The sequence below is a fragment of the Treponema sp. OMZ 840 genome, from assembly GCF_050937815.1.
Lineage (GTDB): Bacteria > Spirochaetota > Spirochaetia > Treponematales > Treponemataceae > Treponema_C.
Genome location: NZ_JACDIJ010000002.1, coordinates 56,022 through 171,364 on the forward strand (window position 1 = coordinate 56,022; position 115,343 = coordinate 171,364).

A 115,343-nucleotide genomic window follows, 5' to 3' on the forward strand; every position below is an offset into this window, starting at 1 on the left:
CATGGCTCTTTATAAGCAAAGAATCCAATTAAACGATTAAAAATATTCAGATTGGCATGATATCCTTTATTAAGCTCCGGGCAAAGTACAAAATAATCTTTTTTACAAGTTATATAAATATCATAACCTAACTTAAAAACCTCGTTTTTAGATGCAAATGATTTATTTTTTATAAATTTCGCTGTTATTTCTAATAACTCAGATTTCTTTTTAAAAATATACTGTTTATTTTTTTCTGCAAATAGCAAGACCTGCTCAGTTTTAATTCCGCCGTCAACATCACAAACATCTAAAAAAGCATCTCCATCTTGCCAGCTTTGCAAGTAAAAAAAATATTTAGAATTTTCTTTCAAATTAAGCTCTAAAGATTTTACAAAACTGTCATTAGTTAAATTTTCAAGTCTTTTCATTTTTGACTTTTAAATAATGAGTTTCCAAAAGTTAATCCTTTTACAACAAAAATAGCCGCAGCCCCGAATAATTTCTATTGGCGTTTTACCTCGTCCGCCGTAACCCAGCCTTTTTTTTGTTTGTTTTGAATATAGAGCCATTCCGCTTCCGAATCATCGTTTTCCGGATCGGAACATACAAGTTTAAGCGTTGCAGTTGCCGAAGAACCTTCTTTCAGCGTGTGTAAAACGCGCGCACTTTTGCGTCTGCACGGAACACTTTTTAAATCGATATCCGCTTCTATCAAAACGGGTTCGTTTATTTTTTCGGGCGAAAGCGTTTGCATAAACGTTTCTTCTTTGATGATGATTTCCGTCAGATTTTGCAAATCGGCAATGTCCAAACTGTAAGAGCTGTCCATCTCGATCGCGTTTTGAAACAATTCCGCACGGATTGTGTCGTTTCGGGATTCCGATGCGGCCAAGGCAAGGTACATTGCGCTGATGTTTTCTTCGTTCATTTCTACCGCGTCCCGTTTAACAAACTTTTCTTTGATTGTCCATGTCGTATAAAATTCGGAACTGTAAGCCGCTATTTTGAAAAATTTGCCGCCGGGGTCTTTAGCAAAGTCGTTATAGACGGCTACGGGAAGATATTGCGGGAGAATTTCATCGGATGCAGCCGTTAAAGACGCGGATTTGTACAAAACCGCATCCTTCGTCATAATGAATCCCGGTGTAGTGCGGGGTTCATAGCTGTAATCCTGTATCCAGTACCGGTTCCCGTTCAGTTCAACATAAAAAAAAGTACGTTTTTGACCGTCCGTCCGTTGTGCTTCTTTTTTTTCGCCCAAATAATAGGGCAAATCGCCTAAAGCGGCTTCGGCGGCCCATTTCATTTTACCTTCATCGTTTTCGATATATAGGCCGGTTTTGGTTACATAAACCACTCCCTGTATTCCCGCAGCGGTTTCTTTTTCGGATACCGCAGCCGCGGAAGCAGCTGAGTCAACTTCTTTTTTTGTGCAGGAACAAAAAATAACTGCGGCGGCAACCGCCGAAACAAAGATTTTTTTTAATACGTTCATAGTACGTACCGTCCTCCTTAACGAACAGCAAGTGATAAACGGGAACCCTTTTTAAGGAAAATCCCGGCGGGTCGGCTCCAAGCATTCGATGTGATTTTCAGGACCGGTTTCAGTATACTTGTTATTCGTGATAATATCAAGGCGGATTGAAAGCTTAAGGGGCGGCACACGCACTATGCCTCCGAACGTACCGGAAAAAAAGGCTCTCATAAACCGGCTTTAGCAAAAACGCCTTCTGGGGAACGGTTTTTCTTTTTCGCTGATGAAAATTTAATCGGTTTTGCCCACTGTCGCCGCCCTTGTCCGCTTCCCCTTCGTTATCTGAAGCTATGCTACGATACTTATTCCTATAACTCTTATCTGCCCTATCTTTCCTGTGTAATTGTGCATCCTTTACCAATTCCGCAGCCTTTCTTCTGTCCAATTGGGTTTCCATGTTATCTTATCTTCGCTTTTTTCCCATTCACCGGCAGGAAACATAATAGCGGAAATTGCCGTGTCCTGCCATTTATCGCCTTCGTATACGCTTTTAATTGTAATACGTACCCGCTTAACAGGTTCTGCAAACACTATTGTCCTAAAATATACGAAGTCTTCAAAGCGTACCGTTTGGCTTATCTTTTTTCCGTCAGCCGTTGTTCCTTCAACCAATGCCGTTTGCATTCGGCTGTTCATTTTATATAAATGCGGGCGGGTTCCGTCTACAAAACCGTTTAATATATACATCGTGTTTTGGGGGCTGCCAAGTTCGAGTTCTATCCATTCTCCGATTCCGTTTCCAGCAGCGTTTTCCACCCAGGGGAAACAAGTAATATTAACTTCTGTACCGCCAAACATAATCTCAATAAGATAGTTTTCTATGTTGACACCGGAATACTTAAATACAATTCCGTCTGTCTGTTCTGTAAGAAACGAACTTTGTGTAACATTTTCAACTATCCAAGAAAAAGGAATTGATTCAGGTGGAAAATTTCTGTTCCCTGAAAATACCAAATCATATATACTGTCCCAGATTTTTCTTTTTTCTTTCCAGTAGGGAACTTTTCCGGTAAAAAGATGGAGGCCATGTTCGTTACCTAAAAGTGCAAAATATTCATTTCCCAATATGATTTGATATATCTGTTCATTGTAAGAAAATCTTAAGAATCCTGATTTCTCCAAAATAAAATCCTGAATACTCACATGTTGCGGTTTGTCCAAATAAACATAAGGGTACTGCGTATAATCAAATTTCCTTGTATCAAAAATTAATAATTTGTTATTTTGCCTCTGACATATATATCCATAATTTTCATAGGAATTTCCAAGTTCTAAACCTTCTGTATCAATAAAATTTAATTGTAATTCTTTATACCAGTCGAACGAAAACAACAAGATTGGGGCTAAGAATATAACATAAATAAATATATAAATCCTCTTCATTTCATCTCCCTACTCTATATTCATTAAAATATCATACGGATACGATATTTCCCATTTATTTGTTATATAATTTTGTATATACTTTATGGTTTCACAATCATTTACAAAACAACCGGCAGAAACCTTACCGTCGGGAGAAGTAGCGAGTCCGTTTAAGCTTCCCCTTCGTTACTTATGGGCGGCGCGTAGCATTCAGTTTCAATTTCTCACGCGTCTATATAATGCTTGTTATATTACATCTGAATAATAGGACAATTATTGAGCCGCGCCCAGCGTATAACATTGTTGAGCCGTGCCTGATATCCTCTGCCGCCCTGTTTAAGCCAGGCAAGATTGTCATTGTCGATTTTTGTATGAATATCCGTCTTGGGCACTTTTAGAGATTTGAAATAATAAGATACAACCGGAGTGTCCAGATGCTCCGGAATGTCCGAGTAATCGATCTCGCTGTCGGGCATTTTATCCAGATATTCAAGTTCCTTTTTTTGTTCGTCTGTCAGGGGCGGAAAATCGATTGTTTTATAAGAATGCTGCTGCGTTTTTTTCATAATCTTTAATCTCCCGTTGATTTGATTTTCGTGCGGAAAAGATTCTTTTCCGTTCTCCCCGCTCGGTTATCGATACTGTAAGTGTCCGAAATGTTCCCGATTGCAAATCTTTTCCGGTACACTTCCATCTTTCTTCTTCAAGTGTCGAGTTCACGTTATCATACTGCTTTATCAAATAAGGATCATTAAAAACCCTCACGGCAAGCTCGAAAGAAATATGGTGTTTCTTTTTGTTTATCTCATTTTTTTCCGTGTCCCATACGAAAGTTTTCAAATAAACAAAATCGGTATTCCGTTCCACAATATTATTGTACATTAGCTGTGTACATAAGTCAAGTTTTATATTTTTGTAGGGGAAAGTGTCGCACGGCTCCCTTAGGGGAGCTCGTGCTTAGCGAGTTTTTACTGCGTAAAAACTCGCCGATAGTTAAACTCTTTTGTATACACACCTTTTCGTCCTTTAGAAGCTTGCGCCTTTGTCCAATCATCCTTCGTTACCCTCTTCTATATATTGAATCATGATAGGGCTAAAACGGCGGGGTATCAAAAAAACGGTGCACCAATTCAGAACTATTCGCTATTTCTTCCCCGCTTAGGTTCTCTCGTGCCATTTCTTCAACATATTTGAAATAGCCATATGAAACATATTCTTCTTTAAAGGGACTATAAGAAACAAGCGAACGTACCATCCGAACAGGTTTCTGTTTAAATGTTTTTTTACTCAACTGCTTTCTTATGTTTTCCGGGATTGTCGCCAGTGCCATGGGTGTCTTTGTATATCCTATCGGATCAATACCTTCAACGTTAATTAACTGTGACTCTGTCGGTTCGCAAAATTTGTAAATACTTTCTTTTTCCCAATATAGATTTCCAATAATTTTAACATTTAATATACCGTTATTAATGAACCAAATACCTATAAGTGCACCCATATATTTTTTTTTGCCATGAGGATAGTATACCTCACGCAACATGTAAAAAAGCTTATTCGGGAAAAACCAATATGTTGCAACACTGGGCTGTTCCAGTCCGGTCCAAGCTCCCAATATCATCGATTCTTCGTTAGATAAATTATATTTCGCTTTTAATTCAGGGAACTCATCCCAAAAATACGTCCCTAGCGGATTCAAAACGTCCGTAAATTTCTGCAGCTGTTCATACGTATATGCCTTTTCTGCAATCCGCTCTTTTTCCGCTTGTTTTTTATCGTCAATAACTACATACACCACCATAATTAAAAATAATCCGATACATGCGGCTAAAAGAATCAAAAAAACCTGTAGTATTTTCTTTAATATCTTTTTTATCATAAAGTACCTCTATTTCACCACCGTATAAAAGCGAACGTAGTTCTCCAATAAATATTCCCGATAAGAATACCGCTGTCTCCGGTAATTAAAACATATCGTCTCGCAGCCGGTTAAGTTTTTCTGTATGGTACACCCCCTTTGTATATATCTTTATTCCTGCTTGCAGCACAAAACCTAATATACAATGTGGTTATAGATACTTTTAACCAACAAACATATAAAAATTCCTATACATATAAACATAAGTTTCTTTTTCTTTTTTATCACGGAAATTAAAAATACAGTTATATAAGTTATTTCCAATGGAAGAAGAAGAACTGAAAGCCCATATGTCGAATCGACCAGAGGACCACCTAAATTAAACACAAAATCAAGAAACATTGCATTATACATAACTAAATACAGCAATACTTCCAGAAAAAAATTTAATACATCCATCATAACTCATTCCGAATAGACTTTTCTATAACCATCTATTTGTGTAATGAATATTTTCTAAAGAATATAAACACATCAATATTATTTTTCTCTTCATTCCCGATTTCTCCTTTCCCTATTATACCACATACTTTACATAAGCGCTATGCAAAGAACCGTTTCGGCGAAGCTGCACAACACACTATATCTGTTTTGATTGTAATGTTTAAAATAAAGTCGTTGCAATATACCGACTCAAAATTCTTGACCTTGTATACGTATTGATTTATAATTAATACGTAAGGAGGCGGCTGTGGCGGGAAAATTAACCCTCAGTATCGATGAAAATTTAATCGGCTTTGCCCACTGTCGCACGGCTCTCAATGCGAGCCGTGCTTATCGGGTTTTTACTGCGTAAAAACCCGCAGACTTGAAAGTTTCTATGGGTATTTTTAACCTCTTTTTGTATATACATCGCACTTAACACCTATAAAATTATTTAATATGTCAGTCCTTTGATTTGTAATCCCAACTCATCGGCAATCCACTTTGCAGTATATCCTTCATTGTCAACAATACTTATATCCGCTCCGTGTTCTATTAAATATTCGCAAATATCTATTCTACCGCTATTTACCGCATACATAAGAGCGCTGCATCCTATGGAATTTATAGCGTTTACATCTATTTTGTGATTAACCAAAAACTTTACACAATCAAAATGCCCCATAATAACCGCACTGAACAATGCCGTTGCATTATCTTCATTTTTTATATTTATATTTTTTGTCTTTTTGTAAATTACATCAAGTACTTCTACGCCGGTTGCTGCTGCATACGATAACGTGCTATAACCATTAGAATTGGTAAAGACAGAAACATCTACGTTATATTTAATCAACAACTCAAGTCCTTTTATATTATTATTTACAATGCAATTAAATATTATCGGCATATGTATTGTCGGTGATATCGCATCAGGATTTGCTCCTTTTTTTAATAGGAATTCTGCAATGTCGTAATGATTATAATATAAGGCTCCCTCCAAAGGATTTATCATAAATAACCCTTCAAGACCGTATTGTTCTACCGATCGGGGACCGAATCTTTTATAATATCTTTTTACACCCTCCAAATCTCCGTTTTCCAGATACTTTGAATATTCGGCAAAATCTTCCAATGTAGGAAACTCTTCCTTACAGGAAACAACCGACAAAACCGATATCGTAATCAGTACATATAAAATTATTCTTTTTACATTCATTTATTTACAGCTCCCGTTTCCATTATACCACATATTGTATATAGTCTCCATTTTATTTTCTTTTTTTTAATATGGACAAATTCACTTTTCAAAAGTGAATTTGTCCGTTATAATAAAACCATGATACGGCGAAAGATAAAGAAAACCTTTTTACAATCATTGCAATTTTACCCGATAACGATTGTTACCGGTCCGAGGCAGTCCGGGAAAACGACGTTTTTAAAAGATGTTTTGCCCGATTGGAAGTATGTTTCCCTTGAAGACCCCGATATACGGGAATTTTGTAAAACGGATCCCAGAGGGTTTTTATCGTCGTTTTCGGAGCGTTCAATCATCGATGAAGCACAGCGGGTTCCCGAGCTTTTCTCGTATTTGCAGACAAAAACGGATAAAACGGGAGATTCGGGACAATATGTCCTTTCCGGCTCTCAAAATTTTCAGCTTATGAAGTCGATTTCTCAGTCGTTAGCGGGAAGATGTTCCGTTCTTAAACTCATGCCCTTTTCGCAAACGGAATTGCAAGAGGCAAATCTTTTGCATAAAAACGTATACGACTACATTTATACGGGCGGTTATCCGCGTATTTACGACAAACACATTCCGCCAGCAAGATATTATGCCGATTATTTTGAAACCTATGTACAGCGGGATATACGAAACGTGGAAAATATCGGCGATTTGCAGCTTTTTACCAAATTTATAAAACTGTGTGCGGGAAGAATCGGGCAGCTTGTAAATATAACCTCCTTGGCTAATGATTGCGGAATTTCGGCTACAACCGCGACAAGATGGCTTGCTTTGCTTGAAACAAGTTTTATAATCTATAAGTTAAAGCCCGATTTCAGGAATTTTACAAAACGTCTTACAAAGATGCCGAAAATATATTTTACGGACACGGGCTTAGCCTCTTATTTACTGGGACTGAAAAGCGGAGAACAGCTGTCTACCCACTATCTTCGCGGGAACCTTTTTGAAAACATGATTATAAACGGTTTTGTTTGTAATGAATATAATCGCGGGTTTGAACCGGATTTTTCCTATTGGCGCGATAAAACGGGGCTTGAAATCGACTTGTTAAAAACTTCTCTTACACAAGAAGGAAAAGAAATTATTGAAGCCTATGAAATCAAGTCAGGAGAAACGATGAGCTCCGATTATTTTTCCAATATGGAAAAATGGGCAAAATTTCCGGGAAACACGAACAATACCAAAACCCTTATTTATGCCGGAGAACAGTCCTTTACTACGCAATACGGAAAAGTTATGTCGTGGAATAACCCGTTATATCTTTAATTACTTCGCTTGCGATAAGAAGACCGGCGGAGGCGGGAACAAAGGCGATACTTGCGGGCGGTTTACATGAAATGCGGGGCACTTCGGTTGAAAAGACGGTTTTAAGAGAGGCGATGCCGCGTTTTTTTAATTCGGTGCGTATAACGCGCGCGAGGGGGCACACCCTTGTTTTAAAAATATCGGCGGTTTCAAAGCGCGAGGGGTCGAGCTTGTTACCCGTTCCCATAGAGCTGATAATCGGAATATGCAGGCGCCGTGCCGTTTCTATTAAAAGCAGTTTTGAGCTTACCGTATCTATCGCGTCCACAATGTACGAGCAGTCCGCAAGGTGTTTTTCAACTTCTGCGGCATTTTCCGCCGAATAAAAAAGGTTTAAGCAGGTAAGCTGCATATCGGGGGCTATATCCGTAACGCGGTTTTTTGCCGCTTCGGTTTTAAATTGGCCGACGGTGGAATAAAGGGCTAAAAGCTGGCGGTTTATGTTTGAAGGACTTATGCGGTCGTTATCGACCAAAACAAAGTTTTTGACGCCGCTTCGGGCAAGGGCTTCGAGAACGTAGGAACCGACGCCGCCCAAGCCGAACAGGGCGACTTTCGCGTTGTTCAGCTTTTGAAGGGCGTCTTTTCCGATGAGGGTTTCGGTACGGCTTAAGGGCGATTCGGCTTCCACGTTTTAAGCTTCCGGTGTTTTATTTTTTGAGCGAGGCGGCGTATGCCTTTAATTCTTTTAATTCTTCGGCAAAGACGCGTATGCCTTGTGCCCAAAAATCCTTCGATTCGATATTAAAGCCCGCTTTGCGGCATACGGTTTCGCAGGAATAAGAGCCCGTATCTTTAAGTAAGGCGGTATATACTTCGGGGAAGGATGAGCCTTCTTTTTCAAAGCGCGCGTACAGGGCAAGGGCGAATAATTGACCGAAGGCATAAGGGAAGTTGTAAAAGTCCAGCTCCGGTATATAATAATGGCTTTTTACCGCCCACATATAGGGATGGCGCTCTTTGGAAAGGCCGTTTCCGTAGGTATCGTTTTGCGCCCTTGCCATAAGCCGGCAAAAATCCGCCGCGGACAATTCGGATTTTGAACGTTCTTCAAAAACCGAGCGCTCAAAATAAAAACGGCATAAAATATCGACCAATACCTGATTGCCGTCGGACAAGTGCATTTCAATCAGCTTTGCCCGCTCAAAGCCCGAAGTTTTTGAAAGCTGATCCTTCATAACGATGGTTTCGGCAAAGATGCTGGCGGTTTCGGCGAGGGTCATCGGGTACAGGGTTTGCGGATAGTCCAAGTCTTTGACGCACCATCCGTGATAGGCATGTCCCAGTTCGTGGGCGAGGGTGGTAACGTCGGAAAAGGTTCCCGTAAAGTTGGACAAAACGCGGGTTACCTTGTGGAAGGGAAAATCCGTGCAGTATGCGCCGCCGACTTTTCCGCGCCGCACTTGGGCGTCTATCCAGTTGTGCTCAAACGCATGGCGGGCGAAGTTTCCCATATCTTCGGAAAAAGATGAAAAACGTTCTATAATATACTTTTTTGCCTCGTTAAAGGTCCACACCTTTTCGGCGTGCGGCTCCGAACCGTGCTCGGGATTTGTTCCCTTCGTTTTATTTTGCGGCGCTTTTAAAGGAGCGAATATATCGTAAAAGGCGCATTTTTCAATACCGAGCAGTTTTGCCTTGGTTTTCATATAGGAGCGCCACATGGGCAAAGCGTCTTCCATTGCGCCGATAAGGGCATCCAGAGTTTTACGGCTCATGCGGCATTCGAACAAGCTGCGCTCTATCGCCTCTTTCCAGCCGCGCCGTTTGTTCAGGCTGATGGTCGCCGCTTTGAGGTTGTTTAAAGAGGCTGCAAAGGCGATTTCGTTTTGCTTTAAAAGCGCCGTTTCTTTTTCGTAGGCGGTTTTCCGTATCTTTCGTTCTGCGGCGTAGGCTTCGTTGCGCAGTTCGTTAAAGGTTTTACCCGTTTCCGTATCGACGGCGTTGGAGATGATTTGTTCCTGTAAGCGGCTCCATGCGTCGGCGCCGAAACGCTGTAAATCGTTTGCAACGCTTTCTTCTTTATCCGACATTTGATGTTTTTGAGCTTTTACGGCTTCTTCCAAAATAAAGCGGTATTTTTCATGTTGTGGAAAACTTGTGTAAAACTTGTCGAGTTCTTGTGCATGTGCGGTTAAAATGGCGCGGAACGAACGGTCAAGCTCTTTTGCTTTTAAACCTTTTTCCTGTAAAACCGAAACGGCGTTTAAATACTGAGTATTTGTCGTATCGGTTGTATAGGCAGCATTTGCATAGGATAAAAGCGATTGGTATAAAGCGCCGGTTTCATTATGCAGCATTAAGGTTTTTTTTAGCCACAGGGGAAAATTGTCGTCTTTTTTGTTGTCTAAAAGGCTTTTTTGCATTGCATTAAAGCCTTTTTCCAAATTTTTTAAAGCACGGCGAAAATCTTCTCCTTCAACGGAAGAATAAATCGAAGATAAATCCCATTTGGGCGCTTTTATTTTAGACTGTGTTTTTTTCATATAAACTCCTGTTAAAAACCCGGCGGTAAAATCCGCCTGCATATAAACGTTTTATTCTTTATCATATACCGATTTAAAGCTTTGGGCAACAGCCTGTCGTTTGTTTATACCGAGCACCGTCTTTTTTTCTTTGTGGAAAACCTGTGGAAAATTAAGCTGCAAAAAAACAGCCGAACCGGGTCAACGTACATCGGCGTTTGATGACGGCTTACGTGTTTTTATGGAAAAAAAATTCATACTGTGATATACTGAATTTTATGCTTGAATTTATCGTACAAAACGGAAAACCGGTTCCCTTCGGAGCAAACCCGACCGATAGGGGGGTAAACTTTTCCGTATTTTCACGCAGCGCCGAATCGGTTTCTTTGGCTATTTTTAGCAATCCCCAAGATAACAAACCCTGTCACATTTTTAATCTTGATCCGCATCAAAACCGCACAGGCGATATTTGGCATATTCATATTCACGGCCTTAGCGCCGGAGCCTTGTATTTGTATCAAGTTGACGGCCCCTTTGATCCGGAAAAGGGACACCGTTTTGATAAAAGTCAGTTTTTAATAGATCCGTATGCAAAAGCTTTAACCGATTCTTCTTTTTTTGCATTTAAATACAATGAGAAAAAAAAGAAGGAAAAGGCTCTTTGCGAAAAAGACGGGCATTTTTTTGTTATGCCGAAATGCGTGGTTATCGACGACGATGATTTTGATTGGCAGGGCGATAAACCGCTCAACTATCCTCTGCAGCACAGCATTATCTATGAAACGCATTTAAAAGGTTTTACGCAAAATACGAATTCGGAAGTTAAACAGCGGGGAACTTACCGCGGATTTATTGAAAAGATACCGTATTTGAAGAGCTTGGGAGTTACATCGGTAGAATTTTTGCCGGTGCAGGAATTCGATGAAAATGAAAACACGAATATCAACCCGAAAACAAAACAGATTTTAAAGAATTATTGGGGATACAGTACCATTTCTTTTTTTGCTCCGAAGGTCGGTTACGCCGCCGATAAAAATCCGGGAGCATGCGTGGCCGAGTTTAAAGAAATGGTACGCGAAATGCATAAAAACGGCTTGGAAGTTATTTTAGACATTGTGTTCAATCATACCGCCGAAGGAAATGAAAAAGGGTTTACTTTGAATTTCCGCGGCTTTGAAAATTCCGTTTACTATATGCTTGAAGAAAAGGACAAGCGGTTATATAAAAATTTTTCCGGCTGCGGTAATACGATGAACTGTAATCATCCGGCGGTGCGTACCTATATTATCGATTGTCTTCGATATTGGGTAAGCGAAATGCATGTGGACGGTTTCCGCTTTGATTTGGGTTCGATTTTGGGGCGCGATACAAAGGGGCGCTTGATGGAAAATCCTCCTATGCTTGAAAGGATTGCCGAAGATCCCCTTTTGCGCAATACAAAAATTATAGCGGAAGCCTGGGACGGCGGCGGAGCCTATCAAGTGGGAAGTTTTCCCGGCGGCCGCTGGGCGGAATGGAACGACCGCTTCCGCGACGATATCCGCCGTTTTTGGCGGGGCGATAAGTTTTTTACGGGAGGAACCGCGACCCGTCTTGCGGGAAGTTCCGATTTATATTTACGCGACGGCCGGAAACCCTTTCATTCGATTAATTTTTTAACAAGCCATGACGGATTTACTTTAAACGATTTGGTTTCTTATAAACAAAAACACAATAAAGCAAACGGAGAAGACAACAGGGACGGCTTGGATAATAATTACAGCTGCAATTACGGACATGAAGGTGCGTCCGGCGATCCGGAAATAGAAAGCGTCCGCAAACGGCAAATAAAAAACATGATTTTAACATTGTTTTTATCGCAGGGAACGCCCATGCTTTTAGGCGGAGATGAGTTTAGGCGGACGCAAAACGGCAACAACAATGCCTATTGCCAAGACAACGAATTGTCTTGGTTCGATTGGGATTTGAAAAACCGCCATGAGGATATTTTTAGTTTTACCCGTAAGGCAATTGCGTTCAGAATGCGGCATCCGGCGTTTCGCCGCCCGGAATTTTTTCTCGGACAGGATCTTTCCGAAAACAACGTACCCGATATTTCCTGGTTCGATCACAAGGGAAATATTTTTAACTGGGATAAACAAGCGCACTTTCTTGCCTGTCTTATAGACGGAAGCAAGGTGGAAATACACAGTGAAAAAGACGATAACGACTTTTATCTTATGTGCAATGCGGGAAAAGAAACCTTACATGTAAAAATTCCCGACGCACAACCGGGTAAAAGGTGGTACCGCTGCGCCGATACTTCTTTTGAATCGCCGAATGATTTTTTTGACAAAGACAAAGAAGCCGTTTTAGATGAAAGCGAGTACGCGTTATGCGGCAGAACAATGGCCGTTTTAATTGCAAGGTAAACAGTATAACAAGGAGATACAAATGGACTTTGACATTTTTGCTTTTGAAAAATCCGTAAAAAATCGTTTAAAAAAACAATATGATACGGATTTACATGCAGACAATCATGATGTATACGATGCGGCCGCCGCTGCTGTGTTGGATGTGATTATGGAAAACTGGAAAAAAACCCGGCTGGCGCATCAAAAGGATAAGGTTCGGCACATCTATTATTTTTCAGCGGAATTTCTTATGGGCAGGGCGTTGAGCAACAATTTAATCAATTTGCGTATAAAAGACCAAGCGGTAAATGCCTTGGAAAAAATGGGGTTTAACTATAATACAATAGAAGAGCAAGAACCCGATGCGGGACTGGGAAACGGCGGTTTGGGACGGCTTGCCGCTTGTTTTTTGGACTCGCTTGCGACATTGAATTATCCTGCCGTCGGCTACGGTATACGTTACCGCTACGGTATGTTTGAGCAGCGCATAGAAAACGGCTTTCAGGTCGAATATCCCGATAATTGGCTGAAAAACCGCGACCCGTGGGAAATACGGCGCAGTGATTTGGCTGTGGAAGTTCTTTTCGGCGGATCCGTTTCGGTTCGCCATGAAGCCGACGGCCGAGACTATTTTTCGCTTGAAAACGCCGAACGGGTAACGGCAACCCCCTACGATACGCCGATTGTCGGATACGACACAAAAACGGTAAATACGCTGCGTCTGTGGGAAGCGTCTTCGCCGGAAGGCTTTGATTTGCAGCTTTTTAACGATATGCACTATAAGCGCGCCGTCGAAAAACAAAATTCCGCCGAAGATATTTCCCGTGTGTTGTATCCGAACGACAACGGCCCTTCGGGAAAAGCGCTGCGTTTAAAACAGCAGTATTTTTTTTGCTCTGCAAGCTTGCAGGATATGATTCGCTCTTATACCGCCGTTTACGGACAAGATTTTTCGAAATTTGCCGACCTTCACGTCATTCAATTAAACGACACACATCCGGTAGTTGCGATTCCCGAACTTATGCGTCTTCTTATGGACGAGCATCGGTTGGAGTGGGATGAAGCGTGGGCTGTTGTAACCAAAACCTTTGCATATACGAATCATACGATACTTGCCGAAGCGTTGGAAAAGTGGCCCATCGATATTTTTCAAGGGTTGCTGCCGCGTGTGTATCAAATCGTAGAAGAAATAAACCGCCGATTTCTTTCGGATTTACGCACCCGGTTTCCCGACGATTACGATAAGCAAAACCGTATGAGTATTATACGCAACGGAATGATTTATATGGCATGGCTTGCAATCCATGCTTCTTTCAGTGTAAACGGAGTTGCGGCCCTTCACTCCGAAATTTTGCGTACGCAAGAATTAAAAGATTGGGCGCATCTTTATCCTGAAAAATTCAATAACAAAACAAACGGTGTTACACAGCGCCGCTGGTTGTTGAGCGCAAATCCGCGACTTGCTTCTTTTATTACAAAATACGCCGGAAGCGGCTGGGAAACGGATTTGTCTGTTTTAAAAAATCTCGAAACATATATCGACGATACGGCGGTATTAAAAGAACTGCTCGAAATAAAACAGCAAAATAAAGAAGATTTGGCCGCCTGGCTTAAGGCGACACAAAACGAGTTTTTGGATCCCGAATCGATTTTCGACGTACATATAAAACGCTTGCACGAGTATAAACGCCAGCTTTTAAATGTTTTGCATATTATATACTTATACAATCGTATTTTGGACGACGAAGATTTTAATCCGCCTGCCCGTACCTTTATTTTCGGTGCAAAGGCGGCATCCGGATACCGGCGCGCCAAAGCAATTATAAAATTAATAAATGCCGTTGCCGTAAAAATAAATACCGATAAACGGGTGCGCGGAAAAATTCGGGTTGTTTTTGTGGAAAATTACCGCGTAAGCGCCGCCGAAAAAATCTTCCCCGCCGCCGATGTGTCCGAACAGATTTCCACTGCCGGAAAAGAAGCATCGGGTACGGGCAATATGAAGTTTATGCTGAACGGCGCTTTAACGCTGGGAACCCTGGACGGAGCAAATATAGAAATCGTTGAAGAAGTTCATGAGCAAAACGCTTTTATTTTCGGTTTAAAAGCCGACGAAATTCTTGCGATGGAAAAAGCGCAGTCTTATAATCCCCGTGCATACATCGACCGTAATGCCGGTCTTGCAAAAGCCCTGCAGCAGCTTACCGACGGAACGTTCGGCGATGCGCGGCCTTTTTTTCAGGAATTGTACGATTCGCTTGTGTACGGCGTAGACGGGCAGAGGCCGGATGTATACTACGTCCTTGCCGACTTTGACGCCTATTGCCGCGCACAGGAAAGCGTTGCCGCCGCCTATACGGACCGTGAAGGCTGGGCAAAAAAAACGCTTTTGAACATTGCCCGCTGTGCTAAATTTTCGTCCGACCGAACAATAGAAGACTATGTGCGTGATATATGGAAACTTAAAAAGATAAAAATTGATTGATATGGAAAAAGCGCAGCTTTACATAAAAAAGAATTTTGTTTAGAATATAACAAACCAGGAGGTTAGAATGTTTACACAAACGGCGAAAACAAAACGGCTTTTATGTATATTGTTTTTTTTGCTTCCTGTTGCCGTTTTTTCGCAGGTAAAAAATTATGTAGGAATCGTTCGGGAAAAATATTATCCTGCAAGCGTTTCCATACTCGAAGAATACCGCGATCTTTTGCAAACAACGGGGTATACGTCGTATGCAAAAGCGATCGATTCTTATTTAAAAGGCGGGTTCGGTTCCGGATTTGTCTATGTTGCTTCCGACGGCACAAACTATATTATTACAAACCGCCATGTCGTATCGCAGGCGGAAACGGTTTCGATTGAATTTGAAGGCCCCGACGGCGGATTGACAAAATACGACAATTTAAAAGTTCTAAATGCCGATGAAGAAATCGATTTGGCAATTTTAAGTTTTCCCAAAGGCGTCAATCCTTTTAAAAAAGGACTGACCTTCAGTTCCAAAAAGATAGAAGACGGACAGGAAGTATTAACCGCAGGCTTCCCGGGTCTTGCAGGGGAACCGCTGTGGCAGCTGGGTAAGGGGTCGGTTACAAATGCATCGGCCCGCATAAAAGATTTGATAGATCCGGAAATTTCCTCTCTTATTCAGCACTCGGCGCAAATCGACGGCGGAAACTCCGGAGGCCCTCTTTTGACAGCGGATAAATCCGCCGAAACCGGCTATGCCGTTGTCGGTGTGAATACGTGGAAGTATAGGGGCCGGCAGGATACCAATTATTCCATTCCCGCAATAACCGTTCAAACATATATAAAAAAAGTTTTGGAAACCGGAGAACAAACCTCTTCGCGTGAAGCCGTACAAAGCCGTACAAAGTCTTTTATAACGGCCCTTTCCAAAAAAAATAACGCCTTTACGGATATAGTAAAGTATATTTCATACGACTATGTTGCCGCCGAAGGAAAAGAGCTTTTTATCAAAGCGCTTTCGTCGGCTCCTTCTGCCGTGCGTTCGGTTGTCATTGCGGTTTTTGATAATTATTCTCCGCTAGAAGGAATGCGCTACGCCGTTGCTTGGCACGTGTGGACGAAATTTCACGACAAAGACGATACCGTACAAATCGATGCGGGAGAATTATCCGAAACTTCCGCCGGAACCTATATACTGCCTTTAAAAACGGCGGGAGCCGAAAAAGCTTCCGAAACGATATGGATAAAAGAACACGGCGTTTGGCGGCTGGAAACGGCGGACAAACAAGATAAAGAAGAATTTTCCGAAAAAGAAAGGACAAAAAAAGCCGAAGGGCAAGAAAAAAAAGAAAAACAAAAAAAAGCAAAAGAAAAATCGGAAAACTTTTCTTTTGAAAGCACCTATAATTCCTATCTTCAAGTCGGATTTGATCTTTCGCTTACAAAAGGGCTTTCAAGCGGGTCAAGTGTGACATATTTTAATTTTCCCGATTTTGATTCTTCCGATATCCATTGGTTCGGTGCCGGCGCTTTTGTTTCCGTAGACTCTCGTTCCGTTTTTATTAAAGACAGCGTTACTAATACTGTACAAGAATACAAGAATTTGCGGCTTATAGTAGGCCCTGCGGTTTGTCTGCAAGTGCCTATGACCGTTAAAAAAGTACATGTGTTTCCCTATCTTACCGGCAGCGTCGGGCTGAATCTTGTCGGCTTTTTTTCGATAGAGAATGCCGGCGGCTTGGTAATCGGTCTTGAGCCGGGTGTAAGGCTGGGTTATGATTTCGGAGCCAATGCAAATGCCTTGTTGGGAATCGCGTATAAATATCAACAGCAGCAACCGCTGTTTGAGAACAAAGCACGGAATAAAATACAAAAAAACAGCCTTGTGTTTTCCGTGATAGTTGTGTTTTAGTCACAGTTAATCGTATAATGAAGGAGAAATAAAATGAAAGCGAAAAAAACAGGTTTTATTCTTTTATGTCTGATTTTTACGGCGTCTTTATTTTTTACCGGATGCTTATCTTTGATCGACTCCATATTTAAACAATCTGCCCGTGAAGATTTGGCAAAAGACATTAAAGGAAGTCCGGAAGAAATGCTCGTGATTTACGGCGAACCGGGTTTTACCGGAGGACTTTGGTTTCAAGCCAATACTAAAAAAGCTCCGAGTCATGCGTATTTTTATACGGAAAACGAAGGTGCGGTTTCCTTGCCCCTTGTTCCCGGCGGCCGATATCACCAATATTTTGATTGGACGGTTGTTCATATGGGAAACAATGTAACGACGACATATTATTTGCACGGTCTTAACGGAAACACGGATTCGGAATTTATTGTTCCAGAAAAAACGGGAATATATTATTTCGGCGATTCGATTGAAACCTTAAAACCGGGATTTGCAAAAAACCAAAAGGATACCAAAACGGCAAAAGAGCGCAAAGAAGCCGAACTGCGTGCCGTAAAAAGCGCTTATAAGGTATATGCGGACACAGCATGGGGGCCGCTTTTCAAAGCCAGAATGGAGGAATTGAAAAATGAAAAATAAAATCAAAATAATAACCGCAGCGGTATGTTTGTTGTTTTTAAGCGCCGCCGTGTTTGCAACCGAAAATGTCAAAGAACCGGGAAAATCCTACGTAATGCTGGTGGGGCGCGTTTCGATGCTTCAAGATATCGACAGAGATTTTTATATAAAAACGCTCGACCTCGATCCTGCTCTGAAAGACAAGGCTCATGTATACGGATTTTTACCGAATCCGAAATATAAAGATCTGATAGGGGTTCCCATCGATACGATTATCGGCGATTATTTTTTTATTCCCGTAAAAATACCTAAAGACGGCACCTTTCCTTTGGACGGATTTTTTGTGTTTTTATTTACGCAAGGAGCAAAGAAAATAGACGTTGCGGGAAATATATATAAGGCACGCTCCCGCCATATCTTTTTGCCCTTCTTTATGGATGTAAAAATTACGGGCGAAGATAAATATATTTACATCGGAAGTTATGAGTACAGCTTTGCGGGCGACAACTTTGTCGTTGATAACATAAAGACAAGGGACGAGTTTGATGAAGCCCAAGCCCTTTTAAACACAAAATTGGGAAAAGAGGTGCCGTTAACGCGCGCCGTTTTGTTAAAGCCCGAAAAAAAGGCGGACAAATAGCATAAAACTGTATAAAAGCGGGGCGGTTTTTTAATCCTCCCGCTTTTTTTATATAGTTTTGTGTACCGCTTTTGCGGAGAGCGGAGGAGCTATGAATAAGGTTTTGTTAATCAGCTTTGATGCGGTCGGGTGTGACGAGCTTGACGAATTGCTTGCACTGCCGAATTTCAGCCGGCTTGCGGGGCAGGGAATGCTGTTCCGCGATATGAAAACCGTTTTTGTATCGAACACCTATCCCGTTCATACCTCTGTTGCGACGGGGGTGCCGCCGAATAAACACGGTATTATATCGAATACCTTTATAGACCCCGCAGAAGAAGGAGTGTGGTGTTACGACAGCCGCCGCATTGGCGCAAAAACCCTGTGGCAGGCCGCCCGCGAAAAAGGACTTAAAACGGCAGCTGTTTTATGGCCGGTTACCGGCTACGCAAAGGATATACACTGGAATTTGCCCGAGGTTGTTATACGAAAAGGTGAAAATCAAGTGGTGCAGAATTTAAAAGCCGGCTCTTTTTTTATTCAAATGCAGGCTTTTTTCCGCCACCGGCATTTAATGCACGGTATTTCCCAGCCCGCCCTCGATAATTTTGCCGTTCACGTTATGCGCGATATAATTCGTGAAAAAAAACCCGATTTTATGCTTTTACACTTAACGAGCTTCGATACGATTTGCCACGAATACGGAAGAAAAGCTCCCGAAACAAAAAAAGCCTTAGAATATTTGGACGGTTTTTTGGGACAAATTTGTGCCGTTTTGGAAAAAAATACGAGCGTTATCGTGTTTTCCGACCATGCTCAGCTTGATGTACACACAAATCTTCATCCGAACAAGATGCTCGAAACGGCGGGTTTTTTAAAACAAACCGAAAGCTATGACGAAGTATTTAAAAAAAAGGTAAACATTATAAGCGATTACCGATATTTTTTTCACTATGCCGGCGGCAGTGCGTTTTTGTTTGCAAAAGACCCGACAGATAAAAAGAGCGAAGAAATAGCGCGCATAAAAAAAGCGGTTTTGGACATTGAAGGAGTTGAGCGTTTGTTATCGGTAGAGGAGATGAAAGAATCCGGCTTTGATGCCCCTTCTCCGTTGTATTCGAGCGGCGCACTTTTCGGAGTATGCGCAAAAAAAGGCTGCCATTTCGGCGACACGCATTACGAAAAAGGTACACACGGTTATCCCCTTGACCGGCCGCACTACGGTGTTTTTTGCGCCGTTAATAAAAAAACGGACGGTTTTGTGTGTTCGTCCGTTCTTGACGTTACAAAGCTTGCCGCTCTTCTCTTGGGCGTTTCTATGTAAGCTGTGCCGTTTTATTATTTTACGCTCATAACAAATACGCCCTTCCATCCCGGCCTGGGCGGGTTTTCCTGATAGCGGGCAACTCTTTTTAAAAACACCTTTGAGGGAGCGTCGTTGTATTTTTCTGCCGCTTCGGAAAAATATTTTTCGGCTTGCTTCCATTTTCGTTTTCGGTAATAAGAAAGGCCTGTTTCAAAAAGTCGTTTTATTTCATAAATTTTTTCCGCCGCCGAATCTTTTGCTTGCAGGATTTCAAAAATACGCACGGGTTCTGTTTTTCCTTTTACCGTTATAAAGTCAAGTTCACGGCAAACAAAAAGGTTGTTTAAACTTTCGTATACAGCTTCCGAGATAATCGATTTGGAGCCGTATTCTTTGTTTGCGCTTTCAAGGCGGGCGGCAAGGTTTACGGTATCTCCTATCGACGTTAGGTCTTTTCTTGTTTCGGAACCGACAGAGCCGAACACTACGGAGCCGGAATTAATTCCGATTCCTATTGAAATGGCGGTATCGCCCTCTTTTAAGGCTATTTGCTTTTCGCGCTGCATTGCTTTCCGTATTTCCATTGCCGCCTTGCATGCGTTTATTTCCTTTTTCGGGCCGGAAAAAACAGCCATTATTTCATCGCCCACATATTTATCGACGTCGCCGCCGTTATCAAAGATGATTTTTGTTTCGATGTCGAGGTAACGATTTAAAAGGCGTATAACTTCTTTCGGGGGCATTGTTTCACAAAGGTTGGTAAATCCGCGTATATCCGTAAACAAAAAGCACAAATCCCGTGTTGTGCTGGGACGGCTTATCTTTTTTTCCGCATTTTGGACGGTTTGAAAAGAAACATAGGGCAGCATTCCGCGCACAAGCGAAACGATGTTTTTTATTTCTACCGAAAGATTTTTTATTTCATCCCGGGTATTGACGGTTTCTTCAAAAACAAGTTTGTCCGCATCGATTTTTGCACTGCCGGCAAGCATATCGCCGAGGGTGTTGGCGGTTTTTCTGATGTTTCCGCATAAAAAGAGAATGGGGTTTGCAATAAAATCGGCAAGAAAGAGGGTAATGATTATTGAAGCATAGAAAAAAACCGCCGAAAGCGAAAAAATAAAGACCTTTGCTTGAAAATAGGGCCTGTCCAAAATTTCTTTCATATAGGTAACGACGGAAAACCCCACAAGCCGCTGACCGTCTTTTCGCGAAAATAATACGGGGCGCAGGTATAGATAGGTGCCCTTTTCGGGGTTATAAAGGGGGATGTTTTCGGTTTGTTTGTTTTGCCAATGCTCTATATACAGCGCGGCAGTTCCCGGCGAAATAAATTTTTCGTCGGCAGGGATAGTGCGGACGTGTCCGGCCGCAGTCGTATACGAAAACACGTCAAAAAGGGGAAATTCGGTAAAAAAATCGATTTTTTCGATAAAAAGCGGTGTTTTACTGTTTGTTGTAATAATGTCTACCCTTTCAAACGGGAAGGGAGAAGAAGCGTTTGTTTTTTTTATGCCTTCAAAAAAAGCACTTATTTTTGAATGAAGACCGTCCGAAAACACATATATTGCCGCAACCTGCTCGGCCAAATTCGTACCGGTGTTATTGACTGTTTGTGTCAAAAGAGTTTTATAGTTTTTTAAATCGGTATAGATAAAGGTTGAAAGAATAACAAGTATTGTAAAAAGAATAACGATGGTAACCTTTATTTTTATATATGTTTTTTTTGGTGTGTGTTTAAAAAACCGTATAATGCTTTTTAGCAGGGTTTTTACGGTAAGGATTTTTTCTTTTAAACTGCGTTCCGCATTTTTTCGTTTTTTATACTTTTCAATTATTTTGATGCGGGCGGCATTTTCTTTTTTTTCTTCTTCCTTTAGAAGTTGTTTATATTCCAAATAAGAAGAGCTTTGTGATTTTATTGAAATAATTCCGAGTGCGATTAAAAAAAAGTGAAAAATAGAAGCGGTAAAAAAGGCCGAATATACCAGCGGGCTTAAAGAATAAAACCAGCGCGGGGTGTTTGCAAACAAAACCATTCCTGCAATGGACGTTGAAAGATAAAAGGTGGTAGGAAAAAGGGCACAAAGATAGATTATTTTTCCCGTTATTTTTTTTTGGAAAAAAGAAACACAAATTGTAATAAAAGCAGCGGGAATAAGGAAAAGCAAAAAACAGCTTATGTATAAAAAGTTAAATCCGCGCTCTATTATTCCCGAAAAAAGTACGGTAAAAGGATACAGTAAAACGGAAGGCTGTTCCCGATTGAACAAATCCATTTTATCCATACTGAAGGGGAAAAACATAAGTACGGTAAAAACAACAAGGGAAAGGACTTTGAACGGATAGGATGAAGCGATAACCTTTTTTTTCATTTTTCGGATTTTTTCAAAAATAACACTCATTTTTTTTCCTTTTTTAATATAACACCTGATACAAGGGATAACACATGAAAACGGAACGGACGGGCAGAACTTTTTAAGTATTTGCTATTGAGTCAGCATTTCCAATGCCCGTCCGGATTCTTCTACACAGGCAATAAGGTCGTGAATATTCCCTTTTTCATTCGAAGGAATACTTATTGCAATTATTTTATCTTTATTTTTTTGTAAATATGTTAATCCCTTTTTAATTTTATTATTCCGATAGTATAATTCGACAATGTTTATATATGCAAGGGGTGTCGGATTGTTTTTTAAAGAAGCTCTGAGTTGAGAAATATTTTTAGAGTTTTCGTTTTGCTCTTCTCTTTTGTCGACATCTTTATAATAAATCGGTTTTCCGTCAATAATATAATACAACAATGCCCATGCGTCTTGAAAACCTTCGTTGTTTTTAAGAATCCTGTTTTCAACCGCATTGTAATTTGAAAGTATTAACAAGGTATCGGTTTCATTTTCCAAATGTGAAAAATTAAAACGCAAATCCTGTTCTCCTTCATAATTTTTTACAACAAAACGGACTTTGTAGCCTTGCTTTAAAAAATCGAATATCGTTTTACATGATTTTCGAAGGTGAATTCTGTCTGCGCGCCGTAATAAATCAAAGCGGAAACAAAGGTCTTGATAAAAAAGCGACGCATATTCATAACATGGCGTAAATTCCGACAACGCCAAAGACGGTTCTTTGTCGCGCAGAATTTCCAGTTGTACTATACTGTTGTCCGTTTGACCCGTTAAAAAAGAATGTATACTTATCATCAAGATAAACGGTAAAACAACTTTAAAAGATTTTTTCATATTAGGTTTTCCTTAGTCTTTGCTTATCCCCGCGACGGCAAGCTGTAAAGAGCACAGCATTTCGTCCACGGTTTGCTGGTCGAGGATAGCGAGGCGGAAGATGGCGGATTCGATAAGCGAATAAAACATTTCGTTTGCCGCCTTTACGTTTATCTGTTTGAATTCGCCGTTTTTTTTGCCTTCGATTAAAAGGGTCGAAAGCAAGTGGCGCAAGCGTACAATGCGGCGGCGCACACGGTCGCCGGGGTTTTTACCCGTTTTTTGTATTTGAATAAGATAAGCTAAAATTACGCGGAACAATTGGCGGTTTTCTATGCAGCTTTGAACGATGTTTTCAAGAACGGCCAAAAGCCTGTCTTTGCAGCTGCGGTTTTTGTCGTTCATAATCAATTGTAAAGATTTTTCCAAACCTTCGGTTAATTGCTTAATGCTCCATAAAAAAATTTCGCGTTTGTTTTTAAAGTAAATATACAAGGTGGTGCGCGTAATTCCGCAGCGGTCGGCGATTTTTTGGAAGGTGGCGTCCTCATAGCCTTCTTCAATAATCACATCGAGTGCTTTTTTTAAAATGACTTTTTTGCGTTGTTCGTGGTCTACTACGATTCCCATCTTGTCCTCCGTTTTTCAAAACTGTGAGCCGTGCCGTCTTTGTGTTCGTCTTTTCGGCCGGCGGGCGCGTTTTGATATATATAAAAAAAAGTATCCAAATTGCCGCCTTTGAGGTTTTTAACCGAAGCCGCGCGTTTTCCTATAAGATTTTCGAATTCGTTTGATGCCGTAATAAATCCCATATCCCAGTGTGCAAAATCCGTAAAAAGGCAGCTCATTTGCGCATATAGGGCTTGAATCTCCGTTTGGCTGTTGAGCCGCTCTCCGTACGGCGGATTCGCTATAATAAGGCCCGTGTCGTAAGGCGCTTTTATATCGGTAAAGCCGGCGCAATCGAATTGCGGTCTTTGTATGCGCTGGTCGCTTCCGATAAGCTGTAGGGCTCTGCCTGCGCTGACGCACGCGCGTTCGGCATTTGCGCGGGCGCGTTCGACCGCATCAGGATCGATATCGGTTCCCGTAATGCGCGCCGTTACTTCCGGCCGTATTTTTGCCGCCTCCCGCTTTTTAATTTCGTCTGCACGCGGGGGGTCGAAAAAGCGGAGGTTTTCCAAAGCAAAGCGGCGGCCGAAGCCCGGCGGAATATTATATGCGTAAAGCGCGGCTTCTATGGCGATGGTACCCGACCCGCAAAAAGGATCGTGAAAGGGGGTTTTTCTGCGCCAGCACATAAATTGCAAAAGGGAAGCCGCAAGCGTTTCCCGTATAGGCGCGCTTCCTCCGTCTTTACGGTATCCTCTGCGGTTTAAAGGCGCTCCCGATAAATCCAATAAAACGGATACAACGTTTTTTTCTATATATATGCGTATATCCGCTTGAGCGCCGCTTTCCGGCAGCACTTCCATATGCCACACCGAACCGAGTTTTTTACAAACCGCTTTATGGACAACCGATTGGACGCTGTGCTGGGAAGTCAGCTTGCTTGAATGAAGTCGTATTTTATCTATGTGCGGCTTTACGTCCTTATTAAAAAAATCCTGCCAATTAAGAGCGTATACGCCGTCAAAAAGCGCGTCGAAATCTTCTGCGGGGAAGACGCCCGCCTGCAAATAGATTCGGTCGGCCGTTCTCAAACATAAATTCGGCGTAAACAATTCGTTTTCGGGGCAAAGGAATAAAACTCTGCCGGCCGCTTTGCCGCAGGTTTTAAAGCCCAGTTTTTTTATTTCGTTTGCGAGAATCTTTTCGGTTCCGATAGCGCATAAAGCTGCAAGAGTCGTCATCTGTAACAGTATAACACAGGTTTACAAAATTCGCAATTATGTATGACCGTTTAAAGTTGAACAATGGCGGAAACGGTGATTTTTGAAAACCGTTCGTTTGTGCCGGAGCTGTGCCGAAAAAATCAAAGCCCGTGTACACGTCCGTTTTTATCGTATATAATAACCTATGCTTTTTGTATTTGTCTGTTTGCTTGCCGCTTCCGGCTTTGTTTTTTTTTGTTTTGCGGCAGGAAGTGTGCTGTTCAGGTTTTGTTGTGTTCGTGCCGTATATACAAAAAATTCCTTTGTCGACAGGGCGCCCCATGTAAAAGACGAGAGGATAATAACTCCTTTACTCGAAGCAAAAAACCGCTTTTTCGAGCGTAAGTCGGAAAAAGTTTCGATTTTTTCGGCTAAACGCCGATGTTTTTTCGTTATTCCGCTAAAGCGGGTCAAGTTATGCGGCGATTTGTGGCTGCAGCCGCCGGGAGAAAATAAAAATACGGATATAGCCCTTTTGGTACACGGGTTTTCCGATTCGGCAAGCGGTATGTCTTATTTGGCCGAATCGTATTATAAACGCGGGTTTTCGGTTTTAAGCATCGATTTGCGCGCACACGGAGAAAGCGGCGGGCGTTTTGCCGGTTTAGGCGGCCTTACGACCGATGCGGCCGACACCGCATTGTGGCTGCGTTATCTGTGCCGCCGCTTCGGTTCCTCTTTGCGGATTGTTCTTCACGGCGTTTCCATGGGCGCCGCATCGGTCGTCAACTGTGCGTTCGGCATTGTTGCCGTGCGTGAGGAATACGAGGCGGAGCGGAGGGCATTAAAAGTTGTCGCCGCCGATTGCGGTTTTTTTTCTTTTTCCGAGCAAGCGGAGCACCAATTGGCTTTGTTTTTATCTTCGGGGAGCCTGCAAAAAGCCGTGTTTAAATGCGTTGCGGCGGCAGCCTCTTGCATTAATTTTTTTGTAAACGGTTTTCTTTTTTCCGCACACTGTCCTGCCCGGATTTTACGGCGCAGCGCGGAAACATTGCACAAAAGGCAAGGTCTTGCGCAAAAATCTGCACAAGCGTCTGCACAAAGCTTTTATCTTATTGTTTTTCACGGAACTGCCGATACCCTTGTGCCGCCGTCCGCTTCCCGGCGCTTGTACGAAGCGGCGGGGGAGCCTAAAAAACTTGTATTAACGGAAGGTGCGCCGCATATCGGAAGCTGGTTTTACAATACGGAAGAATATATGCGCTCAATAACGCAAGCTTTTGAAACCGAAAAAACGAACGCTTAAAAAGGGTGCTTAAACGATAATAAGCTCCGTTTTATTTGTTTGAATTTGTTCAATATATTCTGCCGGAATTCCCGAATCCGTAATAACGGTGGTAAAATCGCCGATTTTAGCAAAAGAGCATGCACTTACAACGCCGAATTTACTTGAATCGATAAGAAGCACCTTTTTTTTACTTGATTCCATAATTGCACGCTTTAAAGGAGAGTCTTCAATGTAGGCACAGGTAGGCCCCATTTCAAGTTCATAACCGGTGGCTCCTATAAATGCAATATGTGCGCGGTATCTTTTTATAGCTTTAATAGAATCTTGGTCATAAAAAACTTTCGGCTTTTGTGCAAGAACTCCGCCCGGAGTAATTATTGTGCTGTTTGTAATTTTTGCCAGCACGTTTAATGTGTTAAAGCTGGACGAAATTGCCGTACAGACAAAATCTGTAGGAAGAGCTTCCGCTAAAAGCTGTACGGTTGTGCCGGAGTCAAAAAAAATCACATCATTAGAATGTATAAGGGTAACCGCTTTTTGTGCAATTTTTTGTTTAAGCTCTTTGTTTTTTTTCATTTCCTCCGATACAATGTAATTGTTTTCTTCTCGTGGTTTTACCGCGACAATTCCGCCGTATACTTTTGAAATATATCCGTTTTGAGCGAGAAAAGACACATCTCTTCTGATTGTCATTTCCGAAACATCGAGCAAACGGGAGAGCTGCTTTACAGTCAAAAAATGAGAATTTCTTGCGAGGTCGAGTTCTTTTTTTTGTCGTTCGTTTAGTCTTTTCATTGTAAAACTATAACACATTTATCGCAGAATTGCATTATCGGATACGGAGGTTTGATAACTTTTTCTGCAAAATCGCCGTTTCGGTTTATTCAAGGTTTGTGTGCCGGCTGACGATTTCCTGTTCGGGCATAGATGCCGTCAGACAAAAAATAAGCGTTTCTCCGATAATAAAGACGGTTTGTTCAAACAGTGTTCGCATCAATTGTTTGCTGTTTTTTTGTTCGTTTATCAATGCAGAGGGCGCGTTTATTTTTAAGACGGTAGAAGCAAAATCTCCTTCTTTTATTGTCTCCGATGCGGTGAATAAAAATATGTCAAGATCAAGCTTTTTAAGCCGTTTTAAAATAGCGACAACCGACGGAGTTTCCCCCGAACCCGATGCGGCGATAATAAGATCGCCCTTTTCCGCCGGGGGGCAGGGGATGTTGCCTGCTATATAAGATTCGATGCCTAAGTGATTTAAACGCATACAAAAAGCGGAAAGCATTATGCGGGACCTGCCCGTTCCGACAAAAAACACCCGCCGAGCTTGTTTGATTTTTTCTAAAAGTAAATTTAGTCGCGCCGTATCGATTTTTTCCATACAAAAAGCTATTTCGTTTATTATGTCGATACTTTCTTTTTTTATGTCCATTTTATTCCTTTGTTTGTACTTTAACATCATTATCGCTTTTTTGTGCTTTTTTGTCAAGAAAAACAAGGTTTTTGTGTGTTTTTAAACATTTTTCTTGACATATTGAAATTCAGCACTTATAATTCAAGGTGTTGGTAAACTATAAACATTTTAAGGGTGTGAATAATGTCAGGAGATTATTATCTTGAATTAAGAAATATATCAAAGTTCTTCCCTGGTGTAAAGGCTTTAGATAAAGTGAATTTTGAGATCCGAAAAGGAGAAGTTCATGTTCTTTGTGGTGAGAACGGGGCGGGGAAAACAACATTAATGAAAATTTTAAATGGTATTTATCATACTGATGAAGGAGAAATTCTCATAGAAGGAAGTCCTGTTGAAATAAAATCCCCTCTTGATGCTCGTTATTATGGAATCTCTATGATTTTTCAAGAATGTGCATATGTTCCAGAGATGGATATAGCAGAAAATTTATTTTTGGGTGATTGGCCAGTGAATGCTCTTAGGCAAGTCAATTGGAAACAAATATATGAAAAGACCAAAATCTTACTTCAGAAAGAAAATTTGCTTGCGCAGATTAAGTTTAAACACGGTGTTTATACGAAGTTGCGTGACTTATCAATTTCAGATATTCAAATGTTGGAAATTGTAAAGGCTATTTCAAAAGGGTTTCAGGTTCTTATAATGGATGAACCAACGTCGTCGCTAGCGCTTCACGAAACAGAAATTTTGTTACAGAAAGTTTTAGAACTAAAAAAACGAGGAAAAAGTATAATTTATATTTCACACAAAATGGATGAGATATTTAAAATTGCTGATCGGATAACAATTTTCAGAGACGGAAAAACAGTGTGCTCAAAACCAGTATCTGATTTATCTATAGATGAAGTTATAACGCAAATGGTGGGACGAACGCTTTCAAACGATTATCCGAAAAAAGTAACACCACCAGGAAAAAGATTACTGTCGATAAATCATTTAACGCGTAAAGGTTTTTTTTATGATATTTCGTTTTCTCTTAATGAAGGGGAAATAGTAGGGTTTGCTGGTCTGGTTGGCGCGGGAAGAACGGAGGTCATGCGTGCAATTTGTGGTTTTGATCCAATAGATTCTGGAACAATAGAATGTTCTGGAAAGAAAATAGTTGTTCGCAATGTATCTGATAGCATTCAAAATGGTATAGCTATGTGTACAGAAGACCGTCGTCGTTATGGTCTTGTATTAGTAAGGAGTGTTAAAGAAAATATAGGGTTGCCCAACTTAGAAAAATTTATTTTCAGAGGAAAATGTCATAAAAAAATTGAAGAAAAGATAGTAAAAGAGAAATGTGCGTTATTAAAAATAAAGACACCGGGGCTTGATAGTATAGTAGCTCATTTAAGCGGGGGCAATCAACAAAAAGTAGTATTAGGTAAATGGTTGCTAAAAGATCCCTCTGTACTTATTTTAGATGAACCTACGCGAGGTATTGATGTCGGAGCAAAATATGAAATTTATAAATTTATGTCTCAAATTGTTCAGCAAAAACACAAAGGTATTATTATGGTTTCTTCTGAGATGCCAGAATTAATAGGTATGTGTGACAGAATTTATGTTATGACAGATGGTTGTATTACTGGTTTGGTTGAACGGAAAGATTTCTCACAAGAATTAATCATGAAGTATGCAACAGGGCAAAAAACGACAAAAGGGGTTTTATATGAAAATATCAAAAAGGATAGTAGGCGGCTTTAGAAAATATAGTATTTTTGTGATTCTCATTATAATGCTGGTTGTGAGTTCTGTGCTGAATGAAAATTTTTTTACTGTTTCAAATCTGACAAACATAATGCGACAAATTTCTGTTACAACAATATTGGCTTTTGGTGAAACGATGCTTATTATTAGTGGTTTGATAGACCTTTCTTCTGGAGCAGTATTAGCTCTTTCCGGGGTTGTTTCTGTTTCTGTTTTTAAGACAACAGGTTCTTTGTTTTTTGCTTTTTGTATTGGAATATTGGTAGGTGTAATATGTAATTTTCTAAGCGGAGTGTTTGTAAGTGTTTATAAAATGCCACCCTTTATTGCAACGTTAGCATTAACACAAATCGCTCGTGGGGGGGCGCTTTTATTTACTATGGGGCAAAACATCTATCAAATAGACAAATACATTTTTTTTGGACAGGGTTCTCTCTTTTATGTTCCAATACCTATTATTTTTATGGGCTTAATGCTCCTTTTAACGTGGTATATTCTTAATCATACTCGTTTTGGTAGGTCTTTATATGCTATTGGAGGGAATGCCGAAGCAGCAAACGCTTCCGGAATTAAAGTTGCAAAAACAAAATTTTTTTGTTTTATTATTAATGGGTTTCTTGTTGGGTTAGCCGGCGTTTTGTTTATGTCACGCGTAAATGCAGGTTTGCCAAATGCTGCTGCAGGGTATGAATTTGAGGCGATGACTGCAACTATTATTGGTGGAACAAGTTTTTCTGGAGGTATAGGAACAGCAACTGGAACTCTTGCAGGTGCGTTTATTGTTGGTTTTCTCAATAATATAATGAATTTGCTAGGAATAAATTCTTATTTACAACAAATTATCAGGGGTATAATTATTGCTCTTGCGGTAATTATGGATACGATTGCAAAAAACAAAAGATTAAGTCCAAAGGAGCTCAAACGATAAAAAACGATAAGACCTGATCCTGCAACAATTTTTCAGAAAGTGCGGAACGAGCTTTCTGTTATGAAATTACGAATGGTATAAAAACTTAAAGGAGGAAGAAGCGATGAAAAAAAGATTAACGCTGCTGATTCTAGCGACGCTGTTGGCAGGCGGTCTTGTTTTTGCTAATGGTAAAGCAGATTCAGGTTCGGAGAAAAAAAGAGTTGTGTATATTGCGAGAGCACAGGGGGATTCCTTTGCTGCTTGGTTGGCAAATTCAATTAAAACTGAAGCAAAAAAATATCCTTATATTAAGCTTGATGTTATGGACGGAGAGGCTAATGATGCTAAGGTTAATATGTTAATTGAGAACAGTATAACAAATAAATATGATCTTATCATTTTGCAACCAAACAACGGCGAGGCACAAACTCCGTATGTGTACAAAATTATCACAGCAGGAATTCCTGTTATTTTAACTAATCCACGAATTCTTGGTTTGTCGGGTGTTAACAGCGTTGATGCAGATCCTTATGAACAAGGGGCTGTTAATGCACGTTTGGCAGCCAAGCAAGTCCCAAAAAACGCAAAGGTTGTTGTTCTTAATGGACCTGCTGGAAACATGCATTCAACAGCACGTAGAAAGGCGTGGCAACAGGAATTTTTTGATAAGAGAACTGATGTAAAGATTGTTGGCGAACAAATTGCAAACTGGAACAAAGACGAGGCTATGAACCATATGGAAGATTGGGTACAAGCAAATGACCAAATTGATGTTATTATTTCGATGAATGATAATATGTGTGCTGGCGCGCTCGAAGTCGTGAAAGGAAATACAAAATATAAAAACTTGTTGGCATATGGTGTTGATGGCACGGCGGAGGCAGCATTGTTGATAAAAGAAGGAAGAATGACATCGACGTCTTTTCAAAATGCATATGCTCTGGCTACAAAAAATATGGAACTTGCTGATAAAATCTTAACAGGGAATGTTAAAAATCTTGTCAACACGGATATAGATTGTCCTCTTATCACCAAAGATAATGTGGACGATTTGATTGCAGCTCATAAAGCTGCAGGGTCGCTGAAATAAAAATATACACCGCTATAAAAAAGTCGTTCAGGTTTTATAGCGGTAATATTAAGGAGAAATTATGAAAGCATTAGTTCTTGAATCAATCAAAAAACTCAGGTTAAGAGAATTTTCTATTAAAGAAAGCATGGGACCTTATGATGTGAGAATAAAAGTGAAAGCTTGTGGGATATGTGGAAGTGATGTTCATTATTATACAGAAGGAGCTATAGGAGATTTTGTTGTTAAAGAACCAATGATTCTTGGACACGAGGCTGCCGGGGTTGTTGTTGAAAAAGGTGATAATGTTACTAATGTAGAAATTGGTGATTTAGTATGTATGGAGCCAGGTATTCCTGATATGCATGCTTCAGAAGTGCTGGAAGGGAATTATCATCTTGATCCAGATATAAAGTTTTGGGCAACACCTCCTATACACGGATGTTTGCGAGAAACCGTTGTACATCCCGCCCGTTTTTGTTTTAAATTACCAAAAGGAATGTCAGCAGCAGAAGGAGCGATGATGGAACCGCTAGCAACCGGACTTGAAGCTGCTAAAAAAGCATGTATTGAACCAGGAGATGTCGCACTTGTTGTTGGGTGTGGTACAATTGGAATAATGGTTGCTCTTGCGGCTCTTGCAGGAGGGTGTGCGAAAGTTTTTATTTCTGATGTTAAGCAAGAAAAACTTAATATTGCTGCAAAATACGCAAACATTGTTCCCATAAATGCTGAACAAACGGATTTGATTAAATTTATAATGAAAGAAACAAAAGGAAGAGGGTGTGACCGTGTGTTTGAAGCTTCTGGAAATCCTTGTGTGTACCCAGAGTTCTTTAAAGCCACCAAACGAGGCGGAAAAGTCGTTTTGGTGGGAATGATGAACGGAGTTGTTAAAATGAATGTTCCTTGGATACAAGTACGCGGTTTAAGTATTGAAACTTTATTTAGATATACAAATGAATTTGAAAGAGCGGTTGCTTTGGTAAATGCTGGTAAAATAGATATAAAACCTCTTATTAGCAAAACTTTCTCTTTTGAAGAGGCTATACAAGCATATGAATTTGCGGCGGCAGGACATCCAGAAATTGTAAAAGTAATGATAGAGCTGCCTTGACAAAGGAGGGTTTTATGGATTTAGGTTTAAAGGATCGCGTTGTTTTGATAACAGGTGGTTCTGTTGGGATTGGATTAGGGGTTGCGAAAAACTTTTTGGCGGAAGCGGCAAAGGTTGTAATTTGTGCAAGAGATTCGAAACGTCTTAAAGAAGTTGTTCTTAATTTGCAAAAAGAATATAACACAAACGATGTTTGGGGAGTACCATGTGATGTAACCAAACAAGAAAGCATAGTGCGTCTTTTTGAATTTATAAAAGATAAAGTAGGTAGTATTGATATCTTAATAAATAATGCAGGGTCTGGGTCCGAAGAAACAAATATGGAGGCTCCTGATGAAAAATGGTACTACTACTGGGATTTACACGTAATGGCAGCTGTGAGAATGTGTCGCTTGTGTGTTCCTCTTATGGGAAAGACACACAGTGAGGGTGTTATTATAAATACGGTATCATTGTGTGCAACACAACCGCTTTACTACGAACCTATTTATAATGTAACAAAAGCAGCTCTAAATATGTATACGAAATGTCTTGCAGAGGAATTGATAAAACACAACATTCGAGTGATGGCTGTTTCTCCGGGACTTGTTCTTACACCAGATTGGTACAAAACAGCAGGAATTCTGAGTAAAAAAGAAGGAATAACAGAGGAGCAATATTTTGAAAAGATTGCAAAATCAATGACTCCTATAGCTCGGTATGCGTCTGTAGATGAAATTGCCGCTTTTTATGTTTTCTTAGCTTCATCAAAAGCATCATATTGTCTTGGAACAAATTTTCATGTTGATGGTGGTGCGATGAGAGGAATAAGTTGAAAAAACAGAATTTTTTTAAGATAAATATTTGGTAGAAGGTGTATATGAGTTTTTTTATTGGAATCGACTGCGGAACACAAGGGACAAAAGTGATTATCTATGATGCGGTAAAACGACAAATTGTAAGTAGTGGCAGTGCGCGACATAAATTGATTTCACAAAATGACGGCTTGAGAGAGCAAGAGCCACGATGGTGGATAATAGCATTAGATATAGCAATGAAAAAAGCGTTGGCATCATTTTATGAAAATAAAAAACTAATATCTGCTATAGGTGTTTCTGGACAACAACACGGCCTAGTTGTTTTAGATAAAGAAAGAACAGTGTTATATAATGCCAAGTTATGGAATGATACATCAACGGCTCTAGAAAATGATATTTTAGTAGAACAAGCAGGTGGAATTTCGGGTGTTATAAAAAAAATAGGCACAGCAATACCCGTCGGTTATACAGCGTCTAAATTGATTTGGTTAAAGCGATACAAACCTCAAATTTTTTCACAAATTGCTTATGTGATGAATCCGAAGGACTTTATCAATTTTTACCTTACTGGTGTCATTTGTACTGATTTTGGGAGTGCTTCAGGAACAGGATTTTTTAATGTTTTAAAGAAAGAATGGAGTCAACAGATGCTTGATGTTATTGATCCTTCTGGTGTTCTAACAGCGGCTTTGCCAACTCTTTTTTCAGAAGATGCTCCTATTGGTTACATACGTCCTGAAATTGCTAAGAAATATGGTCTTTCGAAAACATGTAAAGTATCAATCGGTAGTGGCGACAATATGGCGGCGGCCATAGGAACCGGATGCATCAAAAATGGCGTAGGAACAATAACTTTAGGAACCTCTGGTGTTTTAAGTATTTTTACAGATAAAACGCCTGTTAGGTATCCCTCTATTGTTCAGATACAAAATTTGCTTTCAAAATCATGGATACCAACTATTTGTACTATGAATGCAACTTCTACAACGACATGTGTCCAGTCTTTGTTTGGTCTTGATATAGAAACGTTTGATAGAAAATTAAAAAAAACTACACCTGGTGCGAATGGTGTTTCTATCTTTCCTTTTTTTAATGGCGAAAGAATGCCCCCGCTACCGTGTGCGAAAGGGATCATCGCTGGTCTTGCGTGTTCTAATTTTACTCAGGATAATATTATAAGAGCAAGTGCTGAAGCTGTGGCTTTTTGTTTAAAATGGGGATATAGCCTTTTAAAAAAGAAAGGAATTAATTTATATCAAATGAGCATAGTTGGAGGCGGAAGCAATAGTATGCCGTGGCAACAAATTATTTCGGATGTTTTTAATGTTGAGCTTGTTTCTCCAGCAAACAAAGAAGCAGGGGCGCTAGGAGCAGCAATCCTCGCAATGAATATTTGTAAAGAAGAAGAACTCTCTACCCTTTGTGATATACATATCAGGTTTACAAAACAGAAGATAAAACCAAAAAAGGAACATGTTTTTTTATATGAAGATATTTACAATGACTATATAGAGTCTCGAAATTTTTTTTACAAACTAAAGTGAATGAAATGAACTACTTGCTTGGTATTGATTTGGGAACATCCAGTGTAAAAGTTGTAATTATAGATGCTCAAGGAAATATAAAGGGGCATGGGCAGTGTGAGTATATCATAGAGTATCCTCGCATAAATTTTGCTGAACAAAATCCAGAGGTATGGTGGACATCTTCTTGTAAAGCAATATATAATGCTTTACAAGATTCAAAATTACAACCTGCACAAATTAATGGAATCGGGTTGTCTGGACAAATGCATGGCTTGGTTTGTGTTGATGAAAAAGGAGCTGTTTTACGAAATGCAATTATTTGGTGTGATAGACGCAGTAGAGAAGAGGTATCGTACATACATTCTCTTTTTTCTCCTATTCAGCTTGGGAAGTTAGTTGCGAATCCTCTTTTACCGGGTTTCTTTGTTGCTTCGCTATTATGGATACAGCGGAAAGAACCTCATGTATATAAACGAATATATAAGATTCTATTGCCCAAAGATTTTATCCGGTTTAAACTAACAGGAAAAATGGAAACTGATATAACAGATGCTGCATCAACACTTATTTTTGATGTAAAGAATTCAAAATGGTCCGAAGAACTTATAACAACGCTGAGGCTGGATGAAAAAATTTTTCCATCATTTGGGAAATCGTTTGCGGTTGCGGGAGAGTTGACGACTCTCGCAGCAAAAGAAACAAATCTTATCAAGGGAACGCCTGTTGTTTTTGGTGGAGCAGATCAACCTGTACAAGCTCTTGGAAATGGAATAGTTGATGTTGATACAGGAACTTTGACAATAGGAAGTGGAGGACAATTCTTTTTTCAGCTTAACAAGTTTTGGTACGATAGCGAATTAAAAACACACACTTTTAATAATATTCTTCCTAATTCTTGGTATCTTATGGGGGCTGTGCCTAATTGTGGAACGGCCCTTCGTTGGTGTGTAAAAGATTTGTTTGGTTTGACGTCTTATTCGGAGAGTGATATGTTTGCTGCTTCCGTTTTACCTGGGTGTGATAAATTGTTTTTTTTACCTTATCTTCTAGGAGATAGATGTCCTCGATTAATGGCAAACTCTTGTGGTGTTTTTTGGGGGTTGAAGGCAAAACATACCCGTTCTCATCTTATTCGTGCGGTAATGGAGGGGATAAGCTTTTCTCTAAAAGATGTCTTTGTTTATTTGAATCAAAAAAAGGAACTTCCCAAAAAAATTATTATAACAGGAGGCGGTGCTCAAAGTGAATTTTGGGTGCAGATGATAGTTGATATTTTGGGTATACCAATGAAACGTTCTTTAATGCGTGAGCAAGCAGGCATTGGCGCAGCAATTCTTGCAGGTTTGGGTATCCAAAGCTTTTACTCTTTGTCCGATGCTGTATCAAAATTTGTAAAGCTTGAAGAGAAATTTTTTTACCCAGATGAAGAAAATAGAGAAGCATACTTTGCTATCTACCAAAATTTTACAAAGCTGGTTGATAGATTAAAGCTAAATTTTGATTTTTAGTGGAGAAAAGCTTTATCCTGCCCTACATATACAATTTTGTCTATAAATGCATCTTGATTTTTTATATTACAAGCGCTGCTCAGAAACACTCTTTTGCACGCATGTTTTTCCGAAAGGCGCTTTAATGATGCCGAGATACAACAACCCTTGCAGAAAGATGCGAATTGCTTTAAAATGAAAAAAGGGCCGCCAAAGGAGGAGGAAAAGCGACCCTTTTTATGATTGTTGCTGCTGAATAAAATATACAAAACAATAAAAAAAATGTCAATACTTTTTTGCATTTATTGCTGTTTTTTGTCTTTTTTTGCGCAAAAAGAGAAATGAGAGGGTTTGGAATGAAAATCGGTGTTATCGGCGCAATGGCTGTCGAAGTTGAGTATCTAAAAGAAATTCTTACGGAAGCTAAAACCGTACAAAAAAACGGCCTTTTTTTTTATGAAGGTTTAATAAACGGAAAAAAAGCGGTTATCGTTCAAAGCGGTGTCGGAAAAGTGAATGCCGCTATGTGCGCCGCTTTATTGATACATTGTTTTTCAGTGACGCATGTTATCAATACGGGGGTTGCCGGCGGTATAAAAGACGGGTTGCATGTTTTTGATGTTGTTGTTTCTTCAGATGCCGTTCACCACGATGTCGATGCGACAGGGTTCGGATATAAACCCTGTGAAGTTCCGGGGGTAAATACAATTGCTTTTAAAGCGGATCCTTTTTTAATCGAGTGCACAAAAAACGCCTGGAATAAGTACTCGGAAAAACCGGCGGTACGCTTGGTTGAAGGCCGGGTTGCTTCCGGGGATGTATTTGTCAATACGGCCGGCCGCCGGGAAGACATACGGTCTTTGTGTAATCCCGCTTGTGTTGAAATGGAAGGCGCGGCCGTTGCCCAAGTATGTTATCTTTGTTCCGTTCCTTTTGTAATTATCCGCAGTATTTCGGATATGGCTGAAAACACCGATGAAGTTTATGAAGAAAAAAAAGCCGCTAAAATAAGTGCCGTTTTGGTTGCCAATATGTTCGGCTTATTGTAAAATATAAGCGGATAAATTATGGAAAAACTTGCAGTTGTAATTATCCCTGAACACTATGCGGACAATTTTATTGCGGCGGCCGGGACATTTCATACCGGACAGTTCTTTGTTCTTTCAGGCAAAGGAACGGCAAGCCTTTTATTATTGCAGCGATTGGGCTTGGGAACGACTAAAAAGGCGGTGATTGCTTTTTTTTCTTCGCAGGCAACACTTTCTCTTATCCTTAATACATGGGAAAAAGAAGTAAGCCGGTATAAAGATTGTACCGGAATACTGTTTACCGTTTTAACGGAGAACCTTAGTATGGCAAAAAAAAGTAAACATACTCTTATTTGTGCTATTGTCAATTCCGGCTGCGGAGAACTTCTTATGCAAGCAGCCCGCAAAGCCGGCGCACCCGGCGGAACGATAATAGACGGAAGGGGGACGGGAACCGAAGCGGATATGAATTTTTTCGGTATACAAATTGTTCCCGAAAAAGAAGTTGTTTTAATCATTTCCGAAACGGCTGCAGCGGGCCTAATCGAAGCTGAAATAAAAAAGCTTTCTTGTTTTGAAAAGCCGGGGTCGGGAATTTTATGTACGCTGCCGGTTGATTCTTGTACACATTTAGGCGCCCCCTTACATGGCTGATGTTTTAAGCGCTCAAAAAATAGAAACCTTGTTATCCGAGTCGGCTTCGGCATGCAGGGGAAAAATTGAAGTGTTTCAAACGATAGATTCTACAAGTACGGAAGCGAAACGGCGGCTGCAGGGATGCGATTCGGAAAACTCCGACATAAAAAATCTTCACGGACAGGTATTGTTTGCAGAGCGGCAAACTGCCGGCCGCGGCCGCTTGGGGCGCTCTTTTTTTTCACCTGCGCAAAGCGGTATATACGTAAGTATCATATATATGCCTGAATTTTATTTGAAATCGGAGCCGGCCGATATACTTGGACGGCAGGGAAGCCCCCTTGAGAACCTGTCGTTGATAACGTCGTTTGCGGCAGTTGCCGTGTGCCGAACGCTTGAAAGCTTCGACATAGAAGCAAAAATAAAATGGGTAAACGACATCTTTGTAAACGAAAAAAAAGTATGCGGTATTTTAACGGAAGGTGTTTTTTCTTCCGGTCAAGAGTGTAAAGCGTTGATTATCGGTATCGGGATAAATGTATATGAAAGCGAAGCCGGTTTTCCCGAAGAACTGAAGCATATTGCCGGAGCCATAAGTATTGACGGTAAAAAAGAGATACAATCTCTGGACAGAAACGTTTTAGCGGCGCGCCTTATTTCAAACGTTTTTGAAATTTGTTCGGGAAAACGTTGTTCTTCTGAGGTTATGAACGAATATCGTCAGCGCTCTTTTATAATCGGAAAAAAAGTTTTTGTCATGTCGGCACAAGAAACATATGAGGCCGAAGTTCTTGAAATTACGGATAACGCGCATTTAATCGTGAAAAATTCTTCCGGAGAACAACGGGAATTGCTCTCCGGCGAAATCAGTTTACGTCTGTAAACGCAGCCGCAGTGTTTTTGGAATGAGTGCAAAAACACTGCGGCGTTTGCGGCAAAGAGCGGAGGCTTTTTAACAGGCGAGAATTTCTTTAATAATAAATTCCCTGCCGCTTAAAGCATCCAAGTGTTCGCCCTTGCATTTGGGACATTTTAAATTATGTTTTAAACCGTTAAACACTTCGCTGCAATCCTTGCATTTAACTTCCCCCGGAATTACTTCCATTTCAAGCTTTGTGCCCTCAAAAGGGGTTTTATATACGGCGGCAGGGAAGCATTCTTCAAGATATGCCGGAACAATACCGCTCAGTTCTCCGACTTGCAAAACGATTTTTTCTATTTTGCTGACCTTTTCCTGTTCGACTATCTTTTGCACGGTTTTTAAAACTTCACATACAACACCGAGTTCATGCATAAAAACCTCAATTTCCCGTAAAAATCCGCTTAACCGACGATGCGGCGATTTTTCCGCCCCGCTGTACTACATATTTTGCAACCGTCATCGGAAGCTTTTCGTAAACGGGAGCGAAGTTGGCGTATTTTTTCGTTAAACTTATAGCTTCAAACTTACACTTTGTCGTACACTGGCCGCACCCGACGCACATATATTGATCAACTTGTACCGCACCGCAGCCCAAACAGCGTTCCGTTTCTTTTTTTAACTGCTCTTCGGTAAATGTTACGCGCGTATCCTTAAAGGATTTGCGGTTTTCCGTGTTGTGGCCCGCATGCTGGCGTTTTGTCGTATCGAAGCTTTCGATAACCACATTTTCCTTATCCAGTGCAACGTATTCGCGTCTGTCGCGGCCGTAAGTTAAACTTTGTCCGGGGTGTACAAAACGGTGAATCGATATGGCCGCCTGTTTTCCGGCCGCTATTGCGTCTATTGCGAATTTCGGACCCGTATATACATCTCCTCCGACAAATACATCGCTTTCCGCCGTTTGATAGGTCCTTGAATCCGCAACCGCCGTATTGTTACGGTTCAGCGTTACCTTCGTATCCTTCAGTAAATCGCCCCATTCGATACTTTGACCGACCGACAAGAGAATAAAATCGGCTTTGACCGTTATCGTTTCTTTTTCATCGTATTTCGGATTGAATTTTTTGTCCGCATCGAATACCGACACGCATTTTTTAAATTCGATTCCCGTTACCTTACCGTTTTCGCTTATAATGCGCTTCGGCCCCCATGAGTTTTGAATTACAATATCTTCTTCCAAAGCTTCTTCGATTTCTTCATCCAAAGCGGGCATTTCTTTTCGCGATTCAAGACAGTACATCGTAACCGTTTTTGCACCTTCGCGGACAGCCGTGCGCGCAACGTCGATGGCGACGTTTCCGCCTCCGATAACGATAACGTTTCCGTTCAGCGCAGCTTTTTTACCCGTGTTTACATCGCGTAAAAACTCGACACCCGGAATAACACCCTTTTCATCTTCTCCTTCAAGGCCGAGTTTGCGTCCGCCCTGTGCGCCGATTGCAAGATAAAATGCTTCAAATCCCTGTTTCCGTAATTCGGCCAAGCTCACGTCTTTTCCGACTTCCGTATCGGTTTGAAAGGTAACGCCCATTTCTTTAAGGATATCGATTTCGGCTTCAACGACGCTTTTTTCAAGGCGGAAAGAGGGAATACCGACGGTAAGCATACCGCCCGGTTTTGACAATTTTTCAAAAACGGTAACCTTGTATCCGTCTTCGGCGAGGTAGTATGCACATGAAAGTCCTGCGGGGCCCGAACCGATAACGGCGATTTTTTTACCGTAATCATGTTTTTTTTGCGGAATAAAACGAGTTTTTTTGTCCAAATCCTGTTCGGCAATAAACTTTTTAATTTCGTCGATTGCAATGGGGTCATCGATATCGCCGCGCGTACATTCGCTTTCGCAGCTTCGCGGACAAATGCGGCCGCACACAGCCGGAAGCGGATTTTCTTTTCGGATAAGCTCGAGTGCTTCTTTATATTTTCCCTGTGCGGCAAGTTTTATATAACCTTGAACCGCAATGTGCGCGGGGCATGCGGTTTTACAGGGAGAGGTTCCCGTTTCAACGACATTTTTGCGGTTTTCGCGGTAATCGGGGTTCCAGTTCTTTTTAAGCCAAATATGATCTCTTGAGCTTATTTTTTTTGCCGTTTTAAGCGGCGTTTTGGTACAAAGTTTTTGTCCCAGTTTAAGCGCGTTGGTCGGACAGTTTTCCACGCATTGACCGCAGGCAACGCATTTATCGGAATCGACCTGCGAAACATAGTTTGATCGTACCGTATCGGGCGTATTGAACATGGTCGCCGCACGCATGGCAAAGCAGGAACAGGCACAGCAGTTACATATAGCCGCCGATTCGCCCAAGCCTTCAATGTTCGGCATTTGGTGCATAAGGCCGTCTTCTTCGGCCTTTTTTAAAATCTCTTTAACTTCTTCACGCGTAACTTGGCGCGAACGACCGGTACGGATATAGTACTCGGCGCCCGTCCCCATATGGATACACATATCATGTTCGAGATGTCCGCAGCCCTGATTAAGAACACGCCTGGAAGAGCGGCAGGAACAATCGGAAACGGAAAAGGTGTCGTATTTATCGAGATAATACGAAAGCTGTTCATAGGGAACGGCATGGGTGTTTCCGTCGATTGCCGATTGGATGGGAATAACGCGCATCATGCCCATTCCCGGCGGCAAAAGGGGCGCCAAGGGGGCAATACGCAATCGCGTATATTCTTCAAAAGCGCGGCCGACTTGCGGATATTTTTCCAATAAAGCGGCATTGTTTACCATCATTTCCAAAATACCGGGCGCATAGATATTTACAAAGAATTCTTCAACCCCTTTTTCGTTATGCGAAACACGGCATACGCCGATGTCGGCAAGCTCCATTGCAAGTTTATATGCTTTTTCTTTGGGGAGCTTTGTTTTTTTTGTTATATATTCGATTGTCCGCGGCTTTCTTAAGCCCATCGCTAAAGCGACATCAGCCTGTTCATCCGATACGCAGCATTCAAGAGAATAATATTCGGGGGCATTTTCGTCAATCTTATTGATAACGCCCGTTATCCCGCCGACCATTTGTGCCAATTTTACGATTTTTTTTCGTAGTGCCATGATTTTCGTCCTTTTTTTATAAGCATTTTTTAGCTGTGAAATAGTCTCCTTTTATTCACAACCGTTCCAGTATATCACAAAAAGCCGAAACAGGCAAACAAAAAAGAAAAAAATATAGAAATCGGAATTCCGTATCGCCTTATGTTTTATCGGTGTGTATTTTTGTTTTTCCTTACGTATCTTTTTGCTGCGCGAATTTTTTAAGCATAGGCTGTACTGCATAGCTGAGTAAAAGCAAAGCGGCACCGAACACGGATGACGTTACCGCTTTGGACAGAACGCTGAGCGAATGCAAGTCTATAAAAATAAGCTTTGCCGCAACGGCAACAATAAACGCAAGCGATGTATAGACGAAACGGCGCTCTTTTTTTTTCAAAAAGAAAATAAAAGAGCCGATTGCATAAAAGCCCCATAAAAGCGTAAGTATGCTGCCGTTTTCAAAGCGCATATATGCTTCGGTGATACTGAAAAAAACAACCACCAAGGTTACGGCGGCAAAAAACACGGCGCGGCGCGGTTTAAATGTGTATATAACGAAAAGTAAAATCAAGCCGTTGCACACATTTATGATTGTTCTAATAAGCGAGGGGTCAAGTCCGTCAATCCGTGCAAACGCATACAGGGCATAATACCAAACGCAAAGAATCGCCCAGAAAGCTTTACTTATCTTTTTTGCCGTAACGGAGCCTGCCAAAAAGTTCGGATAAAAACGATCGACAAGCAGTATGCAGACTGCTGCGGCAAAAAGCGGATAGGCAAGGACAAAAGAAAAAAAGTAAAAATCAATCAAACACAGTTTTAAAACAATGGTATAACAGCCCAAACGGTTTACAAAACGCAAGCGGTTGCCTTGCGCTTTTATAAATGAAAGCCCCGCAAACGCTCCGCCTGAAGCAAGTTGCAAAAGTATCGGAAAGACGGCTTTTTCGCCGTTTTCAAAAGCGTAGACGGTAAAAAAGAGGGCGGCCAAAGGGGGAAACAGGTATAAACTTTGTTCGTAAAAAAAAGTACCGAAGCGGTAATGAGCAAAGCTGTACAGGGCGCACAAAGCCGTCAATAAAAGACCGTAAAGTAAGCATAGGTCATCGAAATGACGCGGTAGTAATTTTGAAAGTACAACAAGCAAAATAATCGATACGTATGCTTGAAAAACAAGGGTTTGAAAGATTTTTTTGAGCTTGGGCTTTTGTAAAAAAACCGCCGTCGACATCGGAACAAAATATAAAAGAGCCTGTAACGTAAAGTGTAAAACCGTTTTGTTTTTGTATGCACGATCTAAGGCAAAAATGAGCATAAAAAGCGCGGCAATCGAAAGAAGGTGGGCGAAAATATTTAACTTGTATTTATCGTCTTTGCGCCACAGCCAATATAAAAATGCGCAGACGCCGAGCACTGCAGCGGGTTCGATGTCGTACTGCAGTCGGTCTATAATCGCAAGATATGCCGAAATCAAGGTGCCGCCGATATAGGCGTAACCGAGTGTTTTGACTCTGTCTTTAAATAAACAAAGGGATGATAAAAGTGCATACAAAAAGGTAAAAAAAACATATATGCTTCCCGGCGGGAGTACCTCGTAGGGGATGAGCTTAAAGCCGAAGAAAAGTGAAAATCCGAAGTTTATTACGGCGGCAATCGGCGAGCATATTTTGTCTCGGGATACTTCGGCTCCTCTTAAAAATACATAGAGATCGGGAACTGCGTGAATTGTCCAAAGAGCCGTGCTTAAACCTAAAAACAGCTGTGCGTCACGGGGTGTAAACGAAGAAAAAAGCAGCAATTTTGTGAGCACACTTAAAAGTGAAACAATCGATGCAAATTGTAAAACGCGCCACCGCTTAAAGAAATATACAATCGACGACATAATCGCAACGGCCAGTATATAAAGGCCGAAAGAAGTAAGCCCGAAAAAGCCTGAATCTATAATAAACGGAATAAATAAACTGCCCAAAAGGCCTATAACGGATACGGACAGAGAATCGATGGACAAGGCCAAAATATAGGCACTGATTGTAATGAGGGATAAAAAAATAAAGGCTATACCGTCGTCGAGAATCCGGTAACGGACATAGGCGGCGAAAGCGGTAAGATACAAAACCGCAATGGCACCGCCGAACAAAACTTGTGCCAAAACAATACGTTTTTTGTGCCGCACAAAAAAACCGAATCCCGTTAAGGCGCCTCCTGCAAAGACGCCTACAAGCAAAATATATTCTTCGCGGATAAGGCTTTTTTCATGTATGAGTTTAAATACATAGCCGATACCGATGAGCAGCAACAAAATACCCAGTTTTGTTACAACCGATTCTATGGAAAGTTGTTTTTTTATAAAGTTTTCAAAAGCCGCCTGTCGCCGTTTTTTTTCGTTTTTTTGTCGAGAGAACGGCGGCTCGTAAGCGCTGTAAGAAGCCTTTGCGGGAACGGATGCGGCCGATGCCGCCGAGAGAGGATGTGCGCAATCCTCTGTTGTCGAAGTTTGCCCCGACGGCGATTCCGTCAGCGGTATCGGCACCTTAAATTCTTCCGGCTCAGGCTGTAGGGGCTGTGCGGTACAGTCGGTTGGCGCACAGGTTGTGCCCTGCCGTTCAGGTACGGCGGCTCCCGTATTTATTATTGAGGCGGTACGCTCTAAGGTTTCGACCGTCAATTCGAGTCTTTTTATTCTGCTTTTTATTGCGGACAGCCGTATTGCATTGATTATTACAAATAAAATAAACACAAAAAGCAGCAGGGTAAAAAATTCCTCCATAGCATAGGCTCCTTATGGAAAAATCTTGCCGCGTCGCCGCACTTTGTTTGGTTGCAGGACGCACTTTATATTAACAAAACCGTTGTACTTCGACAAGAAGGATGTGAGCCGGTGCTGTTCCTTTTCGATTTTTTGTGTTACACTCTTTTTTATGAAAGATATTGGTTTTAGAAAAAATAGTGCAAGCCGGATTGTTGCAATATCCGCGGCATTGGGCGCTCTTACGGTTTTACTTACCGTAACGCGATTGGGTTTTATTCCGTGGTTCAGCGGGGCGGCAATTACGATATTGCACATACCCGTTATTTTAGCGGTTTGTTTAAATCCGAACGGGTTTGACGGATTGTGGGCGGGCTTGGGTGTCGGTGCCGTGTTCGGTGTATCATCTTTGGTGTATGCCGCCGTTTCTCCTGCCGGTCCGATAGACCCCTTTTTTCAAAACCCGCTTATTTCGGTTGTGCCGCGTTTACTGTTCGCCGCCGCCGTTTTTTTGCTTTATAAAGGAGGTTCGGCCGTATTAAACCGGATTTGTCCCTGCCTTGCTTTAGTGAGTATAGCGGCAGCCGCCTTTTTGGGAACGCTTATACATGCAATTTTTGTACTGGGAGCATTGGTTTTGGCTTCCGCAATTCCGATGGAAGTAATGTGGGCGGTTCTTGTCGGTAACAGCTTTTTGGAGGCTGCGGCCGCCCTTGTATTATGCACAGCCGTTGTAGGCTCTTTTCAAGGTATTTCAAAGCGTAAGGTTTCGAAGCTCAATTCAAAATCCGAAGGGTAGGTATGAAAATTATCATTATCGGTGCGGGTTTTACCGGCGTACAGCTTGCGCGTCGCTTGATATCCGAAAAAAATGATGTGGTTATTATCGAAAGCAATGAAGAAACGGTACGCCATGTTTCGAATAGACTTGACTGTATGGTAATTCAGGCGACCGGTAATAATTTAACCGTGTTGGAAGAGGCCGGTATTGCAAAGGCCGATGCCCTTGTGGCCGTTACCGAGTCCGATGAATTGAATATGATAACCTGTTCGCTCGTCGATTCGGTATATCCGGATATTATTAAAATTGCGCGTGTGCGTAATTACGATTACTATGCCGATGTTGCGGGCAAAAAAAAGGACGGAAAAGAAAAAGGGGCAAGGCCCTTATACGGTATAGATTTTATGGTACACCCGGATGTTGAAGCGGCACAAGCTATTGTAACGGCGGTTGAACACGGTGCGGTTACCGAAGTGGTGGATTTTGAAAACTGTGATTTTGAATTGGTTTCTCTATATATCGAAGAAAAAAGCGCGCTTGCCGGTAAGCGAATTCAAAATGTGCGAAAACTTACTTCGACCGGATTTTTAGTAGGTTTTATCGAAACCGAAGAAAAATTCTTTTTACCCACAGGTTCGACGGTGCTTAAAGCCGGAATGCGCATAGGTTTGGTGCTCCACAAAGACAGCTTACCCGAATTCCTTCACCTATGCGGTTCCAAAATAGACGTATTAAAGAAAATCGCTTTAGTGGGGGCGGGCCGTATAGGAACCGGTATTGCCGAAAATTTGATATTACAAAAAAAACCGCTGTTTCCTTTCGGGTTTTTCGGTAAAAAAAATAAAGCGAGTCAAGATTTTGTCATTATAGAAGCGGATTCGAAGCGGGCGAAGGAAGCTGCGGAAAGATTTGTTTCGGCAACCGTATATAATGCGGATGTTACCGATGAAAGTTTTATAGAAGAAGAAGATTTAAGCGTCTTTGATTTGGTAATCGCGGCAACAAGCAACCATGAATTGAATATGATAACTTCCGCCTATATGAAGACATTGGGCGTAAGTAAGGCCGTGTGTTTAGTACAAAGCAGCAATTATGCGACTATCGCGCGCAATATAGGGATAGACGTTGCCGTTCCGATAAAAGATGCCGTCGTCGATAGTATTTTAAGTCATTTGCGCGGAAAAAGCGTTACCGGAATTCATACGCTTGCCGAAGGCGAACTGGAAATAATAGAAGCCGTTTTGCCGCCGTCGGCTCCCGTCCTTGGTAAAGCGCTTAAAGATATCGCCGTTCCCGGATCTTTTATTATTTTGCTTATTCAAGAACAAGGGACAAAGCAGTTTGTCATTCCCTACGGAAACACGGTGTTTGAAGCCGGAGATCGTCTTGTGATGCTTACCTATACAAAAGATATTCAAAGAACAATGGATTTGTTCGGGGTGGGAAACTGATGTTTGTTTCTCTTGTCCGGATTCTCGGATTGCTTTTAGCACTTGTTTCCGCCACAATGATATTGCCGATTTGTGCGGCATTGGCATACGGAGAATACGGCGTTATATCTTCCTTTTTGATACCTATTATCTTTTGTTTTATTGTTGAAATTGTATTGTTTTTTTCCACCCGCCGCCGAGAATTTAAACTGACGTCCCGTTCCGGTTTTGCCGTCGTCGCGCTTGCGTGGGTAAGCACCAGTTTTTTAGGCGCCGTTCCGTTTATGATTTCCGGCGCCATTCCCGATTTTGCGGACGCGCTTTTTGAAAGCGTTTCGGGATACACAACCACCGGAGCCACAATTTTAGCCGAAGTTGAAAATTTACCGCGTTCAATTAACTTATGGCGTATGCAAATGCATTGGCTTGGCGGTATGGGGATTGTTGCGCTGACGGTTGCCTTATTGCCTATTTTGGGGGTCGGCGGGTTTCAGTTGATAAAGGCGGAAACGACCGGTCCGGAAAAAGGAAAAATTACCCCGAAAATAACCGTAACGGCGAAAATATTGTGGTTTATTTATATTGCTTTTACTCTTGTACAAACCGTACTGCTAATGCTTGCCGGTATGGATTTTTTCGATGCGCTCGGCCACAGCTTTGCAACCGTCGGAACGGGAGGGTTCAGCTCTAAAAATCTCAGCTTGGGAGGTTTTGCAAACGTTCCGGCCGAATGGATTTGTATAATTTTTATGCTTTTTGCCGGAGTAAACTTTAGTTTATATTATCGTTTGTTTACAGGGCGGGGTATTGAACTTTTACAAAATACGGAACTCAAAGCTTATTTGACCATTGTTTTCGGGGCGATTTTTATTGTTGTTCCCTTTATTATGCCCTTGTATCATTCTTTCGGGACCGCTTTCCGTTATGCTGCTTTTCATGTCGTTTCAATTATAACCACAACGGGCTTTTCTACCGCGGATTATTCCAAATGGCATCCGGCGGCACAAGCTGTGTTATTTTTTCTTATGTTTATCGGCGGTTGTTCCGGTTCGACGGCCGGCGGCATTAAGGTTATCCGTTGGGTTATTATGGGAAAACAAATGGGTATTGAGGTAAAAAGAATGCTGCATCCGCATGGGGTGTTCAGCATTCAATTGAACAAGCATGCTGCGCGAAAAGATATGGTATTTAATGTGTCGGCCTTTATGTTTTTATATTTTTTTGTGGTTATGATAACGGCGATAATTACGGCTGTCGACGGAGCCGATTTATTAACATCGGTAACGGCATCGTTGGCTATAACCGGCAATATAGGCCCCGGCTTCGGGAATGTCGGACCTGCTTATAATTTCGGTTCTTTTTCTTCTTTTACAAAGTATTGGCTTTCCTTTGCTATGATAACCGGCCGGTTGGAATTATATACCATGCTTGTTTTTTTTATGCCCGCTTTTTGGAAAAAATAAAAAAGAACGAAACGGCGTTTTTTATATCTTGCAATTTTTATGACGGCTGCATATACTGAAGGCACACTGCATTTTACGCGATAATTTTACGCCATAGGAGAATAATATGCGTATAGAAACCGAATGTTTGCATGCCGGCTACACGCCGAAAAACGGAGAACCGCGCGTTGTTCCGATTGTACAAAGCACAACCTATTGTTTCGATTCCACCGAACATATTGCCGACCTTTTTAATATGCCCAGCGAGCACATGTATTCGCGGCTTTCAAATCCTACCTGCGATGCGGTTGAAAAAAAACTTGCCGTCCTTGAAGGCGGCGTCGGCGCAATGCTCACTTCAAGCGGACAAGCAGCTTCGGTTCTTTCGATTTTAAACATTTGTTCGGCCGGCGACAGTATTATTTCGGCTTCCGCAGTGTACGGCGGCACGGTTAATCTTTTTGCCGTTACGCTCAAAAAAATGGGTATCGAATGCATATGGATAAACGGCGACGATTCGGCCGAAGCCATACAAGCGGCTTTTAAGCCGAACACAAAGGCTGTTTTTTGCGAAACCATTGCAAATCCCGCATTGGCCGTTTGCGATATAGAAAAACTGTCCGCTCTTGCACATAAAAACAACGTACCTCTTATAATAGACAATACCTTTGCGACGCCCTTTTTGTGCCGTCCGATTGAATGGGGAGCGGATATTGTTGTGCATTCAACCACAAAGTATTTGGACGGCCATGCTTTGCAAGTCGGGGGCGTTATTGTCGATTCGGGAAAATTCGATTGGCAAGCGGCGCATAAAGCATCGGGAAAATATCCCGACCTTGTAAATCCCGACGAAAGTTATCACGGCCTTATTTACACAAAAGAATTCGGGGTCAGCGCCTATATTGTAAAAGCGCGCATGCACCTTATGCGCGATATGGGCTGCTGCACGTCGGCGCATTCGGCTTTTTTATTGAATTTGGGCTTGGAAACCCTGCCGCTTCGCATGGAACGTTATTGCGAAAACGCCCTTAAAGCCGCCGAGTTTTTTCAGTCTTCGGATAAAATCGAGTCGGTGCGTTACCCCGCTCTTAAAGGCGACCGCTATTATTCGGCGGCGCAAAAATACCTTCCGCGCGGTGCGAGCGGAGTTATCAGCATAACGGTAAAAGGCGGCCGTTCCGGCGCCGTACGTTTTATGGACGGCTTAAAACTTGCTTCGAATGTCGTACACGTAGCCGATATCCGCACCTGCGTTTTACACCCCGCCTCGGCGACGCACCGCCAGTTAAGCGACGAACAACTTAAGGCGGCCGGCATAGACGGCGGCTTGGTGCGCTTTTCCTGCGGCCTCGAACATATCGACGATATCCTCGACGATATAAGAGGCGCGCTGCAAAAAGTGTAAAACGCCTAAAAATGCCGCCGGCGTATCCGTTTTTTTATTTTTCCCGTTCCGCTCCGAAGGGTTTGGTAATATAAATTAAAATCGGTGTCATCGTATAGTCGGCGATAAGGGCGGCCAAAAGTCCGATAACGCATAAAAATCCGAGCCGTGCAATCGCATCGATAAGACAGGTCATATACATACCGAAGGACACGGATAAAATAACCGTCGTCATTGCAAGCGTTTTTCCTATCGAATTAAAGGTATTGCAAATCGCTTTGCGGTATGAGCCGGTTTTTTCAAACTCGAATTTTACGTGATTTGTAAAGTGAATCGTATCGTCTACGGCAATACCCAAAAGCATGGGGATAATCGTCATCGTAATAACGTCAAGCGGGAATTTAAGGTAGCCCATAAAGGCGGAAATCACGATGAGGGGCATAATATTCGGAATAAGACCGATAAGTCCCATTTTGATACTTGCAAACACAAGGGTCATAAATAAGGCAATCACGATGAGCGAAGATAAAAAGGATTTTATTTCGCCGTATACGATAATTTTATTCATTTCGGCAAATTGAACCGCAGGCCCGACCAAAAAACAATCTCCGTCGGGAAAAAGTTCGGCGGCGCGTTTTTCTGTTTGCTTAATGCTTTCAACCAATTGATTTGCATTAAAGGATTTCAGTTCAACGGTCGCCCTCAGTATGCTGAATTCGTCGTTTACCCATCGGGTGTGATCGCCGCCGGAAATTTCGTATAAAAACAAAAGCTGATTTAAAAGATCGGCGTCGTCCGGAACGGTGTAATAGGCCGGATTGTCCGCATGCAGGCTTTTATTCATCTCTTTTACAATATCGAGGACGGAAAAGATTTTAGGCTTGCCGGCTATTTTTTTTACGCTTTCATGTTCTCCCGTTTCGTTCAATAAAATATCGAGATTTTTTAAAACTTCGGGATTTTTGACGGCGTCCGTATCTTCAAACGAAATCATAATATTGTAATTAAAGTAGGAACCGAGCTGCGAATGCGTAATTTCGTACAAACGCTTTGTATAGGGAATACGGGTTCCCATAAAATTGAACGAATCCATGTTCACGCTTATAAAAAAAACGGAGGGAATAAGCAGGGCGGTGATGATGCTGAATATAATTAAAACGGGTTTTCGTCTTTTTAAGACGAGAGAACCGAAGCGTTCGAATTTTTCGTCCGTTGTTTTAGAGCGTGCGGCCGCCTTTATTTTTTCCGGCTGCGTATCTTTTCCGAAACTCAATAAAATCGGGATTAAAATCGAAACATAGATGTATACCGCAAATACGGTTGCGGCACAGGCGGAGCCTACCCAGCGCACGGACGTTAAACCGGTGGTCAACAGGGACAACAAAGAACCGACGGTTGTGATAACGGTAAACAACAGTGCCCAGCCGGTGTTTTCAACCGACTCGATAACCGCCTGCTTTCGTTTTCCGTGCATATAAAAATAACGGCGGAACGAAGAAAACAAGTGTACCGAATAGCCGACCGAAAGCGCCATTGCAAGCATAACCGGAAGGGTTATCATATTCGAATCGGCTCTTATACCGAAATAGGCCATAATGCCGAATACGGTAGTAATACCCAAGCCGGTGGCGGCAATCGGAACGAGGGTTCCGCGGATTGAGCGCAAAAAGACAATAAGCAGCACAACCATCGCGATAAAACCGAGCATAATCGAGCGTCCCGCTTCTTTTTTTGAAACAACTCGTTCTTCGGCCTCGGTATAGGGCAGTCCCGCCGCTTTTACCGTACAAAGGCCCGTTTGCCATTTGGGATCGGTTACAACCGCTATGGCTTCATTTCCTGTCGTATAGAGGGGGTCTACGTCACCCGTTTTTTTCCATTCGCTTTCTTCGGGGAAGGGGGCAAACGAAAGAATCACCCATGTTTCTTTTGCGTCTGCGGATACCAGCTTGTCTTTTATCGAATCGCGCGAAAGCATAAGTTCTTTTGCCTTTTGTATGGCCGAAGCGTCTTCAGGGATGCCGTCTTCAAAGGGGTGCAGAATTTCCAAACCCTCTTCGGTGCCCACCGTTACATCGGCCGTTAAAATCGAAGTTATTGTATCGGCGTATGAAACTTTTTCAAGAAGTTCCGCGCTCATATCTTCTATCAATTTTAAAACGCCGGGATGAAAGACATCTTCGGCTTCGACAAGCAAAACCACCGTTTCGTTGTTTCCGAACAGCCGTTCAAACTCTTCGTTTTTACGTTTTTGCCGCTCACTGTCGGCAAGCCATGCCGAATCGTTGCTTTCGACATGAAGCTTCGGAAGTCCGCTTATTCCCAATACGCTTACGAGAGCAAGGGCTAAAAGAAGCGCTATTCTGTTTTTTACGATAAACGCACCCAGTGCTTTAAAAAATAAATTGATTTTTACCAATGACATATATACCTCTTTTGTGCCGGATTTACGGCTGAATTATTACCGGCTGAATGTATTTACCAGCTGAAAGTTCCTTTTATCCACAAAGCGTTTAAAGCCTTCATTGCGGCGAAGCGGCCTTTGCCGTCAACCCCCTTTGTGTACACGTCGGCGCCGATGACTGTGTGCAGATTATCGGTAAGGGCATAGTCTGCCGAAAACTTTGCAAACATATCGCCGTAGTTTGCTCCGACGGAGCCCGCTGCCGAAAGTTTAAGCGTATCGCGCAAAAGCGTTTTGCTTACATTAAAACTTACAAAACCTTCATGCATTTCGCGCTGTGTGTCGTCTTTGCGGTCGACGATTAAGTCTTCAAAGTATTGGAGGCTCGCAAACCATCCGCGGTAATTCCAATCGAAGCCTGCAAGCAGTAAAAGCTGATTTTTTTCGGCGGGCTGATTAAAAATCTTGTCTAACGGCGGGTTAAAGCGGCGGCCGCCTATCCATGCGCCTTCAAGGCGGATAAGAAAATCTCCTGCGGGAATTGCCGCGTCAAAACCGGCCATTGCGATGCGCGCATATTTTTCGTGCAGCGTGACGTTTATCGGATTTGTAATCCCTCCTGTTGTACGTTCGTAATAGGGCGTTTTATCCCAACCGTAAAAGCCTGAAAGGGAAAAGTCCATGAGCGGGAAAAAAAACGACAGGCGCGCTCCGGCTTCGGTGTCCGTAAATTTACGCGGGCGTTCGGCATGCTGCAAACTGTATTTAATCGGCACGCTCATGCCTCCTATCTCAAACGTTCGCGGCAAATCGATTGAAAAAAATTCGGTGTCCGCGGCGCTTTCGAAAAAAAAGGGCGGAAGCTTATCCGGCGTAAAAAAGGGAACGGCGGTAACTTCAAAGGTAAAGACATCGTGCAAAAAGCGCAGGCGAAGCGCATCAACGGCACGTTGTGAAGAATCCGTATCCGAGCCGACAGGATCGCGCAGGTCCCGTGCGGAAAACACATCGGTTAAGCGGAAGCCGTCCGATTGCCCCCATGCAATAATTTGACGTCCCGCCGTAAAATCCAAAAAATCTCCGGTATAGCGGTAATAAGCTTCATTTAAACGAAAACCCGTACGGGATTTGCTGCGGTAATTGTATTCGGCGCAAAAGGACACAAAGGCGCTTGAGTTTCCGAAAGCGGCTTCGCCGCGGATTTCCGCGAGGGTGCGGGACGCGGCATAATCAAAGGGGGATACAAGCTGCACGCCGTGTACGGTTTGAACTTTTCCGCCGAAATCGAGTGCAAGTACTGTTTCGTTTTCAAAAAAATCTTCGCTTCCCGTATCCTGAGCGCCGGCGGGAAACAGGCAAAGCACAAAAGCGGCTATACACAGCGGAACCGAAAGTCCGGAAAAAAATGAGTTTTTCATATAACACTTCCTTATATATAGCGACCCGCAATAAAGAGTACTGTTCCCTTATATGCGGCCCAAGGTTTCCTTTACAGGGCAACCTTATTTTATTTTTCCCGATTCCAAAGAAGATACGCGGAAAAACGAGTCGGGAATGTCTTTATTGAATTCGATTTTTTTAGTCAGCAAAACGGTTGTATGTTTTTTTTGCACATTGACCATTTCCATTTTTTTTGCAATCCAAAAACCGTTTACCTTTTCTATGCTGTCGGCAGTCAAAACTTTTAACAAAGCTCCCTGTTTGTCATAGAATTCGGCCTTTGTCTGCAAAAGGGATTCCCGGTCGATCCATGAAACGAATTTGGAATATGCGGATTTTTGTTTGGGCGTCGATTCGATTTTCCAGCAGGTTTTACCGCCCTGAGTTTCCGTTCCCAAGAGTTTGTGCTCGTAGTCGTCGGTTTTATGACCGCTCATATCGTCGTAGGTAAAGTCGGTTCCCATAAAATAATCCCCGCCGGAAGAACCGCTTATGCGCCGCGATTTTTTTAATGCCGGCATATAGAGCCAGCGGTCGTCATCTTTACTTGCTTCGTCATACGAAAACGAAAGGTATCCGACTCCCGTAACGTCTGCGGGCTTTAAAAAGACCATAACGCTTTTTGTTTCGCCTGCATATTCTTTTTTATATGCCGAAACTTCACGAACCCGTTTGCTTCCGCCCGCATTGATTAAAATCATTTCCATTTGAAAAGAACTTGTATCGGCTTTTTCGCGGTTTTCGGCTTTAAGCATAATATCGCGTCCCGTTACATCCTGCGCAGCCGCATCCGCCGTAGCTGCAATCAAGGCGGCGCAAAGAGAGAGTAGTATACATAAGGCTTTTTTTGTCATAGACTTCCTCCTAAAAAATTAGTCTTATATAACATTTTTATAATATACCTATCTATGAAATGTTTCAAGTGTTTTTTTAGCGGCAAGGTTTATTACGTGCAGGCGGCCGGCGTATTGCAGCAAAGACGGCGGCCGTATTGCAATTCTCTTTTACACAAGTTATGATAAAACAGACACGATAAATAAAGGAGGAGTTGTGGGACGCGCGTATACCGATGAGGAGCGTAAAGCATTACGCAAAAAAATAAAAGAGATAGCCGCCGATATGTTCGGTGCGTACGGGTTTAAAGCATTTAGAATACAAATGCTGACCGAAAAAGCCGGTATTTCTCTGGGCGGTTTTTATAATTTTTATAAAGACAAAGAAAGTTTGTACAACGAAATTTTGCGCGACGAAAAAAACAAAATACGCAGCGCAATTGCGGAAACGATAGAAAAAAAGAATATAAGTCCGCAGGATTTTTTTAAAGACTGGGCGGACGGTTTTTTGCGCAAAACGGCAACGAATAAATTGTACGCAGGCGATAACGCCGGGTTGCTTGAAGTTTTGGTATGGAATGAGGATCCGGCGGCGGCCCGGGATAATGCCGATTTTATCAAGCGCATACGGGAAATTTGGAAAAAGAAAAACATGAACATCTCCTTAACCGATGAGCAAATCGGAGCGGCAATTGCCGCCATAGCCGTTTTGTGCGCAAACAGGCAAAAGATAGGAAACGGTTTTGATTTTTGGTTTCCTCTGTTTGAAGCTTTGTTTATAAAACAAATATAAAAATCCGCCCGGTTTCGAGGACATGGAAAAACGGCAATGAATAAAAAAAAGCAAACAATATCCGCCGACATTCACGAAAGTCTTTATGTCGCTCTTGTTCTTGCCCTTTTAGGCGGCTTTTTGGACTCATATACTTTTATTTTAAAAAACGGCGTTTTTGCAAATGCGCAAACGGGCAATTTGGTTTTGCTTTCAATTTCCCTTTTTAACGGCGAATACGGCCGCGTTCGGCAGTATTTGCTTCCGATTCTGTTTTTTTCGTTCGGTATTCTTTTATCCGAATATGTAAAAAGCGTATCTTTTATTGCAAGTCAAACAAAAAAAGTAAAAATTGTTTTGTTATTCAAAGCGCTCGTATTGATTGTTATAGGTCTTACCTCTGCACACACACATCCTTTGTTTACAACTTGTACCGTTTCTTTTTTGGCCGCCGTTCAAGTCGGAACTTTCAATAAACTGGAAGGCTCTGCCGTCGCAACGACAATGATCACCGGCAATTTAAAAACTGCGATGCAATATTTGTATTCTTTTTTGTATAAAAAAGACGCTTCGGCGGGAAGGCGCTTTATACAATATATATCGGTAATCGTTTTTTTCGGCATAGGGGCCGGAACGGGCGCTTTTTTAACTCGAACCTTTGCCGACAATTCCATTTATTTTTGTTTGGTTTTTATCAGTACCGCCTATATTCTTTTATCTTTGCGCAGTCGTTAAAAAAAATGCGTCAGCGGACAGATGAGCGTGACCGAAGTGCGGAACCGGCGCCCGTATTACAAATTCCTTCTTGCCCATTGTTTAGAGGCTTTATTTTGTAAATGCAACCTTCATCCGCTTTTTTTCTTTTACGCATTCCGCCAGATAATAATTAATAATATTCCGATAGGGCATTCCTGTGCCGTGTGTAAAATCAGGAAGGGGCGTTATCTGAAAATTCTCACAAAAACGGCCTTTTTTGCTCTATTTCGGCACTATGTTCTCGGGAATAAAAAAGTGCCGTTTTTATTTGTTATAGCAGCCGATACAGCTGTATAAGATCTTTTTTGTTTTCAGACATACTTTCATTGTCTAAAATGTGAAACCCGTTTTCTACATAGAAATTTACTACCTTTTCTATTTTTTCACATTCGACAAAAACCGTTTTTCCGCTGGTTAAATTTAAAATATGTTTTACTTGTTTTAAAACAACATTCATCAAATCACAGCCCTTAATGGATTTTGACTTCTCATTAAAGTTTCTGCTGAACTGAGCGATAAGAAGGGCAGGAATTTTATAAGACTGAGAATCTTCATCATAATATCCGAAGCGGCTGATAACTTTTATTTCGGATTTTGTCAAAAAGTCTTTTTTCAAAGTCAGCATTTTTGTCGCCAAGGTAAAGTATCCTAAAATATTAAAATCCGCTTCCGAAGAAACTACAAGATAGGTTGATGAAGTATTAAGTTTTGTTGATTGAACGGCTTTTTCTTTTAAAAATCTTCAACATCCTTATTGATGGAAGAAAATCCATCCGATACGAGATTTAAAAAGCTTTCTCCGCCCTCTGTTGCCAATAAATCAAATAGCCGGATAAGCTCAAAACTATTTTCTTTTTGCATGGATCAATTTACTTAAACGTTCTTGTGAAAGAGTTTCAATATGTACATCTTTTAACGGCTTTTGATTTTTCTGTTCCGAAAACAGTTTTACAAAATTAGCGGTTTCTTTTTTTGTTTTTAGAACAAACGATTTTGCTAAACTTGATGTGGCCATATTTCACCTCCGTAAACGTATTTATCAAATTCATTATAATATATTTCACAAAAAAATGCACCCTTTTATTATATCTATTTAAAACTTTGCCGCCAATATAGTATGCCGCGGCTTGCCCCTGCCTTAGCCTATAAAACAGCCGACGCCGGAACGCCCGTATTACAAATTCCTTCTTGCCCATTATTGAGAGGCTTTATTTTGTAAATGCAACCTTCATCCGCTTTTTTTCTTTTACGCATTCCAACAGATAATAATTAATAATATTCTGATAGGGCATTCCCGTTTCGTCGGACATTTTTTTAAAATATTCAATTACCTGTTCGTCAAGCCTGATGGTGATTTGTTGTTTCAGTTTTGCGAAATAAGGATTTTTTATTGCACGTGAAAAATCATATTCTTCTTTCATTTTAATTACCTCCATATTGTCCGGCTTCATTTATTGTTGCTTTGCGGGCTGAAATTATTCTTATTACTGCGTCATTTTCACGATAACAATGACAAACAACCAATATTTTAGATAAAGCGCTTATCCCCAATATAATAAATCTATCTTCTTCAGTAGAATGTTCCGGATCGGAAATCAATAAAGCATTCGGATCATAAAAAACCGTTTTAGCTTCGTCAAAAGAAATATTGTGTTTTTTCAGATTCTTTTCGGCTTTAGCCGGATCCCATTCAAACCGTATATCCATAATTATATTATAATTATGCTTCAATTCTTTTGTCAAGAAAAAATAGAAAACGGAAGGAAAAGTGCACATGCCCCATTATTGAGAGGTTTTGTTTTGAAAATGCAACCATCATCCGCTTTTTTTCTTTTACGCATTCCGCCAGATAATAATTAATAATATTCTGATAAGGCATTCCTGTTTCGTGTGTAAAAATCAAGGAGGGGCTTTATCGGAGTCTATAGAAGAAGGTAAAAAATCGTACTTGGCGGGATTCATAATAAGTAAACATAATTTTGTAAATTCCGCTTCGGTTAAATCCGTAGAATTCTTATTAAAGTAAAATTTGCAGGCGTTTTTGAGTCCGAAAACGTTGCGGCCGAAATAACACTTTGAAAAAAAATAATTATAACAATCTTTATAATCTATATGTTTGACAATGTACCTTGCCGTTGCAATTATTATAAACCGACGCTCCGTAGTCGTTATCGTTTTTATTTGGTCATTATTTGCAAGATAAAATTCCGCCGTATACCGTGCAACATTATTTTTAACGGAAAACATATCCGGCAACAAAAGAAGATGTTTAAATCTCGGATTTTTATTTTTTGTAAATATATAACTTGCAATCTGCATTTGATTATCGGTTAAAACAACGGAAATCTCCTTTTGTATTGTTTCTTTTGAAATCGGTACCGCTTTACTTTTTATAAATAAATTTATTCCTATATGACAAGAAGTTATAAATAATACGGCTGCAAATAAAAACCTTATTATTTTCATCTTATCCCAGCAGTTCCTTTGCCAAGCTTTTTGCGGTTTTTGTTGCGGCAAGACCGCCCTTTGCCGTTTCTTTGAGGGCTGCGGGAAGCATTTTCCCCGTACGGAACATCGCTTCAAGCACTTCATCGGGGGGAACGGGCGAGCTCATGCCCGCAAGCGCCATGTCCGCACTTATAAGGGCGTTTACCGCCTGGCTTGCATTCCGCTGGGCACAGGGAATCTGCACCAAGCCGGCGATGGGGTCGCACACAAGGCCCATCGCGTTCATAAGAGAAAAAGAAAAAGCGTTCATGCTTTGTTCGATCGTACCGCCGGCAAATTCAACCGCAGCTGCCGAAGCCATTGCCGCAGCCGAAGCGCATTCGGCTTGACAGCCGCCCTCGGCCCCGGAAACGGTTGCATTTTTTACGATAACCGCACCGAGTCCTGACGCGGTTAAAAGTGCGCAGAGAATTTTTTTGCGGGAGGCAGATAAAGTTTGACCGTCCGCCGCACCCGCTTTGTCGACCGAACCTGCCGCAGCTTCCGCTTTATCAGTTGAGTCCGCCGTATGCCCCGTATCGACGGGAAACTCCCGCTCATACAGAGCAATCAAAACCGCAGGGATAATCCCGCTTGAACCGGCGGTCGGGGCGGCGCAAATGCGCCCCATCGAAGCGTTCACTTCCGACACCGAAAGGGCAAGCGACATAACGCGGTTTATAAAGCTGCCGCATAAAAAAGAGCCCTTTTGTGTATATGCGTGGTGGCGGCTTGCGTAACCGCTTATAAGACTGCGCTCGGCGCTCAAGGGAGTGTTCAGGGCTTTGAAAGCCGATTCTTCCATAACCCTAAAGCGCTTATCCAATTCGGCAAAAACCGCCTCTTTGCTTGTGTTTTGCAAGGCGCACTCGTTATCCAAAATAAGACGCCACAGAGGTTTTTTTTCCGCAGCGCACAGCGCACACAATTGTTCAAAGTTCCGATACACAGCTCACCTACACGTTTATGACAATCACCGAAAGCACGTTCGCCAATGCGTCGAGCTTTTCTTTTATACCCGCTTCAACGGCCGAATCGGTTTCGATAATACAGCATGCAAAGCCGCCGCGTTCTTTACGGCTCACCTTCATAACCGCTATGTTGATTTTGTTTTGCGCCAAAACGCCCGAAATCTCGCTTATAACGCCGGGAACGTCTTTTTGAAACACAATGAGGGTGTTTGTTTCCGCCGCGAATTCGGTGTCGAATCCGTCTATTGATTTTACAAGGATTCTCCCGCCGCCGACCGAAGAGCCGGTAATTTCACAGCTTGAGCCGTCGTTTTTCGTAAAGGTAAGCCGGGCGGAATTTTCGTGCATGCCTTCCAAATCGGCTTCGTAAAAGTCGAAGGCCAAACCCGCGTTGCGCGCGTACGAAAAGGAGTCGGCAATGCGCTCATCGTCTTCGTAAAAACCCAAAACGCCTGCGACCAAAGCCTTATCCGTTCCGTGCCCGCGTCCCGTTTCGGCAAAACTTCCGAATAAGCCGAAACTCACCTTTGCAAAGGGCGGCCGTGCAATGTTCGCGGCAATACGTGCAAGGCGCGCCGCCCCCGCCGTGTGAGAACTCGAAGGCCCGGTCATAACAGGCCCTGCAACCTGAAACACGCTTATATCCATACCGCCGCCGTTTTTTACAATTCGTTATGCAGCCGCTCTTCCTTTGCGTAAATGCACAGAGCGTCTATAAGCTCGTCGCAATAGCCCTGCATAATGTAATCGAGCTTGTACAATGTTAAATTGATGCGGTGGTCGGTTACGCGGTTTTGCGGAAAGTTATAAGTGCGGATACGCTCGGAGCGCTCGCCCGAACCGACCATGCTTTTGCGCGCCGCCGCCCGCTCGGCATTTTTTTTGGACTCTTCCAAATCGAAAAGCCGCGCCCGCAAAACGCGCATAGCCTTCGCTTTGTTTTTTATCTGACTTTTTTCGTCCTGCTGAATAACCACCAAGCCCGTCGGCAAGTGGGTAAGACGCACCGCCGAATCGGTTGTGTTGACGCACTGACCGCCCGGGCCGCCCGCCCTCATCACGTCAACCCGTAAATCTTCAGGCCGTATTTCGATTTCCGTTTCTTCGGCCTCCGGCAGCACCGCCACCGTAACCGCACTTGTATGCACGCGCCCCTGCGATTCGGTTTCCGGCACACGCTGAACACGGTGAACCCCGCCCTCATAGCGCAAACTGCCGTACACGTATTTTCCGCTTATCGAAAAAGATATTTCCTTATAACCGCCCACCTCGGTTTCGTTTGCGCCCATAATTTCGTACTTCCAGCCCTTCATATCCGCATAGCGCGTGTACATACGGAACAAATCCGCCGCAAACAGCGAGGCTTCGTCGCCGCCGGCACCTCCGCGGATTTCCATAATAATATTTTTTTCTTCCAGAGGGTCGGGCGGAATCAGCAAAAATTTGAGCTTTTCTTCCATTTCGGGAAGCTTTTCTTCAAGCTCCTTTAATTCTTCGCGCGCAAATTCCTTCATATCGTGATCGTCTTCTTCGGTAATCAAATGCTTTGCGTCCTCAATACCCTGCAAAAGCTTTTTATACTCCTCGAATTCGCGCATTACCTCCGACAAATGCGAATGTTCGCGCATCACATCTTTATATTGTTTCGGATTTTTTATCAACTCCGGATCCTGAACGGCCTCATTCAATTCTTTAAACCGTTCAGCCATTTGTTCAAGCCGTTTAATCATAACGGAATTATATAGAAAAAAAGACACACAGGCAAGCGTTTTTTATCCTTGCATTTTATAGAACAATATTCTATAATGTTTATAGAATATTGTTCTATAAGGGCGGAAAAAATATGTCCGAAAAAAAAGATGCCGGAAAAATCAGGCAAAATCAATTGATCGACGCGGCGGCCTCGCTGTTTTTTTCAAAAGGCTATATAAACACTTCGGTACGGGATATTTTGGATACCGCAAACGACCGGACATCTTCGCCCAGCGTTTTTTACTATTATTTTAAATCGAAAGAAGAAATTTACCGTGCCGTTTTACGCCGCTACACCGAGCGCTATATACAGGCCGTGCAGGATACAATCGACGCGCATAAAAACGATGCGCACACTCTTATGGCTCAGGCAACCTCCCTGTTTTTAAAAACGGTAAAAGAAGATGTACACGGAAAAGAAGCCGCATCCTCGCCGGACAATCTTTTGTATGCTTTAAAACTCAAAGAAGAACTGACGCAAAAATTTGTTGAAGTTTGGGAAATATTCATACGCTCGCTGAGTTGGTACAAAGCCGACGCCGAAACTGTTCATAAAACGGCCGTTTTTATTGCCGGCGGCATCGGGGAAATGATGTACGATTTCGGCTATGTACATGAAAAAAAAGACGGCAATGCTCGAAAACTTATGGATTCCATGATCGACTTTTGCGCCCGCGTTTTAAATGCGCCGGCTGCAGAAAAAGAAAAATACAGGAGGCTTGTATATGATAACCTTACACGAACAGGTTGATATTCCCGCGCCGTTTGAAAAACTCTGCGCGTGGGCCGACAATTTCGAAGAAGAATTCGTAAAGTGGAGTCCCTATCATTTGGCGTGCGAGCTTTATGACGGAAACGTAAATGTGGGCAGCAAAGTCCGCTTTTACGAAATCGTTATGGGTCTCGACTACGATGTAACCGGCACCATCGTAACGAGCGAGCGTGACGATAACCGTTTTTTGTTCGTATTCAAAAGCGATAAGGGAACCGCTTTTATCACGTTTGAAGGAACACGGACAAAAGAAGGCTGCCGCTTTTCGCATACCGAATCGTTCGGCATGACAACGCCTGTCGTCGGACCCCTTATGAATTTTTTGTTTTTTAAAATCATCTTCCGTAAAAAATGCAACTGGCAGCTTATCCGCGACGATATGATTTTGGACAATAAATATTTAACCGAAATTCTTACCGAAGGCAAATACCCCGAGCGAATTCCCGTCGAACGCTTAAAAGCCGGCGAAACTGTAACCACATAAACCAAAGGCGCCTGCCCGGCCTGTAAAACATTGCAGTTTTTTGCCCTTTCGGTTATACTTTTTGCGGCCGGCGATGTCTTGTGCACAGTTAAAATAAAAACCGAAACACGCCGGAAACGGAGTCAGTATGAATGTATTGGTTATAGGCGGCGCCGGTTATATCGGAAGCCACGCTGTAAAAGAACTTATGGCATCGGGCCATAAGATAACGGTGTTCGACAATCTTTCGTCGGGCTTGCTTCAAAATCTTTTTCCCGAAAACGGCTTTATAGCAGGCGATATTTTACACCCTGAAGCCCTCGATGCGGCCTTTGCGCGGGGCTTTGACGCATTTATCCATTTGGCGGCTTTTAAGGCGGCAGGCGAATCGATGATAAAGCCCGAAAAATATTCGATAAACAATATTTCGGGTACTATCAATATTCTAAACGCCGCCCTTGCACATAACTGTAAGTATATGGTTTTTTCTTCTTCCGCAGCCGTTTTCGGTTCTCCGGAATATTTACCCATCGATGAAAAACACCCGACAAATCCCGAAAATTATTACGGCTTTACAAAACTCGATATTGAACACTACATGGCGTGGTACGATAAACTCAAAGGCTTAAAATTCGCCGCCCTGCGTTATTTTAATGCGGCAGGCTATGATCCGGACGGCGTTATTACGGGACTTGAGCAAAACCCCGCAAACCTTTTGCCCGTTATTATGGAAACCGCCTGCGGTATGCGCAAAGAATTGCAGATTTTCGGTACCGACTACGATACGCGCGACGGTACCTGCATCCGCGATTACGTACATGTAAAAGATTTAGCGATTGCCCACGTAAAGGCCCTTGAATACATCGTAAAAAACAACGAAAGCTTAACCGTCAACTTGGGAAGCGAAAACGGCGTTTCCGTTTCGGAAATGCTTGAAGCCGCCCGGCGCATTACGGGCAAGCCCATTCCCGCCGTTCACACTGGCCGCCGCGCAGGAGACCCCGCCTGTTTGTATGCAACGTCGGCTTATGCGCGCGAAAAGATCGGCTGGAAGGCGGAATATTCGGACATTGACAGCCTTGTTTCATCCACATGGGCGGTATATAAAAAACACATAAAAGAAAGAGGTAACATATGAGTTTTAAAACAATAAGTAAGTGGCTTGACGGACAAACCGAAAATATTATCGAATTGGAAACGCTTTTAACGTCGCATCCTGCCCTTGCCCCCGAAAGCGGCGGTCAGGGAGAAGCCGAAAAATGCAAAGCACTCGAAGAATGGTTGACCGCTCAGGGCATTACACAGCTTGAGCGCTTCGACGCTCCGGACGGCCGCGTTGCCTGCGGATACCGCCCCAATTTGGTTGCGACGATAGAGGGTAAAAACGACAAGCGTACCGTTTGGGTTATAGCCCACTTGGATGTTGTGCCGGTCGGAGAGCTTTCGCTGTGGTCGAGCGACCCCTGGAAGGTATACGAAAAAGGCGGCAAAATATTCGGCCGCGGTGTGGAAGACAATCAACAGGGCTTATGCAGCGGTGTGTTTGCGGCCCTTGCCTTTGTAAAAAACGGCATTGTTCCCGAAAACACGGTAAAGCTTTTGTTCGCCGCCGATGAAGAAGTCGGTTCGGCTTACGGCATTCAATATCTTTTAAAAAAGCATAAATTGTTCCGCAAACAGGATATTATCATCATTCCCGACGGAGGCGACTCAAAAGGCGAAACAATCGAAGTTGCCGAAAAAAACCTTTTATGGATGAAGCTCGTTATCCGCGGAAAACAGGCGCACGGTTCCATGCCGAACCTCGGAAACAACGCGTATTTGGCGGGCTGCGTCCTTGCGCTCAAACTGAACGCTTTGGAAAAAGTCTTTAAAAAACGCGACAAATTGTTCGAGCCGCCGTATTCAACCTTTCAGCCGACAAAAAAAGAAGCAAATGTACCGAACGTCAACACAATCCCCGGCGAAGACGTATTTTACATGGACTGCCGAATACTTCCCTGCTATACCCTTGCCGAAGTACGCGCTGAAGCCCGTAAAGCTATTGCCGAAATTGAAGAAAAATACGGCGTAAAAATCAAATACAGCGAAGAGCAGGCGGTCGAATCGCCTGCAACCCCCGTCGACGCTCCCGTAGTTACGGAATTGACAGCGGCGATTAAAAAGGTTACCGGCAAAAAAGCCCGCCCCATCGGAATCGGCGGCGGCACGGTCGGCGGCTATTTACGCATAAAAGGTTATAACGCTGCCGTATGGAGCACCTTGGACGAAACCGCCCACCAGCCGAACGAATACTGCAAAATCAAAAATCTTGTGCAGGACGCAAAGGTTCTCGCCGCAATTTTCGGAGGTAAGGATTTATGAAAAAAAATCATGCTCACGTACCGTTTTATGTAAAGCGCTCTTGCCGCATATCGGCCTCATGTGCGGGAATTACCGCATGCAGCCGTTTTACCGCCCTCGCCGCCGCTTTTTTGCTGCTCGGTTTTCTTGCAGTCTTCACCGGCTGCGAAACGCCCAAGGTTGAGCGTATCGACGCCGAAACCGTAACCGATTTAAGCGGCTATTGGAACGACACGGATGTGCGCCTCGTAGCCGACACGCTGATAAAAGAATGTACAAACGCACCCGCAATAAACAATTATACGAGAACGAAGGGAAAGTTTCCGGTTGTTATTGTCGGCACCTTTAAAAATCAAAGCGACGAGCATATCGATACCTCGATTTTGGTAAAAAAATTCGAAGCGGCTCTTGTAAACAGCGGTAAGGTTGATTTTGTCGCTTCATCAAGCGAGCGCGGCGATTTACGCCAAGAGCGTAAAGAACAACAGGAATGGGCAAGCGAAGAAACGGCAAAGCGTCTTGCCAACGAAACGGGAGCCGACTTTATGCTCATCGGTGCGGTAAAAACCATTGTGGATATGAACACAAAAAAATCGACGCGCACCTATTATGTTACGGCCGAACTCATCGATATAGAAACCAACCGCAAATTGTGGATAGGTGAAAATTCGGAAATTAAAAAGCTTATAACAAGGGCTGCAATACGCTTTTAAAACGTGAGCTTCTATGAAACGTTTTGCGGGTATTCTCTTTTGGTGTACTCTTGTTTTTTTTACAGCTTGTGTAACTGCGGATCATGCGGCATATGATACGGACCTTTTAGTCGGAAACTATGCGGGAGTATATAAACGCCTCGATGCGGAGCAAAAACGCTTATATGCCGCTCAGGATAAACTTCTTTATCATCTTGATGCCGGCATGCTTTTACATTTTGCAGGCGATTACGATGCTTCAAACCGGCAGCTTTCTCAAGCGGAAACCCTTATAGACTATTATGCTGCAAAAAGCGTTTCGCAAGCGATCGGTTCTTTTGTGCTTAACGATTCGGTAATCGATTATGCCGGCGAAGATTACGAAGATATTTATACCAATTTGTTTATGGCGCTCAATTATATCCGATTGGACAAAATCGAAGACGCCTTTGTAGAGATTCGCCGGTTTGATAATAAGCTGAAACGGTTATCGTCAAAATACGAAAAAGAGGTTTTTGCAGCAAAACAACAAGCCGAAAAACAAATGGCGGAATTGAACTTGTCCGATTCGTATGCACAAGGCAGGCTTGATTTACCGTTTGATTTGGAATTTCATAATTCCGCCTTTGCCCGTTACATAAGTCTTTTGCTGTATCGAAGCGAAAACAGCAGCGACAGCGCCATAATCGATAAAAAATATTTGGAATCGGCATTTCAAACCCAGCGTTCTTTATATCCGTTTCCGCTTCCTGCGGCGGTGGAACAGGAATTTTCCGTACCGCCGGAAAAAGCCCGGTTAAACATTCTGTGTTTTACAGGGCGTTCTCCGATAAAAAAAGAAAAAATATTCCGTATTCCCGATATAACCGGCGGTACTTGGTTTAAAATAGCGATTCCGGTTATGCAAAAAAGGTCTTCACGTATTTCATCCGTATATATTGAAGCGATTGACGGCAGCGGAAACAAAAGCGCCGGAACACTTGAGATACTGGAAAGCATGGAAAACATAGCTGAAGATACGTTTCGGCAAAAACAATCGCTTATATATACAAAAACATTTGTCAGAACCCTTTCGAAAACGCTTGCTTCGGCGGCAGCGGAAGCCGCCCTCGTTTCCCAAGATGACGGCAGTTCCGATATAAAAGCTCTGGGCGGTTTTTTACGGCTGCTTTCCGGAATATTTATAGAAATTTCAGAACGCGCTGACCTTCGTTGTTCCCGGTATTTTCCGGCTGCCGTATGGGCGGGCGGTTTGAATTTAGACGGCGGCCTGTACACGGTGCATATAAGCTGTTATGATAAACAAAGAAAGCTTTTGTATAAAGACATAAAAAAAGATGTTTTAGTAAAAAACACTATGCTTAACATTACGGAGTTTGTATGTATGCAATAAAAAGCGATAAAAAATACCGAACGGGAAGCTTTGCGTGTTTTTGCTTTTTTACGGGAATCCTGATGTCCTGCGTTTCCGCTTCCGCTGTAAAAAAAATGCCGCAATGGGTAATAGAGGCGTCTGCGGTGTATCCCGACGGCGAATATTTGTGCGGAGTCGGTTATGCAAAAGACCGTAATTCCGCAGAATCGGCAGCGGTTGCAGTCCTTACAAAATCAATCAGTCAAAAAGTAAAGGCCCAAACATCTTCCGTGCAAACAATGGATTCGGAAAAAGAAGGGGTGGGCAGAAGGTTTGCTTCCGAAGTTAATACGCTTTCCCTTATAAATGAGATTGTCGGGTTAAAAATTCAGGAAGTGTGGACTGCCCCCGACGGCGACGTATATGCCCTTGCCCTTATCAATCGAGAAGAGGTCGGTTCGTATTATGAAAAAAAGATAACCGACAATGAAAACGGTATAAACGCCTTTATTGCGATGTCGGCCGAAAACCCTGCGAGTTTTGAAAGCATACGGGCTTTAAATTCCGCCGTCCGTGACGCTGCCGAAAACGACGGGTTTATATCGATTTTAGCCGTTGTACATCCGTTAAAATACAAACGGCTTTCTTTAGCGTATAAAAACACACAAACGGTACAAGCGTTGCGCGAACGGGAACTTCAAAAAATACATATTGCCGTAGAGGTTGCAGACGATAACAGCGGCAGAATTGCAAGCGCTTTTTCGCAAGTTTTCAAAGAAGCCGGCTTTAAAACGCTCTCCGAAAAACAATCGGGTTTTACGGATGCGCCTTATATACTTAAAGCCGTTTTGTCTGTGGAGCCGCTGGTTGTTTCCGCTTCTTCTCAAAATAAATATGTTCGTTATGTGCTCAAAGCCGAACTGACGGATACGGCGTCGGGTAAAGTCGTGCTGCCGTGGACTGCAAGCGGGCGTGAAGCGCATTTTACCGAAAGCGAAGCCGAACAAAGAGCCTTGCGCACGCTTGAATCCCTCATAAAAAACGATTTTTCGGCACAAATGCTTACAATGGGGAATTAGCGGACTTTTAAGAGAATACCTAACACGGCAATGGTTACCAAAACCTGCAAAATCATAAACTTAACCAGTATTTGTGTCGGCGACCAATTTCTGTTTTTTCTCATATGATCATGCAGGGGAAATCGAATCGAGTCGAATATACGAATTTTTAAAAACCGTAGCAAGGCGACTTTAACCAATCCCATACCGCCGTTTAAAAAGATAACCGAAGATGTTGCTAAAATTAAAAACGGGTTTCCGCTGACTAAAACGGACACACCGATAAAAAAACCCAAAGCCCTGCTTCCTGCATCTCCCATAAGAACCTTGCTCGGAAAAGCATTATGCCACAGGTATCCCATAAGAGAGCCTGCAAGAGAAAAGGTTATAATTGCCCAAGAAGCTCCGTCCTGTAAATGGGGGATGAGAAGATAGGCTGCGATATCTTTATGACCCAATACAAAATAAAAAAGAACGCCCATTGTAATAAGGGCAATAAGCACCAATGTACTCGAAAGACCGTCTACTCCGTCGGTACAGTTTGTCGTGTTGATCGATGCCCATAAAAGCAGGGTTGCTATGCTTATATATACGGGCATTGCTATTCCGACGGGTTCGGCGATAAAGGGAAGCCAAAACAGTACCCGTCCGGCTGTGTCGGTGAGCGGATTCAAATAGTAAAGGACTGCGGATGCGGCAAGTGAAATCAGCAAATCTAAAGAGCCTTTTTTATATTCGCCCCAACTCAGTATACTCCGGTCGTCTAAAAATCCGGTCAGCATGGAAAGCCATGTCAATACAAGCATAATGACTTGAAGGAAATTTAGCGGGGCAAATAAAGCGCTGACAAAAATAAATATGCTTATAAATACGAATCCGCTGCCCGTCGGTTTTCCCTTGGCGGCGTCGGCATTTACGGAAAATTCTCTGCCTCTGTCTACAGGCAAAAAACGGTAACAGCGAGGAAGTAAAACGTAGGCCGCTATAAAGCCCGTATACAGTGCAAGGGAAATAAGCACCGCATAAGATTGCAAAAGGCGTCCGGGGCCGAAAAAGAGCATAATATATGAGCCGAAATGATATAACATAATACTGCCTCTTAAGTTAAAAAATATTAGTGCTTAAAGTGGCGCCTGCCCGTAAACACCATTGCAATACCGAGCCTGTCGGCGGCTTCAATCGATTCGGCGTCGCGGACGGAACCGCCGGGCTGGATGATTGTTTTTATGCCGAATTCGGCGGCCTTTTCCACACAGTCGCCGAACGGAAAAAAAGCGTCGCTTATAAGCACTTCGGCCTGCGCAGTTCCCGCCTTATCGGTTACCTCTTTTGCGCGCTCCAATGCCTGTTTTGTCGCCCAAATGCGGTTTGTTTGTCCGCAGCCTATACCGACGGCGGCGGCGTCCTTTACAACGACAATGGCGTTCGATTTTGCAAACATCGCAACCGTCATGCCGAAAACCGCATCGGCTTTATGGCTTTCTTTCGGCTGCGCCTTTGTAACGACATTCCACGAATCGAATAAACCCGTATCCGCGCTTTGCACCAAAAGGCCGCCGTCAACCGATACGCTTTCAAAACGGGACTGCGCTTGTGCTTTCATACGGATTAAGCGCAAATTCTTTTTGGAAGCAAAAACCTGTAAAGCTTCTTCGGTAAAATCGGGGGCGGCAATAACTTCCAAAAAACATTCTTTCATCTTTTCGGCGGCCGCCGCATCCACGGTGTGCGAGCAGCCCAAAATACCGCCGAATATCGATACGGGGTCGCAGTCAAATGCGCGCTCGTATGCTTCAAGCAGCGACTTTCCGGAGGCGGCTCCGCAGGGGGTATTGTGTTTAAGGGCAACGACAAAAAAGCTTTTGTTTTCCACATAGCGGTTGTATGCGCATACGGCCTTCCATGCGACATCCAAGTCGCGCATATTATTGTAAGAAAGTTCTTTGCCCTGCAGCTGTTCCATCGAAGCAAAGCTTCCCGCTTTGTCCGCTTCCACATAGAGGGCGGCCTTTTGGTGAGCGTTTTCGCCGTAGCGCAGTTCCTGTTTTTTAACGAGGGGGACGGTATAATAGGACGGAAAAACGGAAAGGCTTTCGGTTTTAGCCGCGTTTTCTTTATTTTGCCCGGCCGCGGAAACGGAGGAATCAAGCATAAAGCGCGCTATCGCCGCATCGTAAGCCGACGTCAAGTTAAACACCTTTGCCGCCAACGCGCGCCGCAAATCAAAATCGACTTCGCCCGTTTCCAAACAAGAACGCACCGCTTCATAGTCGGCAGGGTCGGTCAACACTATTACGTCTTTAAAGTTTTTCGCCGCCGAACGCAGCATGGACGGGCCGCCTATATCGATAAATTCAATCGTTTCGTCAAAGCTAAGGCCTGCCTTAACCTTTTCAAAAAAGGGATAGAGGTTTACACATACAAGGTCTATCGGCGTTATGTTCAATTCGGCAATTGTATCCATGTGAGCCGTATCGGAACGCCGTGCCAAAAGGCCCGCATGAACGGCAGGATGCAGGGTTTTTACCCGGCCGTCCAAACATTCGGGAAATCCCGTTATCGAGCTGACATCCGTTACGGGAAGGCCCTTGTCTTTAAGATAAGAAGCCGTTCCGCCGGTGGAAACGATTTCCCAATCGTGTTGATGTAAAAAGGTACATAAATCGGCAATACCGTTTTTATCGAATACGCTTATAAGAGCTCTTTTTTTCATAGTCCGTCCCGTATAATTGATTTTAGACAAGCCGTATTATATCATAAATCGGGATTTATATAAAGCGGAATAAAAATTTAAAATAAATTCGGCCCTTTATTCACTTGACACTTGTCTTTTTTGCTGTCAGACTGTATAGTGAAATAATGAAACAAAGTCGTACACTTTTTATTTACATTGTCTTATTTTGTACATTCTATGCAGGTTTGTCCGCTCAAAATGTACAGACAAATCTTCCGCTTGCCTCTCTTGCGGTTTTTCGGGACGCAATGTACAACAATCCCTTAAATCACGATGATTTATTGAAGCTGTACGAAAAAACAATGCAGGATATCGCCTCTTCGCTTTCGGACTACGACTTATATGTTGCCTCTGCGCGCTGCGATTACTATATGGGAAGAAGTTATGCGTATGCTCAAAATAAAGAAAAAGCGGGTTTTTATTACGATAGGGCGCTGGAAGCGGTTCAAAAAGCTTTGAGTATCAAAGAAGGGCCGGAAGCACTCCTTTTACAGGGCGAAAATATGTCGCAAAACTGCGCCGTCAAACCCGTATCCTATGCCATGTCCAACGGTTTAAAAATCGGCAAGTTTGCAAAGCAGGTTATCGACGCCGACCCCAAAAACGGTGCGGCAATGTACCTTTTGCATGCCCAACACATTTATGCTCCGAGTCCCTTTCACAATCACCGTAAAGGGATAAAAGAAATGAAACGTATTTTGGAAATCCCCGGTATTAAACTTGAAAACGACGACACCTTCAATATAACGAGTGCGATTGCCTATGCGTATATTCAGCTGGAAAAATATAAAGACGCTTTGGAATGGATAGAAAAAGCATTAGCGGTTTATCCTTCAAATTTTTTTGCTCTTGACTTAAAAAAACAAGCGGAAACAAAGGAACAGAGCCTATGACGGCATTTGTGCTTACTGCATTTTATTGGATACTTATCGGCTTGGGGGTTTATTTTTTCGGCTTGTCGGTAATCAATGCGCTGTGGATGCTGCATGAAACAAAAAAAGCGGAAATAACCGACGGTCCCCTTGTTTCGGTATTGATTCCCGCGCGCGACGAAGAAATCCATATTGAGCCTTGTGTCGAATCGTTTATGCACCAATCTTATAAAAACTATGAGGTTTTGGTTTTGGACGACAACTCCACCGACCGCACACACGAACTGCTGCAAAAGTTGCAAAAACTTTATCCCGACCGGTTAAAAATATATTCGGGAAAACCGCTGCCTCCCGATTGGAGGGGAAAAGTATTTGCAATGAAACAACTGTGCGAGCATGCAAACGGCGAATATCTTCTTTTTACCGATGCGGATACGGTGCATTCATCCGATTCCGTTTCTCTTGCCGTTACTAATATGCTGTATCATAAGGTGGATTTTTTATCGGGCTATATTACACAAAAAACAAAAACGCTCGGCGAAAAAGCGACGATTCCGCTTTTGTATTTATTAAGCGGTTTTATCCTGCCGATGTGGGTATGTAAATGGGGGAAAGCCCCCGTTTTAGCGGTTGCTATCGGTCAATATATTTGCGTTAAAAAAGATTCGTTTGAAAAGTGCGGGGGCTTCGACTTGGTAAAAGACCGCACAACCGAAGACGTTTCTCTTGCCCGCGAAATGAAAGCTCACGGCTATAAAACCGTATTTTTGGATTTAAAGGATGCGGCTTTGTGCCGTATGTATACTTCGTGGAAAAGCTGCATTAACGGCATAAGCAAAAATATCTTTGATTTTATCGGCAAAAACAATGTCATCCTTGTGTCGGCTGTAATCGGCATTTTAATTTTTATGACCATGCCTCCTTTTCTTGCCCTCGGATTAACTGTGTACACGGCCGTCGCCGGGAAACCCGTTTCTTTTGAACTTGTCGCCCTGTGGATTCACATCCTTTTTGTCGGCGGAACATGGGCTGTTGTATGCAAAACACGTAAAATGAAACGCTGGCTTGCTTTTATATATCCGCTGATGTTTTTAAACCTATTGTATATTGCCCTTATTTCGTGGTACCGTTCCGCTTTCGGAAAGGGCTATGAATGGAAGGGAAGGATTGTACACTGATGCCCTATAAAAAAGGCCGCCCGCTCATTGATTCGAATTTGTTTTTTCGAGCCGCTTCCGCGCTTGTTTTTTATCCCCTTATGATTATTGCGTACAGCATATATTACGTTTTTTACCGCTCGCGCATTATCGGACGTTCCAAATTAAAAAATTGTAAAAAGGCGGTTTTGGTATCGAATCATACGACTTTTTTAGATCCCGTTCTCATGTCGGCGGCGGTTTTTCCGCGCCGTTCTTTTCATACTTTATTGGAAAGCGTTATTCTCGTTCCGTTTTTGGGAACCCTTTGCCGGCTTTTGGGCGGCGTACCCGTTCCGCCGAGCATCCGCTCGATGTTTAATTTACCGAAAGAATGCGCAAGGGGTTTGATGTGGCGGCGTTTTGTGCATTTTTATCCCGAAGGCGAGTGCTACATACGCAATCAAGACGTGTTTCCCTTTCATCCGGGAGCTTTTTTAGTCGCCGCCGAACTCGATATTCCCGTCGTGCCTCTTGCAACCGTTTTTGTTCCCGATAAAAGCGGAACAAAACCGCGTGTCCGCCTTTATATATCGGACCCCGTTCACCCCGACTTATTCGAGTGTAAAAACCGTGATACGGGAAAGGTCGATTTAAAAGCCGTGCGCCGATTTTCCGAACACGTAAGAAATCTTATTCAAAATGAAATAAACAGACGCGGAGGAAGCCGCCGGTTTTACAAGGGTGCAATGCCCCGTGTTGTCGGAGAAGGCTCGTAAGTTCATGCATCAAGAGTACATACCGAAAAAAAAGCCGCTTGTAACTGCGGCCGTTTTATTGAAAATCGATTTGATTGTAAGAATAAGCCAACTCAGGGAATCGAACCCTGTACCTGCTCATTACGAATGAGCTGCTCTGCCAAGTGAGCTAAGTTGGCGTACTTTTAAAGCATAAACTGTCGGTTTTTACGGAACCGGCAGCACTGCGATTACACTTGAAATTCAATTATACCGAAAAAAGAAAGTCGGGTCAAGACGGATGCCGAGCACGTCGGCGGATCATCGGAACTCCGTTAAAAAACGTAAAAAAGTCAAAAAAAAGATAAAAAAAGCATTATTTAAAGGAATTCTATAAAAATATCACGAATAAAGCTTTACAATTAAATGTTATAGGAGTATAATATTCGAAAAGGAGGATAGTAGTTACCAAAGGTAGCTATGCTTTGCGAAGCATAGTGCCGGATTCTGCAGCGACTAAGGGTATTGCAAAACTTATAAAAACCGTTCATAGTATTTTCCGGAACATGATTTCTTACGCGAAGAAGGTTTTCGGATGACTGAAAAAATGGTTTTTTTGCTTAAAAATTTCGGATTTACGGAATCCGAAAGCAGGGTCTATGTATCTTTGCTGGAAAGCGGTCCGTGTACCGGATACGAAGTGAGTAAAATCTCCGCCGTTCCGCGCTCTAAAGTATACGGAGTGCTTGAAACATTGCTGCAAAAGGGCGCTGTTGCCTTAACCAGACGGGATAAAAAAATCCTTTATAATGCACAGTCGGTTTCCGAAGTGTCGGGTGTTATTGAAAAAAAAATAACGGAAAATCTGAATCGACTGCGTAAGCAGGCTCAGGAGATCGGAGAACCGGAATCGAAAGAAGATATTTGGAATTTGTATTCGATGGATGCGGTAAAGGTTAAAATCTATGAAATGCTGAACCGTGCGTCTAAAGAAATCTGTGTTCAAATTTGGGCCGACGAGCTGGATTCGTGTATGGAAGACTGTCTTGTTAAAAAGCAAAGAGAGTTGGGCAAGGTACTCGTTGTTTTGTACGACCTGTCCGGAAAATATAAAACGAAAATAACGCATGTATACAAGCACGGTTTTGAGCAGGAAAAACTGGCCGAACTGGGAAACCGCTGGCTTGTAGTAACGGTTGACGGAGAAGAAACTTTATCCGCAAGCATTAAAGAAAACGGAAAAGTTGAAGCAACTTATACAAAAAACAGCCGTATGGTGTTTTTTGCTAAAGAATATGCCCTCCACGATGCCTACAGCCTTAAAATGATTGAACATTTGAAAAAACAGGTTACAACGGAATTCGGTGACGATATGAAAGAGCTTCGTAATGTATTCTCCTTCCAAGACTAAGGCGGAAAAGTGCAATAAAGCCCCGCCGAATTTTTTAGGAGGCATTATATGCTTGTTACGATTATTCTTTCTTTGGTTGCCGTAGTAAACGGAATTTTTGTTGTCTATTTTGTGCGGGATTTAATTGCTCACAAACATGAAGTGATGAAAGAACCCGGCAATCCGATTGCAATGGCAATATCTTCATTTATAATCTTTTTGCTGTCTACCTTCGGAATTTCCGATTTTGCAATCGGTTCTGCTTTATATCCGAAAGTAAAATGGCTTGATGCTAAAAAATTACCGGGAACATTAAATACCGAATGTGTAGTTCCCGTTGCTGTTATGGCTTTGTGCTATATTTCCACTATCAATGTCGGAATGGCCACTTTGATTATTGCAATTGTATGTCAAGTTATCGGAGCCTATGTAAGTCCCCGTTTTGTCGTAAAACTTCCGGTAAACATCATTAAAAAATTTATTTCTGCAGGTCTTTTAATTGCTGCAGCCCTTATTCTCGCAAACAAATTTAATATCTATCCTTCCGGCGGCGAAGACACCGCTCTTACGGGGTGGAAATTAGCTTTATTTGCCGTCCTTTGTTTGATTTACGGTGCATTGAACAATATCGGTATCGGTTCTTATGCACTTACTATGGCGACTGTCTATGCAATGGGCTTAAATCCCGGCGTAACCTTTCCGATTATGATGGGTGCTTGTACGTTCTCGGTTCCCGTCGGCTCAATGCAGTTTATAAAACTCGATTCTTATGGCAGAAAAATTACACTTTTTACTTCCACCTTGGGTGTTCTCGGTGTATTGGTTGCCGTTTTCGTCGTAAAAAGCCTTAATACGTCCGCTTTGCAGTGGGTGGTTGCCGCAGTTATTATTTACAGCGCAATTACTATGCTTTTAAGTACACGCAAAACACAGGAGTAAGTATGAAAATTACGGTTCTTAATGCACGGCAAATGGCCGAAGTTTTTACGATGAAGGATGCCATTCAAGCCGATAAGGATGCATTAAAATTATATTCCGAAGGAAAAAGCAATATTCCGCTTCGGGCTAATTTGGATATAAAAAAGCATAACGGGCAAAACCTGTACATGTACGGTTATGCCGAAGATGCGGACGCTTTGGGCGTAAAAATCGTTTCCGTGTATCCGGGTAATATCGAAAAGGGCTTAACCAGTGTGCCGGCTACCATGATTTTGGTGAATTGTGAAACGGGCGAAGTTAACTGCATGATGGACGGTACGCACTTAACCAGAGTCAGAACGGGAGCGGTTGCCGGAGCTGCAACGGACATCCTGTCGCGCAAAGACAGTAAAGTGTTTGCCTTGTTCGGAACGGGCGGTCAAGCCGAAAGTCAGCTTGAAGCGGTGTTAACCGTTCGGCCGATAGAACTCGTAAAAGTGTTTGATATAAACAAAGAGCGTGCAAAAGATTTTGCGGAAAAAACGGCGCAAAAATTCGGAGCAAAGTTTAACGTTAAAATCGTCAGTGCCGATTCTTCGGAAGAAGCGATAAAGGACGCCGATGTAATCACGGCCGTAACCACTTCAAACAATCCGGTTTTTGACGGTTCTCTTGTAAAAAAAGGCGTTCATATCAACGGTGTCGGTTCTTATACGCCTGCAATGTCGGAAATCGATGAAAAAATCATTGTCAATGCGGACAAAATATATATCGATACGGGCGATGCGGTAAAAGAATCGGGCGATTTGATAAAGCCGATGCAAAAGGGTATTTTCAGCGCCGATAAAATTACCGGCGAACTGGGTGCCGTTTTGGCCGGGAAGATACCGGGACGGACGTCCGATAACGAAATGACGTTCTTTAAAACAACCGGAAGCGCCGTTCTTGACCTTGTTACCGCCCGCCGTATTTACGAAAAAGCGGCTGCGGCACAAACCGGCAGTGTTATAGAAATGTAAGGGTACATATATCCGAAAATGCCGGATGTGTCGGAAAAGTCGGACAACGGAGGCTTTTACACGTTCCGATACATCCGGTTAAACATGTTGCTGTTATGAAAAAAAATACTTTTAGAATATTCGATTATACGGGCGCTATTATTGCGTACCTGATAGGCTCCGGTCTTGCAAGCGGGCAGGAAATCATACAGTTTTTTTCTTCTTTCGGCTTAGTGAAAAGCGCTCTTGCGGGACTTATTATGTTGTTACTCTTTTGCTTTTTTACAAGCGTAACGATTGAAACCGGCCGGACAAAGCAAATTTCCGATGCCAACAAAATATATGAAGTATACTGCGGAAAATATATCGGCGCTTTATTCGGATGGCTTACCCCGCTTATTCTTTTTTCCATTTATATAGTTATGATTTCCGGAGCCGGAACGCTTTTATCCGAATACTTTTTTCTTCCGAACAGGATAGGACGCTTGATTATGCTTGTATTGTCATTAGGCACCGTTTTATCGGGTTTTGAAAAGCTGGTAAACGTGATAGCAAAAATCGGTCATATTATCATACTGATTATTGTCGTTCTCTCCATATACAGCATTGTCCGTACCGCCGAATGGACACCCGCTTTTTCGGAGCATATCGGAACATACGGCTTAAAGCAGGCTTCGCGGTTTTGGTTTTTGTCCGGTATCAATTATGCAACATTTTGCGCTCTAACCCTCTACCCTTTTTTAGCCGAATTGGGCGGAAAAATGAAAAGCAAAAAAGAAGCTGTTTGGACGGGGCTGCTCAGCAGTTTTGTGTTTTTTGCGATAGCAATGCTTATTAATTACAGTCTTTTGGGTAATATTTCACACTTATTCAATAAAGAAATGCCCCTCGTTTTTATTGCGGATTCCGTTTTCCCTAAAGCGGGCTTACTTTATTCGATAATTTTATATTCCGGTATTTATACGACCGCCGTACCGATGTTATGGACTGCATGTAACAAAATCGCTCCCGACGACAGCAGTGTAAAATTCAAAGTTTCGGCATCGGTTTTGGCCCTAAGTGCTTACTTTATAGGCCGGCTGCCGTTCAGCGTATTGATTAATTTTATTTATCCCTATATCGGTTATATCGGACTTTTTGTTTTTATCTGTTTATCTATTTCGGTGATAAAACGGCTCTTGAAGCATGCGGCTTAAGTTTTTTAAATTCTTAAAAAGTCCGAACCGGCTCCCGTAGACACTGGCCGTCATAGACAGCGCTCGTCATAGACGGGGCACTCATAGACGGCTGCCGTTTTTTCGGCTATACTGGCTTTATGAGTAAATCAGCTGTAGTTGCGATAATCGGCAGACCCTCCGCCGGAAAATCCAGTTTTTTAAATGCCGCAGGAAAAGAAAAAATTTCCATCGTGTCGCCCTGGCCGCAGACAACGCGTAAAGCCGTGCGCGGTATCGTAAACCGCCCGGAAGGCCAGCTTATCTTTATCGACACGCCCGGCTATCATAAATCCGACAAAAAATTAAACCTCAAGCTTAAAAGCATTGCCGAAGAAAATTTGGAAGAAGCCGACATCCTCTTGTACGTGTTGGATTCGACCCGCGAAGCCGGAAGCGAAGAAGAACTCATCGCTTCCCTTTTAGCCCCCTTTGCTTCAAAACTGGTCATTGCGGTAAATAAAATCGACAGCCCGGAAGCAAAAAGCGGCTTATGCAGGCTTTTCGCAGCCCGGCAGTTTCCGACCGTAGACGCGGGAAGGATTTTCGATATTTCGGCAAAAACCGGCGAAGGAATCGACGCGGTATTGTCGGCCCTCTATGCCCTTGCCCCCGAAGGAGAAGCCCTGTATCCCGAAGAATACTACACCGATCAGGAAGTCGATTTCCGCATTGCCGAAGTTATCCGCGAACAAGCCGTTAACCGGCTGCGCGACGAACTGCCGCACGCCGTGTATGTGGAAATCGCCGATATGGAAAGCCGTAAAGACGGTAAAGAACTGTGGGTGCGCGCTTTTTTGGTTGTGGAGCGCGAAAGTCAAAAGGGCATGGTTATCGGTAAAGGAGCTTCTTTAATCAAAAGTATCCGCGTCGAATCGATAAAGGCTTTGCGCCGCATCTTCGATTACCGTATCGACTTGGACTTGCAGGTGAAGGTAAACAAAAACTGGCGCCAAAAAGACGCAGTACTGACGAGGATATTGAAGTAGGGCTATATGTGCAAAGATGTAAAAAGCTCGGAGAGCGCATAGCCGGTACGGACATTGCGCTTAAGTAAAACCCGATTTTGGCTTTTAGGCTTGATTTTTTACAGCTTGTCAAAGAGTGCCATGTGTAGTACAATGTAAACATGGTCAAGTATTCAGACGATATATTAAAACGAATAAACAAGAGGTTAATACCGCAAGAGATATTTATTCATTTTAATAATGCGTTTCAATCTCTTGATTTAACAAAAGATTTAAATTTATTTGATACAAAGCAGTTAAAAATATCACAAGAAAGAGAACGCATATATTATCGATTAAGAAAAGGTAAATACCGTGCAATTTTTTATTTGGAAAAAAACGATATTTACGTAATCGCTTTAGATAAACGTGAGGAGGTATATAAAAAATGGCGGTAATGTCGGTACGGATGAACAAAGAAGAAGAAAAAATGATGAACTATTTATCCTCTTATTTTGAAGAAGAAAAATCGGCGATAATAAAGCGGTCTTTACAGGAAATGTATGAAGATATTATCGACAACAAAGTAATCGAACGCTTTGAAAGAGAAGAGCATACATTTGTAAGTGCGGAAGATATACTCAAAACGTTTTAATTTCCGAAAAAATACGCACAAGCATCCGGCTTCCGATACGGAATTCATCAATTACAGAAGGAAGCTAACTGTGAACGGTAAACGCGCCCTTGCTTTTTTTATCGATTTTTTAATAACGGCAATCATACAGAATTTTTTGTTTATGTATTTTATTATCTACCCGCTGGCAGCGGGAACGGCACAAGAGGCCGGCAGCATTTTTTTTAAAGCGCTGCTTATCACGTACGGTTCAATGTGTTATATGATTTTTCGCGATGTACCCAAAGGCGGCGGTATCGGAAAACATATTGCAAAGTTGCAAATCGTTTGTGCGGCTACCCGGGATGCGGCACCGCTTTCCAAACGGCTGCTGCGCAATGTTTTTTGGGTTTCCGGCCCGCTTGAATTGTTTATATACGCGGTTACAGGTAAAAAACTCGGCGGCCGCATAGCCGGTACGGACATTGCGCTTAAGTAAAGCCGTTCCGAAATATAAAAGGCAGGTATCAATCCGAATATGCAATTAAAAAAAAACTATTGTGTTTTAGCAGCGCTGATTTTTGTTTTTGCAGGACTAATCCTCCTTTCAGTCCTTTATGTAAGAAATAATAATCAAAGCCGCCTGTATGCCGTAGGCAGGATAGCGGATTACAACATCTATGCAGTTAACGGCAATTATGTTGCAGCGGCTTTTTCCGGCAGCGGAAACTGGCTTTCCGGGGGAATAATACACCAAGATAATTTTCCGTATTCGGAACATATGCAAGCGGTACATATAACGGAGTTATTGGAAAATAAAGCAGCCTACCTATTCTCTACACGAAGCTATAATGAAGGAGATTTGTGTATCGGGAATTACGACTTTGACGACCATATCGAAATCTTTTGTTTTGAAATAGGCGGAACAAGTCTTGAGCTGCCCGTTGAAATTACGGAAACGGGTCTTGTCCGTAAACAAAATATGTGGGAGAATATTATCACCGTGCCGCTTATAGCGTTGAATATGTTTCCGATTTTTATACTTGCAGGCATTACACTTGTATCTATGGTCGCGCTTTGTATATTATTGTAAGATTATTATTAAATTCGGTGACGGTTCGCTACAAGAATTAAATGTTACTTTGCCTAAACCTCCTATCTAATACAAAGACCGTACACTTTTTCTTGACAATATCTATACGGCAGTATATACTTTTATAAGAGGTGTGTATGGAAACGGCAAAATTATTCCGTAACGGCGGAAGTCAGGCGGTTAGACTGCCGAAAGCATATTGTTTTGAAGGAAACGATGTTCTCATACAAAAAACGGGAGAGGCGGTTGTTTTATTTCCTAAAAATAAAGAATGGGAAATATTTTTGCAAGGACTTTACGGTTTTACCGACGATTTTTTAGCCGAGGGGCGAATGCAGGGCGAACCGCAAGAAAGAGCAGCTTTGTAATGTATTTATTGGATACGAACATTTGTATCTTTCTTAAAAACCGAAAATCGCCTCAAGTATTGGAAAACTTAAAAAACCGCATACATAACGGAATTTACATTTCAAGCATAACCGTTGCCGAATTGCAATTCGGTGTGTACAACAGCGCGTTTGTCGAAAAAAATAAAATTTCATTATTACAATTTCTTGTACTATTCCATATTTTGAATTTTGACGACAACGATACCGAACAATTCGGAAAAATCCGTTCCGAACTGAAAAAACGGGGCGAGATAATAGGTTCTTACGATATGCTGATAGCATCTCAAGCCCTCTCAAAAAACCTGATTCTTGTTACAAATAATACCGGCGAGTTTTCCCGAATAAAAAATCTGAAAACAGAGGATTGGACACAAGCTCAATAAAAGAGAAAGGCGGTAATGTCGGTACGGATGAACATTTTAATTGACTTCGCCCGAAAGCCGCTTTATACTGTATGTGAGGCCATTATGAATAAAGCCGTATGCACATTTATATTGTGTATCACACTGTCGGCATCTTCGTTTTTATGTGCACAAACGCGGGTTGCCGAACATCAATATCAGCCGGGCGATCCCTATTACGGAATTATCGAAAAAGAAGTTTCCGTATTTGAAAATGAAATCCGCACTTCTTCCGTTTTTTATTTTACCGAAGAAGCTGTAAAAAAAGACGGTAAAATCAGTCAATCCCAAATGTACGAAAACGGTAAGGTAAAAAAATATATTATCGATTTTACTGACGACTATACAAAGGAGTGGGGTATACGCTTGGTTGAAGAGCTGGTTAATGAGTCCGGCGAACACGAAGCTATTTCGTATACGTTTTATGACGGAACGGTGTATGATTTTACCGGAAGAGGCATTGAAATCATTAAAAAATTTATACCCAGGCTGATACTGCCGCTTAACCGAAATCCCGATTTTCCGAAAACCGCGGATCCCGAAAATCCGGTTTTTTATTTTGATACACGCGGTATACACGGCAGTACCTTAGTGAGCTCCGTTAAAAAAATAGAAAAACCTGTAAGTGCGCAAGAAAAACTGTTTTTAAAAAGATGGATGGAACATCGGCAGTTTGACGATCTTTCGGGTTTGTACAACACAAAGGTACAAGTGTCGGAAAACGGCGTTCCGATTATACTTTTTGTTCAGGATGCCGTTTTGGAGGACTTTTTAACACAAAAAAAAGCCCTTATATCGTATTATCATTTGGGAGCCCTCGATAATATGCCCGTCAATATAATGATCGGTTATTATTGATTATTGCACATAAAGCGGACGGGTTGTCCGTTTTCAGTATAGTTTTTAAATTTAAGGGGAATTAAATGAAAAAGAGGAGTTTGACCGGAGCGTTTGGTTTATGTGTTGCGGTTTTTCTTTTTGCTCAAAAGCCGGTTGACTTGCAAAAGGTGAATTTTATAACGGCGGATAAACAAAGCGGAAAAACCTTGCTTATTGCCGAAGACGATTTTACACGCAATTTGTCGGCATTTGATTTGTCTGCAAGACTGAAAACGTCACAGCCGGTAACAAAAGAAGCGTATTTGGAATTCATAGGTGAACAAACGCTTGATTGGACAACGGATGAACGCAAAAAGATGCAAACCGTTTTTGCCGATATAAAAAAGGCTTTGTCGGCATACAGCCTATCTTTCCCGGAAACCGTATATGTGGTAAAAACGACGGGGTTGGAAGAAGGCGGTTCGGCGTATTGCCGAAGTATAAACATCATTGTATTGCCCGAATCTGTCGTCGCGGACTCTGAAAAAGAGCTGCGCGATACCTGTTTACACGAATTATTTCATATTTATTCTCGGAATAATCCGGAAAAAAGAGAACGGTTGTATAACATACTTGGTTTTTACAAGACAGGCGATTTGATTATTCCGGAAAAGCTGTACGGTTTTAAAATAACGAATCCGGATTCGGTTGCAAACAATTATTATTTTAACGCGCGTATTGAAAATCGAACGATTCCCGTTATGCCGCTGTTGTTTGCCGCGGAACAGTACGATGAAAATAAAGGCGGAGAGTTTTTTGAATATATGCTGTTGCTGTTTTTTGCCGTCAACGCCGAATCCGATGCCAGTTCTTTGCTTACGGAGAATAACAAATATAAAGTGTTTTCGATAAATCAAATTTCAAACTACTATGAATTGATCGGCGAAAACACGGATTATATTATTCATGCCGAGGAAGTTCTCGCGGATAATTTTGTGTTGGCGGCAAACGGCGAAACGGATGTAAAAACGCCCGAATTGCTGGAAAAAATAAAAATTGAGCTGAAAAAATAAAAAGGATGATATAGTGTACCTTTTTTTTATAAACTTTTCTCGTGTATGTATAAAACTGCGTCAAAAAAGTGCGGGGTTTTGTTTATTGTTTTTAATGTGGACACCGCTCTTTGCACAAACACCCGTTTGCGTCGCTTCGGTTCGGGAGAGCGGTTTACGTTTGCGTGCCGTGCCGAGTTTAAACGGTCACATAATTGCAGTGCTGCCGGAAAAAACTCCGCTGCGTGTTTTAACCGATAAACGGGTAGAGCAGGTTATTGACGGCCGGCCGGGAGCCTGGGTAGAAGTTGCCGCTGCAAACGGTTTAAAAGGCTGGGTGTATGATCGATGGCTCGATATATATGAAAACGGAAACTTTTATGTAGATGAAAATCGATTTAATACGATAGAAAAAATAAGCTATTCTTCGGAAACCCTTGCGTCACTGCATGATTCGGTTTTGGAAGCCGCCGTAATGACCGACAAAGATGAAAAAAGTTTAATAGCAATACACGAATATAAGGGCGGTGAATATACTCGTTCATATATATTCGATATAGAACAGTTTGTTTTTTTCGGACACACCGAAAATTTCTCCTTTGAAAAAAGAGTACATATTGCATATATTGCGGAAAACGATTTTGCCGTTTCCGTAAGGCAAAACCGCGATACTGTTGTCTTGTTTAGAATTAAAGACGGTAATCTCTTGTGGAAAAAAGGATTTCGTCTAAAAAAGAATAAAACCTTTGCCGGCATTATAGAAACGGCGGTAAAATTCGACGGTAAAAAAAATCTATACCTTGCGTTTCAGCACAATGCGAATTTCGAATTGTCAAATTATGATCTACATATTATAAAAACGGATTTGCAAGGAAATCTTATACAAAATGCCGGTATTGCGACCGAAAGCTGGGATATGATTCATTCCGTCGTTTGTATAGACGAAGCGGTGTATATAATTGCGGATATAAACGGTATCGGTCAAGGGCGGATTATAAAACTCAACGCCGATTTACAAACGGAAAAACAAGCGCATTTTTTATTTCCCGATAAGTCTTTGAGAATTAATTCCGTCGCACAAAACAAAAATACGTTTTTTATCAGCGGAACATCCTCTGTGGTGCGAGATAACCCGAATATGTGTGCTTCAATCGCCGCCGTTTCAAAGGACTTAAAATTGAATTGGTCGTATTCTCTTGTCGGCGATACGTACAATACCGACTTCGGTTTATCGGCCGACAATACGGGCGTCGTTATACTCGGACATTCTTCAAAAGAATACGTATACGACCTTGACGACAATAAAAACGTGTTTTGGCTTGTAGGCTTCGATCAAAACGGCAGGCGGCTGCGGGAAAATCATTTTATAGTTCCCTACAGTCTTGAAATAAGCGGCTTTTGTATGTATCCGAAAAGAGTTCATGTTTTCGGATATTTTCCCTATTACGACACACGTGTATATGAAAACATTCAAATTGCAAAAACAGGCTTTAATTATGTTTTTGAACCCGTTTTTGTTACCGATCCGGTTTTATCGATTACCGCCGTTCCCGATACCCAAGCTCTCGTAATAAGCGAATTCGACGATTATAAAACTCACGAAGTTGTATTTGACGTTTTTACTCCCGACATACACATGCACGTAAGTAAAACCGAATTTACACATGAATATCCGTGGAATCCGAATGTGCTGCAAACCGCTGCTTTTTTTGATTTATCGGAGCGCTGATTTTTTAGCGGCAGATTGCTGCACATTGTAGCGGCTTGCCGTTTTTGCTTACATGAGTTTTACTTTGCCTTTAAACCTGCTGATAAACCGATTGTTCCATTCGTCCCCGCCGGGGCAGTTTCCGCTTTTCCAAAGAGGAACTTCAACTTTGCGCTCGCCGAGTATTTGTGCCGCAATCATCATAAGGCAGTTGAGCGTATATGCATTGCAGAGGGTTGAAACCGCTCCCATTTTTTGATCTATTCCGGGAATCGTAATAACGGCATCTCCGACCGGAACCTTAGTATCTATGTAATAATCGCATACTTTGTACAGATTTTGCTTTGACGGGTGCCGGGCGGGATGGTCTGCGGGGATGTTATCCGCATGGCTGGTCGACGTTACGGCAACCGTTGTTGCACCGAGTTCTTTTGCACGGAATGCCGCATCAAGACAGGCCGCGTTGATTCCGTATGCGTTTGCAATAATAAGCAGGTCGTCTTTACCGATTTTATTATCATCGATGACAATTCTACCGTAACCGGGCGTTCGTTCAATAGCCATTGAACGAAGTGCGCCGCTTGAAATCATTGTTCCCTCATCCAAAATGGCGCTTACGTGCATAAGGCCTCCCGCCCGGAAAAAGATTTCCATTGCATTCATGTTCGAATGTCCGCCCGGCCCCCATATATATATGAGTTTGTCTTTTTCAATTTGATCTGCAATGATTTTTGCGACGGCTTCAATACGTTCGCGTTCTTCATTTTTAATTTTTGTTGTAAAAGCAATCATTTGATCAAAAAATTCTTGCATAATGTCTTGTTTTTCCATAATATATTCTCCTTTTTGACGGGCGGCCGAAAATACCGGTTTTCGGCACATCCCTAAAATCCAATCGATATGTTTAAAATTAAAGCCGAATGTGTTTATTTACCGTACAACGGTTTTTCCTTTATAAAGTACGGTTGTTATGTTTACGTTATCGTCAAACAGCACAATGTCGGCATCATAGCCGGGAAGAAGCCGGCCTTTGAAGGTGTCGATTTTCAATAACTTTGCGGGGTTTTCACACATCATTGTTATTGTATCTTCCAGCGAGATTCCGGCTTTTTTCCACATTGTTTTTACGAGTCTGTCTGCGGTGGCAATGCTGCCTGCAAAGGCGGATCTGTCCGGCAGTTTTGCAACACCGTCTTCAATGATGCATTCCCGGCCGTCTTCTTTGCTGCCGATAATCGTTGTTTTCACATCAAGACCTGCCGGCCGCAAAGAGTCCGTAACAAGGCTTATCTTATCGACACCCTTGCATTTTACAATCATATTTAAAAGTTCCGGGGGCAAGTGGCATCCGTCGGCAATAAGTTCTACGGTAAGCTCGTCAAGACAGTATGCCGCTTCGGTAACACCGAGAATACGGAATCCGCTTTTTCGTGTAATCGTCGATGTGCATGAGTAAAGGTGCGTAACGTGTTTATAGCCGTGTTTTAATCCTTCCACACAATCTTCATAAGTTGCATCCGTATGCGCAATGGTAGGAATTATACCCTGTGAAACAAGATAGTCGCCCATTTCCATAGCACCCTTTCTTTCGGGAGCAATCGACCATCTGAGTATTGCCCCTTGTGCCAATTCTACAATGTGTGTATATTCTGCAGGCTCCGGATCTTTTATATAACGGGGGTCTTGCCCTCCTTTTTGAGCCATTGCGAAATACGGCCCTTCCAGATGAAGCCCCGGTAAATATTGTTCGTCCTTCATTTTTTCTTGGGCTTCTTTAAAGGCTTTTAGACTTTTTACAAGTTCCTCTACCGAAGCGGAAAGGGTGGTCGGAAGGATTGTTGTCGTGCCGTGTTTTAAATGCATCTTACAGGCCGCAATATAGGCTTCGGCGGTTCCGTCCATAAAGTCATAGCCGCCTGCCCCGTGTGTATGGGAGTCGATAAAGCCTGCGGATGCATAGCGGTTGTTGCCGTCTATAACGGTGTCCGCTTCAACGCCGGCCGTTCCGGGTATGACGTCTTTGATTTTACCGTCATGGATATAGATATTGCCTTTTTTTGTCTTTCCGCCGTCTACTATTAAAACGTTTTTTATAAGTGTCGTCATTATAAGTCCTTAAATAAGAGCGCTGCTGTCCGCGTCGAGGTATAGGACGGAGCCGGGAACTGTCCGCAAAACGGTGCAGGGACAAGAAGCTTCAATAGGTCCTTCCAGCATTTTTTTTACGGCGTTTGCCTTTGTCGCAGCCGGAACCATACAAAAGTGATATTTTGCCTTCATAAGCATCGGAACGGTAAGCGTAACGGCTTGCTGCGGAACTTTATCGAAAGAATCGAAACATTTGTCGTGAACTTGCTGCATCCGGCACACATCGTCAAGATTAACGATTTTTACATCGTGCGGGTCGTTAAAATCGGCGACACCGGGGTCGTTGAATGCAATGTGCCCGTTTTCTCCTATTCCCATGCAGACAATATCAATCGGTTTTTCATTCAATTTTTTTGCATAGCTGTCGCAAGATGCCTGCGGGTTGCTTTCATCCGGTTCTATATAAGATACGGAATGAAAATCTCTTAGTTTAAAGATTTTGTCTTTAAGAAAGTTGCCGAATCTTTGAGGGGCGTCCTTTGCCAAGCCGATATATTCATCCATGTGAAAAGCGTCGATTTTGGAAAAATCGATACTTTTATCCGCGACGGCAGAAGAATAAAAGTCTTCTTGCGACGGAGCGGCGGCAAAAACAACCCTGACGCTATCTTTTGTTTTAAGCACTTCTTTTACCGCTGCCGCAAAATCGGCCGCGGAAGCTTTGCCCATTTCCGTACGTGTTTCAAACACCTTTATTTGTAATTCATCTTTATTAAAAGACTTCATATTTGCCTCTCCTTTTATCCGATATGTTGTTTGCTTTGAAAGATAACAGTGTTTAACTTTTATTAAAGTTATTAAATCTGTGTTAAATTAAAATAACATGAATAGGCTTATAATACCACTAATTTATGGATTTGGCAATTCTTTTTGTTTGTTAAAATCAAATTTCAATTAAATAGTTAAATTTTTAATTATTTTGCTTGACTTAGAAAGCATTGCATTTTATGATGTAACATATTTATTTTAAAGCCGCATTGTAGGAATTCCCTCATGCGGCCGGATTTTTTTAGGAGGAAAAATGAAAAAAGTTTTTGTATTCTTTTGTGTTATGCTTATGTCGTTTTCGCTGATGTATGCAGCCGGTGGAAAAGATACGGCGGGAGCTGCGGCAAAAGACGGTCTTACCGGAAAAGTTGTCGTTTATTATTCCGGCGGCGAAGACGCTTTGGATGTTCTTGCACGGGAATGGAAAAAAATTCACCCCAATTGTAAACTTGAATTTATTCGTGCCGGCTCCGGAGAATTGACTGCACGTATTGAAGCGGAAAAAGATTTGCCGCAGGCGGATGTAATGATCGGCGGCTCGTATTCGATTTATGCGGGAGTAGTCGATTATTTACAGCCCTATGTTTCGCCGCTTCGTAAAGAATGTTTGCCCTCATATTGCGGTGAAAGCGATATGTATACACCGATGCAGATAAATGTAAATACGATTATCGTCAACAATAAGATGGTAAAAGACTTGGGCGTTAAAATTGACGGCTGGGAATCTTTGCTTAATCCTGCGGTTAAGGGTAAAATTTCCTATGTAGACCCCTCTGCCTCTTCTTCCGCCCGTGAACAGGTAATTAATATGCTTGCGGCAATGGCAAAGAAAAAAGGAAACCGTATGGACGATAACTGGGATTTTATAAAAGCCTTTTATAAAAATCTTGACGGAAAAATGTATTCCAGTTCGACCAAGGTTTCGCAGGGGGTTGCAACCGGAGAATATGCGGTCGGCATTACAAATGAAGAGCGTGTGCTTGAGCTTATGAAAGACGGTGTTGATGTTTCGCCCGTATATGCAAAAGAAGGAATTACGCTGCGTAACTCCTTTATGGGCGTTATAAAAAATTGTCCTTATCCCGAAGGAGCAAAAGCTTTTGTTGACTTTGTGCTTTCACGTAATGTACAGCAAGCGCTTGCTACCGAATGTCTTATGCGGTCGGTGCGTCCCGATGTAGTATACGACGGTCTTAAGGGTGTTCCGTCCAGTGCGGAACTTCCCGCCTTGAATTATCCTGTAGATTGGGTTGCGGCAAATCCTAAGCTTAAAGCCGTGCTTCAGGACATAATTGCTAATTTCTGATTTTAAATTCGACGGGGTGCCTGAAAGCGAGCGGCTTTTACGGCAGCCCCGTTTCTTTTTACGGAGAAGAAGTATATGGCTGTCCAAATACATATAAACGATGTAAAAAAGGTTTATGATAAAAATGTCGTAATTCATAATTTGTCCTTAGATATCAAGCCCGGCGAACTTTTTACGCTGCTGGGTCCCAGCGGGTGCGGAAAAACGACCCTTTTAAGAATGATTGCCGGTTTTAACTCTATAGAGGAGGGAACCATAGCATTTGACAGTAAAATTATAAATAAAGTTCCCGTATATAAAAGAAATTTCGGTATGGTTTTTCAAAACTATGCTATTTTTCCTCATATGACCGTTTATAGAAATATCGAATACGGTCTTAGGAACAAAAAGTTGTCTAAAGACGAAGTACAACGCCGGGTAAGCGAAATAATGGATGTCGTTCAAATTGCACAATATAAAGATCGTTATCCGGATAAACTTTCCGGCGGTCAACAACAGCGCGTCGCCTTGGCCAGAGCCATTGTCGTTCAGCCGGAGGTTTTGCTTATGGACGAACCGCTTTCGAACCTTGATGCAAAACTCCGCATTGAAATGCGCGAAGCTATAAGGGAAATACAAAAGAAAATCGGAATCACCACCGTATACGTAACGCACGATCAAGAAGAAGCACTCGCTATTTCCGACAGAATCGCCGTTATGAACAAGGGAGACATTCAACAAATTGAAACGCCGGAAAAAATATATCTGCGCCCGTATAATTCTTTTGTTGCCGATTTTATCGGGCATTCCAATCGTGTTGCAGGAACCGTAACGGCATATAAAAATAAGACGGCGGTAATCGATTTGGATCCGGGGCTTACCGTTGAAGTTGAAAACCTGAAAAAAGTTTCAAAAGATCAAAGGATAATAGCCTTTGTTCGCCCGGAAGAATTTATCATTGCGGATGAATTTGTACAAGGGGAGGTTTTCGGCGCAAAAGTTCTTATTAAACGGTTTCTCGGCAAATTTATTCAGTATATTGTTGAATGCGGCAAAGAGCGTTTCGAGATTTCTGCAGATACAAGCAGTGCAAAACGTATCTATGAAGTAGGACAAACAATGTATTTGAAGGTTAATACCCGAAGAATCAATATATTCGACAGTGAAACGGAAGTAACTCTTATGGAGGATAACTGATGTTTAAAAAAGGTTATAGGTTCGATTTTTGGAGCTTTATGACAATTTTCGCCTTGGTGTTTTTTGCTCTTTTTTTAATTTATCCGATAGCACACCTTGTCATAAATGCATTCCAGTCCGTGGAAAACCCCGGACAATTTTCCGTTTCCAATTTTATCAAACTTTTATCTTCTAAATACTATAGGCAGGCAATTTGGAATTCGGTGAGGGTAACGTTTGTTTCGACCGTCTTTGCTTCCGTTATAGGCGTTGCGTTAGCGTATATCACTACCAACTTTAAAATAGCCGGCAATAAAATAATTAATGTATTGATTATTGTTTCCATGTTTTCTCCTCCGTTTATAGGAGCGTATTCATGGGTGCTTATGTTCGGCCGTGCAGGCAGCGTTACGAAATTCTTTTCCAAACTCGGAGTTACTCTTCCGCCTATTTACGGATTTACCGGTATTATGGTTGTTTTTACCTTACATCTGTTTATATACATATATATGTATACTAAAGGTGCTTTAAGAAAGGTCGATGCAACACTCAATGAGGCTGCGGAAAGTTTGGGAGATCACGGGTTAAAAAAAATATTTCGTGTAAGTTTACCCTTGGTAACGCCTACAATTCTTGCCGGTGCGGCAATTATTTTTTTGCGGGCATTTGCAGACTACGGAACTCCGCGATTAATCGGTGAGGGTTATAATACTATGCCGGTTCTTGTATATAATGAGTGGCTCAGTGAAGAGGGGTCCGACGCTTTTTTTTCGTCGTCCATTGCTTTGATAATGATAATCGTTGCAATTGTAATTTTTTCGCTGCAAATGTATTTTAGCCGTAAAAATTACAATATGAGTATGATGAACCCTCCCGTACCTAAAAAAATTCACGGTATCGGGAATGTGTTTGCTCATATTTTTGTTTATCTCATTACGTTTCTTGCTTTGCTTCCCGTTTTATACTGTACCGTTCTTTCTTTTAGGGAAGTGCGGCACGGAATAATAAAAAATGCGTGGACTTTTCAAAATTACATAGATGCGTTTACGAAAATGGGAAATTCCGTTGCAAATACTTTTAAATATGCGATAACCGCGCTTATTTTTATTATTTTATTCGGAACGATGTTTGCATATATAACGGTCAGACGCAAAAATATCCTTTCGAAAATTCTCGATGCATGCGCTCAAATTCCCTATGTTATTTCAGGTATCATTTTCGGTCTTATGCTTTTAATTTGTTACAATAACGGAATAAGCATTCCGGCGGAATTTTCGGATGCGCTGGCAGCAAAAATTGCATCACAAAGAAGCGTGGAAGTGCTCGGGCGCTTTATAACCTTAACGAAGGGCTCCGTCAATATATTGGCTTTGGGCGGAACGGGAGCTATAATTATTATTTCATTTATAGTCCGGCGTCTTCCGTACACCCTGCGTTCGAGTGCCTCGATATTACGCCAAATAAATCCCAGTATAGAAGAAGCTTCTCTTTCTTTAGGCTACAGTTCGATACCGACATTTTTTAAAGTAACATTGCCGGTAATGATTCCCGGTGTCGTTTCCGGCGCTATACTTAGCTGGATTACCCTGATCCAAGAGCTGTCTTCTTCTCTTATGCTGTATGTAAATAAAACGGCCACCTTATCCATTTCCATTTTTCTTGAAGTAAATCGCGGCTCTTATGGAATCGCTTCGGCACTGTCTACCATCCTGACAGTAACGGTTGTTCTTTCCATGCTCTTATTTTTTAAATTAACGGGCAACAGCGATATTGATATGTAAAGGAGCTATCACTTATGAAATTTGATAAAAAACAAATTAAGCTTATCACCTTTGATTTTGACGGAACATCTTTGCAGCGCGATCAAACATGGATAAGCTTTAGAAATATGCATGCATTAAAACAATGTCAAAAACGCGGCATCATATGTGTACCTTGTACCGGAAGAAATGCAAATATGTTTCCTCCTCAAATAGACAGAGATTTGTCTTTTCGCTATTGGGTTTCTTCCGGCGGTTGTAGAGTTATTGACCGTCTTACCGGAGAGATTTTGTATAAACAAACCTTTACACCGGAAGAAACGGCTCAACTGTGTAAATTGTATGAAGGCCGGCACATCTACAGTGAAGTTGCGGCGGAAGGCAGATTGTATTTTGAACAGGAAGTTTTGGAAGAACTGCATAAATATCCCGTTCCTCCGCATCATGTTTGGTATCTTGAATCCGGAAAACAAATCAATGTGCACGGAAAATTGTCGGATTTTTTTCTTGAACAAAATATCGGGGCGGAAAAATTTAATTTGTACGGTGTTCCGGAGCATATGCAACAAGAAATAAACGACGAACTGAGAAAATTGCCCTTTGTTGAATTTCTTGACGGTTCCAAAAAAGACATTCAATTTTTCAGCACACATACAAACAGAATTAAGGCCGTCGAAACACTTTTGGCAAAGCTTAATTTAACATGGGATAATGTTATGAGTATCGGCGACTCTATGGGTATGGACAGTGCAATGATCAGTCATGCCGCGTTCGGGGTTGCAACCGACAACGGTGATGAAGAGTTGAAAAAAATTGCGGATTTTGTAACGGATCGCTCCGATTGCGACGGGTTTGCCCTTGCCGTTGAAAAATTCATTCTCTAAACATAAGGAGTACACATGAAATCCGGCTCTATAAATGCAAAAAACTATACGCCGAAACACGATTTTCTCGTTTGCATAGATTCCGACGGCTGCGCCTTCGATACGATGGAAATTAAACATAAAGAATGCTTTTGTCCTGCCGCTATAAACGCATGGAATCTTCAGCCCGTATCTTCCTATGCCCGCGAAGCATGGGAATTCGTAAATCTGTATTCCACAACTCGCGGATGCAGCCGCTTTCATGCGATGGTTAAAGTACTTGATTTTTTAGCGGAACGCAAAGAAGTAAAGATGCGTAATTTTAAAATGCCCGAATACGACCGGTTTAAACACTGGGTCGATACCGCACCGATTTTAAATAACGATATGGCGGCAAAACATGCCGACGACCCGCAAATGGCGCGTGTTTTAAATTGGTCGTTGGATACAAACAAACGTATTGCGGAAATGGTTCACGGCATTCCTCCTTTTCCCTTTGTGCGCGAAAGCTTGGAAAAGCTTTTTAATACGGCGGATATTGTTATTGTATCCGCAACTGCCCGCGAAGCTTTGCTTAAAGAATGGCACGAACATAAAACGGATCAATACATATCCCTTTTGGGAGCGCAAGAAGACGGCAGTAAGCAGGAAATAATTGCTATGGTAAAAGATCATTATAAACCCGATAATTGCCTTATGATTGGAGACGCTCCCGGCGACCATAAAGCCGCCGTTGCAAACGGTATTTTGTTTTTTCCTATTTATCCGCTTAATGAAATATCTTCCTGGGAAGATTTTTACCGCGAGGGTATAGATCTTTTTATAAGCGGAAAATATAAGGGAAACGAGATGAATAAAAGATACGAGCGTTTTATGAGCTGCCTGCCGGACAGTCCGCCGTGGCTGCATAAATAAATTTTTTTTGATAAAAATACACGTATGAGGCTCGGATGATTTTAAAAAAACTTGATATACATGCACACGTGTTGCAAGAAAAAATGTTCCCTTGCATGGCGGACGGAACGGTATACGGTCTTACGTGCGACGAACTGCGATTAATGTACGATAAAATCAATGTAGAAAAAGGCGTTGCCTTGCCGCTCGTTTCTCCGGAGCACATGTCGGATCAATTTACAAATAAAGATGCATATCGGTGTTGTATGGAACATCCCGATACCATCGGCTGGTGGTTTTGCAACATCGATCCGCGTTGGTTGACGAACAATCCGCAGGCGGACCTTTCTCTTATTATTGAGTATTATAAAAGCCTCGGTGCAAAAGGTATCGGGGAATTCACCGCCAATCTTCCCGTAGACGATCCGATGATGCAAAACGTATTTTATCATGCGCAAAAGTGCAATATGCCGGTTTTGTTTCATGTAGGGAAACAAGGTGACGACTATGGAATGGTAGACGATCTTGGCTTGCCGAAAATCGAGGCGACATTACAAAAGTTTCCGAAGTTAAAACTTATAGGCCACAGTCATAAATGGTGGTCTGAAATAAGCGGCGATTGTACATGGGAAAACAGAGGAGGAAATCCGGTCGGCCCGGTTGTTCCGGGCGGAAGAGTCGTTGAGCTTATGCGGACATATCCGAATATGCTTGCAGATCTCTCGGCGGGTTCGGGAGAAAACGCCATCATGCGGGATCCCGAATTCGGCTATACATTTCTTGAAGAATTCCAAGATAAACTTTTTTTCGGCGTCGATTATTGCTGTATAAGTAATTTTAGGAAATTGTCTGCTTTTTTGGATCATGCCGTTGAATCACACCGGATAAGTCAAACGTGTTACAATAAAATATGCCGTGAAAACCTGCTTGCACTGTTAGGGGAGTAACGCACGATTCGCCGCCGGTATTTTGTTTTAATACTTTTATACTAGGATTTTAAAGCAAAACGTGTTATACTCATATGTATACATTATAGATGTGACGGTATCTAAAAGTATCGGTTTTCGGATACGCGGTACTGCCCGATAAAAATTCTAGGAGAAAAAATGGAAACCAATGCATTTATCGATCATACCATTTTAAAAGCGGATGCCCGTGAAGCGGACATTATTCGTTTATGCGCCGAAGCAAAGCAGTATAAGTTTTGTTCGGTGTGCGTCAATTCCTGTTGGGTGCCGCTTGCCGCCCGCGAATTAAACGGCACGGATGTAAAAGTGTGCTCGGTTATCGGGTTTCCTCTCGGCGCTATGTCTTGTGAAGCGAAGGTTTTTGAAGCGAAGTCCGCCGTCGAACACGGCGCCGCTGAAATCGACATGGTTATCAATGTAGGCTTTTTAAAAGACGGAAAATATAAAGAAGTTGAAGAAGAAATCCGTGCAATAAAAAAAGCAATCGGAAACGCCGTTCTTAAAGTTATCATAGAAACCTGCTACTTAACCGACGCCGAAAAACGCAAAGCGTGCGAGCTTTCAGTTGCTGCAAAGGCCGATTTCGTTAAAACGTCAACGGGATTCGGAACGGGCGGGGCAACCTTTGAAGACGTGCACCTTATGCTCGATACGGTAAACGGAAAGGCGAAGGTAAAAGCGTCCGGAGGCGTACGGGATGCCGAAACCGCAAAAAAATACATAGCTATGGGCGTTATGCGTCTCGGTACAAGCAGCGGTATTAAAATTGTAGAGGGTTAAAGTATGCGTCTAAAACAGCGCCGCTTACTTTAATGTGAGTTTTATTTAATGAAGGTTAAATTATGAAAAGCGATGCCGAAATGGTTAAAATTGCCTTAAAAGCGCGCGAAAAAGCATACGTACCCTATTCTCATTTTAAAGTCGGAGCGGCCTTGGAAACAAAGGACGGGCGTGTATACGAAGGCTGTAATATCGAAAATGCATCTTACGGTTTGACAAACTGCGCCGAACGCACGGCGTTTTTTGCGGCTTTGGCCGACGGCTGCCGTCCCGGAGATTTTGTAAAACTTGCCGTTGTCGGTCAAACGGAAGACGTCATTTCACCCTGCGGTGCGTGCCGGCAGGTTATTTCGGAACTCGGCGAAAACTGCGAAATTGTTTTGGCAAACCTGGACGGTAAAATGCAAAAAACGGATATTCGCAAACTGCTTCCCGGTGCTTTCGGAGCAGCCGATTTATAATCGCTGTCTGCACTGACAAAGCGCACGGACAATTGCGGTTGACAAAAGCAAAAAACGGCCTTATACTTGTTTTAGGTAATATAGTGTATGTATGCAATTGACTGTGATTTGGAACAGGATTTATTGGTAAAATGTGATCCTAAAACTTATCGGGCGATTTCTGCGGAAGTGAAAAGAGTTTTGGCCGATTACGGGTTTTCCTCGTGTACGGGTTCGGTTTTTTGGGGAACTGAAAATATAGACGGAGTCAGCGCTTTTCGCTGCATTTTCGCTCTTAACGAACTGACAAAAAAATATTCGTGTTTACACGCGAGTTTAAAGAACGTAAAAATACTCGAAATCGATGAAGATTTTTCTCCTGAATTATCCCCCCCCCCCCCCCCTGAGAAAGATGGCGTAATTTTTTGTAATGTAAAGAAAAACAGGAAGCGCAGCGGAAAGTTTTGCACAATAAAAAAGCTGCCGAAGCCGGCAGCTTTTTTGTCAGGCGCCAATCAGAATCGAACTGATGCATAACGGTTTTGCAGACCGCTCCCTTACCGCTTGGGTATGGCGCCGTATCATTAAGTGTTTAAATAGTATATAGGTTTTTGCCGGTCTTGTCTAGTATTAAATTTCGATTTTATGTATACTTGTTTTTATGACCTCTTTGGATAAAGGCCGGCTTGCCGTCCATAAGGTTTTTGCCGGCGCTTTAACTTTTTTCTTTTTTATTTGCGTTCCGCTTGCGGCAATTTCCGAAACGGAAAAAATCGATTTTTGGAGCGATTATCCGAATGAAGAACTTGCCGATGCTATTTGTTTACGCATGAGTGAAGAAGAGCTTTTTGCTCAAATCCTTATGTTCGGATGGGCGGGACAAGAACCTTCTCCGCTTTTAATCCGCTGGGTGGAAGAACGCGAATTGGGCAGTGTAAAAGTATTCGGCTGGAACACGGATGATATTGTTCTTGTGGCAAAATCGGTAACCCGGTTGCAGGAAAAAGCGCAAGCCGGGCGGTTTAAAATACCTCTCTATGTTGCAACGGATCAAGAAGGCGGTTCCATTCGTCATGTTAAGGGAAGAACCAGCGATACGCCCGGTAATTTGGCAATAGGGGCGGCGGCCTATCCTGCGGATGCATGGTATAGCGGTTATTATATAGCGCAGGAACTTCGAGCTTTGGGAATAAATATGAATTTTGCTCCGACGCTTGATTTGTACACAAATTTTAATTCAACTGTTATAGGAACGCGCTCTTTTGATTTTGATCCGGATTTTACCGGTGTAATGGGAGCTTCTTTTGCCGCCGGTTCGATGACGGCCGGAGTTATTCCTACCGCAAAGCATTTTCCCGGGCACGGCGATACGGGAGCCGATTCTCACGGAAAACTTCCGGTTATCGATATTGACTTAAAAACGCTTGAATCTCGCGAACTGGTGCCCTTTCAATATTTAATTAAGGGGAACATCCCCGCTATTATGTCGGGCCACTTAAATTTTCCTCATATTCTTCCGGGAAACAAACCTGCATCTCTTTCTTCCTTTTTTTTAACGGATATTTTACGCAGTAAAATGGGGTTTAAGGGGTTAATTATAACCGATGATATGATGATGAACGGGGCAACCTCTTATACGGGGGCGGTGTCGGCTGCGGTTTCTTTGGCCGTTGAAGCGGGAAATGATATTGTTATTTCATCTACAACGGCGCAGTGGGAAGATGCCTTATGGCGGAACAATATAGATCGGATGAAAACGGATGTCCGGTTTAAAAAAAACGTATTCAATGCCGCACGCAGGGTCGTTCTTTCAAAGCTGAATTATTTTAAAGGAGAAAATCCGGTTCCGCTTTTTCCCGATATACATGCCGTTAACGCATCCGTTCCCGCTCCCGATGCCGAAACTTTTTTTACCGCTCAAGCCGCCCGCTCCATAACACTCTATAAATCCGAACAGTTTCCTTATGTACCGCAAAACGCTGCAAACGATCGAATCCTCGCAGTCGGCCAGTTTCAGGATTTTTTTCGTGAAACGTCGCAGCGCTATCCTCATGCGCGGTACTTTTTTTTCGCTTATTCTCTTGATTCCGAACAAATACGGGAAAAAGCCGAAGACCTTGTATACGCCGCGCGCAATTTCGATACGATTATATTATGTGTTGCGAACGACACGGCACGAAAAATAGTATCCTTGTCGGCACCCCGCCTTTCCGGACAAGGAAAAAAACTAATCGTTATATCGGTGCTGGAACCTGTTCACGTTCTCGATTTTTCATGGGCGGATACCATTCTTCTTGCGTACAGTTATTCCGTCTTTTCTTTTCGTGCCGCACTTTCGGCTTTAGCGGGCGATTTTGCTCCGCAAGGACGGCTGCCCTTGAATATTCGGGAACGCCGGTGAATACCTTTGCCGTCGAACCCGTCAGTGAAAAGGATTTGCCGGACGTACGGGATTTTTTAACTCGTTATGAATTTTTATGTACCGCTTTAACCGCTCTCTTTGTTCGGCGGAGGACACAGGATTCTTCGCTGCAGTTTTTTCTTCCGCGCTCCGGAACTTGCAGTCTTGTACGGTTAAAAAAGAAAACGGGAAAAGACTTCCTTATAGGTGTGCTGTATATATCGCCTTGCGGCCTCGTATATCACTGTCTGCCTTTTTTTGAAAAAAATGCAAAAGACTTTTTTTTCGGTACCGAAGATTCTTTTGCTCAACTAAAACATTTGCTTTCGAATGTGTTCAAAAATGTGCCGATATCGAGTATTGTGGGATCTGCGCCGGCAAGTCTTTTTTTGGAAAATTGTTTTAACCGCCGCGCAAAAGAATACCGTACATATAAACTTATGAAACTTATAACAGACAGCCGAAAGGCTGCCGAATATGGAGATTTAAGTTTTGCCGCACCTCAAAAGAATATATCGATTTTGCGTTGCCTTCCCGAACATGGGGCGGCTTTATTTCCCCTGATAAAGGCGTATTATGAAGAAGAAGTTTTTTCGGCATATGTAAAAACGGAAGAGGATGTGCTCCGGCGGCTTTTTGCAGGAAAGCTCAAAACGCAAATTATTTTAGGCTTAACCGTGCCTCCCGGTTTTTTTGCAGCAACGGCGGGAACCGCCGCTATCGGCATGCGTTATGCACAGTTGGGGGGAGTATATACGATCCCGGCGTTTCGTCGGCGCGGCTTTGCCTGTTTATTGGTTTCCCGCTTATGTACCGAACTGCAAAAAAACGGCTATACACCCGTTCTTTTTACGGACACAAAGAATACGGCCGCCTATTCTCTTTATACATCCTGCGGATTTTCCGTTTGCGGCGATTACAGAATAGCGTATTTTTAGCGGCAAAACAGTTTCAAAATGAAAAGAGGCGTGATAAAGAAGGGTGTCTTTAGCATTCTTGCACATAAAATTGTTTTGCTGTAGAATAAATTTATTAAGGTTTATTAGAGATTGTATACAAGGTTATAGGCGACACATATACTATAAAACGGAAAGTAGTTTTATGGCATTAATTTGCAGGATCGATAAATGAATAAAAAAATTATAAGCGGAACCATCAAAGATCAAGTATATAAATATTTGAAAGATGAAATATGCAATCGAAATTTTGCCCCGGGGTATTGGTTACAGGAACAAGAAATTGCAAAACAATTAGGGGTCAGCCGATCTCCCGTTAGAGAAGCAATTAAACATCTAGCAATGGATGGACTTGTAATAGAACTTCCTAATAAAGGATCTTATGTTCGAGAATTTACACAAAAAGATGTTCTTGACGCTTGCGATTTACGCTTGATGATGGAAACATATGCATTAGGTCAGTGTCAAGATAATTTAACAAAAGAAAATTTGCATTCATTGGAAGAGTTTTTAGCTAATTTTAATTACTATTATGAAAAAAATGATTTAAAAGAATATATCAATGTGGATACAGAATTTCATCAATTTATGGTATCCCTTAGTACAAACGGAATGATAAGTGTTGCTTATAATCGTTTGCAACCGCTGTTTCAACCCTTTCGTATTTATTCATTGGTTGAAAGACGGCGTTTTGATGATTCAATAGGGGAACATAAAAGAATTATTGAAGCCTTGTTAAAAAAAGATATAGAAAAAGCGATAAGCGAAAATATGAAACACTTGGAATCTGTGCGTAATCAAACACTTGAAATGTATAAAAATCGTTACCATGAAACAATAGAAAAAGGGTTCATTGAATGAATTTCAACGAACCCTTTGTGTCACCTTTCCGGATTTTAAAAAATGAAGTTTAAAATAATCAAAACTAAAAAACCTGTTGTCGAAAGAGTTAGAACTGCACCAAACCAATTTTGAAACATGTCTTTCATTTCCGTTAATCCAGTTGTCTTGTTTACAACCCAAAAATAACTGTCATGTATATTAGTGATACCGATAGAGCCTATACAACAAGCAAGACCTGCTAAATAAGGATTGACTGTTGCCATCGATAGAATGATAGGTGCTGTAATGGAACCTGCTGTTAACATACCTACAGTTGCAGAGCCGCTCACAATTCGAAGCAAATATGCTATTACAAAGGGGAGAAGTATACCTGGAATATGAGCTTCTACCAATAAAGATGCTATTGCTGTTCCGGCGCCGCTGTCTTTAAGAACTTGTCCAAGAGCTCCGCCTGCGCCTGTAACAAAGACAATTACTCCTGCTTGTTGAATCGATGTTTCAAAAAGCGAGATGACTTTTTTTCGTTCGATTTTTCCGGCAAGTCCGTAAATGGCAATTAAAACACCTATTCCTACTGCAACTATAGGATCTCCTATCAATGAGATAATAAATTTGGGGGGGCCACTTAAACCGATTGCATTTGCAATTGTATTCAATAGGATTAAAATGATCGGAATAATGATAGGCGCAAAAGAAATAAAAGTACCCGGCAACCCTTCTTCAGAAAGTGCAATGGTTTGCGCCATTTCGGCTTGTGTATATTGGCGGTCGATTAATATCGAAGAGTCTTGCGGGTCCGGGCGTTTATTCAGTTTCTTTCCAACCCATTTTGCATATAATAATCCAGAAACTGAAATTGGAATAGATATAAGCAGGCTGATAAGAATAAACTTTCCGATATCAAGACCGAAAAACTGTACTATAGCTAAAGGTCCGGGAGTTGGCGGTACTAAAGAATGTGTTACGAGTAATGCTGTACCAAGAGCACAGCTGATTGTGATAACACTTTTTCCTGTATTACGAGATAAGGATTTGGAAAGAGGCGATAAAATCACAAAAGCGGAATCGCAAAATACAGGGATGGATACCAGAAAACCGGTAATTGCCATTGCGATTTCTTCTTTCCCCTTTCCGAGCAGTTTGATAAACGTAATAGCCATTTTCTTTGCTGCCCCGCTGTGTTCAAAAATAACGCCCATCATTACACCGAAACCTATGATTATACCAATGCTGCCGAGAGTACCTCCAAAACCGGCTTTAATGGCACCGATGATCTTATTTGTCGGTAAGCCTACAATTAATCCGGCAATAACCGAACCGATAATCATTGCGAGAAACACATGAATTTTCGTTTTTGTGACAAAATAAAAAATCAAGCCAATTGAAATCGCTAAGCCGATGAGTACCCGCAATACGTTTACATCATCCATTTGTTTCCTCCTTTATCTTGACAGGATTAAAAAACCTGTTAGATTACCGGTCCGAGCATATAAAAATCCATGGATTTTGAATATTTAATCGCTTCTCCTTTTGTGGTTTCTCCGTTTGCCGTCCGAAGCATTTTTGAAAAAGTTTCTTCTCCCACTTCTTCCAGGGAACGTTCTCCCAACGTAATTAATCCGGCATTAATGTCCATATCATTTTTCATATTCTCGTAAGTTAGCGGATTGCCGCAAATTTTAATAACAGGAACTACAGGAAATCCTTGAGGAGCTCCTCGTCCTGTTGAAAAGAGAATAACTTGTGCGCCTCCGACAGCCATTCCGCTGAGCAGTTCTATTTCTCGTCCTGGTGAATCTTTTATCCATAGTCCTTTTCCGCGCGGAACTTCTGTATAGTCTATAACTCCTTCTATTGTTTTTGTGCCTGACTTTACAATTGCTCCTAAAGATTTTTCTTCGATTGTACTAAGGCCACCTTTTATGTTGCCTGGGGTGGGTTGCCCTGTACGCATATCTACACCAACCGCTTTTACTCTATTTTCCATTTCAGTTACAATTCGTAGAATGTCATCGGCGACTTTTTTATTTTTTGCACGGCGCTGTAAAATATGTTCTGCTCCGATAAATTCGGTTGTTTCTCCGAAAATAACGGTACCCCCTAAATCAATTACTTTGTCTGCAACGTAACCGATGACCGGATTCGATGCTATGCCGGACGTGGTATCGGAAGCGCCGCATTTTATTCCCATGACAAAATGTGACATATCCGCTTCAATACGTTGTTGTGCGGATATTTGTAAGATAAGAGATTGTGCTTTTTCCAATCCGACTCGTACGGCCGCTGCCGTTCCGCCCAGTTCCTGGACATTTATTCTTTCTACGGGTTTCCCGGTTGCACGGATTGCTTCTTCTAAGCGGTTTGTATCAACTCCTTCGCACCCCAGGCTGACAATTAGAACTGCACCTACATTGGGGTTTTCTCCAATTTTAATTAAACAATTGGTTGTCCGTTCTAAATCGGGTGGAGTTTGACAACATCCTTGATGGTGAATAATTCCTTGTGTGTTTACCGTATTTGCGACAATTGTTTCAACGACTTCATTTACACAGACCACAGCCGGTAGTATCGCAACATAGTTGCGGGCGCCTATTTTTCCGTCTTTTCTTTTATATCCCCAAAAGGTAAATTTCCTTGACATTTTATTTTTTACTCCTTTTTACTGTTGCAGCAACCTGTTGTTCTTTTTCTATATTCCAGTCTCCTCTGCCTCGGATACTTTCTATATTATGAACGTGCACATGTTCTCCTGCTTTTATGGGCAAAGAAGCGATACCTATTTCTTCTCCATACTTGGTAACTTGTTCTCCTACTTTATGTTCTTGTATGGCAACTTTGTGACCATATGGAATATCCTGCAAAACTTTTAATGAAAATGATTTGCCTTTTTTATCTAAAACTAAAATTTCATTACCGGCTTTTGCCTGTTCAAAAACAGATGCCACTGTATCCAAATCATGTAATTTGATTGCCTTAGTCATTTTATTTTTTCTCCTTTACAATTACGGATACACCGTCCGGAATTATTGTTACTTGTGCTGTTTGCCCCTTTATAGCATATGCTTGTTGTAGAGCGTTCTCGACGGTTGGTGCATAAAGAAAACCCATCGCTTTTACCAATGATTCTTTTAAAGAAGAAACTAAAATGATTCGGTAATGAATAAGCGCTTCTGCAAATCGTTGTACACACCATTGTTCTGAAATTGTTTTTTCGGGCGGAGTGTTAAGAATACGGTCTAACAATTCTTGCGGGCTTCCTTCTTGCATCATTTTTTCAAAATTCTCTCCTCCCAGCCCATCCTCACATGCTGCTACCAAAATAATGACAGCTCCCTTTTTTGCGCACATAAGCGCAGAGGATAAACCCTTAGGACATTGATATAAATTTTGGTCTAAAGGATATCCGCCGTTTGTCGTAATTACAATGTCGGCCTTTATAGGTTCTACTCCCGCTTGAGAAAGCAATTGTGTACAGCCAGCCCGATGGGCCAAGTCTGTATCTCCGCAATAAGCATCGACGATTTCTTTTTTTTCATTTAATAATACATTAAGAATAAATGCCAACTTTGCCATTTTTGCTGCAGTTAACATATCGTTGTGAATAGGGTTCCCATCCAAAACTCCTGTGATCGAATTCGGATGGGCAATTGCTTTTGCGCTATGATTGATGTTTACGCAAGCTTGAGAAGCCGTTCCGGGGAAAATACTCTTTCGCCCGCCTGAAAATCCGGCAAAAAAATGCGGTTCTATAAAACCTTCGGCAACGACCAAATCTGCATTACATACGATTTTATTAATTTCGCATTTACTTCCTGACGGCAAAGTTCCCAGTTCTTTAAAAAGACTTTTATCGTATGCATTGTGATTAACGAAGTTTTCTTTAGAAACTAAATCTGATCCGAATCTATCGGTCATTTCGTCTTTAGTCATTCCTCTGTGTAATCCGGTTGCAATCAACACGGTTATTTTTGCAGTCGGATTTCCTTTGCGAATTTCAGCGAGTAAAAGCGGTAGTGTTATTTTGCTGGGAACAGCCCTAGTATGATCGCTCGTGATAATTACAACGTTTTGTTTGCCTTGTGCTAAGCTACACAGACGCTTTGTGCCTATTGGATTTTCCAAAGCCTTTTGTACCAAACTTTCTTGATCACAAGCATAAGTTTTGTGTATTTCGGGGGGAACGAGGATGCCCGCAAGATTAACAGAATCGACTTCCAGTTCGATTTGACTTTTGGCATATGGCAATATTACTTTTGATACCATCTTTCTTCCTTGTTTGAAAAGAATACTTTATTATGTATACATAATAAAACACGATGTATGAATTGTCAAGAAAATTCAATTTATAAAGATCATAAAAAATATTTTTAGCGGCAAAACAGTTTTAAAATAAAAAGAGGCATCCAAACATTGAAACTTTTGGACGCCTCTTTTGTTATTCTGGTTAAAATACGGCTTTGCTTACGGTTTATTTTAAAACCGCAAAAGCTTTATTCTTTTGCGGCGTTTGTACCGGCAATTTTTCCAAATACTGAAATATCGGTAATTGCGTTTCCGCCGAGTCTGTTTGCACCGTGAATACCGCCGGTAACTTCTCCTGCGGCATACAAACCGGGAATCGGTTTGTCATTCATATCCAAAACACGAGCTCCCGTATCGATTTTTAAACCGCCCATCGTGTGGTGTACGGTGGGAACCCGTTTTGCCGCATAAAAGGGCGCTTTGCCCAATTTTTTGCCGTATGTCTTTAAACCGAGCTTATCCGGAGCTCCGTCGACGATCTTATTGTATTCGTCGATGGAATTTTGCAATTTATCCGCAGGAACTTTCATCAATTCCGCCAGTTCCTTAACCGAAGAGGCTTTTAAGGTTTTGCCCAGTGTTACAAAGTTTGCAATAAGGGGATCTCCTTCCGGATAACGGTTTCCGTCTGCGACAATCCACATATTGCCGTCGGGCTGGGCATAAATCGCATTAACCAACACATCGCGGCGGGCATCTTCGGCAACAAAGCGTTCTCCGTTGTTGTTTACGAAAATACGGTTTAATCCTGACGTATGAGGCTGTCCCATCATCATACCGGTTCCGGGTTCTCCGTTCGGGTGAAGTTGAATAAAGCCCATGTCGATTAACTGTGCTCCGGCCTTTTCAGCCATAACGATTCCTTCGCCCTGTGCCGCACGGCTTTGATTTGAACAACCGATTTTTGTACCTAAATCCGCCCACTGCGTGTTATATTTTTGCCGCATGTCGATGTTTGCACCGAAGCCGCCGGTTGCAATAATGACCCCTTTTGTTGCCGTATATGTAATATCGTAGCCTTTCATCTTTGCTTTTACACCGGTAACTCTGTCTGCGTTTTTAATTAATTCGACAGCCTTTGTTTCTACGTGTAAGTCGATTCCATCGTGTTCTTTTATATATTTTTCGGCAGGATAAATAAGCGTCGTCCCGTTCGGAAAATCTTTTGTGCCGTAATGACTTCTCTGCCATAAAGCACCGGTTGCCATACCCAAGGTATCTCTGAATACTGCTCCGTTTGACGCGGCCCATTCGATTGTTTCGGGTGCTTTTTGCGTTAAAAGATTGATTAATTCCGGCCGGCCCTTGTAATCGCCGCCGTTATATGTTTGCAAAGCATGAAATTCGGGACTGTCGAAAAGCCATTCATTGCCTTTTTGCAAATGCGCATTAAACTGTGAACGTACGGTTTTTTGTAAAGACGCTTCATAGTCGTCAAAGGGCGCTTTTTGTAACAGTTTTTCAACGGCATCCTGATTTGTTTTTGTCATTTTTGTGGCTTGAGCGCGCACGGGGTCCGCTCCGTTAAAGGCGCCTGCGGAAAAAATCGTACTTCCGCCGGCAAAACCGAGCTTTTCAATGATAATAACTTTTGCTCCCGCTTGATGTGCCGCAAGGCCTGCGCTCATTCCCGCACCGCCTGCGCCGATAACGATGACATCGGCAGAATACGAAGAAGAGGCCGGTTTTTCGGCAGGAACTTCCTTTTTCCATTTTTCGGGATTTCCTCCGGCTGCACTAATACATTCGGAAACACCGTTGATTACGGCGCGGCCGGCAAAGGTTGCTCCTGAAACCGTATCTACGGCTAAGGATTGATTTTTTACGATTCTTTCAGGAACGGTATTTAAAACGCTTCGTACTCCGACCGATTCAAAGTGTGAAACGATGTTTACCGATTCGATTTTTCCTTTTGCAAAGGTAACTGCAATTTCCATCGGGCCGTTATGGGCGTTTGCCTTTGCATTAAAAGTTCCGTCTTTTACCTTTGCTCCGCTGCATGCACTGAGCAAAATCATACTGAAGGTAATCAGTTTTAGAATTCTTTTCATTTTTCCCTTCCTGATATAAAAATGGCGGCTTATAAAAAGCCGCAAATATAAAACAGGGCTGTCGGAAAAAGCCGAAACTTTTTTCAACAGCCCGATTTTATTATCTTCAATTCAAAAAAGCTTCTTAATGCTTATTCTTTTGCGGCGTTTGCTCCGGCAACTCTTCCGAATACGTGGATATCTACCAAAGCGTTTCCGCCCAAGCGGTTTTTACCGTGGATACCGCCGGTAATTTCGCCTGCGGCATACAAACCGGGAATAACCTTTCCGTTTTTATCCAAAACTTGAGCGTTCAAGTTGATTTCGATACCGCCCATCGTATGGTGAACTGTCGGCATACGCGGAGAAGCATAGAAGGGAGCTTTGTCCATTTTTTTACCGAATAAATTGCGTCCGAATTCGGGGTCTTTGCCGGCTTCAACGGCCTTGTTAAAGGCGTCGTTTGTTTGTTTTAAGACGGCAGGATCGATATTGATTTGTTTTGCCAAATCTTCAATCGTATCGGCACGGAAAATCTTTTTGTCGGCAACCAGTTTTTCAACGTCATCGCCCCAGAGGTTTTTACCGTCTTTAAAGGCAACATGGCTGTCGGCAATAACATAGCTGAAAGAGTCCGGCTGTTCGAGCAGAGCCTTGGTCATAACGTCGCGGCGTCCGTCTTCTGCCATAAAGCGCTTGCCGCTTTTATTTACCTGATAATAATATTCAACACCGATACCGCCTATCCATCCGTTTAAACCGCCCGTTTCGGGGTTTCCCAGGGGCAAACACTGAATGTATTCCATACCGATTAAATTTGCGTTTACTTTTTCGGCCATGATAATACCGTCTCCGACGTTGGCGGGGTTGTTTGTAGTTTTTAAGTTTTCGCCCAGCAAAGGGTCGTATTTTTTGCGCAGCTCTTTGCTTGCGGCAAAACCGCCTGACGCAAGGACTACAGCCTTTTTTGCATTAAGGACAACCGGTGTCCCGTCGCTTTGTACGGCGTTGATGCCGGTTATGCGGCCGTCTTTTTGTATTAAGCTTTCGCCCTTACAGTTCATAATAATTTCAACGCCCAGTTTTTCGGCAAGAGCTTTATTCGTATTAATAAAATCCGAACCTGCGGCATTTTGGGGAACGTGAGCACGCGGCCACAGTCCGCCCGGAACGGTTACGATGGTATCTCTCCATACAAGACCGTTGCTTTCAAGCCATTCGGCAGCCGAAAGAGATTCGGAACACAGTTTTTCGATAAACTCGATTTTTCCGGCATAATCGCCGCCGTCATAGGTTTGCAAAATATGCAGGGCAAGGCAGTCGAAAAGATGGTTCGGTTTTTTTGCCTTATACGCATCAAGTTCTTTTTTTAATTCGTTTTGGTATTTTTTATGCAAGTCGTTTTTTGCTTCGACTTTTAAAAGGCGTTCGATACCCTTCATTGCGGCATCGGATGCCGGAGGAACGTTTGCCTGACGGGCAGGATCTACGGCATTATAGGGACCGCCTGCACGGATTGTGTTCCCGCCGAGTAAGGGAGTTTTTTCGATAAGGACGACCTTTGCTCCGTTTTGTGCCGCGGAAATGGCGGCCGATAAACCTGCTCCGCCGCCTCCGACAACGACAACGTCCGTTGTTTTTTCTATTGCCTTGCCGGCTTTAACGCTTCCTTTTTTACCTTTCAATGCGTTTACATCACCGCCGGCTTGTTCTACTGCCAGCTCAACGGCTTTTAAAATGGCATTTGATGTAAGGGTTGCTCCCGTAACCGCATCAACCGCTAAACTTTGGTTTTTAACGATTTGTTCCGGGATTTGCTTTATAGGCGCATCGGAAATTCCTACGGTTTCTTTGTGATTGCCTACTTCGACTTTTTTAATCGCCGAGCTGCTGAATGTAACGCTGACCGTTACATCTCCGTTCATACCCTGCGCGGATGCCGTATAAGTACCGGCTTTGTACGACATCTTGTTTGCACCTCCGCCGCAACCGATAAGGCATACGGCTAAAAGAACAGCAAACACTGTTGAAAATATGTTTTTCATCATAAACTCCTTATGTTAGGATACGATAAACAAACACATAAGTCAATAGAACGAAACGTATGCAGCATTCGCTGTTGGAGAGGAGGTTGGACCCTTTGCGAGAAAACCTAAAGAAAGATCATGAATGTATCTCCATTAATTCAACAACAGCGCCGTCTTCAGTTTTACAGAATACAATGCGTTTTTTGGAATCAATCTCCATGGGACCGAGCAGAATTTCCATACCTGTCATTGCTGTTTCTAAATTTTCAACACGAAAACCGATATGCGGCGAACTTTTTACAGGCTCTTTAACAGGTGAATCATTTTCATAACGGAGCCACTCAATGTTAAAGGGATGTTTTTTTGAATCGGTTATCCAAACCCTGTTAGGAGCAAAAAAGAATTCTCCTTCTTTTTTTTCCGTTGTTCTGTATCCTACGTGATCAAATATCATTCTTTCCTCTGTTTTAATTTGATAGCGGTAATTTTATAGGAATTCCGCCTTGGGCCGCACTGCGATCGGCGGCTTCAATAATCTCAAATGTTTTCATTGCATCATCAAGGTCGACGATACACTTTGTATTATTTAAAATACAATCAACGAAATGATTTACTTCTTGCGGGAAGGGATGGTGCTTTACATCTCCGGAATCCGGTGTTTGAACGGGAAGATGTATCCAATCGGACTGCCCGGGAAAACTTTTTTTTGCCCACAACTTGTCATTAACTAACGAACCGTTTTTTCCAAATAATTTTAAGTTGTAAATATAAGGTGAAATGTTGTCGTATGAACAGCACACTTTTCCCATTGCACCGTTTGCAAATTTACATACAAAAGTAATTGTTGTATCCTGTTCAAAATCATCTCTATAATTTCCGGATAAGGCAACAACTTCGGTACATTCACTTTGGTTAAACCATCTTAATCCGTCAACGGCATGGCAACCGCCGACTTGAAGAATGGATCCGCCCGTTTTTTTTGTTTTAGACCATTCATAACAATGATACGTTTCGTCTATACGGTGCATATAATCGACCTCTGAATAAAAAGGTTCGCCGATAATATTTTGTTTAATTAATTCTTTTGCGGTTTCGAAAAGCTCGTTCCAGCGCAAAACGAAGCCAACAATAGTCTTCACTCCGCTGTTTTTTACGGCTTGTTGCATTTTTTTCATGTCTTCCCAGTTTGTTGCCAAAGGTTTTTCGATTACAATATGTTTTTTTGCTTGTGCGGCAAGAATAGTTTGTTCTGCATGCTTAAAATTTGGTGTAAGGATGCAAACAATGTCTATGTTTTCTTGTTTAAGCATTTCTTCATAAGAATCGTAATGACTGCAATTTTTCAAATCATGCTCTAAAGCTTTGTCTTTGGCACGTTCTTTTGATCTTGAACAAATCGCCCTGACTTCCGTATGTGGGTTTAAGGAAAAAGCGCGAATATATTCGTCTGATACCCAGCCTGTTCCAATGATTCCGACTCCTAACATTTTCATATCAATACCTCCATTAAAAATTAAATGGTATTTAATTTTATTTCCGTTTTGCATTTGCAGCAACAACGGTAAGAATTAATACGCTTTGAATAATTAATTTTCCCCAGTTTGCAACATTTGCTTTTTGGAGAAGTGCTGTAATCAATCTAATAATCAGTGTTCCGGCAACGGTTCCTTCTATTCCGCCGATTCCTCCGCTAAACATAGTTCCGCCGATTACAACCGCACTTATGGAATCCATAGAATAATTTAGTCCTAAATTTAATGATGCGGCACTCATATCCATAGATAAAATTATTGCAGCAACTGCTGCCAAAAAACCTGCCAGCATATATACTGTGATGATAATTATATCATTGTTAGTGCCTGAAAAATAGGAACATTTAGGATTGGCTCCAATCATTCTTACACTTTTGCCGAATAAGGTTTTACTCATGATAAAAATAAAAATTATCGTAAATAAAAACCAGAATATGACAGCTAACGGTAAAACTCCAAAAAAACGAATACGCCCGAGATCTCGAAAAGATTCTGCCAAGACACCTTTCGGTTGTCCTTTTGTATAGATCATATATATACCCTTGAGAATAAAGTCTGTACATAAAGTCATTACAAAGGGTGCAATTTTAGCCTTTGTGATTCCAAACCCGTTAAAAAATCCTGCAACGCACCCAAGAAACATTCCCAAAAGGCAAACCGGAACAATGTTATTCGGGTTTCCGTGCATAAGACCTATTGTAATTACATGGACGAGCGTTACAATTGAACCTAAACAAAGATCTATACCTCCGAGCATAATTACCATTGTTTGTCCGATAGATAAAATTCCTAATCCGGAAGATTGTTTTAATAAATTCATAAAGTCGCGTACAGTTGCCGATGCGGGACTGATAATGTAGGATATCCCTAATAAAATAAAAAAACCGATATAAATACCGATGGTTGTTTTTGTGTGGGCGCTGAAAATTACCATGTCGATTAACTTTCTTTGATTTATTTCATTATTCATGAGGCTGTTCCTTTTTTCTATAAAAAAACATAGCGGAAATTAAAATTATTCCGGTTATAATGTCTTTATAGTAAGAACTTTGTAAATTATACTTAAAAGCAATATTGTTTAATACATTTGTCAGCATAGAAACAAGGATTGTTCCCGCAAATGTTCCTGACAGATACCCTGTTCCGCCCGCCATACTGGTTCCGCCAACAACGGTTGCTGTAATAGATAAGAGAGTATAACTATCACCATAGTGTGATGAGCCGCTTCGCAGTCTTGCCGCAAGGTAAATACCAACAACAGCGCAAAGGAAACCGCTCAACATGTAGGTTTTTATTTTGATTTTATTTGGTGAAATACCGCTGTTGTGAAGAACTTCGGGATTCCCGCCTAATGCATATAAATGCTTTCCATATGGAGTTTGACTTAACAGATACCACGCTACAATAAAAACTAAGACAAACAGCAAAAAAGGTGTTGAAATGATACCCCATGATGTTGTCAAAAGGGCTTTAAATTTTTGAGGAATATATCCTCCACTTGTAGTGTGCAATGCAAAGGCAATGCCTTGAAAGAAATATCCTGTACATAATGTTGCGACAAGAGGAGGGATGGAAAATAATTTCAATAAAAACCCATTTAAAAAACCGCAACACATTCCTACTATTAAACAGAATAAGGTTACACATAGTATATTCCATGGATTATCAGACATCAAAGAGCTTGCAATAAGCGAAATCAGGCTTATTTGATTCCCGACTGACATATCAATATTACCGCTGATTATAACAAATGTTTGTCCTACAGCAATTATTCCCAATGGTGCCATTTGAAGCATTACGTTTGCTAGATTTGCAGGATAAATAAATTCTGGCGTAATAGCAATTACCGGTACTAATAAAAGTATAAGTATTCCCCAAATTTTTGCAGAAGAGGAATGGTGTAAGGCGTATTGCTTTTTGAGGTTAAATTTCTGTAATATCATATAATCGCCTTTTTTATGGGATGTCCTGCTGCGGCAGCCATAATAATTTCTTCAGAGGCATCTTTTCTCGTTGTTTCAAAAATAACGGTTCCTTCGTAAAAGACACAAATGCGGTCAGACATATTTAAAAGCTCCATCATATCACTTGTCACCATAATTATAGCAATTCCGTAATAGGTCAGTTCGCGCAACAGTTCGTATATTTCCATTTTTGCGCCCACATCAACGCCCAAAGTCGGTTCGTTCAGGAGTATGACGGCAGGATTTGTTAGCAGCCACTTTGCGAGGACAACTCTTTGTTGGTTTCCTCCACTCAGTTCTTTAACGGCTTGCATTTGTGTGGAAAATTTAATATTCAATTTTTTTAAAATTTCCATAACGACAGCATCATTCTTTCTTTTTTTTATAATACCGAAAACACTGCGTTGATTCAGGGTAGGATATGCAATATTTAAAGAAATAGACTGTTCTTGTGCAAGACCTTCATTTCGGCGGTCATCGCTTAAAAAGGCAATGCCGTGTTTCATGGCCTCTGCAGGATTATGATATCGAATATTTTTACCATACATTCTGATTTTGCCGTCAGTAAAGGGAGAAATTCCGAATAAAGATCGAATCATTTCTCGTTGCCCGTGTCCGGACATTCCGCCGATTCCCAGAATTTCTCCGGGAAAAACATGGAATGTTACATCATGAAATCTGCCTTTATCGCATAAATTTTCTACTTCAAATACAGGTTTTTTAGTATAGTCTATTGTTTTTTTTGCAGGAGGAAAGATTTCCGTAAGTTGCCTGCCTACCATTGAACAAATTAATTTGTCACGATCTATATCTTTTATATTCCACGAATTAACAAACTCGCCGTCTTTTAGAACGATAACCCGGTCGCAAATTCTAAATATTTCTTCAAGCCTATGGGATATATATATAATACCGATTCCATTTGCTTTCAATTTTGTCATTAATGAAAATAAAGCATTAACGTCATCGTCATCTAAAGCAGCTGTCGGCTCATCCAGTATTAGAAATTTCATATTATTTGTACAAGCTCTGAGAATTTCTGTTATTTTTGCTTCCGCAGAACTTAAATTTTTAGCATATGCATCTAGATTTACATGGATGTTGTTGTCTTTTGCAATTTTCTCGACAAATTTTTTTTGTTTGTTTTTTTGGATAAAAGAGCAGTGACCGCAAATTTCTTTGCCAAGCATTATATTGTCCAGAACAGTCATTTCTTTTACAAGATTATATTCTTGATAAACAATACTGATACCTTGGGCTGAGGCATCTAAGGCCGAGTGATTCTTTAGACTCTTTTTATCAATTAAGATTTCTCCTTTGTCTGCTTGGTATGTTCCGCCGATTATCTTGATCAGGGTTGATTTTCCCGCTCCGTTTTCACCGATCAAGGCGCAGATTTCTCCCGGATGAAATTCCACGTTTATATTTTTTAGGACAGTTGTTCCAAAGAATTTTTTGGTAATATTTTTTACCTGCAGCAACATGATTTCAGTACCTCTATTAAATGAATTCCGCTTATATAGCGGAATTCATTTAATAAGTATTATTTGTTTCCATAGACTTTTTGTAATGTTGCTTCATCCATTTTAGTATTTGCCCAAAAGGAATCGGCGAGATCTTCTCTGACATATTTGTCGAGGTTAGCATCTGTGATTTGATAGACTTGCAGTATATTATCTTTTTTTAAATCTTTACCAACAGCACTCTTTCCTTCTAAGATATCTACTCCAATTTTTAAAGCATCCGCGAAAAAATAGGTGGGCATTGAGCATCCGACAGCTGCAAATTTATCTTTACCGGCAACTCGTTTCCATGCTTTCAAAAAGCCATTTGCATCTTCACCCATCATGGGAACAAGCGGTCGACCAGCTTCGAGGAAAGCTTCAATTGCACCGCGGGTCATATCTCCTCCGCTGGACCATACTCCGTCAATTTTAGGAAAGGCAGCAAGCAGATTTTCTGTTGCAGCTTTTCCTTTAGCATAATCCCAGTCCGCATAAACTTTACCCAAGATTTTTATGTTTGGATATTTATTAAATACTTCCATAGCCCCTTTCCATCGGTTTATGGCAACGCTTAAACCATCAATACCGTCTAATGCAATAATATTTCCTTTCCCCTCGAGTTTTTTTACAAGAAATTCTGCGCCGGTTCGTCCAAAGGCCATATCATCGCTAACCATACTGAGTGTATATGAATCCGTTGCTAAAGGGGAAACACAGGGGATTACAATAGTTCCTCTTTGATAAAATTTCTTAATTATATCTGAAACAGCGGGAGGGTTTACAGGCTGGATAATCAAAATATCGACTTTGCGAGTATATAAATCTTCAAGGTCAGAAACTTGCTTTTCTGCAGAACCGTCTGCATTTAAGTAATATACATTTCCGATTTTGCCGGCAGCTCTTTGTCGGTCGGCTTCCGCATAGAACTCTTCTCTGCTTTGAACGGCATAGGTATTCCCTTCCCAAACAACAGACAGCGCAACATTATATTTTTTTGCATCGATAGCTTTACTTCCTGCAGCAAAGATGTTTTGTCCCATCAGTGCTAACACAATGAAGAAAAAAAGATAAACCTTATTTTTCATAACAGAACTCCTTCTTAAAATTTGAAATAACCTTACTCGCTTTATGCTGCAGCCAACCTTAGAACGGGTTAATTAAAGCGGGTTAATATTTAAATATAGTTATAGAGCGAAAACCGATATGTGTCAACAAATTTTTTATGTGATAACTAAAACATTATTTATGTAACAACGTTGTGGACCCGTGAATACATAAAGCCACGTCCAAACACAGGTCTTGCGGTTTTTCTCCTGCAATTTGAGCATTTAACGCTTTAACGGATTCCTGTCCCATTTTAAAAAGATGTAACTCTATATTAGTATAACTATAGTCCGTTCTTTTTTCGTGAGAATCAAATAAAATAATCGATATGTCTTCAGGGACTGAATATCCTTGGCTTTTAAAATGGGCGGCGCATCCGTTCGCAACAGCCTGAGTCATAGCGATAACTCCATTACAATCTGTTAGCCGATTTATAAAAGCGGTTGCAGCGTTTATTCCGCTTTCATGGGTGTATCCGGTTACGGCCACCAAGTCCGGAGAGTATGGGATATTTGCTTCTTTTAGTGCTTTTATGTAACCGCGAAATCGGTCGATGGACGAAAAAGTACGGCTTGCCGGTTTTTTCATAAAATTAAACAACTCGGTATTGGTACATGGCGGATCCCAAAAACTGGCAATAAAACCAATTCTTTTTCTTCCAAGTTGGAGTAAATATTTCGTTGATAAATACCCGCCTTTTTCTCCGTCGTGGAAGACGTGGGTAACGCCGGGTAAAATTCCTTTTCGTCCGGCTACGACAAGCGGCAAATTTCTAAAGTTTTCAATGGCGGGAATATTTTCTGCGGTTGCTATGGGAATATAAATAAGACCGTCAAGAATTGATTGAGAAAATTGATCTATAACTTGTTTTTCGACTTCAAGAGAACCCGCGCTCGATCCGCATAAAACCAATTGTTTGTTTTTTCGCGCTTCTTCAATAACTCCTTCTGTAATTGTCGCGAAGAACGGATGTGTTATTTCAGGAAGAATAAGGCCTATCAGTCCTGTTGAACGGCCTTTCATAAATCTTGCAGCAATGTTGGGCCGATAATTTGTTTTTTCCAAAACAGCACTGATTTTTTCCTGATTAGCTTTTCTTACCGACTGTCCGTTAAAATATCGTGATAAGGTCGCAATGGATAC

Annotated in this window: 108 protein-coding genes and 2 tRNA genes (2 of these 110 cut by a window edge); 60 read left to right on the top strand and 50 right to left on the bottom strand. The window is 42.0% G+C overall.

Annotation, left to right across the window (positions count from 1 at the left end):
• The 7 genes from H0R92_RS03735 to H0R92_RS03765 all read right to left on the bottom strand — a co-directional run.
• On the bottom strand, nucleotides 1-410 hold the 5' portion of the coding sequence (locus H0R92_RS03735) for a hypothetical protein (RefSeq protein ID WP_432961319.1). It extends 49 nt beyond the left edge of the window; the window shows 410 of its 459 coding nt (coding positions 1-410); its start codon is at nucleotides 408-410; its stop codon lies beyond the left edge, outside the window.
• A gap of 74 nt (nucleotides 411-484) precedes the next feature.
• Nucleotides 485-1,477 carry a hypothetical protein gene (locus H0R92_RS03740; protein ID WP_432961321.1) on the bottom strand — a complete coding sequence of 331 codons (993 nt, stop codon included), beginning with the start codon at nucleotides 1,475-1,477 and terminating at the stop codon, nucleotides 485-487.
• Between the two features lie 393 nt (nucleotides 1,478-1,870).
• Nucleotides 1,871-2,899, bottom strand: coding sequence for an NADase-type glycan-binding domain-containing protein (locus H0R92_RS03745; protein ID WP_432961324.1), 1,029 nt, complete (start codon nucleotides 2,897-2,899; stop codon nucleotides 1,871-1,873).
• Nucleotides 2,900-3,132: 233 nt separating this feature from the next.
• Entirely contained in the window at nucleotides 3,133-3,447 is a 315-nt protein-coding gene (locus H0R92_RS03750) for a BrnA antitoxin family protein (protein WP_432961326.1), read from the bottom strand.
• A complete protein-coding gene (locus tag H0R92_RS03755) occupies nucleotides 3,419-3,763 on the bottom strand; it encodes a BrnT family toxin (RefSeq protein WP_432961329.1) in 345 nt (114 codons plus the stop codon). The genes H0R92_RS03750 and H0R92_RS03755 overlap by 29 nt, the downstream gene beginning before the upstream one ends.
• Before the next feature lie 211 nt (nucleotides 3,764-3,974).
• Nucleotides 3,975-4,757 (bottom strand): hypothetical protein, encoded by a 783-nt coding sequence (locus tag H0R92_RS03760; RefSeq protein ID WP_432961331.1) that lies wholly within the window; start codon nucleotides 4,755-4,757, stop codon nucleotides 3,975-3,977.
• Nucleotides 4,758-5,673: 916 nt separating this feature from the next.
• On the bottom strand, nucleotides 5,674-6,438 hold the full coding sequence (locus H0R92_RS03765) for an ankyrin repeat domain-containing protein (protein ID WP_432961334.1): 765 nt from the start codon (nucleotides 6,436-6,438) through the stop codon (nucleotides 5,674-5,676).
• Nucleotides 6,439-6,558: 120 nt separating this feature from the next.
• Between H0R92_RS03765 and H0R92_RS03770 the strand changes: the two genes are divergently transcribed.
• Entirely contained in the window at nucleotides 6,559-7,731 is a 1,173-nt protein-coding gene (locus H0R92_RS03770) for an ATP-binding protein (RefSeq protein WP_432961337.1), read from the top strand.
• Here the strand turns inward: H0R92_RS03770 and H0R92_RS03775 are convergent.
• Together H0R92_RS03775 and H0R92_RS03780 are read right to left on the bottom strand one after the other, a co-directional pair.
• A complete protein-coding gene (locus tag H0R92_RS03775) occupies nucleotides 7,700-8,401 on the bottom strand; it encodes a tRNA threonylcarbamoyladenosine dehydratase (protein ID WP_432961340.1) in 702 nt (233 codons plus the stop codon). The genes H0R92_RS03770 and H0R92_RS03775 overlap by 32 nt on opposite strands.
• A 19-nt stretch (nucleotides 8,402-8,420) precedes the next feature.
• Complete coding sequence (locus tag H0R92_RS03780; RefSeq protein ID WP_432961342.1) at nucleotides 8,421-10,256, bottom strand: M3 family oligoendopeptidase; 1,836 nt, start codon at nucleotides 10,254-10,256, stop codon at nucleotides 8,421-8,423.
• A 257-nt stretch (nucleotides 10,257-10,513) separates the two neighbouring features.
• On the opposite strand from H0R92_RS03780, the gene glgX reads away from it, so the two are divergent.
• From glgX to H0R92_RS03810, 6 genes are all read left to right on the top strand, one after another.
• A complete protein-coding gene (gene glgX, locus H0R92_RS03785) occupies nucleotides 10,514-12,646 on the top strand; it encodes a glycogen debranching protein GlgX (RefSeq protein ID WP_432961344.1) in 2,133 nt (710 codons plus the stop codon).
• A gap of 22 nt (nucleotides 12,647-12,668) precedes the next feature.
• A complete protein-coding gene (locus H0R92_RS03790; RefSeq protein ID WP_432961347.1) occupies nucleotides 12,669-15,113 on the top strand; it encodes a glycogen/starch/alpha-glucan phosphorylase in 2,445 nt (814 codons plus the stop codon).
• Nucleotides 15,114-15,180: 67 nt separating this feature from the next.
• Nucleotides 15,181-17,007, top strand: a complete 1,827-nt coding sequence (locus H0R92_RS03795; RefSeq protein ID WP_432961349.1) for a S1C family serine protease — start codon at nucleotides 15,181-15,183, stop codon at nucleotides 17,005-17,007.
• Between the two features lie 33 nt (nucleotides 17,008-17,040).
• Nucleotides 17,041-17,640: a hypothetical protein gene (locus H0R92_RS03800; protein WP_432961352.1), complete on the top strand. Its 600-nt coding sequence runs from the start codon at nucleotides 17,041-17,043 to the stop codon at nucleotides 17,638-17,640.
• Nucleotides 17,630-18,259, top strand: coding sequence for a hypothetical protein (locus tag H0R92_RS03805; protein WP_432961355.1), 630 nt, complete (start codon nucleotides 17,630-17,632; stop codon nucleotides 18,257-18,259). The genes H0R92_RS03800 and H0R92_RS03805 overlap by 11 nt, the downstream gene beginning before the upstream one ends.
• Before the next feature lie 91 nt (nucleotides 18,260-18,350).
• The gene (locus tag H0R92_RS03810; protein WP_432961357.1) at nucleotides 18,351-19,562 is read left to right on the top strand and encodes an alkaline phosphatase family protein; all 1,212 of its coding nucleotides are present in this window, start codon (nucleotides 18,351-18,353) and stop codon (nucleotides 19,560-19,562) included.
• Nucleotides 19,563-19,576: 14 nt separating this feature from the next.
• On the opposite strand, the gene H0R92_RS03815 is transcribed toward H0R92_RS03810, so the two are convergent.
• The 4 genes from H0R92_RS03815 to H0R92_RS03830 all read right to left on the bottom strand — a co-directional run bounded on the left by H0R92_RS03815 (nucleotide 19,577) and on the right by H0R92_RS03830 (nucleotide 24,615).
• Nucleotides 19,577-21,949, bottom strand: a complete 2,373-nt coding sequence (locus H0R92_RS03815; RefSeq protein ID WP_432961360.1) for an adenylate/guanylate cyclase domain-containing protein — start codon at nucleotides 21,947-21,949, stop codon at nucleotides 19,577-19,579.
• An 84-nt stretch (nucleotides 21,950-22,033) separates the two neighbouring features.
• Nucleotides 22,034-22,783 carry a hypothetical protein gene (locus H0R92_RS03820; protein ID WP_432961362.1) on the bottom strand — a complete coding sequence of 250 codons (750 nt, stop codon included), beginning with the start codon at nucleotides 22,781-22,783 and terminating at the stop codon, nucleotides 22,034-22,036.
• Nucleotides 22,784-22,795: 12 nt separating this feature from the next.
• Nucleotides 22,796-23,392, bottom strand: a complete 597-nt coding sequence (locus H0R92_RS03825) for a TetR/AcrR family transcriptional regulator (protein ID WP_432961364.1) — start codon at nucleotides 23,390-23,392, stop codon at nucleotides 22,796-22,798.
• Nucleotides 23,380-24,615: a THUMP domain-containing class I SAM-dependent RNA methyltransferase gene (locus tag H0R92_RS03830; protein ID WP_432961366.1), complete on the bottom strand. Its 1,236-nt coding sequence runs from the start codon at nucleotides 24,613-24,615 to the stop codon at nucleotides 23,380-23,382. Before H0R92_RS03830 ends, H0R92_RS03825 begins: the two co-directional genes overlap by 13 nt.
• A gap of 166 nt (nucleotides 24,616-24,781) precedes the next feature.
• Between H0R92_RS03830 and H0R92_RS03835 the strand changes: the two genes are divergently transcribed.
• Nucleotides 24,782-25,882 carry an alpha/beta hydrolase gene (locus H0R92_RS03835; RefSeq protein ID WP_432961368.1) on the top strand — a complete coding sequence of 367 codons (1,101 nt, stop codon included), beginning with the start codon at nucleotides 24,782-24,784 and terminating at the stop codon, nucleotides 25,880-25,882.
• Nucleotides 25,883-25,891: 9 nt separating this feature from the next.
• Here the strand turns inward: H0R92_RS03835 and H0R92_RS03840 are convergent, their stop codons facing one another.
• Together H0R92_RS03840 and H0R92_RS03845 are read right to left on the bottom strand one after the other, a co-directional pair.
• On the bottom strand, nucleotides 25,892-26,659 hold the full coding sequence (locus H0R92_RS03840) for a DeoR/GlpR family DNA-binding transcription regulator (protein WP_432961370.1): 768 nt from the start codon (nucleotides 26,657-26,659) through the stop codon (nucleotides 25,892-25,894).
• Nucleotides 26,660-26,744: 85 nt separating this feature from the next.
• The gene (locus H0R92_RS03845; protein WP_432961372.1) at nucleotides 26,745-27,293 is read right to left on the bottom strand and encodes an SIS domain-containing protein; all 549 of its coding nucleotides are present in this window, start codon (nucleotides 27,291-27,293) and stop codon (nucleotides 26,745-26,747) included.
• A 165-nt stretch (nucleotides 27,294-27,458) separates the two neighbouring features.
• Between H0R92_RS03845 and H0R92_RS03850 the strand changes: the two genes are divergently transcribed.
• The 10 genes from H0R92_RS03850 (at nucleotide 27,459) to H0R92_RS03895 (ending at nucleotide 38,480) form a co-directional block, all read left to right on the top strand.
• A complete protein-coding gene (locus H0R92_RS03850; protein WP_432961374.1) occupies nucleotides 27,459-29,024 on the top strand; it encodes a sugar ABC transporter ATP-binding protein in 1,566 nt (521 codons plus the stop codon).
• Entirely contained in the window at nucleotides 28,990-29,955 is a 966-nt protein-coding gene (locus H0R92_RS03855; RefSeq protein WP_432961376.1) for an ABC transporter permease, read from the top strand. Before H0R92_RS03850 ends, H0R92_RS03855 begins: the two co-directional genes overlap by 35 nt.
• Nucleotides 29,956-30,058: 103 nt before the next feature.
• Nucleotides 30,059-31,027, top strand: a complete 969-nt coding sequence (locus H0R92_RS03860) for a sugar ABC transporter substrate-binding protein (RefSeq protein ID WP_432961378.1) — start codon at nucleotides 30,059-30,061, stop codon at nucleotides 31,025-31,027.
• Between the two features lie 61 nt (nucleotides 31,028-31,088).
• Nucleotides 31,089-32,123 carry an NAD(P)-dependent alcohol dehydrogenase gene (locus H0R92_RS03865; RefSeq protein WP_432961380.1) on the top strand — a complete coding sequence of 345 codons (1,035 nt, stop codon included), beginning with the start codon at nucleotides 31,089-31,091 and terminating at the stop codon, nucleotides 32,121-32,123.
• Between the two features lie 14 nt (nucleotides 32,124-32,137).
• Nucleotides 32,138-32,938, top strand: coding sequence for an SDR family NAD(P)-dependent oxidoreductase (locus tag H0R92_RS03870; protein ID WP_432961382.1), 801 nt, complete (start codon nucleotides 32,138-32,140; stop codon nucleotides 32,936-32,938).
• Between the two features lie 44 nt (nucleotides 32,939-32,982).
• Complete coding sequence (xylB, locus tag H0R92_RS03875; protein ID WP_432961384.1) at nucleotides 32,983-34,464, top strand: xylulokinase; 1,482 nt, start codon at nucleotides 32,983-32,985, stop codon at nucleotides 34,462-34,464.
• Between the two features lie 5 nt (nucleotides 34,465-34,469).
• Nucleotides 34,470-35,954: a xylulokinase gene (gene xylB / locus H0R92_RS03880; protein WP_432961386.1), complete on the top strand. Its 1,485-nt coding sequence runs from the start codon at nucleotides 34,470-34,472 to the stop codon at nucleotides 35,952-35,954.
• A gap of 335 nt (nucleotides 35,955-36,289) precedes the next feature.
• On the top strand, nucleotides 36,290-36,982 hold the full coding sequence (locus H0R92_RS03885; RefSeq protein ID WP_432961388.1) for a 5'-methylthioadenosine/adenosylhomocysteine nucleosidase: 693 nt from the start codon (nucleotides 36,290-36,292) through the stop codon (nucleotides 36,980-36,982).
• Nucleotides 36,983-37,000: 18 nt separating this feature from the next.
• Nucleotides 37,001-37,615, top strand: coding sequence for a hypothetical protein (locus H0R92_RS03890; protein ID WP_432961390.1), 615 nt, complete (start codon nucleotides 37,001-37,003; stop codon nucleotides 37,613-37,615).
• Complete coding sequence (locus H0R92_RS03895; protein WP_432961392.1) at nucleotides 37,608-38,480, top strand: biotin--[acetyl-CoA-carboxylase] ligase; 873 nt, start codon at nucleotides 37,608-37,610, stop codon at nucleotides 38,478-38,480. Before H0R92_RS03890 ends, H0R92_RS03895 begins: the two co-directional genes overlap by 8 nt.
• Before the next feature lie 69 nt (nucleotides 38,481-38,549).
• On the opposite strand, the gene H0R92_RS03900 is transcribed toward H0R92_RS03895, so the two are convergent.
• The 3 genes from H0R92_RS03900 to H0R92_RS03910 all read right to left on the bottom strand — a co-directional run bounded on the left by H0R92_RS03900 (nucleotide 38,550) and on the right by H0R92_RS03910 (nucleotide 44,320).
• Nucleotides 38,550-38,891: a hydrogenase maturation nickel metallochaperone HypA gene (locus H0R92_RS03900; RefSeq protein WP_432961394.1), complete on the bottom strand. Its 342-nt coding sequence runs from the start codon at nucleotides 38,889-38,891 to the stop codon at nucleotides 38,550-38,552.
• A gap of 7 nt (nucleotides 38,892-38,898) precedes the next feature.
• Nucleotides 38,899-41,574: an FAD-dependent oxidoreductase gene (locus H0R92_RS03905; protein WP_432961396.1), complete on the bottom strand. Its 2,676-nt coding sequence runs from the start codon at nucleotides 41,572-41,574 to the stop codon at nucleotides 38,899-38,901.
• 172 nt (nucleotides 41,575-41,746) lie between these two features.
• The gene (locus H0R92_RS03910; RefSeq protein WP_432961398.1) at nucleotides 41,747-44,320 is read right to left on the bottom strand and encodes a DUF2339 domain-containing protein; all 2,574 of its coding nucleotides are present in this window, start codon (nucleotides 44,318-44,320) and stop codon (nucleotides 41,747-41,749) included.
• A 151-nt stretch (nucleotides 44,321-44,471) separates the two neighbouring features.
• On the opposite strand from H0R92_RS03910, the gene H0R92_RS03915 reads away from it, so the two are divergent.
• The 4 genes from H0R92_RS03915 (at nucleotide 44,472) to H0R92_RS03930 (ending at nucleotide 49,357) form a co-directional block, all read left to right on the top strand.
• Nucleotides 44,472-45,098: an ECF transporter S component gene (locus H0R92_RS03915; RefSeq protein ID WP_432961400.1), complete on the top strand. Its 627-nt coding sequence runs from the start codon at nucleotides 44,472-44,474 to the stop codon at nucleotides 45,096-45,098.
• Nucleotides 45,099-45,100: 2 nt separating this feature from the next.
• Nucleotides 45,101-46,531 carry a Trk system potassium transporter TrkA gene (gene trkA, locus H0R92_RS03920; RefSeq protein WP_432961402.1) on the top strand — a complete coding sequence of 477 codons (1,431 nt, stop codon included), beginning with the start codon at nucleotides 45,101-45,103 and terminating at the stop codon, nucleotides 46,529-46,531.
• Nucleotides 46,528-47,973, top strand: coding sequence for a TrkH family potassium uptake protein (locus tag H0R92_RS03925; RefSeq protein ID WP_432961982.1), 1,446 nt, complete (start codon nucleotides 46,528-46,530; stop codon nucleotides 47,971-47,973). The genes trkA and H0R92_RS03925 overlap by 4 nt, the downstream gene beginning before the upstream one ends.
• A 106-nt stretch (nucleotides 47,974-48,079) precedes the next feature.
• Nucleotides 48,080-49,357 carry an O-acetylhomoserine aminocarboxypropyltransferase/cysteine synthase family protein gene (locus H0R92_RS03930; protein ID WP_432961404.1) on the top strand — a complete coding sequence of 426 codons (1,278 nt, stop codon included), beginning with the start codon at nucleotides 48,080-48,082 and terminating at the stop codon, nucleotides 49,355-49,357.
• 34 nt (nucleotides 49,358-49,391) lie between these two features.
• Here H0R92_RS03930 and H0R92_RS03935 read toward each other — a convergent pair whose 3' ends face one another.
• From H0R92_RS03935 to H0R92_RS03945, 3 genes are all read right to left on the bottom strand, one after another.
• On the bottom strand, nucleotides 49,392-51,761 hold the full coding sequence (locus tag H0R92_RS03935; protein WP_432961406.1) for an efflux RND transporter permease subunit: 2,370 nt from the start codon (nucleotides 51,759-51,761) through the stop codon (nucleotides 49,392-49,394).
• Nucleotides 51,762-51,814: 53 nt separating this feature from the next.
• Nucleotides 51,815-53,158 (bottom strand): hypothetical protein, encoded by a 1,344-nt coding sequence (locus tag H0R92_RS03940; protein WP_432961408.1) that lies wholly within the window; start codon nucleotides 53,156-53,158, stop codon nucleotides 51,815-51,817.
• A gap of 84 nt (nucleotides 53,159-53,242) precedes the next feature.
• Entirely contained in the window at nucleotides 53,243-54,034 is a 792-nt protein-coding gene (locus H0R92_RS03945; protein ID WP_432961410.1) for an outer membrane lipoprotein-sorting protein, read from the bottom strand.
• Between the two features lie 196 nt (nucleotides 54,035-54,230).
• On the opposite strand from H0R92_RS03945, the gene H0R92_RS03950 reads away from it, so the two are divergent.
• Nucleotides 54,231-54,806 (top strand): TetR/AcrR family transcriptional regulator, encoded by a 576-nt coding sequence (locus tag H0R92_RS03950; protein ID WP_432961412.1) that lies wholly within the window; start codon nucleotides 54,231-54,233, stop codon nucleotides 54,804-54,806.
• Between the two features lie 36 nt (nucleotides 54,807-54,842).
• Entirely contained in the window at nucleotides 54,843-55,520 is a 678-nt protein-coding gene (locus H0R92_RS03955; protein ID WP_432961414.1) for a YoaK family protein, read from the top strand.
• A gap of 292 nt (nucleotides 55,521-55,812) precedes the next feature.
• Here H0R92_RS03955 and H0R92_RS03960 read toward each other — a convergent pair whose 3' ends face one another.
• From H0R92_RS03960 to prfA, 9 genes are all read right to left on the bottom strand, one after another.
• Nucleotides 55,813-56,166: a hypothetical protein gene (locus tag H0R92_RS03960; RefSeq protein ID WP_432961416.1), complete on the bottom strand. Its 354-nt coding sequence runs from the start codon at nucleotides 56,164-56,166 to the stop codon at nucleotides 55,813-55,815.
• Nucleotides 56,167-56,273: 107 nt separating this feature from the next.
• A complete protein-coding gene (locus H0R92_RS03965) occupies nucleotides 56,274-56,402 on the bottom strand; it encodes a hypothetical protein (protein WP_432961418.1) in 129 nt (42 codons plus the stop codon).
• Nucleotides 56,386-56,556: a hypothetical protein gene (locus H0R92_RS03970; RefSeq protein WP_432961420.1), complete on the bottom strand. Its 171-nt coding sequence runs from the start codon at nucleotides 56,554-56,556 to the stop codon at nucleotides 56,386-56,388. Before H0R92_RS03970 ends, H0R92_RS03965 begins: the two co-directional genes overlap by 17 nt.
• 193 nt (nucleotides 56,557-56,749) lie before the next feature.
• Entirely contained in the window at nucleotides 56,750-56,962 is a 213-nt protein-coding gene (locus H0R92_RS03975; RefSeq protein WP_432961422.1) for a BrnA antitoxin family protein, read from the bottom strand.
• A 1-nt stretch (nucleotide 56,963) separates the two neighbouring features.
• Nucleotides 56,964-57,248, bottom strand: coding sequence for a BrnT family toxin (locus H0R92_RS03980; RefSeq protein ID WP_432961424.1), 285 nt, complete (start codon nucleotides 57,246-57,248; stop codon nucleotides 56,964-56,966).
• Nucleotides 57,249-57,440: 192 nt separating this feature from the next.
• Nucleotides 57,441-58,007, bottom strand: coding sequence for a transglycosylase domain-containing protein (locus H0R92_RS03985; RefSeq protein ID WP_432961426.1), 567 nt, complete (start codon nucleotides 58,005-58,007; stop codon nucleotides 57,441-57,443).
• A 1-nt stretch (nucleotide 58,008) separates the two neighbouring features.
• Nucleotides 58,009-58,977, bottom strand: a complete 969-nt coding sequence (locus tag H0R92_RS03990; RefSeq protein WP_432961428.1) for an L-serine ammonia-lyase, iron-sulfur-dependent, subunit alpha — start codon at nucleotides 58,975-58,977, stop codon at nucleotides 58,009-58,011.
• 7 nt (nucleotides 58,978-58,984) lie between these two features.
• Nucleotides 58,985-59,647: an L-serine ammonia-lyase, iron-sulfur-dependent subunit beta gene (gene sdaAB / locus H0R92_RS03995; protein ID WP_432961430.1), complete on the bottom strand. Its 663-nt coding sequence runs from the start codon at nucleotides 59,645-59,647 to the stop codon at nucleotides 58,985-58,987.
• Nucleotides 59,648-59,661: 14 nt separating this feature from the next.
• The gene (gene prfA, locus H0R92_RS04000; protein WP_432961432.1) at nucleotides 59,662-60,729 is read right to left on the bottom strand and encodes a peptide chain release factor 1; all 1,068 of its coding nucleotides are present in this window, start codon (nucleotides 60,727-60,729) and stop codon (nucleotides 59,662-59,664) included.
• 113 nt (nucleotides 60,730-60,842) lie between these two features.
• Here prfA and H0R92_RS04005 point away from each other — a divergent pair, with 113 nt between their 5' ends.
• The 7 genes from H0R92_RS04005 to H0R92_RS04035 all read left to right on the top strand — a co-directional run bounded on the left by H0R92_RS04005 (nucleotide 60,843) and on the right by H0R92_RS04035 (nucleotide 67,454).
• On the top strand, nucleotides 60,843-61,502 hold the full coding sequence (locus tag H0R92_RS04005; protein ID WP_432961434.1) for a TetR/AcrR family transcriptional regulator: 660 nt from the start codon (nucleotides 60,843-60,845) through the stop codon (nucleotides 61,500-61,502).
• Nucleotides 61,477-62,007 carry an SRPBCC family protein gene (locus H0R92_RS04010; protein ID WP_432961436.1) on the top strand — a complete coding sequence of 177 codons (531 nt, stop codon included), beginning with the start codon at nucleotides 61,477-61,479 and terminating at the stop codon, nucleotides 62,005-62,007. The genes H0R92_RS04005 and H0R92_RS04010 overlap by 26 nt, the downstream gene beginning before the upstream one ends.
• A 127-nt stretch (nucleotides 62,008-62,134) precedes the next feature.
• Nucleotides 62,135-63,124, top strand: coding sequence for a UDP-glucose 4-epimerase GalE (galE, locus tag H0R92_RS04015; RefSeq protein ID WP_432961438.1), 990 nt, complete (start codon nucleotides 62,135-62,137; stop codon nucleotides 63,122-63,124).
• Entirely contained in the window at nucleotides 63,121-64,350 is a 1,230-nt protein-coding gene (locus H0R92_RS04020; protein WP_432961440.1) for a M20 family metallo-hydrolase, read from the top strand. The genes galE and H0R92_RS04020 overlap by 4 nt, the downstream gene beginning before the upstream one ends.
• Nucleotides 64,347-65,042: a penicillin-binding protein activator LpoB gene (locus H0R92_RS04025; protein ID WP_432961442.1), complete on the top strand. Its 696-nt coding sequence runs from the start codon at nucleotides 64,347-64,349 to the stop codon at nucleotides 65,040-65,042. The genes H0R92_RS04020 and H0R92_RS04025 overlap by 4 nt, the downstream gene beginning before the upstream one ends.
• A gap of 13 nt (nucleotides 65,043-65,055) precedes the next feature.
• Complete coding sequence (locus H0R92_RS04030) at nucleotides 65,056-66,414, top strand: hypothetical protein (RefSeq protein WP_432961444.1); 1,359 nt, start codon at nucleotides 65,056-65,058, stop codon at nucleotides 66,412-66,414.
• Nucleotides 66,402-67,454: an LPP20 family lipoprotein gene (locus tag H0R92_RS04035; protein ID WP_432961446.1), complete on the top strand. Its 1,053-nt coding sequence runs from the start codon at nucleotides 66,402-66,404 to the stop codon at nucleotides 67,452-67,454. The genes H0R92_RS04030 and H0R92_RS04035 overlap by 13 nt, the downstream gene beginning before the upstream one ends.
• Here H0R92_RS04035 and H0R92_RS04040 read toward each other — a convergent pair.
• Together H0R92_RS04040 and purH are read right to left on the bottom strand one after the other, a co-directional pair.
• The gene (locus tag H0R92_RS04040; protein ID WP_432961448.1) at nucleotides 67,451-68,521 is read right to left on the bottom strand and encodes a phospho-N-acetylmuramoyl-pentapeptide-transferase; all 1,071 of its coding nucleotides are present in this window, start codon (nucleotides 68,519-68,521) and stop codon (nucleotides 67,451-67,453) included. The two genes, H0R92_RS04035 and H0R92_RS04040, sit on opposite strands and share 4 nt — an antisense overlap.
• 26 nt (nucleotides 68,522-68,547) lie before the next feature.
• Nucleotides 68,548-70,146: a bifunctional phosphoribosylaminoimidazolecarboxamide formyltransferase/IMP cyclohydrolase gene (purH, locus tag H0R92_RS04045; RefSeq protein ID WP_428770456.1), complete on the bottom strand. Its 1,599-nt coding sequence runs from the start codon at nucleotides 70,144-70,146 to the stop codon at nucleotides 68,548-68,550.
• A 146-nt stretch (nucleotides 70,147-70,292) separates the two neighbouring features.
• Between purH and H0R92_RS04050 the strand changes: the two genes are divergently transcribed.
• From H0R92_RS04050 to H0R92_RS04060, 3 genes are read left to right on the top strand one after another with little or no spacing between them, the layout of a single operon-like run.
• A complete protein-coding gene (locus H0R92_RS04050) occupies nucleotides 70,293-71,060 on the top strand; it encodes a hypothetical protein (protein WP_432961451.1) in 768 nt (255 codons plus the stop codon).
• Entirely contained in the window at nucleotides 71,057-72,217 is a 1,161-nt protein-coding gene (locus H0R92_RS04055; RefSeq protein ID WP_432961453.1) for a glycosyltransferase, read from the top strand. Before H0R92_RS04050 ends, H0R92_RS04055 begins: the two co-directional genes overlap by 4 nt.
• Nucleotides 72,217-72,954: a lysophospholipid acyltransferase family protein gene (locus H0R92_RS04060; protein WP_432961455.1), complete on the top strand. Its 738-nt coding sequence runs from the start codon at nucleotides 72,217-72,219 to the stop codon at nucleotides 72,952-72,954. Before H0R92_RS04055 ends, H0R92_RS04060 begins: the two co-directional genes overlap by 1 nt.
• 85 nt (nucleotides 72,955-73,039) lie before the next feature.
• On the opposite strand, the gene H0R92_RS04065 is transcribed toward H0R92_RS04060, so the two are convergent.
• Nucleotides 73,040-73,112, bottom strand: a tRNA-Thr gene (locus H0R92_RS04065).
• A 395-nt stretch (nucleotides 73,113-73,507) separates the two neighbouring features.
• Here H0R92_RS04065 and H0R92_RS04070 point away from each other — a divergent pair.
• The 14 genes from H0R92_RS04070 to H0R92_RS04135 all read left to right on the top strand — a co-directional run bounded on the left by H0R92_RS04070 (nucleotide 73,508) and on the right by H0R92_RS04135 (nucleotide 84,475).
• Nucleotides 73,508-74,323 carry a TrmB family transcriptional regulator gene (locus H0R92_RS04070; protein WP_432961457.1) on the top strand — a complete coding sequence of 272 codons (816 nt, stop codon included), beginning with the start codon at nucleotides 73,508-73,510 and terminating at the stop codon, nucleotides 74,321-74,323.
• Between the two features lie 48 nt (nucleotides 74,324-74,371).
• The gene (locus H0R92_RS04075; protein WP_432961459.1) at nucleotides 74,372-75,241 is read left to right on the top strand and encodes a hypothetical protein; all 870 of its coding nucleotides are present in this window, start codon (nucleotides 74,372-74,374) and stop codon (nucleotides 75,239-75,241) included.
• A gap of 2 nt (nucleotides 75,242-75,243) precedes the next feature.
• Nucleotides 75,244-76,239 carry an ornithine cyclodeaminase family protein gene (locus H0R92_RS04080; protein WP_432961461.1) on the top strand — a complete coding sequence of 332 codons (996 nt, stop codon included), beginning with the start codon at nucleotides 75,244-75,246 and terminating at the stop codon, nucleotides 76,237-76,239.
• A gap of 95 nt (nucleotides 76,240-76,334) precedes the next feature.
• Complete coding sequence (locus H0R92_RS04085) at nucleotides 76,335-77,414, top strand: YkvI family membrane protein (protein ID WP_432961463.1); 1,080 nt, start codon at nucleotides 76,335-76,337, stop codon at nucleotides 77,412-77,414.
• A gap of 119 nt (nucleotides 77,415-77,533) precedes the next feature.
• A complete protein-coding gene (gene era / locus H0R92_RS04090; protein ID WP_432961465.1) occupies nucleotides 77,534-78,421 on the top strand; it encodes a GTPase Era in 888 nt (295 codons plus the stop codon).
• 140 nt (nucleotides 78,422-78,561) lie between these two features.
• A complete protein-coding gene (locus H0R92_RS04095) occupies nucleotides 78,562-78,837 on the top strand; it encodes a type II toxin-antitoxin system RelE family toxin (protein WP_432961467.1) in 276 nt (91 codons plus the stop codon).
• Entirely contained in the window at nucleotides 78,828-79,034 is a 207-nt protein-coding gene (locus H0R92_RS04100; protein WP_432961469.1) for a DUF6290 family protein, read from the top strand. The genes H0R92_RS04095 and H0R92_RS04100 overlap by 10 nt, the downstream gene beginning before the upstream one ends.
• Nucleotides 79,035-79,104: 70 nt before the next feature.
• Nucleotides 79,105-79,491 carry an RDD family protein gene (locus H0R92_RS04105; RefSeq protein WP_432961471.1) on the top strand — a complete coding sequence of 129 codons (387 nt, stop codon included), beginning with the start codon at nucleotides 79,105-79,107 and terminating at the stop codon, nucleotides 79,489-79,491.
• Nucleotides 79,492-79,530: 39 nt separating this feature from the next.
• Nucleotides 79,531-80,085, top strand: coding sequence for a hypothetical protein (locus tag H0R92_RS04110; RefSeq protein WP_432961473.1), 555 nt, complete (start codon nucleotides 79,531-79,533; stop codon nucleotides 80,083-80,085).
• 137 nt (nucleotides 80,086-80,222) lie between these two features.
• Nucleotides 80,223-80,453, top strand: a complete 231-nt coding sequence (gene vapB, locus H0R92_RS04115; protein WP_432961474.1) for a type II toxin-antitoxin system antitoxin VapB — start codon at nucleotides 80,223-80,225, stop codon at nucleotides 80,451-80,453.
• A complete protein-coding gene (gene vapC, locus H0R92_RS04120) occupies nucleotides 80,453-80,857 on the top strand; it encodes a type II toxin-antitoxin system tRNA(fMet)-specific endonuclease VapC (protein ID WP_432961476.1) in 405 nt (134 codons plus the stop codon). Before vapB ends, vapC begins: the two co-directional genes overlap by 1 nt.
• Nucleotides 80,858-80,941: 84 nt before the next feature.
• Entirely contained in the window at nucleotides 80,942-81,733 is a 792-nt protein-coding gene (locus H0R92_RS04125) for a hypothetical protein (RefSeq protein WP_432961478.1), read from the top strand.
• 65 nt (nucleotides 81,734-81,798) lie between these two features.
• Nucleotides 81,799-82,767, top strand: a complete 969-nt coding sequence (locus H0R92_RS04130; RefSeq protein ID WP_432961480.1) for a hypothetical protein — start codon at nucleotides 81,799-81,801, stop codon at nucleotides 82,765-82,767.
• Nucleotides 82,768-82,861: 94 nt separating this feature from the next.
• Nucleotides 82,862-84,475 carry an SH3 domain-containing protein gene (locus H0R92_RS04135; RefSeq protein WP_432961482.1) on the top strand — a complete coding sequence of 538 codons (1,614 nt, stop codon included), beginning with the start codon at nucleotides 82,862-82,864 and terminating at the stop codon, nucleotides 84,473-84,475.
• A gap of 48 nt (nucleotides 84,476-84,523) precedes the next feature.
• On the opposite strand, the gene H0R92_RS04140 is transcribed toward H0R92_RS04135, so the two are convergent.
• From H0R92_RS04140 to H0R92_RS04150, 3 genes are all read right to left on the bottom strand, one after another.
• The gene (locus H0R92_RS04140) at nucleotides 84,524-85,285 is read right to left on the bottom strand and encodes a sugar isomerase domain-containing protein (protein ID WP_432961484.1); all 762 of its coding nucleotides are present in this window, start codon (nucleotides 85,283-85,285) and stop codon (nucleotides 84,524-84,526) included.
• A gap of 99 nt (nucleotides 85,286-85,384) precedes the next feature.
• Nucleotides 85,385-86,560: an N-acetylglucosamine-6-phosphate deacetylase gene (gene nagA, locus H0R92_RS04145; RefSeq protein ID WP_432961486.1), complete on the bottom strand. Its 1,176-nt coding sequence runs from the start codon at nucleotides 86,558-86,560 to the stop codon at nucleotides 85,385-85,387.
• A 9-nt stretch (nucleotides 86,561-86,569) separates the two neighbouring features.
• Entirely contained in the window at nucleotides 86,570-87,328 is a 759-nt protein-coding gene (locus tag H0R92_RS04150) for a 6-phosphogluconolactonase (protein WP_432961489.1), read from the bottom strand.
• Nucleotides 87,329-87,623: 295 nt separating this feature from the next.
• Between H0R92_RS04150 and H0R92_RS04155 the strand changes: the two genes are divergently transcribed.
• The 9 genes from H0R92_RS04155 to H0R92_RS04195 all read left to right on the top strand — a co-directional run bounded on the left by H0R92_RS04155 (nucleotide 87,624) and on the right by H0R92_RS04195 (nucleotide 96,073).
• Nucleotides 87,624-88,676, top strand: coding sequence for an extracellular solute-binding protein (locus tag H0R92_RS04155; protein WP_432961491.1), 1,053 nt, complete (start codon nucleotides 87,624-87,626; stop codon nucleotides 88,674-88,676).
• A 75-nt stretch (nucleotides 88,677-88,751) separates the two neighbouring features.
• The gene (locus H0R92_RS04160; protein ID WP_432961493.1) at nucleotides 88,752-89,852 is read left to right on the top strand and encodes an ABC transporter ATP-binding protein; all 1,101 of its coding nucleotides are present in this window, start codon (nucleotides 88,752-88,754) and stop codon (nucleotides 89,850-89,852) included.
• Complete coding sequence (locus H0R92_RS04165) at nucleotides 89,852-91,612, top strand: ABC transporter permease (protein ID WP_432961496.1); 1,761 nt, start codon at nucleotides 89,852-89,854, stop codon at nucleotides 91,610-91,612. The genes H0R92_RS04160 and H0R92_RS04165 overlap by 1 nt, the downstream gene beginning before the upstream one ends.
• A gap of 14 nt (nucleotides 91,613-91,626) precedes the next feature.
• Nucleotides 91,627-92,475, top strand: a complete 849-nt coding sequence (locus H0R92_RS04170) for an HAD hydrolase family protein (RefSeq protein ID WP_432961498.1) — start codon at nucleotides 91,627-91,629, stop codon at nucleotides 92,473-92,475.
• 15 nt (nucleotides 92,476-92,490) lie between these two features.
• On the top strand, nucleotides 92,491-93,369 hold the full coding sequence (locus H0R92_RS04175) for an HAD family hydrolase (protein ID WP_432961500.1): 879 nt from the start codon (nucleotides 92,491-92,493) through the stop codon (nucleotides 93,367-93,369).
• Between the two features lie 35 nt (nucleotides 93,370-93,404).
• On the top strand, nucleotides 93,405-94,295 hold the full coding sequence (locus H0R92_RS04180; RefSeq protein WP_432961502.1) for an amidohydrolase family protein: 891 nt from the start codon (nucleotides 93,405-93,407) through the stop codon (nucleotides 94,293-94,295).
• Nucleotides 94,296-94,454: 159 nt separating this feature from the next.
• Complete coding sequence (gene deoC, locus H0R92_RS04185) at nucleotides 94,455-95,096, top strand: deoxyribose-phosphate aldolase (protein WP_432961504.1); 642 nt, start codon at nucleotides 94,455-94,457, stop codon at nucleotides 95,094-95,096.
• 62 nt (nucleotides 95,097-95,158) lie between these two features.
• Nucleotides 95,159-95,557, top strand: a complete 399-nt coding sequence (locus tag H0R92_RS04190; protein WP_432961506.1) for a cytidine deaminase — start codon at nucleotides 95,159-95,161, stop codon at nucleotides 95,555-95,557.
• A gap of 87 nt (nucleotides 95,558-95,644) precedes the next feature.
• Complete coding sequence (locus H0R92_RS04195; protein ID WP_432961508.1) at nucleotides 95,645-96,073, top strand: hypothetical protein; 429 nt, start codon at nucleotides 95,645-95,647, stop codon at nucleotides 96,071-96,073.
• Here the strand turns inward: H0R92_RS04195 and H0R92_RS04200 are convergent.
• Nucleotides 96,043-96,114, bottom strand: a tRNA-Cys gene (locus tag H0R92_RS04200). The two genes, H0R92_RS04195 and H0R92_RS04200, sit on opposite strands and share 31 nt — an antisense overlap.
• Nucleotides 96,115-96,197: 83 nt before the next feature.
• Here H0R92_RS04200 and H0R92_RS04205 point away from each other — a divergent pair.
• From H0R92_RS04205 to H0R92_RS04215, 3 genes are all read left to right on the top strand, one after another.
• Entirely contained in the window at nucleotides 96,198-97,937 is a 1,740-nt protein-coding gene (locus tag H0R92_RS04205) for a glycoside hydrolase family 3 protein (RefSeq protein ID WP_432961510.1), read from the top strand.
• Nucleotides 97,934-98,875, top strand: coding sequence for a GNAT family N-acetyltransferase (locus H0R92_RS04210; protein WP_432961511.1), 942 nt, complete (start codon nucleotides 97,934-97,936; stop codon nucleotides 98,873-98,875). The genes H0R92_RS04205 and H0R92_RS04210 overlap by 4 nt, the downstream gene beginning before the upstream one ends.
• 189 nt (nucleotides 98,876-99,064) lie before the next feature.
• Nucleotides 99,065-99,754 carry a GntR family transcriptional regulator gene (locus H0R92_RS04215; RefSeq protein WP_432961512.1) on the top strand — a complete coding sequence of 230 codons (690 nt, stop codon included), beginning with the start codon at nucleotides 99,065-99,067 and terminating at the stop codon, nucleotides 99,752-99,754.
• A gap of 35 nt (nucleotides 99,755-99,789) precedes the next feature.
• On the opposite strand, the gene H0R92_RS04220 is transcribed toward H0R92_RS04215, so the two are convergent.
• From H0R92_RS04220 to H0R92_RS04280, 13 genes are all read right to left on the bottom strand, one after another.
• Nucleotides 99,790-101,166 (bottom strand): GntP family permease, encoded by a 1,377-nt coding sequence (locus H0R92_RS04220; RefSeq protein WP_432961513.1) that lies wholly within the window; start codon nucleotides 101,164-101,166, stop codon nucleotides 99,790-99,792.
• Nucleotides 101,167-101,204: 38 nt separating this feature from the next.
• A complete protein-coding gene (locus H0R92_RS04225; protein ID WP_432961514.1) occupies nucleotides 101,205-102,377 on the bottom strand; it encodes a UxaA family hydrolase in 1,173 nt (390 codons plus the stop codon).
• Between the two features lies 1 nt (nucleotide 102,378).
• Nucleotides 102,379-102,717 carry a UxaA family hydrolase gene (locus H0R92_RS04230; protein WP_432961515.1) on the bottom strand — a complete coding sequence of 113 codons (339 nt, stop codon included), beginning with the start codon at nucleotides 102,715-102,717 and terminating at the stop codon, nucleotides 102,379-102,381.
• Nucleotide 102,718: 1 nt separating this feature from the next.
• A complete protein-coding gene (larA, locus tag H0R92_RS04235; RefSeq protein WP_432961516.1) occupies nucleotides 102,719-103,999 on the bottom strand; it encodes a nickel-dependent lactate racemase in 1,281 nt (426 codons plus the stop codon).
• 227 nt (nucleotides 104,000-104,226) lie between these two features.
• Nucleotides 104,227-106,089 carry a flavocytochrome c gene (locus tag H0R92_RS04240; RefSeq protein ID WP_432961517.1) on the bottom strand — a complete coding sequence of 621 codons (1,863 nt, stop codon included), beginning with the start codon at nucleotides 106,087-106,089 and terminating at the stop codon, nucleotides 104,227-104,229.
• Nucleotides 106,090-106,220: 131 nt separating this feature from the next.
• The gene (locus H0R92_RS04245; RefSeq protein ID WP_432961518.1) at nucleotides 106,221-108,116 is read right to left on the bottom strand and encodes a flavocytochrome c; all 1,896 of its coding nucleotides are present in this window, start codon (nucleotides 108,114-108,116) and stop codon (nucleotides 106,221-106,223) included.
• A 115-nt stretch (nucleotides 108,117-108,231) separates the two neighbouring features.
• Complete coding sequence (locus H0R92_RS04250) at nucleotides 108,232-108,549, bottom strand: VOC family protein (RefSeq protein ID WP_432961519.1); 318 nt, start codon at nucleotides 108,547-108,549, stop codon at nucleotides 108,232-108,234.
• A 13-nt stretch (nucleotides 108,550-108,562) separates the two neighbouring features.
• Entirely contained in the window at nucleotides 108,563-109,642 is a 1,080-nt protein-coding gene (locus tag H0R92_RS04255; protein ID WP_432961520.1) for a Gfo/Idh/MocA family protein, read from the bottom strand.
• Nucleotides 109,626-110,597, bottom strand: coding sequence for an ABC transporter permease (locus tag H0R92_RS04260; protein WP_432961521.1), 972 nt, complete (start codon nucleotides 110,595-110,597; stop codon nucleotides 109,626-109,628). The genes H0R92_RS04255 and H0R92_RS04260 overlap by 17 nt, the downstream gene beginning before the upstream one ends.
• On the bottom strand, nucleotides 110,590-111,570 hold the full coding sequence (locus H0R92_RS04265) for an ABC transporter permease (protein WP_432961522.1): 981 nt from the start codon (nucleotides 111,568-111,570) through the stop codon (nucleotides 110,590-110,592). The genes H0R92_RS04260 and H0R92_RS04265 overlap by 8 nt, the downstream gene beginning before the upstream one ends.
• Nucleotides 111,567-113,075: a sugar ABC transporter ATP-binding protein gene (locus H0R92_RS04270; protein ID WP_432961523.1), complete on the bottom strand. Its 1,509-nt coding sequence runs from the start codon at nucleotides 113,073-113,075 to the stop codon at nucleotides 111,567-111,569. Before H0R92_RS04270 ends, H0R92_RS04265 begins: the two co-directional genes overlap by 4 nt.
• Nucleotides 113,076-113,134: 59 nt before the next feature.
• Complete coding sequence (locus H0R92_RS04275) at nucleotides 113,135-114,181, bottom strand: ABC transporter substrate-binding protein (RefSeq protein WP_432961524.1); 1,047 nt, start codon at nucleotides 114,179-114,181, stop codon at nucleotides 113,135-113,137.
• Between the two features lie 154 nt (nucleotides 114,182-114,335).
• Nucleotides 114,336-115,343, bottom strand: partial view of a LacI family DNA-binding transcriptional regulator gene (locus tag H0R92_RS04280; RefSeq protein ID WP_432961525.1) — the 3' portion only. The gene runs 63 nt beyond the window's last position; the window shows 1,008 of its 1,071 coding nt (coding positions 64-1,071); its start codon lies beyond the right edge, outside the window — the gene reads right to left on this strand; its stop codon occupies nucleotides 114,336-114,338.

Excerpts from the sequence above, each read along its gene's own strand:
- H0R92_RS03825 (WP_432961364.1), bottom strand. The coding sequence starts at position 23,392 with ATGGGAATCGTAGTAGACCACGAACAACGCAAAAAAGTCATTTTAAAA.
- H0R92_RS04165 (WP_432961496.1), top strand. The coding sequence starts at position 89,852 with ATGTTTAAAAAAGGTTATAGGTTCGATTTTTGGAGCTTTATGACAATT.
- H0R92_RS03850 (WP_432961374.1), top strand. The coding sequence starts at position 27,459 with ATGTCAGGAGATTATTATCTTGAATTAAGAAATATATCAAAGTTCTTC.
- H0R92_RS04180 (WP_432961502.1), top strand. The coding sequence starts at position 93,405 with ATGATTTTAAAAAAACTTGATATACATGCACACGTGTTGCAAGAAAAA.
- H0R92_RS03840 (WP_432961370.1), bottom strand. The coding sequence starts at position 26,659 with ATGAAAAGACTAAACGAACGACAAAAAAAAGAACTCGACCTCGCAAGA.
- H0R92_RS04100 (WP_432961469.1), top strand. The coding sequence starts at position 78,828 with ATGGCGGTAATGTCGGTACGGATGAACAAAGAAGAAGAAAAAATGATG.
- H0R92_RS03915 (WP_432961400.1), top strand. The coding sequence starts at position 44,472 with ATGAAAGATATTGGTTTTAGAAAAAATAGTGCAAGCCGGATTGTTGCA.
- H0R92_RS04275 (WP_432961524.1), bottom strand. The coding sequence starts at position 114,181 with ATGAAAAATAAGGTTTATCTTTTTTTCTTCATTGTGTTAGCACTGATG.
- H0R92_RS03960 (WP_432961416.1), bottom strand. The coding sequence starts at position 56,166 with ATGCTGACTTTGAAAAAAGACTTTTTGACAAAATCCGAAATAAAAGTT.
- vapB (WP_432961474.1), top strand. The coding sequence starts at position 80,223 with ATGGAAACGGCAAAATTATTCCGTAACGGCGGAAGTCAGGCGGTTAGA.
- H0R92_RS04050 (WP_432961451.1), top strand. The coding sequence starts at position 70,293 with ATGAAACAAAGTCGTACACTTTTTATTTACATTGTCTTATTTTGTACA.
- H0R92_RS03770 (WP_432961337.1), top strand. The coding sequence starts at position 6,559 with ATGATACGGCGAAAGATAAAGAAAACCTTTTTACAATCATTGCAATTT.
- H0R92_RS03945 (WP_432961410.1), bottom strand. The coding sequence starts at position 54,034 with ATGACAAAAAAAGCCTTATGTATACTACTCTCTCTTTGCGCCGCCTTG.
- glgX (WP_432961344.1), top strand. The coding sequence starts at position 10,514 with ATGCTTGAATTTATCGTACAAAACGGAAAACCGGTTCCCTTCGGAGCA.
- H0R92_RS04040 (WP_432961448.1), bottom strand. The coding sequence starts at position 68,521 with ATGTTATATCATTTCGGCTCATATATTATGCTCTTTTTCGGCCCCGGA.
- H0R92_RS04075 (WP_432961459.1), top strand. The coding sequence starts at position 74,372 with ATGCTTGTTACGATTATTCTTTCTTTGGTTGCCGTAGTAAACGGAATT.
- H0R92_RS03930 (WP_432961404.1), top strand. The coding sequence starts at position 48,080 with ATGCGTATAGAAACCGAATGTTTGCATGCCGGCTACACGCCGAAAAAC.
- H0R92_RS03985 (WP_432961426.1), bottom strand. The coding sequence starts at position 58,007 with ATGAAAATAATAAGGTTTTTATTTGCAGCCGTATTATTTATAACTTCT.
- H0R92_RS03860 (WP_432961378.1), top strand. The coding sequence starts at position 30,059 with ATGAAAAAAAGATTAACGCTGCTGATTCTAGCGACGCTGTTGGCAGGC.
- H0R92_RS04060 (WP_432961455.1), top strand. The coding sequence starts at position 72,217 with ATGCCCTATAAAAAAGGCCGCCCGCTCATTGATTCGAATTTGTTTTTT.
- H0R92_RS03870 (WP_432961382.1), top strand. The coding sequence starts at position 32,138 with ATGGATTTAGGTTTAAAGGATCGCGTTGTTTTGATAACAGGTGGTTCT.
- H0R92_RS04110 (WP_432961473.1), top strand. The coding sequence starts at position 79,531 with ATGCAATTAAAAAAAAACTATTGTGTTTTAGCAGCGCTGATTTTTGTT.
- H0R92_RS03940 (WP_432961408.1), bottom strand. The coding sequence starts at position 53,158 with ATGAAAAACTCATTTTTTTCCGGACTTTCGGTTCCGCTGTGTATAGCC.
- H0R92_RS04155 (WP_432961491.1), top strand. The coding sequence starts at position 87,624 with ATGAAAAAAGTTTTTGTATTCTTTTGTGTTATGCTTATGTCGTTTTCG.
- purH (WP_428770456.1), bottom strand. The coding sequence starts at position 70,146 with ATGAAAAAAAGAGCTCTTATAAGCGTATTCGATAAAAACGGTATTGCC.
- H0R92_RS03900 (WP_432961394.1), bottom strand. The coding sequence starts at position 38,891 with ATGCATGAACTCGGTGTTGTATGTGAAGTTTTAAAAACCGTGCAAAAG.
- H0R92_RS03905 (WP_432961396.1), bottom strand. The coding sequence starts at position 41,574 with ATGGCACTACGAAAAAAAATCGTAAAATTGGCACAAATGGTCGGCGGG.
- sdaAB (WP_432961430.1), bottom strand. The coding sequence starts at position 59,647 with ATGGATATAAGCGTGTTTCAGGTTGCAGGGCCTGTTATGACCGGGCCT.
- H0R92_RS04260 (WP_432961521.1), bottom strand. The coding sequence starts at position 110,597 with ATGAATAATGAAATAAATCAAAGAAAGTTAATCGACATGGTAATTTTC.
- deoC (WP_432961504.1), top strand. The coding sequence starts at position 94,455 with ATGGAAACCAATGCATTTATCGATCATACCATTTTAAAAGCGGATGCC.
- H0R92_RS04150 (WP_432961489.1), bottom strand. The coding sequence starts at position 87,328 with ATGAAGTCTTTTAATAAAGATGAATTACAAATAAAGGTGTTTGAAACA.
- larA (WP_432961516.1), bottom strand. The coding sequence starts at position 103,999 with ATGGTATCAAAAGTAATATTGCCATATGCCAAAAGTCAAATCGAACTG.
- H0R92_RS04250 (WP_432961519.1), bottom strand. The coding sequence starts at position 108,549 with ATGATATTTGATCACGTAGGATACAGAACAACGGAAAAAAAAGAAGGA.
- H0R92_RS04255 (WP_432961520.1), bottom strand. The coding sequence starts at position 109,642 with ATGCAAAACGGAAATAAAATTAAATACCATTTAATTTTTAATGGAGGT.
- H0R92_RS03975 (WP_432961422.1), bottom strand. The coding sequence starts at position 56,962 with ATGAAAGAAGAATATGATTTTTCACGTGCAATAAAAAATCCTTATTTC.
- H0R92_RS03810 (WP_432961357.1), top strand. The coding sequence starts at position 18,351 with ATGAATAAGGTTTTGTTAATCAGCTTTGATGCGGTCGGGTGTGACGAG.
- H0R92_RS03760 (WP_432961331.1), bottom strand. The coding sequence starts at position 4,757 with ATGATAAAAAAGATATTAAAGAAAATACTACAGGTTTTTTTGATTCTT.
- H0R92_RS03865 (WP_432961380.1), top strand. The coding sequence starts at position 31,089 with ATGAAAGCATTAGTTCTTGAATCAATCAAAAAACTCAGGTTAAGAGAA.
- H0R92_RS03790 (WP_432961347.1), top strand. The coding sequence starts at position 12,669 with ATGGACTTTGACATTTTTGCTTTTGAAAAATCCGTAAAAAATCGTTTA.
- H0R92_RS04160 (WP_432961493.1), top strand. The coding sequence starts at position 88,752 with ATGGCTGTCCAAATACATATAAACGATGTAAAAAAGGTTTATGATAAA.
- H0R92_RS04270 (WP_432961523.1), bottom strand. The coding sequence starts at position 113,075 with ATGTTGCTGCAGGTAAAAAATATTACCAAAAAATTCTTTGGAACAACT.
- H0R92_RS04230 (WP_432961515.1), bottom strand. The coding sequence starts at position 102,717 with ATGACTAAGGCAATCAAATTACATGATTTGGATACAGTGGCATCTGTT.
- H0R92_RS04135 (WP_432961482.1), top strand. The coding sequence starts at position 82,862 with ATGTGGACACCGCTCTTTGCACAAACACCCGTTTGCGTCGCTTCGGTT.
- nagA (WP_432961486.1), bottom strand. The coding sequence starts at position 86,560 with ATGACGACACTTATAAAAAACGTTTTAATAGTAGACGGCGGAAAGACA.
- H0R92_RS03820 (WP_432961362.1), bottom strand. The coding sequence starts at position 22,783 with ATGAAAAAATCTTTTAAAGTTGTTTTACCGTTTATCTTGATGATAAGT.
- H0R92_RS03895 (WP_432961392.1), top strand. The coding sequence starts at position 37,608 with ATGGCTGATGTTTTAAGCGCTCAAAAAATAGAAACCTTGTTATCCGAG.
- H0R92_RS03845 (WP_432961372.1), bottom strand. The coding sequence starts at position 27,293 with ATGGACATAAAAAAAGAAAGTATCGACATAATAAACGAAATAGCTTTT.
- H0R92_RS03955 (WP_432961414.1), top strand. The coding sequence starts at position 54,843 with ATGAATAAAAAAAAGCAAACAATATCCGCCGACATTCACGAAAGTCTT.
- xylB (WP_432961386.1), top strand. The coding sequence starts at position 34,470 with ATGAACTACTTGCTTGGTATTGATTTGGGAACATCCAGTGTAAAAGTT.
- H0R92_RS03765 (WP_432961334.1), bottom strand. The coding sequence starts at position 6,438 with ATGAATGTAAAAAGAATAATTTTATATGTACTGATTACGATATCGGTT.
- H0R92_RS03740 (WP_432961321.1), bottom strand. The coding sequence starts at position 1,477 with ATGAACGTATTAAAAAAAATCTTTGTTTCGGCGGTTGCCGCCGCAGTT.
- galE (WP_432961438.1), top strand. The coding sequence starts at position 62,135 with ATGAATGTATTGGTTATAGGCGGCGCCGGTTATATCGGAAGCCACGCT.
- H0R92_RS04140 (WP_432961484.1), bottom strand. The coding sequence starts at position 85,285 with ATGGAAAAACAAGACATTATGCAAGAATTTTTTGATCAAATGATTGCT.
- H0R92_RS04170 (WP_432961498.1), top strand. The coding sequence starts at position 91,627 with ATGAAATTTGATAAAAAACAAATTAAGCTTATCACCTTTGATTTTGAC.
- H0R92_RS03935 (WP_432961406.1), bottom strand. The coding sequence starts at position 51,761 with ATGTCATTGGTAAAAATCAATTTATTTTTTAAAGCACTGGGTGCGTTT.
- H0R92_RS03800 (WP_432961352.1), top strand. The coding sequence starts at position 17,041 with ATGAAAGCGAAAAAAACAGGTTTTATTCTTTTATGTCTGATTTTTACG.
- trkA (WP_432961402.1), top strand. The coding sequence starts at position 45,101 with ATGAAAATTATCATTATCGGTGCGGGTTTTACCGGCGTACAGCTTGCG.
- H0R92_RS04055 (WP_432961453.1), top strand. The coding sequence starts at position 71,057 with ATGACGGCATTTGTGCTTACTGCATTTTATTGGATACTTATCGGCTTG.
- H0R92_RS04130 (WP_432961480.1), top strand. The coding sequence starts at position 81,799 with ATGAAAAAGAGGAGTTTGACCGGAGCGTTTGGTTTATGTGTTGCGGTT.
- H0R92_RS03830 (WP_432961366.1), bottom strand. The coding sequence starts at position 24,615 with ATGACGACTCTTGCAGCTTTATGCGCTATCGGAACCGAAAAGATTCTC.
- H0R92_RS04025 (WP_432961442.1), top strand. The coding sequence starts at position 64,347 with ATGAAAAAAAATCATGCTCACGTACCGTTTTATGTAAAGCGCTCTTGC.
- H0R92_RS04245 (WP_432961518.1), bottom strand. The coding sequence starts at position 108,116 with ATGATGAAAAACATATTTTCAACAGTGTTTGCTGTTCTTTTAGCCGTA.
- prfA (WP_432961432.1), bottom strand. The coding sequence starts at position 60,729 with ATGATTAAACGGCTTGAACAAATGGCTGAACGGTTTAAAGAATTGAAT.
- H0R92_RS03885 (WP_432961388.1), top strand. The coding sequence starts at position 36,290 with ATGAAAATCGGTGTTATCGGCGCAATGGCTGTCGAAGTTGAGTATCTA.
- H0R92_RS03835 (WP_432961368.1), top strand. The coding sequence starts at position 24,782 with ATGCTTTTTGTATTTGTCTGTTTGCTTGCCGCTTCCGGCTTTGTTTTT.
- H0R92_RS04125 (WP_432961478.1), top strand. The coding sequence starts at position 80,942 with ATGAATAAAGCCGTATGCACATTTATATTGTGTATCACACTGTCGGCA.
- H0R92_RS03750 (WP_432961326.1), bottom strand. The coding sequence starts at position 3,447 with ATGAAAAAAACGCAGCAGCATTCTTATAAAACAATCGATTTTCCGCCC.
- vapC (WP_432961476.1), top strand. The coding sequence starts at position 80,453 with ATGTATTTATTGGATACGAACATTTGTATCTTTCTTAAAAACCGAAAA.
- H0R92_RS04240 (WP_432961517.1), bottom strand. The coding sequence starts at position 106,089 with ATGAAAAGAATTCTAAAACTGATTACCTTCAGTATGATTTTGCTCAGT.
- H0R92_RS04175 (WP_432961500.1), top strand. The coding sequence starts at position 92,491 with ATGAAATCCGGCTCTATAAATGCAAAAAACTATACGCCGAAACACGAT.
- H0R92_RS04220 (WP_432961513.1), bottom strand. The coding sequence starts at position 101,166 with ATGGATGATGTAAACGTATTGCGGGTACTCATCGGCTTAGCGATTTCA.
- H0R92_RS03805 (WP_432961355.1), top strand. The coding sequence starts at position 17,630 with ATGAAAAATAAAATCAAAATAATAACCGCAGCGGTATGTTTGTTGTTT.
- H0R92_RS03855 (WP_432961376.1), top strand. The coding sequence starts at position 28,990 with ATGAAAATATCAAAAAGGATAGTAGGCGGCTTTAGAAAATATAGTATT.
- H0R92_RS03745 (WP_432961324.1), bottom strand. The coding sequence starts at position 2,899 with ATGAAGAGGATTTATATATTTATTTATGTTATATTCTTAGCCCCAATC.
- H0R92_RS04095 (WP_432961467.1), top strand. The coding sequence starts at position 78,562 with ATGGTCAAGTATTCAGACGATATATTAAAACGAATAAACAAGAGGTTA.
- H0R92_RS04190 (WP_432961506.1), top strand. The coding sequence starts at position 95,159 with ATGAAAAGCGATGCCGAAATGGTTAAAATTGCCTTAAAAGCGCGCGAA.
- H0R92_RS03970 (WP_432961420.1), bottom strand. The coding sequence starts at position 56,556 with ATGGCCACATCAAGTTTAGCAAAATCGTTTGTTCTAAAAACAAAAAAA.
- H0R92_RS03755 (WP_432961329.1), bottom strand. The coding sequence starts at position 3,763 with ATGTACAATAATATTGTGGAACGGAATACCGATTTTGTTTATTTGAAA.
- H0R92_RS04265 (WP_432961522.1), bottom strand. The coding sequence starts at position 111,570 with ATGATATTACAGAAATTTAACCTCAAAAAGCAATACGCCTTACACCAT.
- H0R92_RS04085 (WP_432961463.1), top strand. The coding sequence starts at position 76,335 with ATGAAAAAAAATACTTTTAGAATATTCGATTATACGGGCGCTATTATT.
- xylB (WP_432961384.1), top strand. The coding sequence starts at position 32,983 with ATGAGTTTTTTTATTGGAATCGACTGCGGAACACAAGGGACAAAAGTG.
- H0R92_RS04020 (WP_432961440.1), top strand. The coding sequence starts at position 63,121 with ATGAGTTTTAAAACAATAAGTAAGTGGCTTGACGGACAAACCGAAAAT.
- H0R92_RS04195 (WP_432961508.1), top strand. The coding sequence starts at position 95,645 with ATGTATGCAATTGACTGTGATTTGGAACAGGATTTATTGGTAAAATGT.
- H0R92_RS03910 (WP_432961398.1), bottom strand. The coding sequence starts at position 44,320 with ATGGAGGAATTTTTTACCCTGCTGCTTTTTGTGTTTATTTTATTTGTA.
- H0R92_RS03890 (WP_432961390.1), top strand. The coding sequence starts at position 37,001 with ATGGAAAAACTTGCAGTTGTAATTATCCCTGAACACTATGCGGACAAT.
- H0R92_RS03815 (WP_432961360.1), bottom strand. The coding sequence starts at position 21,949 with ATGAGTGTTATTTTTGAAAAAATCCGAAAAATGAAAAAAAAGGTTATC.
- H0R92_RS04030 (WP_432961444.1), top strand. The coding sequence starts at position 65,056 with ATGAAACGTTTTGCGGGTATTCTCTTTTGGTGTACTCTTGTTTTTTTT.
- H0R92_RS03980 (WP_432961424.1), bottom strand. The coding sequence starts at position 57,248 with ATGGATATACGGTTTGAATGGGATCCGGCTAAAGCCGAAAAGAATCTG.
- H0R92_RS04005 (WP_432961434.1), top strand. The coding sequence starts at position 60,843 with ATGTCCGAAAAAAAAGATGCCGGAAAAATCAGGCAAAATCAATTGATC.
- H0R92_RS04080 (WP_432961461.1), top strand. The coding sequence starts at position 75,244 with ATGAAAATTACGGTTCTTAATGCACGGCAAATGGCCGAAGTTTTTACG.
- H0R92_RS03965 (WP_432961418.1), bottom strand. The coding sequence starts at position 56,402 with ATGCAAAAAGAAAATAGTTTTGAGCTTATCCGGCTATTTGATTTATTG.
- H0R92_RS04225 (WP_432961514.1), bottom strand. The coding sequence starts at position 102,377 with ATGTCAAGGAAATTTACCTTTTGGGGATATAAAAGAAAAGACGGAAAA.
- era (WP_432961465.1), top strand. The coding sequence starts at position 77,534 with ATGAGTAAATCAGCTGTAGTTGCGATAATCGGCAGACCCTCCGCCGGA.
- H0R92_RS04215 (WP_432961512.1), top strand. The coding sequence starts at position 99,065 with ATGAATAAAAAAATTATAAGCGGAACCATCAAAGATCAAGTATATAAA.
- H0R92_RS04010 (WP_432961436.1), top strand. The coding sequence starts at position 61,477 with ATGATAACCTTACACGAACAGGTTGATATTCCCGCGCCGTTTGAAAAA.
- H0R92_RS03795 (WP_432961349.1), top strand. The coding sequence starts at position 15,181 with ATGTTTACACAAACGGCGAAAACAAAACGGCTTTTATGTATATTGTTT.
- H0R92_RS04035 (WP_432961446.1), top strand. The coding sequence starts at position 66,402 with ATGTATGCAATAAAAAGCGATAAAAAATACCGAACGGGAAGCTTTGCG.
- H0R92_RS04205 (WP_432961510.1), top strand. The coding sequence starts at position 96,198 with ATGACCTCTTTGGATAAAGGCCGGCTTGCCGTCCATAAGGTTTTTGCC.
- H0R92_RS03780 (WP_432961342.1), bottom strand. The coding sequence starts at position 10,256 with ATGAAAAAAACACAGTCTAAAATAAAAGCGCCCAAATGGGATTTATCT.
- H0R92_RS04070 (WP_432961457.1), top strand. The coding sequence starts at position 73,508 with ATGACTGAAAAAATGGTTTTTTTGCTTAAAAATTTCGGATTTACGGAA.